Source organism: Streptomyces carminius, assembly GCF_002794255.1.
Lineage (GTDB): Bacteria > Actinomycetota > Actinomycetes > Streptomycetales > Streptomycetaceae > Streptomyces > Streptomyces carminius.
Genome location: NZ_PGGW01000068.1, coordinates 1 through 88,314 on the forward strand (window position 1 = coordinate 1; position 88,314 = coordinate 88,314).

The following is an 88,314-nucleotide window of genomic DNA, read 5'->3' on the forward strand; positions in this document are numbered from 1 at the left end:
GTGGGGTGCCGGTTGTTCGGCGGGGCCGTGGGGGTGGCCGGGGCGCTGCCCGCCCCCGGTGTGCAGGGGTGTACTCCCTGGTGGGACCGGGGTGGCCTGCGGGTGCGTCCGGAGCCGGGGCCGGTCCGTATCGGCTCCGGGCGGCCCTGTCGGGAGTGGGTTCGGTCCGGGGTGCGCGGCAGGCGGAGGAGGACATCCCGGGGACGGGTCCGGGGCTGCCTCTCCCGGGGGCGGGTTCGGCCCGGGGCTGTGGGGGGTGTGGTCGGAGGAGCACCCCGGGAGTGGGCCTGGTCTGGAGCGCAGGCACGGCGGTGGTGCACCCGGCGACGGCGGGGAGGGGACGGGGAGGGGCGGCCGTTCCGGACACTCAAGCGTTATTTGCGGCCAATGAGTGGGTGACAGAACGTGACACGATCACGGCCGTAAATAATGCCGTCCGGAATGGTCGCCCCGGACCGGCCCCGACCCCAGCACCCACCCAACCCGCACCCCACACGACAACCGCACCCCGTGCCGGGTGCGCTACTGTGTGGTGGACGGTGCGTACCGTGTGTGCGGGCCGCCCGGGGGACGTCCCGGGTGGTGGACCGGGGTGTTTTGACCCGTGTGGCGCAGGGCCGGTATCCTGCTGGTTCGTTGTGCGTATTGGCTTGCTCGTTCTCACGTGAGAGGCCGTTACGCCTGGTCCACCAGGACGATGACCAGCGACCCGCATCGGCTTGCGTCACCGACGCGTGGTCAGGGCTGTCGTGATCTCCGGTGACCTTGTCAGGAAACACTCACTGAAGAAGCGAAGGCTACGACCGTGCGTACGTACAGCCCCAAGCCCGGCGACATCCAGCGCCAGTGGCACGTCATCGACGCCACAGATGTCGTCCTGGGCCGTCTGGCCTCCCAGGCCGCCACCCTTCTGAGGGGCAAGCACAAGCCGGTGTACGCGCCGCACGTTGACGCTGGTGACTTCGTCATCATCATCAACGCCGACAAGGTGCACCTCTCCGGCAACAAGCGGACCCAGAAGCTGGCCTACCGACACTCCGGCTACCCGGGTGGTCTGCGGTCCGTCCGCTACGACGACCTGCTGAAGAACAACCCCGAGAAGGCCGTGGAGAAGGCCGTCCGGGGCATGCTCCCGAAGAACACCCTGGGCCGTCAGATGCTCTCGAAGCTGAAGGTCTACGCGGGCGAGAACCACCCGCACTCGGCTCAGCAGCCGGTCCCGTTCGAGATCACCCAGGTCGCGCAGTAGTCCGGCCACCACCAAGACTGAAGAGAGCTGAGGAGAACCGTGGCCGAGACCACCGCCGAGACCCCGATCGAAGAGGTCGAGCAGTACACCACCGAGACTCCCGAGACCCCCGAGGGTGCCGAGGAGTACTCCACCGAGTCCCTCGCGTCCCGTTTCGGTGAGCCGCAGCCGGGTGCCGGCACCGGGCGGCGCAAGAACGCCATCGCCCGCGTCCGCATCGTGCCGGGCACCGGTCAGTGGAAGATCAACGGCCGGACCCTGGAGGGGTACTTCCCCAACAAGGTGCACCAGCAGGAAGTCAACGAGCCCTTCAAGGTTCTGGAGCTGGACAACCGCTACGACGTCGTCGCCCGCATCAGCGGCGGCGGCATCTCCGGCCAGGCCGGCGCGCTGCGCCTGGGTGTGGCCCGTGCCCTGAACGAGGCGGACGTGGACAACAACCGCGGCCCGCTGAAGAAGGCCGGCTTCCTGACCCGTGACGCCCGCGCGGTCGAGCGCAAGAAGGCCGGTCTGAAGAAGGCCCGTAAGGGCACCCAGTACAGCAAGCGCTGATCCGCCGGGCTGTACCGGCCGGACCGCAGTGGCCCGGCTTTTCCGGCGGCCGCCGATGAGCGCCCCGGCAGCACCGTCACGGTGCCGCCGGGGCGCTCGTCTACGATGCGGCGCCGGTGGCGAGTGCCCCGGCCGGGCGCCCCGTGCGGCGTGCCCGGTGCGCGACCGTTCCTTTTCCGCGGGCAAGGGGCGTATATCTGGATGATCCGGGTCGACGGCAGGCCCGGTCTTGCGAGAACTCGGAGGAACCACGGTGGCACGACTCTTCGGTACGGACGGTGTGCGCGGGGTCGCCAATGCCGACCTGACCGCCGAACTGGCGCTCGGTCTGTCGGTCGCGGCGGCGCACGTGCTCGCCGAGGCGGGTACGTTCGAGGGCCACCGGCCGGTGGCGGTGGTCGGACGGGATCCGCGCGCGTCCGGGGAGTTCCTGGAGGCCGCCGTGGTGGCCGGGCTGGCCAGCGCGGGTGTGGACGTGCTGCGGGTGGGCGTGCTGCCGACCCCGGCCGTGGCGTACCTGACCGGCGCGCTCGGCGCCGACCTGGGCGTGATGCTCTCCGCCAGCCACAACCCCATGCCCGACAACGGCATCAAGTTCTTCGCCCGCGGCGGCCACAAACTGGCCGACGAGCTGGAGGACCGCATCGAGCGGGTCTACCGCGAGCACGCCTCCGGCGAGCCCTGGGACCGGCCGACGGGCGCCGGGGTCGGCCGGGTGAAGGACTACGACGAGGGCTTCGACAAGTACGTCGCGCACCTGATCGGGGTGCTGCCCAACCGGCTCGACGGGCTCAAGGTCGTCGTCGACGGCGCGCACGGCGCGGCGGCGCGGGTCTCCCCGGAGGCGTTCGCGCGGGCCGGTGCCGAGGTGATCCCCATCGCCACCGAGCCCGACGGCCTCAACATCAACGACGGTTGCGGCTCCACCCATCTGCAGGGGCTGCGCGCGGCCGTCGTGGAACACGGCGCCCAGCTGGGCGTGGCGCACGACGGCGACGCCGACCGCTGCCTGGCCGTGGACGCCGCCGGGAACGAGATCGACGGCGACCAGATCCTCAGCGTGCTGGCGCTGGGCATGCGGGAGGCCGGGACGCTGCGCGGGAACACCGTGGTGGCCACCGTGATGTCCAACCTCGGTTTCAAGCTCGCCATGGAGCGCGAGGGCGTCGGGCTGCTCCAGACGGCGGTCGGCGACCGCTATGTGCTGGAGGAGATGAAGCGCGGCGGCTACTCGCTGGGCGGTGAGCAGTCCGGGCACGTCATCGTCCTGGACCACGCCACCACCGGCGACGGCACCCTGACCGGTCTGCTGCTGGCCGCCCGGGTGGCGGCCACCGGCCGGCCCCTGGCGGAGCTGGCGGGCGTCATGAAGCGGCTGCCGCAGGTGCTGATCAACGTGCCGGACGTGGACCGGAGCCGGGTCGGCTCCTCGGCCCGGGTGGCCGCCGCCGTGGAGGAGGCCGAGCGGGAGCTGGGCGAGACCGGCCGGGTGCTGCTGCGGCCCTCCGGCACCGAGCCGCTGGTGCGGGTGATGGTCGAGGCCGCCGATCTGGACCAGGCCCGCACGGTGGCCGGACGGCTGGCCGACGAGGTGAAGTCGGCGCTGGGCTGAGGGGCGCGGCGCCGGGCACGGTCCGGGTACGGCGGTGGCCCCCGCGCGGGCGCGGCGCTTCGCGCGTGCCCGCGCGGCCCGGCCGTGTGCCCGGGGCGGCGGGCCGGGCCGGAGGCCGAGCCGGAGGTCAGAGCTTGCGCAGCGACAGGCGCTGGACCTTGTGGTCCGGGCCCTTGCGCAGCACCAGTCCGGCGCGGCCCCGGGTCGGGAGGATGTTCTGCTCCAGGTTGGGCCGGTTGGTCGTGCGCCAGATCCCCCGCGCGTACTCCAGCGCCTCCTCCTCGGACACCTGGGTGTAGCGGCGGAAGTACGAGGACGGGTCCTGGAAGGCGGTCTCCCGCAGTTTCCGGAAGCGCCCCAGGTACCAGCGCTCGATGTCCTCGGTGCGCGCGTCCACGTAGACGGAGAAGTCGAAGCAGTCGGCGACCGCGAGCCGGGTGCGGCCGTCCTTGCCGGGCAGGGCGGGCTGGAGGACGTTCAGGCCCTCCACGATCAGGATGTCCGGGCGCCGCACGGTCAGGCGCTCACCGGGCACGATGTCGTAGATCAGATGCGAGTAGACGGGCGCGGTGACCTCCTCGCGGCCCGCCTTGACGTCCGCGACGAAGCGGGTCAGCGCGCGGCGGTCGTAGGACTCGGGGAAGCCCTTGCGGGACATCAGTCCGCGGCGGCCCAGCTCCGCGTTCGGCAGCAGGAAGCCGTCCGTGGTCACCAGCTCCACGCGCGGGTGCTCGGGCCAGCGGGCGAGCAGTGCCCGCAGCAGCCGCGCCACCGTGGACTTGCCGACCGCCACACTGCCCGCGACCCCGATGACGAACGGCGTCCCGCGCTGGGCGCCGTGGCCGTCGCCCGCCGCGCCGAGGAAGGTGTTGAGCGCGCCGCGCAGTCCGTGGGCGGCGCCGACGTACAGGTTGAGCAGCCGGGACAGCGGCAGGTAGACGTCGCGCACCTCGTCCAGGTCGATGACGTCGCCCAGCCCGCGCAGCTCCTCCACCTCGGCGGCGGTCAGCGGCAGCGGGGTCCGCTCGCGCAGCGCGCTCCACTCGGCGCGGGAGAGGTCGACGAAGGGGCTCGCCTCGGCGGAGCGGACCCGGCGCTGCTGCGGTGCCCCGGAGGGGACGGCGGGGGAGGCGGAGGCGGCGGACGTGGGCACGGGGCCATTGTGGCCGGTCGGGGACGGCCGGCCCATCGGCCGCCCGGTGTGAGAGTCGGCACAGTGGGGGCGGCGGGGAGGGCGTGTTCCCGGGAGGAGCGCGGCGGTGCGGTGGTCCGGTGCCGCTCCGGCCGGATACGGTCACCCGCGCGTTCACCGTACGGGTGTGCCGGTCCCGGCCCTCGCCGCGGCCCGCCGGGCGCCGGGGTGTCCCCTTCCGTTCCCCTCGGGCCCGACCCGCGTGCCCCGGCCCGGAGGAGGCTCCCGCGCCGTTCCCGTTCCGGCGCTTCCGCCCAGCTCACCGCCGTTGTGCGGCCGACGGCGCGCGGGCGGCCCACACCGCCCGGGTGTGGGCCGGACTCGTCGGGGAACCGCCCGGGGAGGACCTGGACGGCGACGCGTGCGGGGCGCCGGAGTGGAGGGGGGACCTCCCGCGTCCGGGGGGCCGGTACGCGGCCGCGTACCGGGAGGCGGCCGAGATCGTCGCCCGGGCCGCGGCACGCATCGCACGAGCCCGCTGACACCACTGGTGCCCTCCGCCCCTTAGGCTGCTCCGCATGTGCGGAATCGTTGGTTATGTGGGAGGGCAGTCCGCCCTCGACGTTGTCATCGCGGGACTGAAGCGGTTGGAGTACCGCGGTTACGACTCGGCGGGTGTCGCGGTCCTCGCCGACGGTGGCCTGGCCGCCGCGAAGAAGGCCGGGAAACTGGCCAATCTCGGCAAGGTGCTGGACGAGCATCCGCTGCCGGCCGGCTCCACCGGAATCGGCCACACCCGGTGGGCCACGCACGGCGGGCCGACCGACGCCAACGCCCATCCGCACCTGGACAACTCCGGACGGGTCGCGGTCGTCCACAACGGCATCATCGAGAACTTCGCCGCGCTCCGTGCCGAGCTGGCCGAGCGCGGCCACGAGCTGACCTCCGAGACCGACACCGAGGTCGTGGCCCACCTCCTCGCCGAGAACTTCTCCTCCTGCGGGGATCTGGCCGAGTCGATGCGCCAGGTGTGCCGCCGTCTGGAGGGCGCCTTCACCCTCGTCGCGGTGCACGCCGACGAGCCGGACACCGTCGTCGGCGCACGGCGGAACTCGCCGCTGGTGGTCGGCGTCGGCGAGGGCGAGAACTTCCTCGCCTCCGACGTGGCCGCGTTCATCGCCCACACCCGTGAGGCCGTCGAGCTGGGCCAGGACCAGGTGGTGGAGCTGAGGCGGGACCGGGTCACCGTCACCGACTTCGACGGCGCCCCCGCCGAGACCCGGGCCTACCACGTGGACTGGGACGCCTCGGCCGCCGAGAAGGGCGGCTACGACTACTTCATGCTCAAGGAGATCGCCGAGCAGCCCAAGGCGGTCGCCGACACCCTGCTGGGCCGCATCGACGAGGCCGGCCGGCTGGCGCTGGACGAGGTCCACATCCCCGACCACGTGCTGCGCGAGGTCAACAAGGTCGTCATCGTGGCCTGCGGCACCGCGTACCACGCCGGAATGATCGCCAAGTACGCCATCGAGCACTGGACGCGCGTCCCCTGCGAGACCGAGCTGGCCAGCGAGTTCCGCTACCGGGACCCGATCCTGGACCAGCGGACCCTGGTCATCGCCATCAGCCAGTCCGGCGAGACGATGGACACCCTGATGGCCCTGCGCCACGCCCGCGAGCAGGGCGCCAAGGTGCTGGCCATCTGCAACACCAACGGCTCGACGATCCCGCGCGAGTCCGACGCGGTGCTCTACACCCACGCCGGGCCCGAGGTGGCGGTCGCCTCCACCAAGGCGTTCCTCACCCAGCTGGTGGCCTGCTACCTGGTGGCCCTCTACCTGGGGCAGGTGCGCGGCACCAAGTGGGGCGACGAGATCGGCTCGGTGATCCGCGAGCTGTCGCAGATCGCCACCGAGGTCGACAAGGTCCTCGGCACGATGGAGCCGGTACGGGAGCTGGCGAGGTCTCTGGCGGACAAGAACACCGTTCTCTTCCTCGGCCGCCACGTGGGCTTCCCGGTCGCGCTGGAGGGCGCGCTCAAGCTCAAGGAGCTGGCGTACATGCACGCCGAGGGCTTCGCCGCCGGAGAGCTCAAGCACGGTCCGATCGCGCTGATCGAGGACGACCTGCCGGTGGTCGTGGTCGTCCCGTCGCCGCGCGGCCGGTCGGTGCTGCACGACAAGATCGTCTCCAACATCCAGGAGATCCGGGCCCGGGGCGCGCGGACCATCGTCATCGCCGAGGAGGGCGACGACACGGTCGTGCCGTACGCCGACCACCTGGTGCGCATCCCCGCCACCCCGACCCTGCTCCAGCCGCTGGTGGCCACCGTGCCGCTGCAGGTCTTCGCCTGCGAACTGGCCACCGCCCGCGGCAACGAGGTGGACCAGCCGCGCAACCTGGCCAAGTCGGTGACGGTGGAGTGACGTCCCCGCTGCCGGGAACGGTGGTGCCGACGGGGACGGCGGTGGCGGCGGGAGACCGCCGGTGATCGTCGGGGTGGGGATCGACGTGGCCGGGATCGACCGGTTCGCCGCCGCGCTGGCGCGGACCCCGCGGCTGGCCGACCGCCTGTTCGTCCCCGCCGAGCTGCTGCTGCCCGGCGGGGAGCGGCGCGGGCCGGCCTCCCTGGCGGCGCGGTTCGCCGCCAAGGAGGCCCTGGCCAAGGCGCTGGGCGCGCCGCCCGGCCTGCTGTGGACGGACGCCGAGGTGGTGGTGGACGGCGGCGGCCGGCCGTTTCTGCGGGTGACCGGCACGGTCGCCGCCCGTGCGGCCGAGCTGGGGGTGCGCAACTGGCACCTCTCGCTCAGCCATGACGCGGGGGTGGCCTCGGCGGTGGTGATCGCCGAGGGGTGAGGGCTCCTCCCGGCGGGTCGCAGTGCCGGACGGCCGGGCCCGGTCGGTGCCGGGCCGCCGGGCCGTCCGCGGGCGCCTTCGCGGACCGGCCGTCCGCCGGCGCCGGGCCTCCGCACCTGCCGGAGACCGCTCCCGGCGCTCCTGCGGCGGCCGGAGGGCATCCCGGTTCGCCGGGATGTCCGGGCGGAGGGCGGTCAGACTGTGGGATATGAGAGATGCCTACAGCGTGCGGACCGTACGAACCGCCGAGCGGGAGCTGATGGCCCGGCTGCCCCCGGGCACGCTGATGCGGCGTGCCGCCGCCGGACTGGCCGCCGCCTGCGCCGGGCTGCTGGGCCGGACGTACGGCACCCGGATCGTCCTGCTGGTGGGCAGCGGCGACAACGGCGGGGACGCCCTCTTCGCCGGGGCGCACCTGGCCCGGCGCGGCGCCGGGGTGCGGGCCGTGCTGCTCAGCCCGGAGAAGGCGCACGGGGCCGGGCTGGCCGCGCTGCGGGCGGCGGGCGGCCGGGCCGTGGCGGCACCGACCGCGCACACCGTGGTGGCGGGCGTGCCCGCCGATCTGCCCGCCCTGCTGCGGCGGGCGGACCTCGTGGTGGACGGCATCGTCGGCATCGGCGGCCGGGGCGGGCTGCGGCCCGACGCGGTGGAGGTCCTCGGCGCCGTCCGGGAGGCCGGGGTGCCGGTCGTCGCCGTGGACCTGCCCAGCGGGGTGGACGCCGACACCGGCGAGGTGCACGGGGTGGCGGTGCGGGCGGCGGCCACGGTCACCTTCGGCGCGTACAAGCCGGGACTGCTGGTCGACCCGGCGCGCGAGTACGCCGGGGCGGTGCGGCTGGTGGACATCGGGCTGGGCCCGTATCTGGAGGGGGCCGAACCGGTGGTGCGCGCCCCGCGGCACGCGGACGTGGCCGCGCTGCTGCCCCGCCCGGCGGCCGAGAGCGACAAGTACCGGCGCGGGGTGGTCGGCATCGCCGCGGGCTCCGGGCGCTACCCGGGCGCGGCCGTGCTCGCCGTGGCGGGTGCGCTGCGGGGCGGGGCGGGCGCGGTGCGCTACGCCGGGTCCGCGGCCGGCGCGGTGGTCGCCCGTTTCCCCGAGACGCTGGTGACCGAGGGCCCGCCGGGTGATGCGGGCCGGGTGCAGGCGTGGGTCGCCGGGCCGGGGCTGGGCGACGGGCCGGACGCCCGGCGGGCGGTGCGCGAGGTGCTGGCCTCGGACGTACCGGTGCTGCTGGACGCCGACGCGCTGGGCCTGGCGGACGCCGGGCAGGTCCGGGAGCGTACCGCGCCGACCCTGCTGACCCCGCACGCCGGGGAGGCGGCGCGGCTGCTGGGCCGGGCGCGCGAGGAGGTGGAGGCGGCGCGGCTGGCCTCGGTGCGGGAGCTGGCGCGGCGGTACGGCGCGACGGTGCTGCTCAAGGGCTCCACCACGCTGGTCGCCCCGGCCCAGGGCCCGGAGGGGGAGCCGGTGCTGGCCAACCCCACCGGCACCGGCTGGCTGGCGACGGCCGGCAGCGGCGACGTCCTCTCCGGCCTGACCGGCTCGCTGCTCGCCGCCGGACTGACCGCGCCGGACGCGGCGGCGGCGGGCGCCTACCTCCACGGTCTGGCGGGTCGCCGGGCGGCCCCGCTGGTCAGCGCGCTGGATGTGGCGGACGCACTGCGCCCGGTGTGGCGGGATCTGGCACCGTGAGGCCGGGAGCCCCCGTGCCGCGTTGCCGGAGCACCCGGGCGCCCCCGGTACGAGGACGGTCCGCCGCCCGGGCCGGGGCCCGTGACGGCCGGGCCGTGCGCAGCCCCGGCACGCTCTCCCGGACGGAGGGCCCGGTGCCGGCCTTCGGACGGACCCGGGTCCCCGCCCGCAGGCGCGGCGGCGGCCGGGCGCCCGGGCCGGCGCGGGTCTCCGGCCCGGTGGCCGGAGCCGTGCGGGACGGCCGCTCCTCGTGAGCCGCCGAGGGCGTCCTGGGCCGCGCCCGGCCGCTCACGGGGCCGGCGCGCCCCGGGCGCCGCGAGTCTCCCGGCAGGCGGTCCCGGCCTCGGCACCGGCCCGGAGCGGCGGCCGGGACGTACCGCGGCGGGACAGTGACGGGGCGGTGCCCGGCCGGTGCCGAAGGGGCAGCGGCGGGGGAAACCGCAGGGGTGCGGCAGGGCGGGGACCTGAGAGACTGGGGGCACGATGAACGTCGCACATGAGCCATCCGCCCCGCACCCGCCGGCCGCCGGCCGGACGTCCCACCGGGTCCGTGCGGAGATCGATCTCGCCGCGCTGCGCGGCAACGTGCGCGCGCTGCGGGAGCGCGCGGCCGGGGCAGAGCTGATGGCCGTGGTCAAGGCCGACGCCTACGGCCACGGCATGGTCCCCTGCGCCCGCGCCGCCCGGCAGGCCGGGGCGGCCTGGCTGGGGACGGCCACCCCCGAGGAGGCGCTGGCGCTGCGCGCCGCGGGCGACCGGGGCCGGCTGCTGTGCTGGCTGTGGACGCCCGGCGGGCCCTGGCGGGCGGCGATCGAGGCGGACGTCGACGTGGCGGCCGGCGCGCCGTGGGCGCTGACGGAGATCACGGCCGCCGCCCGCGCCTGCGGCCGCACCGCGCGCGTCCACCTGAAGGCCGACACCGGACTGGGCCGGGGCGGCTGCCAGCCCGCCGAGTGGCCCGCCCTGGTGGCGGCCGCCCGCGCCGCCGAGGCCGAGGGCACCGTGCGGGTCGTCGGGGTGTGGTCGCACCTGGCCTGCGCCGACGAGCCCGGCCACCCCTCCGTCGCCGCGCAGCTCGCCGCCTTCCACGAGGCGCTGGCCGTCGCCGGGCGCGCCGGGCTGGAACCGGAGGTGCGGCACCTCGCCAACTCGCCGGCCACGCTCACCCTCCCCGAGGCCCGCTTCGACCTGGTGCGCCCCGGGCTGTCGGTCTACGGGCTCTCGCCCGCGCCGGAGATCGGCGCGCCCGAGGACTTCGGGCTGCGGCCGGTGATGACGCTGCGGGCCGCCCTGGCCTCGGTCAAGCGGGTCCCGGCCGGACACGGGGTGGGCTACGGCCACCGCTACACCACTCCCGGCGAGACCACCCTGGCCCTGGTCCCGGCCGGTTACGCCGACGGCGTCCCCCGGCACGCCTCCGGCACCGGTCCGGTGCTGGTGGCCGGGAAGTGGCGGACGGTCGCCGGGACGGTGGCGATGGACCAGTTCGTGGTGGACCTGGGCGGCGACGCGGCCGAGGCCGGGGACGAGGCGGTCCTCTTCGGTCCCGGTGCCGCGGGCGAGCCGACCGCCGAGGACTGGGCGCGCGCGGTGGGTACCATCCCGTACGAGATCGTCACCCGGATCGGTGCCCGGGTGCCGCGCATACACCTGAACGCGGACATGTGACCGGAGCATGACGGAAACGGGCGGAAGAGGATGGGCGCGCCGCGCCGGGCTGGCCGGCGCGGTGCTGGGCGCCGCCGCCGCCGCGGTGGCCGCGGGCGTGGCCGTCGAGCGGCTGACCGTGCACCGCACGGTGCGCCACCGGGCCCGGCTGGCCCTGGACGCCGCCGGCCCGTACGGCTCGCTGCGCGGCACCCCCGGCCGGGCCGCGGCCGACGACGGCACCGAGCTGCACTACGAGACCGACGAGCCGGACGGCGGCGCCGAGCCGGGCGCGCCGACGGTCGTCTTCAGCCACGGCTACTGTCTGGCCCAGGACGTCTGGCACTTCCAGCGCGCCGCCCTGCGCGGCCTGGAACCCACCGCCCCGCGCGACGACCTCGGCGTCCCCGCCCTGCGCGCCGTCTACTGGGACCAGCGCGGCCACGGCCGCTCCGGGCGCGGCCGGGCCGGGGAGACGGTGACCATCGACCGGCTCGGCCACGACCTGAAGGCGGTGCTCGACGCGGCCGTCCCCACCGGGCCGGTCGTCCTCGTCGGACACTCCATGGGCGGCATGACGGTGATGGCGCTGGCCGCCCTGTACCCCGAGTACGTCGCCGAGCGCGTCGCCGCGGTGGTCCTGCTGGGCACCTCGGCGGGCGGGCTCACCGAGGTGACCTACGGGCTGCCGGCCGCCGGGGCCAGGGCGCTGAAACGGCTGGCGCCGGGCGTGCTGCGGACCCTGGCGACCCGGGCCGACCTGGTCGAGCGCGGCCGGAAGGCCACCGCCGACCTCTTCACGGGCCTGGTCAAGCGGTACTCCTTCGGCACCCGCGACATCGACCCCGGGGTGGCGCGCTTCGCCGAGCGGCTGATCGAGTCGGTGCCGGTCGACGTGGTCGCGGACTTCTATCCGGCCTTCGCCGAGCACGACAAGACCGCCGCGCTGGCCGCCTTCGGCGCCGAACGCCCCGCGCTGATCCTCACCGGCGACCGGGACCTGCTCACCCCGCGCGAGCACAGCGAGGTGATGGCCGAGGCGCTGCCGCACGCCGAGCTGGTCGTCGTGGAGGGCGCCGGGCACCTGGTGATGCTGGAGCGGCCCGAGCTGGTCAACGACCGGCTCGCCGGGCTGCTGACGCGTACCATCCACAGCCATGAGCACACCGCACCGACCGACCGCGGGGACCGGAACCGGGGCCGCTCCGAAGGCTCCTGAGAGCCCCGCCGTACGGATTCCCGTCGGCACCCCCGACCGCATGCGCGAGGTGGGCCGGACGCTGGCCCGGCTGCTGCGCCCCGGCGACCTCGTGCTGCTCACCGGGGCGCTGGGTGCGGGCAAGACCACTCTCGCCCGGGGCCTGGGCGAGGGCCTGGGGGTGCGCGGCGCGGTCACCTCGCCGACCTTCGTGATCGCCCGGGTGCATCCGCCGCTCGGCGACGGCCCCCCGCTGGTGCATGTGGACGCCTACCGGCTCGGCGGCGGCCTGGAGGAGATGGAGGACCTGGACCTGGACGTGTCGCTGCCGGAGTCGGTGGTGGTCGTGGAGTGGGGCGAGGGCAGGGTCGAGGAGCTCTCGGAGGACCGGCTGCACGTGGTCATCGAGCGCGCCGCGGGAACGGCGGGGACCGCGGGCGAGGACGGCGCGGACCGGCCGGAGGACCACGACGTGCGCACCGTGACGGTGACCGGCGTCGGCGGGCGCTGGGCCGGTGCCGACCTGTCGGCCCTCACCGGTGCGGCCCGGCGCGGCGGCTGATCCCGGGACCGGTCCGGGGCTGGTCCGCCACTGGTCCGCCACTGTCCCGACACGGTGTCGGCAAGATGTTGCGCGGTGTCCCGCGGGCGTGGTGACATGGAGGTCAGGACGTGGCCGGGCATGCCCGGCCACGCTCGTCCGGGAGCCCAGGGAGGGACTGATGGAGGCCCACGAGCGGAAGCCCGAGCCCACCACGGTGCCGATGAGCAGGCTGCTGGACGCGTGCGCGGCGGCCGACGCGGTCTCGACGCCTCCCGGCACGCCCGGCACGGCTCCCGCGGAGTCCGCGGGTGAGCCCGGGGCGCCCGAGGCATCCGGGGTTCCCCCCGGATCCGGGCGGGGCCCGGCGGAGGACGGCGGCCGGGGGGCCGAGGCGGCCTGACGCCGCCCGGGCCCGTCCCGGCCCGGTCCTACTCGCCCATGGCCTGGTGGTCCGGCCTGACGCTGCGGGCCCAGAAGGGCAGCATGAACCAGCAGGCCACGAACCACAGGAACAGCGCCCCGGTGATCCACCACGCCATCCCGTTGTCCAGCACCACGCGCAGGATCAGCAGCAGGGCGCAGGTCACCGTGAACAGCAGCAGGATCAGCCCGGTGATGGTCAGCCGGGCGGCCCACTCGACCGTCTGGGGCTTCCTCCGGTGTCCGGTGACGAAGCGGTGCAGGGCGACGGGGGCGATCAGCGTCCCGGTGGCCGCCGAGCCGAACACCACCGTGACGACGTAGATGTTGCGGTCTATCGGGCCCAGGTCGGTGAAGCGCTCGGTGAAGGCCACGCTCAGCAGGAAGCCGAGGAGGATCTGGATGCCCATCTGGGCCACCCGGACCTCCTGGAGGAGCTCCGTCCACCGCCGGTCGGCACGCTCCTTCTCGGTCTCCCTGCGCTCCTCCTCCACCCGGTCCGCCGGCTTCCGCTCCCCGTCGTCGGTGACCCGGCCGACGGCTTTTCCGGCGGACCTGTCCGATTCCAGTGCCACTGGTCCCCCCTGTGCCCCGCGCTCGCCGCGCACTCCACTGCTGATGTGGAGCGTTTGTTCGCAAAGGGGCAGGCGTAAACGCGGCGAAGGAGGACACCGGCGCGCGGCCCTCCCCGGCGTGGAGGCGGCACCGGGGACGGCGGCTCGGAGGTGAAGGCTCAGGGGTGAAGGTTCAGGGGCGAAGGCTCAGGGCACGACGACGACCTTCGTGCCGACCGTGGCGAACTTCCACATCGCCTCGCCGTCCTCGGGCCGCTCCCGGACACCGCCCGTGCCCTCCTTGGGCGCCCCCGTCGGCAGTGAGCCGTCCACCGCCGCGCTGAAACCCACCACGGTCCCGTCCACCTGGGCGAACAGCACCACATGGGCCACCGGCACCCCGTCGGAGCCGGTGACGCGCTCGGTGCGGGAGGTCACGGTGTACTCCCCGGGCTCCGGGTCCACCGCGCCGGGGACGACCGGGTAGGTGCGGGTGACCTGCTCGTTGGCGCCCACCAGCCAGACCCGCCGGCTGCCCAGCGAGTACACGACGCGCTCGCCGGTGCCCGAGCCGGGCGGCAGCGCGGTCCGCTCCGCGCCGTCCTTCTTGTCCGTCTTGCCGGCCTTGCCGGTGCCGGGGGAGGGGGAGGCCGAGGCGGCGGGAGTGCGGTCGGCGCCGGTGTCCCGCCGGTCCTGGGCGGCGGACGCCTGGTAGGCCAGGAAGCCGACGACGGCGAGTGCTGCCGCGGTCAGCCCGGCCACGACCACCCCCGCGCTGCTGCGTGCCACCGTCTTCCCGCCTTCCCGCGCACCGGCACTCCGCGGACCCGCGCGCCGGTGTGTTCGTATGCCTTGTCGGTTCTCGCCGTTCGACGGTAGCAGCCGCCGGGGAACCGGCGATCACGAACGCGCCGTACGCTTGGGGCGTGCTCCTGCTCGCTCTGGATACCGCCACACCCGCCGTCACCGCAGCCCTGCACGACGGCGGGAGGGTTCTCGCCGCCGCGGACGAGGTGGACGCCCGCCGCCACGGCGAACTGCTGCTCCCGGCCGTCGACCGCGTCCTCGCCGAGGCGGGCGCCGAGCTCGGCGACGTGACCGGCATCGTCGTCGGCACCGGGCCCGGCCCGTACACCGGGCTGCGGGTCGGACTGATGACCGCGGTCACCGTCGGAGCCGCCCGGGACATCCCCGTCCACGGTCTGTGCACCCTGGACGGCATCGCGTACGCCGCCGCCGGTGCCGGACTGGACGGCCCCTTCGTCGTCGCCACCGACGCCCGCCGCAAGGAGGTGTACTGGGCGCGCTACGCCGACGCCCGCACCCGGCTGGGCGAGCCGGCCGTGGACCGCCCGGCCGACATCGCCGAACTCGTCGCGGACGTCCCCGCCGCGGGCGCGGGGGCCAGGCTGTACGCGGACGTCTTCACCGGGTTCCGTCCCGGCCCGCCCGAGCACGCCTCGGCCGCCGCGCTGGCGGCACTGGCGGCCGAGAAGCTGGCGGCGGCCGGTGACGACGGCGACGCGGGCTTCCTGCCGCCGCTGCCGCTGTATCTGCGGCGCCCGGACGCCAGGGTGCCCGCGAACTACAAGGTGGTCCTCCCCCGGTGACCGGAGCCGTGCCGCCCGCACAGCCCGTGCTGCGCGAGATGCGCTGGTGGGACATCGAACCGGTGCTGGAGCTGGAGCGGGAGCTGTTCCCGCGGGACGCCTGGACGCCGGCTCTGTTCTGGTCCGAGCTCGCCCGGGCCCGCGGCCCGTACGCCACCCGCCGCTACCTCGTCGCCGAGCTGCCCGGCGCCGACGGCGCCGGCGGCGGAGGCCGGCTGGTGGGCTACGGCGGGCTCGCCGCCGCCGGCGGCACCGGCGACATCCAGACCATCGCCACCGCCCGCGACCGGTGGGGCACCGGACTCGGCGGCCGGCTGCTCACCGCGCTGCTCGGCGCCGCCACCGAGTTCGAGTGCGAGGAGGTGCTGCTGGAGGTCCGGGTGGACAACCCCCGGGCCCGGCGGCTGTACGAGCGCTTCGGCTTCGAGACGGTCGGCCTGCGCCGCGGCTACTACCAGCCGGGCAACGTGGACGCCCTGGTGATGCGCCGCCACATGGACCCCGCGCCCCCGGACCACGGCTTGGACCACGGCCCGGACCCCGCGACAGAACCCCAAGGATCACCTCAAGGAACGGTGCCCCATGGCTGACGAACCCCTGGTCCTCGGCATCGAGACCTCCTGCGACGAGACCGGCGTGGGCATCGTGCGCGGACACACCCTGCTCGCCGACGCGGTGGCCTCCAGCGTGGACGAGCACGCCCGGTACGGCGGTGTGGTGCCCGAGGTCGCCAGCCGCGCCCATCTGGAGGCGATGGTTCCCACCATCGAGCGCGCCCTGAAGGAGGCCGGGGTCGCCGCGAGCGACCTCGACGGCATCGCCGTCACCGCCGGTCCCGGCCTGGCCGGGGCGCTGCTGGTGGGCGTCTCGGCGGCCAAGGCGTACGCCTACGCGCTGGGCAAGCCGCTGTACGGCGTCAACCACCTCGCCTCCCACATCTGCGTCGACCAGCTCGAACACGGCGCCCTGCCCGAGCCGACCATGGCCCTGCTGGTCTCGGGCGGCCACTCCTCGCTGCTGCTGTCCTCCGACATCACCTCCGACGTCCGCCCGCTGGGCGCCACCATCGACGACGCGGCGGGCGAGGCGTTCGACAAGATCGCCCGGGTGCTGAACCTCGGCTTCCCCGGCGGTCCCGTCATCGACCGGTACGCCCGCGAGGGCGACGCGGAGGCCGTCGCCTTCCCGCGGGGCCTGACCGGCCCGCGCGACGCGCCGTACGACTTCTCCTTCTCCGGTCTGAAGACCGCCGTCGCCCGCTGGATCGAGGCCAGGCGGAACGCGGGCGAGGAGGTGCCGGTCGCCGATGTCGCCGCCTCCTTCCAGGAGGCGGTCGTCGACGTGCTGACCCGCAAGGCCGTGCGCGCCTGCCGCGACGAGGGCGTGGACCACCTGATGATCGGCGGCGGCGTCGCCGCCAACTCCCGGCTGCGCGCCCTGGCCGGGGAGCGGTGCGCGGCGGCCGGGATCACCCTGCGGGTGCCGCGCCCCAAACTGTGCACCGACAACGGGGCGATGGTCGCGGCGCTGGGCGCCGAGATGGTCGCCCGGAACCGGGCCCCCTCCGACTGGGACCTGTCGGCCGACTCCTCCCTGCCGGTCACCGAACCGCACGTCCCGGGCACCTCCCACGACCCCGCGCACGGCACCCACGACCATGTGCACGAGACGAGCGCGGGGAACCTCCACGGCTGACCGCCGGGCCGGTGCGGCCCGGCCCGGTCACCGTGTCGCGGGGAGCGGCCGGGCCAGCCTGGCCTCGCGCAGCACCGAGCCCCACCATTCCAACTGGTCGAGCAGCTGCTTCGCGTCGCCCTCCGCCCTTTCGGGCTCCAGCAGCTGCCCGTCGGCGTCGAACAGCTCGAAGTACCGGGGGAAGCTGACGCTGTCGCGCACGGTGTGGGCGTTCAGCTCGCCGAAGACCTGCTTGAGCTGCTCGATCGCCAGCAGACCGCCGCTGGCCCCGCTGTAGCCGACGAAACCGACCGCCTTGCCCTGCCACTCGGCGTAGTACCAGTCGACGGCGGCCTTCAGGGAGGCGGGGAAGCTGCGGTTGTAGTCCGGCGTGACCACCACGTAGGCGTCGGCCGCCGTCAGCCGCCGGGTGAGGCCCGCCAGCTCGGCGGGACGCGGCAGGTCGGGGGTGAACGCCGGCGGCACCGGCGGCAGTACCGGCGGCAGCGGGACGTCCGCCAGGTCGATCACGTCCACCGTGAACCGGCCGTAGCGCTCGGCCTGTCCGGCGAACCACCTCGCCACCACGGGCCCGAAGCGTCCCTGGCGGACGCTGCCGACAATCACCGCGAGGTTCAGGTACTTCCCGCTGTCCGTACTGGTCATGTGCCAACTCCTGTTCACCGGGCTTCGGATGGCCGCGCACCGGCCACACACCCAACCTGCCGTCCGGGCCGCGGGCGGGGGAGACCGCACCGAGACCGGTAGTGGCAGGGCCACGATCCGGGAGCCGCGCGCTGCTACGTTCGACAGGGTGAGCGACAACGAGCTGGGACTGTTCCTGCGCACCCGCCGCGAGGCCGTCGCACCCGTGGAGGTGGGACTGCCCGCCGGCCCCCGCCGCCGTACTCCCGGTCTGCGCCGGTCCGAACTCGCCATGCTCGCCGGAGTCAGTGTCGAGTACGTCACCCGGCTGGAGCAGGGCCGTGACCGCCACCCGTCCGCCGGGGTGCTCTCCGCCCTGGCCGGTGCGCTGCGGCTGACCGTGGGCGAACGCGTTCACCTCCACCGCCTCGGCAAGGGCCTCGGCGACGGCGTCACCTGCACGGCGGGCGCGGGACCGGCCCGCGCCGTCCGTCCCACCGTGCGGGCCCTGCTCGACAGGCTGGAGCCCACCCCTGCCGTACTGCTCAACCGGCTGTGCGAGATCGTCGCCCGCACCGAGGGCTACGCGCGGCTGGCCGGACCGCTCGGCATGCTGGACGGCGACCCGCCCAGCCTCGCCCGCTACGTCTTCACCGACGAGCGGGCCCGTACCACCCACCCCGACTGGGACACGGTCGCCGACGAACTGGTCGCCGCCCTCAAACAGGGCCCGTTCCGCTCCGACCCGCACATCGCGGCCCTCGCCGACGAGCTGACCGTCACCGCCGGGGAGGCGTTCACCCGGCGTGTGAAGACCGTGCCCGGCCTCCCCCGGGCCAGCGGGGTGGCGCGGCTGGTCCACCCCGAGGTGGGCGAGCTGCGCCTGGCGCAGGAGACCCTGGAACTGCCCGCCGACGACGACCAGCGCCTGATCGTCCACCTCCCCGCCGACGAGGCCACCGCCGCCGTCCTCGACCGCCTCACCGGCCGCCGCCCGGGCGCGCTGCGCGCGGTGTAGGGGCGGGCGGCACAATCTCCCCATGACCATCGCTCTGATGTGGGAGGCCCGGGCCGCAGACGGCCGCGGCGCGCGGCTGCTGGAATGGGTCCGCGCCCAGGTGCTCGACCCCGTGCCGCTCCGCCGGGAGACCTTCACCGCCCCGGGCGACCGGGTCCTGGTCATCACCTGGTGGGACGCTCCCCACGACGCCGACAGCCCGCCCGAACTTCCCGAACCACCGGGCGAGTTGCTGCACCGGCCGGTCCACCGCTGGCGCTTCGAGAGCGCGGAGGTCTCCTGAGCGGTCTCCTGAGCCGTTCCGCCCCTTCCCGGGGGAGCCCCCGACACGGACGAGGACCTGTCCGGCCCGGACAGGTCCTCGGTGAGAGGGAGGGCGGAGGGGGCGGGACGGGCCCGCCCCCGGTGTTCTTCCGAGCCTTCCGGGCCGGTCTCCCGGCCGGTCCGGCTCAGCGGAGCCAGCCGTGGCGCTTGACCAGCGGCAGTGCCTCCCAGGTGCGGCCCAGGCCCCAGGTGCGGCCGGCGCCGTAGGCGGCCAGGGCGATCAGGGCGGCGGCGTAGATGATGTGGTAGTCCACGACCGGGTTGGTGGACATGCTGGGGGAGCCGTCGGACAGGTGCTGGGCCAGGGGCCATTCCGCGGCCCACATCAGGACCATCATCGCGGTGCCGGCCAGTGCGGCGAGCCGCAGGGCGATGCCGGCGGTGAGGGCGGCGCCGACGCCGAGGAGGCCGAGCATGAACAGCCAGTCGGCCCAGGCGGCTCCGGCGATGGAGTGGAAGGTGGACTCCAGTGGTCCGACGGAGACGCCGCTGAGGAAGCCCCTGGTGGGGGAGCCGCCCTCGATCCAGGCCTTCTCGCCCGCGGTGGCGTAGCCGAGGCCGAAGGTCTTGTCGAGGAACGCCCACAGGAAGACGAACCCGGTGAGCAGCCGGGTGACGGCCCCGATCCGCGCGGCGACGGTACCGGTGGCGGTCGTGGCGTCGGTGGCGGCCTGCTGGTCGGCCGCGGCGCCGGTCTCCGGAGAGGCCTTGGCGGCGGGCCGGAACGACAGACGGAATCCGGGGCGGTGGGTGGGGTGGTGAACGGCCATGACAGCGGTCCTTTCGGGAGGCTCCGGACCGGTCGTCCGTCGCATGACCACCATCCCGCCGGGGACGGTCCCACCGCAGGGGCCGAAAGCCCGTCAGGAGGGGGCCCAACAGTCCCGGCCTTCGGTCCTGTCGGGCCCGGCGGGCCCGGCGGGGGCTCCCGGGGCCCGTGTGCGCCGCGTCGCGTCTACCCCTCCAGCAGTGGTGCGGTGTCCAGTTCGGGGTAGGGGGCGGGCAGGGGGAGGCGGCGGCCGAGGTCGACTTCGACCCGGGTGGCGTAGTGGGCCCCGGCCGGGTCCTTGCCCGGCAGCGGGTCGGAGAAGGCGTACGCCTTCTTGTCCTGGCGGTGGATCAGTGCGTAGACGGGTACTCCGGCGGCGGCGCAGGAGCGGTATTTCGGTCCGGTGTCGGTCTCGTGGTTGGTGGAGGTGATCTCCCCGGCCAGGGCGAGCAGTTCGATGGAGTACCAGCCCCGGTGCGCCCTGCGGTACGCCTCGTCGAGCTCGGTGGGCCTGCGCCGCCGCACATAGAAGTCCGGGACGATGAGGGAGCGTGTCCCCTCCGGCCCCGCCACGCGGTAACCGCTTCCCAGCCCGGCCAGCGGAAACCCGGCCGAGCGCAACTGGAAGTAGAACTCGGCAGCGGCATCGTTGTGGTGATCGTCGGGCTGTGGCGGCACGATCATCGTCCCCTCGACGTACTCGGCCCGAATCGGCGCATCCGCCGCCTTTTCGAACGCGATCAGCAGATCGATGGGGTCCTGGTTCTGCGGCATGTTCATCGGCCCGGTGATGGGATCGGCGGTCATCGCTGTCCTCCCCTGTCGCTGATGTCAGGCTACGCCGCGCCGGGTGCCCCGGTGGCGATCGTGGCGGGACGCGGCCGGTGTGTGGGCGGGTTCGCGCGACCGTCACTCGTTCGAGCGGTTTACCCGGTCAGGCGGGCCGGGCGACGGTGGTGATCTCGGGTTCGTCCCGGTCAGCGTGCCGCGGCCCGCGGGATCCTCGCTCGGGCGGCCGGAAAGCCCGTACCGGCGGACCAGGGCCACCGCTGCCGTCACCGGCCTCGGCGAACCGGACGGTCCTCTGCCGCCTTCTCATGGTCGCCGCTCCCTTGGGAACCGCGGGGCGAAATGGTGGCAACCCGGCTGACCTGGCCGGTGGCTCACCGGGGCAGGTGGCCTATGGCGGGGAAGGCGGACCGTATCGGGGGCGGAGGCCGGTGAGCCGGGCGCCGAGCCGGGCGAGCCAGGCGCCGGGGGAGCAGGGAGTGGGGGGCTCGACCTCCATGCCCAGTTCCGCCACGGCGACCGCGTAGTCGGACTCCTCCAGCGGCAGGGCCAGCAGCTCGTACACCTCCCCGGCGAGCCGGGCGGCGAGGGCCGGACCGGTGGTGTCCAGGTAGTCCTGGACCGCCGCCTCGTGGTCGCCGAACTCGTCCGGCATGTCCTGGGAGAACCAGCCGCCCAGGAACTGCCCCAGCTCGGGAAAACGGGCATGCCACTCCCAGTGGGTCCGGGGTGGGCCGGGCGGGGGGACGTCGCCCTCGGCCACGCTCCTCCTGAGGTGGTCGGCGACGGTCAGCAGCCAGTCCCGGACGCGGCTCTCCTCCAGCCCGAGGTCCGGCAGCGGGTAGAACTCGCCCAGCCGCAGGCGCAGCCGGCCCGGCGGGTTGTCGGCGTAGTCGCGCAGTTGCCGCTCGGCGACGGCCACGGCCCAGGGGCGGGTGTGGCGGAGGTAGGCGTCGAGGGCGTCGCTGCGCTGCTCGGGGGTGTCGGCGGCGGGCCGGCCGAGGTAGGCGCGGACGACCTGGTCCATCTCGCCGTACCGCTGGTCGTGCTGGAGCGGCTTCATGGGACGGGGCCTGCCTTCAGAGGTGGATCGGGAAGGTGGCGTGGACGGCGAAGCCGTTGGGGCGGCCGGGGTCGCGCCGCAGCACCACCCGGGCGGCGCGTACGTCGACGGGTTCGCGTCCGGCGAGCATCATCGCCTGGAGCAGCACCCGCCCGGCGGGCTCCTCGCGGGACGGCCACTCCGCCTCGATGGTCAGCCGCTGCCGGGTGCCCTGGGTGAGCCAGCGGTGGATGACCTGCTCGTTGCGGTTGACGACCTGCTGGGTGCACCACTGTGCGGTCGCACGGTCGGGGTAGGTGGCGGATCGGGTCAGGGAGGGCATGGTGAAGACCTCAATGCTGTTCTGAGGCATGGCGGTTCACCAGTTGCAGGATCTGGCGGAGGATGGACACGGAAGCCCAGGGGACGACGGGTCGCAGACTGCTCTCCAGCTCGGTCGGGTCGGGGAACAGGAGCAGCGCTTCCTGGACCTCGGCCGCAAGGAGAGGCAGTTCCTGTCGGCACCCTCCCGGATGCTCGCTCTCCATGCCGGCACGCAGTCCCTCCTCGAGGGTTTCGTACTCGTCGGACTCCACCCACCAACTGAACCCCTTGATTCTGGGGAACTTCACCTCGACTTCCCACGAGGACATGGGAAGCTCGCTGAAGTCCGGAATTCCTTGCATGTCCAGTTTTCGGATCAGACTGGAGATCTGCCGCAGGAACTCCGGACCAGGCAGGCCTCCTCCTGATTCCTCCAGCTTCTCAAGAAAACCTGCCGGAAATTTCGAAGGGGATTGTGATGCGACTTCGTTCGAGACGAGGTCGAGCAAGGCGGAAACCGTAGCCAGAGGCGATGCCCAGTCGGCGGTGCTGGAGCTCCTGATCATCCTGCAGAAGCGAGTGATATCTTCTTCGAAAGGAGGGCTTCCCGGAGTTCGTGAAGACGACGAGATCTCCAGAATTCTTGAGATCGGTCCATTGTTGAAGACGGCGCCTGTGTACGTTGTCATTTTTCTCACGGAGTGGTGGGCATCGATGTCAGGACGACGAACGGCGGATCCATTCCTCTGGTGAGACCTGTCCTACCAGGGGCTTTACGTCTGCCCGCCACCGGGGCAGGACTACCCGAATCGTCCGGATACCGGAATCTCATCCGACTTCGCGTAGATCATTTCGCTGAGAAAGCCTCAGTGGTGCATGCTTCCTCAGGCGGCGCAAGCTAATCCGCATTGAAGCCCCAAAATGCGCCGACTTCATAATCGGATACCGCGACCAGTCCTGCGTCCATGATGTATTCGGTGAAGGTTGCGCCGCTGGGTGCTTTTTTGAAGAAGTCCGGAGAGTGTTCCTGGCGTGCCGCCCCTGCGTTCGTGTAATAAGAGCAGTCCGGCTGGAATCTGGAAAGGATGACCTTGGCTTTCGCCAGTAGCTCTTCTCTTTTGGTAGTGAAATCAGAGATGTTGGAAACCCGGAACCACTGGTCTGTGATGGCAACGAGGAGCTGGGCGGCGGAATTTCCGCACACCTCATTGAGGTGCGTTGCCATGGCGGCTTCGTCCAGCTCTCGGAAAGGGAAGCCCCTGGGGGTTTCCGGGCGCTCTTTCTTCAGGTGCTCATCCCATTCTACGGCAGCCCATCCGCGCGGGTCGCTGACCTCACGAGCCATTATCGGCAGGAGGTCGCTGATCCACTCTCTGTGCCTCCGGGGTCCTACCCGTGCGAATGAGTAGTTCTCCTCGTACATGGAGATGGCCGCTTCCCATTCAGTGCTTGTGGGTTCTCTCAACTGCCCTCCTCGGCGGGCGGCTTATCGTTGGTCGGCATGGCCGTGAGGACGATGAAGGGGGATCCAGGCTCCTGCACAAGTCTTTTATGGGACTCCTGGACGCGGCCGGACCCGGGTTCGGTCCGGGGAGCCGGGGGACGCCCGCGAAGTCCGATATCGAACTCGTGACGGTCGTCGGCTCGGCGGGCCGCTCCCAGGAGTCGAGGATCCGGCGGAAACTCCGCAGTGCGTCCAGTTCCTGAGCGGTGAATCCGTCCCGGCTCTTCTCCACGCCCCGCTCGATGAGGGCGAGGGCCTTCTGGATGCGCCAGGCGTCGTCGTTGACACCGCGCTGGAGGTCCTTGTAGGCGGCGGCCGAACTGCGCCACTTGCCGTCGACGCCGTCCACCAGCGCGTTGAGCTCCTTGATCTTCTTCGCCAGGTAGTCGCCCATGTCGCGCGGATCGGACGCGAGGTCTCTCAGCTTCTCCTCGCTGACGTCGAGAGCGCGGCCGTCGTCCACGGTTCCCCTCCCGGTGTTCCCCTGGTGCGCGGTCGGGGGTGAGTCTGTCCGGTGCGGCGCGCGGTGTCAGCGGACCGGCCGGCCCAGGAGTGTCGTCGGGGCGCCCGCGACGCGGGTGAGGAAGACCGTGGCCGCGTTCGGGCCGGACGGTTTCAGCTTCCGGCGCAGTTCCTCCGGTTCGACGGCCGAGCCGCGCTTCTTCACCGTCAGTGTGCCCACCCCGCGCTCCCGCAGCAGCGCCTTCAGCCGTTTGAGGTTGAAGGGCAGTGTGTCCGTGATCTCGTACGCGGTGGCGTACGGCACCGGGCGCAGCTCGTCGGAGGTGACATAGGCGATCGTCGGGTCGATCAGGCGCCCGCCGACCGCCGCGGCCACCTCGGCGACCAGATGGGCGCGGACGACGGCGCCGTCCGGCTCGTACAGATAGCGGCCGACCGGCCCGGCGGGAGGATCGGGCAGTCCGGCGGCGGCCAGGGTGCGGGGGCCGGGCAGCAGGGTGGCGCGCGTCGCGCGCTCCGCCGTCGGCAGCCCGAACCACAGCACGGCCTCCTTCACCTCCCCGCCGTCGGAGATCCACTCCGCCGCCGCGTCCTCGGGCACCGCCTCGTGGGGGATGCCGGGCGCCACCTTCAGGGCGGCGTACGGGGCGCGGCGGGCGGCGGCCACGGTCCAGGACAGCGGGGGCGAGTACGCCTCGGGGTCGAAGATCCGGCCGCGCCCGCCGCGCCGGGCCGGGTCGGCGAAGACGGCGTCGAAGCCGCCGGTGTCCACCTCCGCCACATCGGCGCACCGCACCTCGATCCGGTCGGCCAGGCCCAGCGCCCCGGCGTTGGCGTGGGCGACCTCGCAGGTCAGCGGGGAGCGGTCGACGGCCAGGACGTGGATGCCCGCGCGGGCCAGGGCGATGGCGTCCCCGCCGATGCCGCAGCACAGATCGGCGACGGACCGCACTCCGAGCGCGGCGAAACGCCCGGCGCGGTACGCGGCCACGTTTGCTCGGGTGGCCTGCTCCACACCGTCGGGGGTGAAGTACATCCGGGCGGCATCCCCGTCGTCTCCGTCGTCCCCGGGCCCGAACTTCGCCGCCGCCCGCTGCCGCAGCCGCGCCTGGGCAATGGCCGCCGAGACCAGTTCGGCCGGGTGGTCCCGGCGCAGCCGGGTGGCGACGGCCAGTTCCTGCCCGGGGTCGTACTCCCGCAGTTCGGCCAGGAGGCGCTGCCCCTCATCGGTCAGCAGACGGTGGAAGACGGCCACGGGATCGGCCGGGGGGTCGGTGGGGTCGTCGGAGGGCGCGTGCACCGGCCCATCATCTCAGCGCCGGTACAGCGTGGTGAGGTCGATCTCCATGGGGAAGGGCACCGGAACGGCAAGCCTGCCGCGGTGGATGCCGGTGGCCACGTACGCGCCGGTGGTGTCGTCCAGTTCGTAGACGTGGACGACCGGCTCGTCGTTCTCCTCCTCCACCCGCCAGAAGTGCCGGATCCCGGCCTTGGCGTACTTCACCGGCTTGGCCTCCCTGTCGCGTACCGCTGACTCGTCCGAGACGATCTCGACGGCGAGCACGACCTCCTCGGGGAGGTAGGAGGTGCGCTTCTTCCGGGGAGGAGCGTCGACGATCAGGATGTCCGGCTCGGGACGCTGGCGTTCACCCAGCCGGATCGACATCTCAGCAGGAACTCGCAGGTGGTGAGGGGCCGCGAGCTCTATGGCGTTGGCCAGCCGCCGCATCACCATGCTGTGGAACTCGGTCTGCGGCGACATCATCACGAGGGCTCCGTCGATCAGTTCGAAGCGCGGGGCGTCCGGCGGCAACCGGTCCAGGTCGTCGGCGGTCCAGCCGCCGGGCGGCGGGTAGAACCAGTCGGGCAGCGGCTCTGCGGTCATCGGCGGCACTCCTCACGGGCGGACACCTCGACGCGGTACGGGGCCAGCGTACCGGCGCGGGTGCGCGCAACGCGCCGTGCGTTGGCACTCCGGTTGACTGAGTGCTAACGCCCGCATAGTCTCGGATCTGGCACTCCCCCATGGAGAGTGCCAATCCAGCGACAGGCAGATCCGGCACCCGCGACGACGGATCTACCAGGTCGCCACCCCAGACATCCAAACCCCGCTGAGATCTCCGAAGGGGGAGGTCGGATCGTGACGACCGCCACTAGCTCCAAGGTTGCCATCAAGCCGCTCGAGGACCGCATCGTGGTCCAGCCGCTCGACGCGGAACAGACCACGGCCTCGGGCCTGGTCATCCCGGACACGGCCAAGGAGAAGCCCCAGGAGGGCACCGTCCTGGCCGTCGGTCCGGGCCGCTTCGAGAACGGCAACCGGCTGCCGCTCGACGTCAAGGTCGGCGACATCGTGCTGTACAGCAAGTACGGCGGCACCGAGGTGAAGTACAGCGGCGAGGAGTACCTCGTCCTCTCGGCTCGCGACGTCCTCGCGATCATCGAGAAGTAAGAAGCAGGCGGCGAAGGCCGCCTGTGATCCGCGCCCCGGCACCCGCCTCTGACACAGCCGGGGCCGGGGCGCGGATCGTTCGACGAGGACCCCACAGGCCCGGGAGGACCGAAGCAACCATGGCGAAGATCCTGAAGTTCGACGAGGACGCCCGTCGCGCCCTCGAGCGCGGCGTCAACAAGCTTGCCGACACCGTGAAGGTGACGATCGGCCCCAGGGGCCGCAACGTCGTCATCGACAAGAAGTTCGGCGCCCCGACCATCACCAACGACGGTGTCACCATCGCCCGTGAGGTCGAGGTCGACGACCCCTACGAGAACATGGGCGCCCAGCTCGTGAAGGAGGTGGCGACCAAGACCAACGACATCGCGGGCGACGGCACCACCACCGCCACCGTGCTGGCCCAGGCGCTGGTCCGCGAGGGCCTGCGCAACGTCGCCGCCGGCGCGTCCCCCGCCGCCCTGAAGAAGGGCATCGACGCCGCGGTCAAGGCCGTCTCCGACGAGCTGCTCGCCGTCGCGCGGCCGATCGACGAGAAGTCCGACATCGCCGCCGTCGCCGCGCTGTCCGCCCAGGACAAGCAGGTCGGCGAGCTGATCGCCGAGGCGATGGACAAGGTCGGCAAGGACGGTGTGATCACCGTCGAGGAGTCCAACACCTTCGGTCTGGAGCTGGACTTCACCGAGGGCATGGCCTTCGACAAGGGTTACCTGTCGCCGTACATGGTGACCGACCAGGAGCGGATGGAGGCCGTCCTCGACGACCCGTACATCCTGATCCACCAGGGCAAGATCTCCTCCATCCAGGACCTGCTGCCGCTGCTGGAGAAGATCATCCAGGCGAACAGCTCCAAGCCGCTGCTGATCATCGCCGAGGACGTCGAGGGCGAGGCCCTGTCCACGCTGGTGGTCAACAAGATCCGCGGCACCTTCAACGCGGTGGCCGTCAAGGCCCCGGGCTTCGGCGACCGCCGCAAGGCGATGCTCGGCGACATGGCGACGCTGACCGGCGCCACCGTCATCGCCGAGGAGGTCGGCCTGAAGCTGGACCAGGCCGGTCTGGACGTGCTGGGCACCGCCCGCCGCGTGACCGTCACCAAGGACGACACCACCATCGTCGACGGCGGCGGCAAGAGCGAGGACGTGCAGGGCCGGGTCGCGCAGATCAAGGCCGAGATCGAGACCACCGACTCCGACTGGGACCGCGAGAAGCTGCAGGAGCGCCTCGCCAAGCTGGCCGGCGGCGTGTGCGTGATCCGGGTGGGCGCGGCCACCGAGGTCGAGCTCAAGGAGAAGAAGCACCGTCTGGAGGACGCCATCTCCGCGACCCGCGCCGCGGTCGAGGAGGGCATCGTCTCCGGCGGTGGTTCCGCGCTGGTCCACGCCGCCAAGGTGCTGGAAGGCAGCCTGGGCAAGGAGGGCGACGAGGCCACCGGTGTCGCGGTCGTCCGCAAGTCGCTGGTCGAGCCGATGCGCTGGATCGCCGAGAACGCCGGCCTGGAGGGCTACGTCATCACCTCCAAGGTCGCCGAGCTGGAGAAGGGCCACGGCTTCAACGCCGCCACCGGCGAGTACGTCGACCTGGTCAAGGCCGGCGTCATCGACCCGGTGAAGGTCACCCGCTCCGCCCTGGAGAACGCCGCCTCCATCGCCTCGCTGCTGCTGACGACCGAGACCCTGGTCGTGGAGAAGCCCGCCGAGGAGGAGCCGGAGGCCGCCGGCCACGGTCACGGCCACGCCCACTGAGGCACCCGCTGAGGCGTCCGCCGGGGCCGCACCTTCCCGGCCCCGGCCGCCGCGCGGTACGGTCCGGCTCCCCCCGCGGGGGGAGCCGGACCGTTGTCGTGCCGCCGCCGGTACGGCCCGTCACCTCGGGCCGAAGCGCCCGACGCTGGAGGACACGCGGGAGACCAGGCCGCGGGGCGCCAGCCGGGCCACGCCCAGGAGCGTCTTGTAACGCGGGTCCGGAATGCACAGGACCCGGCCCCTGGCCAGATCCGCCATGGCCGTGTCCACGACGCGGTCCGCGTTCAGCCACATCCACCCCGGCACCTTCTCCGTCCGCATCTCGGCGCGCTGGTGGAACTCGGTCCGCACGAAGCCCGGACACAGCGCCATCAGCCGCACCCCCGACGGGCCCAGGTCCCGGGCCGCGCCCTGGGTGAACTGCGCGATCCACGCCTTGGAGGCACCGTAGGTGCCGCGCGGCACGAAGGCCGTCACCGAGGACACGTTGACCACCGCGCCCCGGCCCCGTTCGCGCATGCTCCCCACGGCCGCCGTGGTCAGCCGCAGCACGGCCTCGCAGTGCACCTTGAGCATCCGCAGCTCGTCCTCCATCGGGACCTCCGGATAGCGCCCCTTGTGGCCGAAGCCGGCGTTGTTGACCAGCATCTCGACCGGGTGCTTCCGGTCGCGGAGCCGCTCCTCGACCGCCTCGATGCCCTCGTCCGTGGCCAGGTCGGCGGTGAGTATGGACGCCTCGACGCCGTGCCGGTCGTGCAGTTCCGTGGCGTGCCGCCGCAGCCGCTCGGTGTCCCGGGCCACCAGCACCACGTCGTGCTTGTCGCGCGCCAGCCGCCGGGCGAACGCCGCCCCGATGCCCGCGGTGGCTCCTGTGATCAGTGCAGTCGTCATACGGGCACGCTATCCGGCCGGGCGGACGGACCGGCCGGTCAGGAGGCGCCGGAAGCGCCGGGAGACGCCGGGGGGCGCGCCGTCCGGCCCCTCTTTTCGGTCTCCCCGGTCTCCCGGGCCTGCCCGGCGTACCGCCGCGCCTCCTCGTACTCCCGGGGCGGCAGCGCGTCCCCGGCGGCCAGGACGCGCGGGAGCAGTTCGCGCTCGGTGGTCAGCGCGCGGAAGAGGAAGGCGGAGGTCACCTCGTGGTCCGGCCGGTACAGGATCTCGACGGGGTCCCCGGCGCGGATCTCGCCCGGCTCGACCACCCGCAGATAGGCGCCGGGCACGGCTGCCCGGGTGAACCGCTTCAGCCAGCGTTCCGGGCGCTTCCCCGGATCACCGGAGGTCCCGGGACCTCCCGGACCCTCCTCGGCGCCCCGTGCGGAGGGGGACGCCGGGAGGACGCCCAGTTCCGTCAGCCGGCCGGTGAACGTGCGGCAGGGGGTGCGGGTGGTGGAGACCTCCAGCACCACCCGTTCCCCGACGCGCCAGCGCTCGCCGATCAGGGCGCCGCACACGTCGACTCCCGCGGTGGTCAGGTTCTCGCCGAAGACGCCGTTCGGCAGGTCCCGGCCGAGGGCCGCCGCCCAGTCGTCCAGGTCCTCCCGGGCGTAGGCGTACACGGCCTGGTGGTCGCCGCCGTGGAAGCGCAGGTCGCCGACGAAGTCCCCGGCGAGCCCGCTGCCGCCCGCGCCCCTGGGGCCGGGCGCGGCCACGGCGACCGGGCCGTCGGCCGGCCGCTTGCCGATACCGGTGGCCCCGCCGGGGGCGTCGGTGTAGTCGGCGGCGCGGGGCCGGGCCAGGTTCACGGAGAGAAGTCGCATGGCAGGCAGGCTAGTGTCCTGAGTCGTTAGTTCGTGTGCAGTATGCGGCGAGGGTGTCGAGGATCTCGTCTGCGGTCTTGGTCCACATGAACGGCTTGGGGTTCTTGTTCCACTCGTTGATCCAGCCGCGGATGTCTCGTTCCAGCTCGACGACGCTGCGGTGGGCCGAGCGGCGGAGTTTGCGGCAGGTCAGCTCGGCGAACCAGCGCTCGACGAGGTTGAGCCAGGAGGCGGAGGTGGGGGTGAAGTGCAGGTGGAAGCGAGGGTGTCGCAGTAGCCACTTCTTGACCGCTTCGGTCTTGTGGGTGGCGTAGTTGTCCAGGACCAGGTGCAGGTCCAGGTCCTTGGGCACGGCGGCGTCGATGGTCTTCAGGAAGCGGAGGAACTCCTGGTGGCGGTGGCGTCGGTAGTGCTGGGCGATGACCGAGCCGGAGGCGATGTCCAGGGCGGCGAACAGGCTGGTGGTGCCGTGCCGGACGTAGTCGTGCGTCATCCGCGCCGGCGTGGTCGGTGCCAGCGGCAGCACCGGCTGGGTGCGGTCCAGGGCCTGGATCTGCGACTTCTCGTCCACCGCCAGAACCAGGGCGTTCTCCGGCGGGGACAGGTAGATGCCCACCACGTCACGGACCTTGGTCACGAACTGCGGGTCGGTGGACAGCTTCCAGGTCTGCACGATGTGCGGCTTGAGGCCGAACGCCCGCCAGATCCGGGCCACGGCCGACTGCGACATGCCCGCGGCCTGGGCCATCGACCGCGTCGACCAGTGCGAATCCCCCGACGGGGGCGCCTGGTCCAGGGTCCGGGCGACCAGGGACTCCACCTGCTCGTCGGTGATCTGGCGCGGGGCACCGGAGCGCGGAGCGTCGACCAGCCCCTCAAGACGGTCGGAAGCGAACCTGGACCGCCACTTGCGCACCGTCTCCCGCGAGATACCGAGCTCCTGCGCGACCTGCGCGTTCGGGCGGCCCTCGGCGCATGCCAGCACGATCCTCGCGCGCAGCACCAGGGCCTGAGACGCGGTCCGCTTGCGCAACCAGCCTCGCAGTACGCGGCGTTCGCGCTCGGACAACTCCAATGACAACGGCTTCGGGCCCGGCATCCCCCAACCCTACAACCGCCAACGAACTATCGACTCAGGACACTAGAACAACGGCGGGCCCGGGCCCCGGCGGGGGCGAGCGGGTGCCCGGACGCCGGTCCGGCCCCGCCCGCGGAGTCCGCTTGTGGTGGAGCGGTGCTTATGGTGGAGCGGTGATCGAGGCCCGCCATCTCCGGGTGCTGCGCACCGTGGCCCGCACCGGGTCGTTCTCCGCCGCCGCCCGCGAACTGGGCTGCACCCAGCCCGCCGTCAGCCAGCAGATGAGGGCGCTGGAGCGGACGGTGGGCACTTTGCTGCTGGTCCGCACGGGCCGGGAGACCCGGCTGACCGAGGCGGGCGAGGCGCTGGTGCGGCACGCCGCCGGCATCCTGGCCTCGCTGACCGCGGCCGAGGAGGAGGTCGCGGCCATCGCCGGGCTGCGGGCGGGCCGGGTGCGGCTGGTGTCCTTCCCCAGCGCCAGCGCCACCCTGGTGCCGGGTGCTTTCGCCGCGCTGCGCGCGGAGCACCCCGGCGTCCGGATGTCGCTGGTCGAGGCGCAGCCGCCGTCCTCGGTGGAGATGCTCCGCGAGGGGGAGTGCGAGATCGCGCTCGCCTACCGCTACCCGGACCCCGCCGCCGGTGCGGGCTCCGGTGCGCCGGAGGCCGGGCAGGAGCCCGGGCAGGAGGGCGAGGAGTGGGGGAAGGACGGACTGGTGGCGCGGCCGCTGCTCACCGACCGGCTCGTCGGGCTGGTCCCCCGGGACCACCGGCTGGCGGACGCGGAGCGCGTGGAACTCGCGGAACTGGCCGGGGAGTCCTGGATCGCGGGCTGTCCGCGCTGCCGCCGCCAGTTGGTGCGGATCTGCGGGCGGGCGGGTTTCACCCCGCGCATCGACTTCGCCACCGACGACTACCCGGCCGCGGTGGGGCTGGTCGGCGCGGGCCTGGGCGTGGCGGTGCTGTCCGAGATGGCGCTGGAGCCGGTGCGTCCCAGAGGGGTGCGGACGGTGCGGATCGGCCCGGAGGTGCGGCGCGAGGTGGTGGCGCTGACGCTGCCGGACCTCGCGCGCGTACCGGTGGTCGCGGCCGTACTGGACCGGCTGTCCGCCGCCGCCCGGCGCTGAGCGGCCCGCCCCGCCCCGCCTCGCCTCACTCGCGTCCCGGGCCGGGCCGGACGGGGGACCGGTCCTTTTGGCGAAGCCGTCCGTCAGCCGCCGCCGGCCACGGCCAGCCGGCTGCGGGCCCGGCCCATCAGCTCCTCGCGCTCGTCCTCGGTCAGACCGCCCCACACTCCGTACGGCTCGCGCACCGTGAGCGCGTGGGAGGCGCACTCCGACCGGACCGGGCAGCGCATGCAGACCTCCTTGGCGGAGGCCTCGCGCGCGCTGCGCGCCGCCCCTCGCTCTCCCTCGGGGTGGAAGAACAGCGAACTGTCGACTCCCCGGCAGGCGGCCAGCAGCTGCCAGTCCCACAGATCGGCGTTGGGCCCCGGTAGGCGGGAGAAATCTGCCATGGCTTGTCCTCTCGGAAGCGCACTGATGCCGGTGAACCAGTCGAGAACAGTCACGACCGTACATCCACGGTACGAGTAGATGTAAATATGTATCTTCGCGATTCAGGCGGCAGACGCGAACAATAAAAAGAAAACCCGCCAAACAGGGCAAATGACGACACGGCCGCTGAACTGGGCCGGATACCCCCTCCGTGTCCGGGCCATCACGTAGGGTGTTGAAAGCGGGCGCCGGAGACCGTAACTCTTTCGGGTGACCGTCGTTGAGTGTGCGGAGGCGGTTGGCGAGGGCGAGTGCCGGACGGATGTCCGGGCCGGTCAACCGCACAGGTGACGATTCGTACCAGCCCTGGAGGCCAAAGGTGATGCGCATGAGCTGCGGAGGGCGACCATGACTTCCGTCCTCGTCTGCGACGACTCCCCGCTCGCCCGAGAGGCGCTGCGCCGCGCGGTCGCGACCGTGCCCGGCGTGGAACGTGTGACCACGGCGGCCAACGGCGAGGAGGTCCTCCGCCGCTGGGGGGCCGACCGCTCCGATCTCATCCTGATGGACGTGCGGATGCCCGGTCTGGGCGGCGTCGAGACCGTGCGGCGCCTGCTGTCGGCCGATCCGGGCGCCCGCATCATCATGCTGACCGTCGCCGAGGACCTCGACGGGGTGGCGCTCGCCGTCGCCGCGGGGGCCCGCGGCTATCTGCACAAGGATGCCTCGCGCGCCGAACTGCGGGCCACGGTCACCCAGGCGCTGGCCGACCCCACCTGGCGGCTCGCGCCGCGCCGGCTGCGCTCGGCCGAGATGGGCGCCGCCCCCACCCTCACCGCGCGGGAGATCCAGGTCCTGGAGGGCATGAGCCACGGCCGTTCCAACGCCGAGATCGGGCGGGAGCTGTTCCTCTCCGAGGACACGGTGAAGACGCACGCGCGGCGGCTGTTCAAGAAACTGGGCGCCTCCGACCGGGCACACGCCGTGGCGCTCGGTTTCCGCTGGGGGCTCGTCCGCTAGGTGTTCCGTCCCGGGGCGCGGACGGCCGGGGCAGCCGGCCGGGGAGCCGTGGACTCCCCGCCCCACCGGCCCGCCGGGCCCGTCCGGCACGGGGACGGACCCCGGCCCGGAGGGGTTCCGCCCGGCCGCCGGCCGCGGACGGCGGCGGGGCCTTCGGGGGACGGCCCGGTGCCGTAATTTCGCGCGTGCCGCATCCTGGGGGTATGGAGTTCCTCGGGGACCGGACGGCCAGGCGTGAGGGGAGGGCGCGGGACGTGACAGCGAGTGCCCCTGTCCATAACGCTTCGGCGCACAACCACGGACGCGGTGCGGCGGAACTTCCGCCACGGGTGCACCATGGACCGATGCGCGACGACGAGACGTCCCCCGCGGCCGGCGGCCGGGGGGAGATCGGTGCCCTCGTCCGGCGTGCGGCGGAGGGAGACGAGCAGGCCACCCATGACCTGCTGGCCCGCGTCCATCCGCTCGCGCTGCGCTACTGCAGGACACGGCTGACCAGGCTGCCGGGGGACGCCCGGCACTTCGTCGACGACCTGGCCCAGGAGGTCTGCCTGGCGGTGCTGTGCGCGCTGCCGCGCTACCGGGACACCGGCAAGCCCTTCGAGGCGTTCGTCACGGCCATCGCCCAGCACAAGATCGCCGACCTCCAGCGCGCCGCCATGCGGGGCCCGGGCAGTACGGCGGTGCCCTCGGACGAGATGCCCGAGCGGCCCGACGACTCGCTCGGCCCGGAGGAGCGGGCCCTGCTCAGCAGCGATGCCAAGTGGGCGCGGGAACTCCTGGCGAACCTCCCCGAGCACCAGCGCGAGCTGGTGCTGCTGCGGGTCGCGGTCGGGCTGACCGCCGAGGAGACCGGGCAGATGCTCGGAATGTCCCCGGGGGCCGTACGCGTTGCACAGCACCGGGCCCTGTCGAGACTGCGGGCCCTCGCCGAGCAGTGAGACGACCGCCGGGAAGCCGGCCGCCGGTGCCGGCGGTGAACGGGCCGGCGGTGAACGGGCCGGCGGAAGCAGCCGGTAAGCGGCGGGCCGGGTGGCGGCGCGGTGACCGGGACGGTCCGGCGCACGGCCGGATGTCCGGCACCGGGCACCCGGCGGGGCCGATAGCATGGACGCTCGCGCCGGGCAAGAGTATGGGGAAGGTGCCATGGAAGGCGTCATGACGGACAACAGCGGCAGTGTGGGCAGCGCGGAGAGCCCGGAAGGAGTGCCCGCGAAGTTCGCCCCGCTCGGGCTGACGTACGACGACGTGCTGCTGCTCCCCGGCGAGTCGGACATGGCTCCGCAGGACATCGACACCTCCTCGCACGTCTCGCGCAACGTGAAGGTGAACGTCCCGCTGATCTCCGCGGCGATGGACAAGGTCACCGAGGCGCGCATGGCCATCGCCATGGCCCGCCAGGGCGGGGTCGGCGTACTGCACCGCAACCTCTCCATCGAGGACCAGGCCACCCAGGTCGACCGGGTCAAGCGGTCGGAGTCCGGGATGGTCACCGATCCGATCACCATCCGCCCGGACGCCACCCTGGGCGAGGCGGACGAGCTGTGCGGCCGCTTCCGGATCAGCGGGGTGCCGGTCACCGACGCGGCGGGCAGGCTGCTGGGCATCGTCACCAACCGCGACATGGCCTTCGAGACGGACCGCGGCCGCCAGGTCCGCGAGGTCATGACGCCGATGCCGCTGGTCACCGGCAAGGTGGGCATCTCCCGCCCGGACGCGATGGAGCTGCTGCGCCGCCACAAGATCGAGAAGCTGCCGCTGGTCGACGACGAGGGCGTGATCAAGGGCCTGATCACCGTCAAGGACTTCGTCAAGGCCGAGAAGTACCCCAACGCGGCCAAGGACGCCGAGGGCCGGCTCATCGTCGGCGCGGCGGTCGGGGTGGCCGGGGACGCCTACGAGCGGGCCCAGGCTTTGATCGAGGCCGGTGCCGACTTCATCGTCGTGGACACCGCGCACGGCCACTCCCGGCTCGTCGGCGAGATGGTCGCCAAGATCAAGTCCAACTCCCCGGTCGACGTGGTCGGCGGCAACGTCGCCACCCGCGAGGGCGCCCGGGCGCTGGTCGACGCCGGCGCCGACGGCATCAAGGTCGGTGTCGGACCGGGCTCCATCTGCACCACCCGGGTGGTCGCCGGCATCGGCGTCCCGCAGGTCACCGCCATCTACGAGGCCGCGCTCGCCGCCCGGGAGGCCGGTGTCCCGGTCATCGGCGACGGCGGTCTGCAGTACAGCGGCGACATCGCCAAGGCCCTGGTCGCCGGCGCCGACACGGTGATGCTCGGCAGCCTGCTGGCGGGCTGCGAGGAGTCGCCGGGCGAGCTGCTGTTCATCAACGGCAAGCAGTTCAAGTCCTACCGGGGCATGGGGTCGCTGGGCGCGATGCAGTCGCGCGGCCAGGCCAGGTCGTACTCCAAGGACCGCTACTTCCAGGAGGCGGTCGCCGCCGACGACAAGCTCGTCCCCGAGGGCGTCGAGGGCCAGGTCCCCTACCGCGGCCCGCTGGGCGCGGTGGTCCACCAGCTCGTCGGCGGACTGCGGCAGTCGATGTTCTACGTGGGCGGCCGGACGGTCCCGGAGCTGAAGGAGAGGGGCCGCTTCGTGCGCATCACGGCGGCCGGGCTCAAGGAGAGCCACCCGCACGACATCCAGATGACGACCGAGGCGCCGAACTACTCCCGGCGCTGAGCCCGTGACGGCCGCGGTACGGCCCGCCGGACACCCGGCGGGCCGTACCGCGGCCGTCCGCCGCCCCGGGTGCGGTTCCCGCCGAGGCTCTCGGGGATACTTGGGGCCGTAGACCGTAGGAAGGGCCCAGCACGTGACTGAGATCGAGATCGGCCGTGGCAAGCGCGGCCGGCGCGCGTACGCCTTCGACGACATCGCCGTGGTGCCCAGCAGGCGCACCCGGGACCCGGAGGAGGTCTCGATCGCCTGGCAGATCGACGCCTACCGCTTCGAGCTGCCGTTCCTGGCCGCGCCGATGGACTCGGTCGTCTCGCCGCGCACCGCCGTCCGCATCGGTGAGATGGGCGGCGTGGGGGTGCTCAACCTCGAAGGGCTGTGGACGCGCTACGAGGACCCCGAGCCGCTGCTGGCGGAGATCACCGGACTGGACGAGGCGACGGCGACCCGCCGGCTCCAGGAGATCTACTCCGCGCCCATCAGGGAGGAGCTGATCGGGCGGCGGATCAAGGAGGTCCGCGACTCCGGCGTGGTGACGGCCGCCGCGCTCTCCCCGCAGCGCACCGTGCAGTTCTCCAAGGCGGTCGTCGACGCGGGCGTGGACCTGTTCGTCATCCGCGGCACCACCGTCTCCGCCGAGCACGTCTCCTCGGCCGCCGAGCCGCTGAACCTCAAGCAGTTCATCTACGAGCTGGACGTCCCCGTCATCGTCGGCGGCTGCGCCACGTACACCGCCGCGCTGCACCTGATGCGCACCGGCGCCGCGGGCGTACTGGTGGGCTTCGGCGGCGGCGCCGCGCACACCACCCGCAGCGTGCTGGGCATCCAGGTGCCGATGGCCACCGCCGTCGCCGACGTGGCGGCGGCCCGCCGCGACTACCTGGACGAGTCCGGCGGCCGGTACGTCCATGTCATCGCCGACGGCGGTGTGGGCCTCTCCGGCGACCTGCCCAAGGCGATCGCCTGCGGCGCGGACGCGGTGATGATGGGCTCCCCGCTGGCCCGTGCCACCGACGCGCCCGGCCGCGGCTACCACTGGGGCATGGAGGCCGCCCACGAGGTCGTCCCGCGCGGCAGGCGGGTGAACCTGGGCACGGTCGGCACCGCCGAGCAGATCCTGCTGGGCCCCTCGGACAGCCCCGACGGCTCCATGAACTTCTTCGGCGCGCTGCGCCGGGCCATGGCCACCACGGGCTACTCGGAACTCAAGGAGTTCCAGCGCGTGGAGGTCACCGTCTCCCGCTGACCGGCGGGAGCGCGCGAGTGACGGGCCGGGGCCCGCGGACGGACGGTCCGCGGGTCCCGGCCCCGTCCGTTCGTCACAGCCGGTGGGCGGCGCCCGCCGGGCTGGCGCCGCGGGTGTCGAGGAGGAGCTGGGCCTTGGCGGACAGGCTCTGCAGGTCGTAGACGCGGTGGTGCTGGAGCAGCAGGGTCAGGTCGGCCGCGGCGGCGGACTCGTACAGCGAGTCGGCGCGCGGCACGGGCCGGCCCGCCACCTCCCAGCGCGGCACGTGCGGGTCGTGGTAGCCGATCCGCGCGCCCAGGTCCAGCAGCCGCCGGGCGATCTCGGGGGCGGGGGAGCCGGTCCGGTCGGCGAGGTCCGCCTTGTAGGTGACGCCGAGCAGCAGCACCCGTGCGCCGCGGGCCGACTTGCCGTGCTCGTTGAGGAGGGCGGCCGCCCGGTGGGCCACATAGCGGGGCATCCGGGCGTTGGCCTCCAGGGCGGCCCCGACCAGCCGCAGCGGGCAGTCCGAGGTGCGCTCCCCGCGGTCCAGCCGGGCGGGGTCGACGGGGAGGCCGTGGCCGCCCACCCCGGGGCCGGGCCGGAAGGGCAGGAAGCCGAAGGGCTTGGTCTCCGCGCAGCGGAGCACGTCCCACAGATCGACGCCGAGGTCGTGGCAGAGCACCGCCATCTCGTTGACCAGGGCGATGTTGACGTGCCGGAAGTTGGTCTCCAGCACCGCCGTCATCTCGGCCTCGCGCAGTCCGCGCGCCCGCACCACCTTCTCGGTCAGCCGCCCGTAGAACGCGGCGGCGGCCTCGGTGCAGGCCGGGGTCAGTCCGCCGATGACGCGCGGGGTGTTGGCGTAGCCGTGGGCGCGGTTGCCCGGGTCCAGCCGGGGTGGGGCGCAGGCGAGGTGGAAGTCGTGCCCGGCGCGCAGCCCCGAGGCCCGCTCCAGCAGCGGGGCGACGTACTCCTCGGTGCCACCCGGCCGGACGGCCGACTCCACCACGACGGTGGTGCGCGGGCGCAGATGCTCGCCCAGGGCCAGGGCCGCCGCCCGTACCGCGCCCAGGTCCGGCGCGCCGTCCTCGCCCGGTGGGGTGGGGGCGCAGATCAGGGCGGTGCGCACCCGGCTGAGGACGGCCGGGTCGCGGGTCGCCCGGAAGCCCGCCGAGAGCATCCGGCGGACCTCGGCCGCCGACAGCCCGCCGCCCGCCGGGGGACGCCCGGCGCCCAGCTCGGCGACGGTGTCCGCGTCGGGGTCGTAGCCGACGGTGCCGATGCCGGCGGTGGTGGCCGCGCGGGCCGCGGGCAGGCCGAGACGGCCCAGACCGAGGACGGCGAGATCGACGGGCATGAGGTGGTGTCCCTTTCCCTGTCGCCGGCGGACGGGGCCGGTTCGGCTTGCGGACCGGCCCATGGGTGCTGTCAGGTTAAGCACATATACGACAGATATGGTGGATTGCCCGCGGAGCGGTGCCCCGCGGGGAGCCCAAGGTCGTGGGAATGGCGGAGAGCCGTGAACCTGGACAGGGCGGGACGGCAGGGCAGGGAGGGACACGGAAGGCGGGAAGGGGCGCGAAGAAGGGGCGCGCGCGTAGGCGGATGGCGCGGGTAACCGGGTAGGGGTCATGGTCGGGGCCGACGGACGACCCATCAGGAGGCAGCGGTGAGGACAGCGGCACTGGGACCGGCCGAGCGGGCCGAGGCACTCGCCCGCATGGCGGAACGCGAGCTGGACGTACTGGTCGTCGGCGGCGGTGTGGTCGGGGCCGGCACCGCCCTGGACGCGGCCACCCGGGGCCTGAGCACCGGGCTCGTCGAGGCCCGCGACTGGGCCTCGGGCACCTCCAGCCGCTCCAGCAAGCTGATCCACGGCGGGCTGCGCTATCTGGAGATGCTGGACTTCACCCTGGTGCGCGAGGCCCTCAAGGAACGCGGCCTGCTGCTGCGGCGGATCGCCCCCCACCTGGTCAAACCCGTCCCCTTCCTCTACCCCCTGAAGCACCGGGCCTGGGAGCGGCTGTACGCGGGCTCCGGCGTGGCGCTGTACGACGTGCTCGGCACCGCCTCCGGGCGCAGCCGCGGCCTGCCCCACCACCGGCACCTGACCCGCCGCCAGGCCCTGCGCGTCGCCCCGTGCCTGCGCAAGGACGCCCTGGTGGGAGCCCTGCAGTACTACGACGCGCAGATGGACGACGCCCGCTACGTCGCCGCCCTGGTCCGCACCGCCGCCGCCTACGGCACCCACGCCGCCAACCGGGCGCGGGTGGTCGGCTTCCTGCGCGAGGGCGAACGGGTGGTCGGCGCCCGGGTGCGGGACCTGGAGCAGGGCGGCGAGTACGAGGTGCGCGCCCGCCAGGTGGTGAACGCCACCGGGGTGTGGACCGACGACACCCAGCGGATGATCGCCGAGCGCGGGCAGTTCCACGTCCGCGCCTCCAAGGGCATCCACCTGGTGGTGCCCAAGGACCGCATCCACTCCTCCACCGGGCTGATCCTGCGCACCGAGAAGAGCGTGCTGTTCGTCATCCCCTGGGGGCGGCACTGGATCGTCGGCACCACCGACACCGGCTGGGACCTGGACAAGGCCCATCCGGCGGCCTCCAGCGCCGACATCGACTACCTGCTGGACCGGGTCAACGGCGTGCTGGCGGTGCCGCTCACCCGCGACGACGTGGAGGGCGTGTACGCCGGGCTGCGCCCGCTGCTGGCCGGGGAGTCGGAGGCCACCAGCCAGCTCTCCCGCGAGCACACCGTCGCCCACCCGGTGCCGGGCCTGGTGGTGGTCGCGGGCGGCAAGTACACCACCTACCGGGTGATGGCCAAGGACGCCGTCGACGCCGCCGTGCACGGTCTCGACCACCGGGTCGCCCCGTCCTGCACCGAGGACGTACCGCTGGTCGGCGCCGAGGGCTACCCGGCGATGTGGAACGCCCGTGCCCGGATCGCCGCCCGCACCGGGCTGCACGTGGCCCGGGTGGAGCATCTGCTCAACCGGTACGGCGCGCTCACCGACGAGGTGCTGGCACTGGTCGCCGGGGAACCCTCGCTGGGCGAGCCGCTGCCGTACGCGGACGACTACCTGAAGGCCGAGGTGGTGTACGCCTGCTCGCACGAGGGCGCCCGCCACCTGGACGACGTCCTCACCCGCCGCACCCGCATCTCCATCGAGACCTTCGACCGCGGCACCCGCAGCGCCCGCGAGTGCGCCGAGCTGATGGCCTCCGTGCTCGACTGGGACGGCGACCGGATCGAACGCGAGGTGGCGCACTACGAGAAGCGGGTCGAGGCCGAGCGGGAGTCCCAGCGGCAGCCCGACGACCAGACCGCCGACGCCGCGCGGCTGGGCGCCCCGGACATCGTTCCGCTCTGAACCGTTCCGGACCGCTCCGGACCGTCCCGGACCGTCCCGGACCGCTCCGAGGTGCTGTGGGCCGCTGCGGACCCGGGGCGCCGGACCCCGGCGAACCGCGCCGAAGGGCCCCGGACCGCGGTGAACCGCGCGATACGGGGTATCCCGGAGTGTCGAAGCGTCAGCGCCGCGACCGCGCACCGCCGTTCCGGTGGCGCGCCGACGGCCGCGTACGCCGTGCCTCACCCGATGGGTGAGAATGTGAGGCGACTGCTGGGGCGGGCTGAGTGTGAGGAAGCACATGGGCGACGTGGACGGCCGCGGGAAGAAGGCCGGACGGCTGCTGGGCGGGCGCTACCGGCTGAGCGACGTCCTGGGGCGCGGTGGCATGGGGACCGTGTGGCGGGCGGAGGACGAGATCCTGGGCCGCACCGTCGCGGTGAAGGAGCTGCGCTTCTCGTCCAGCGTGGACGAGGAGGAGAAGCGGCGGCTCATCAAGCGCACCCTGCGCGAGGCCAAGGCCATCGCCCGGATCCGCAGCAGCAGTGCCGTCACCGTCTACGACGTGGTGGACGACGACGACCGGCCGTGGATCGTCATGGAACTGGTCGAGGGCCGCTCGCTGGCCGACGTCCTGCGCGAGGACGGGCCGCTGGAGCCGCGCCGGGCGGCCGAGGTGGGCCTGGCGATCCTGGACGTGCTCCGCGCCGCGCACCGCGAGGGCATCCTGCACCGCGACGTGAAGCCGTCCAACGTCCTCATCGCGGAGGAGGACGGCCGGGTCGTCCTCACCGACTTCGGCATCGCCCAGATCGAGGGCGACCCCTCACTGACCTCCACCGGCATGCTGGTCGGGGCCCCCTCCTACATAGCGCCCGAGCGGGCCCGCGGCCAGCGCCCCGGGCCGCCGTCCGACCTGTGGTCGCTGGGCGGGCTGCTGTACGCGGCGGTGGAGGGCCACCCGCCGTACGACAAGGGCTCGGCGATCGCCACCCTGACCGCGGTGATGACCGAGCCCCTGGAGACCCCGGCGCGCGCCGGGGAGTTGACGGAGGTCATCCGCGGCCTGCTGCACAAGGAACCGGAGCAGCGGCTGGACGAGCCCGGCGCGCGGGCGCTGCTGGAGCGGGCGCTCGGCGGGCCCGCCCCCGCGGCGGCGCCGGCGGAGGACGGGGGCACCCGTACCACCGTGATGCCGCTGGCGGGTGCGGCAGGTGCGGCCGGGAAGAAGTCCGCCGGAGCGGAGAAGGCGGCCGGGAGCACCGCAGGCCCCGCCGGCGCCGGAAACGGCGGGGACACCGGGGCGTCCGCGGCGTCCGGGGCGTCCGGGGCCGGTGCGGGCGGCGGTACGAACGGGGAACGGCTGCGCGAGGCGCTGAAGGCCGTGCGCGACACCGTGGCAGCCGCGACGGCCGGTGCCGCCGCGTCCCGGCGCGGCGGCGGAACGGACGCCGCGCCGACCGCGGGCGCCGCGGGCACCCCGGCGGACGCGTCCGCCCCCGCCGCGTCCGCCCCCGCCGCGTCCGCCTCCGAGGCGCCCGCCACGGCCGGTACGGCGTCCGACGGCGGCCGGAGCGGCGGCTCCGGCGGCGCGGCCGCCTCCGTGCTCCGGACCCGCGCGTCCGCGCTGGTGGGCAAGGCGCGCCGGCCCGCCGGGCTGGCGGTGGTCGCCGCCGTGGTGGCGCTGGCCGTGCTCGGCACCGTACTGGCCCTGGTGCTCGGCGGCGGGGACGCCGGCGACGGCGGACAGGCCGGGGAGGACGGCTCGGCCGTGTCCTCCGGCGGCGGTGAGCAGGACTCCGGCGGCGGCGGGCAGAACTCCGGCGGCGGGGACGGCGGAGCGTCCCCCGACACCGAGCCCTCCGGCGAGGGCGGCCGGACGGACGGTCAGGGCGGTCAGGACGGCCGGGGCGACCAGGGCGGCGCGGACGGCGCGGAGGGGAGCGGCGACAACGCCGGCCGGGGCAGCCAGGACAACCAGGACGGCACGGCGCCGCCCGAGGGCTACGAGACGGTCACCGACGACCGCTTCAACTTCTCGATGGCCATGCCGGAGGGCTACCGGCGCACCGGCATAGCGGGGCAGAACTCCGGCGGCATCTACACCCCGTCCGGCGGCGGTCTGCCCAAGATCCAGGTCGACTTCAGCGGCAGCCCCGGCGAGGACGCGGCGGCCGCCTGGAGATCACTGGAGCCCGCCGTGCGCGGCAGCAGCAGCGGTTACTCGCGGCTGGGCATCAAGTCCGTGGACTGGCGCGACTATCCGACCGTCGCCGACTGGACGTTCGAGCGCACCGAGGGCGGCCGGCGGGTACACGTCCTCAACCGGGGCTTCCGGGTGGACGGCGACAGCGGCTACGCCGTCATGATCACCTGTGCGGCGGACAAGTGGGACGGCGCGGAGTGCCGTACGGTGCGGGAAACCGCTTTCCGGACGTTCCGGCCGCTCTCCTGAAAGGCGTTCCCCCTCTTCGCGAGGTCTCGCGGAGTCCCGCGAGGCACCCCGGAAAGCACCGGAACGGGACGTGACCGCCCGACCGGCGACGCGAGGCCCCTCCGGCACGTATCGTCATAGGGTGCGGACCCTGCGCATCCGTCATCCGGTTGATGGGAACGCGTCTTGAGGGACCGTAGGCTCTGGGGAGGTGCTCCGTGGACGACTACTCGGGCCGACTGCTGGCCGACCGGTACCGGCTGCCGCGTCCGCCGTCCGACGAGTACGAACTCGTGGAGTCCCGCGCGTACGACACCGCCAGCGGGCAGGAGGTGCTGGTCCGCCAGGTGCCGCTGCCCGAGGTGGTCGACGCGGAGTTCGTGGGCCGGGGCGCCGGCGCGTATCCCGGCCGGGCCACCCGCCGTCCGGCCGATCCGGCGGTGCGGCGCGCGGTGGAGGCGGCACAGGCCGCCTCGCGGATTCCCGACCACCCCCGGCTCGACCAGGTCTTCGACGTCTTCGTCGAGGACGACGGGCTGTGGATCGTCAGCGAACTCGTCGCGGGCCGGCCGCTGGCCGCGGTGCTCGCCGAGCGTCCGCTGAGCCCTCACCGGGCCGCCGAGATAGCCGCCGACCTGCTCGCCGCGCTCCGCGCGGTCCACGCGCACGGCTGGGTCCACCGCAACATCACCCCCCGCACCGTCCTCGTCTGCGACGACGGACGCGCCTTCCTGACCGGTCTGGCCGTCGGGGCGGCGGAGGAGGCCCTGTGCGGCTACGACCCGCTTCCGGCGCCACCGAGCGTGCTGCCGCGCGGCCATGTGCCCGAGGCCCCGCCCGGCGAGGCAGGCCCACCCGGCGGCCCGGCCGTGCCCGCCAGTCTCGCGGGCCCCGTCCCGCCCCGGGGCACCCCGCCCCGGGGCGGGGTGCCCCGGCAGTCGTCCGGCGACCGGCCCGGCGGCACCGGCGGCACGTCCCGGGCGCTCCCGGCGGTGCCGCCCGGTCTCCCCGCGGCCCCCGGCTTCACCGGCCCGCCCGGTCCCGGGAGGTTCGGCCCGGAGCCGGGCCGCGGCACCGAGCGCGGCGCCCGCAGCGGCGCCATCGCCGCGTACCGGGCCGGTACCCGGGCCGCCGCGGCCCGGGCCGAGGTGGAGGCCCGCCGGACCGACGGATGGCCGGCCGGCGGCGGCGAGGACGAGGCACACGGGGCGCACGGGGCTCCCGACGGGCCCGGCGAGCACGCGCAGGGCGGCGAGCACGGGGAGAGCGGCGAGCACGGGGAGAGCGGCCCGCGCTGGGACCGGGAGAGCGAGGGGCGCTACCGCGGCCCCGCCACCGCGCTCGCCGCCGAACGCGCCCGCCAGACCCGGATCGCCGTCGTCGGCGCCGTCACCGAGCGCTGGGCACCCGAGCAGGCCGGCCCGGTGTACGAGAACTGGCGGCTGGCACCGCCCGTCGGCCCGGCGGCCGACCTGTGGGCGCTGGGCGCGCTGCTGTTCCGGGCGGTGCAGGGGCACGCGCCCTACCCGGAGGAGTCCGCGGCCGAGCTGGCGCAGATGGTGTGCGCCGAGCCGCCCGCGTTCGCCGAGGAGTGCGGGGCGCTGCGGCCCGTCGTGGAGTCGCTGCTGCGCCAGGACCCGACCGAGCGGCCGGACTTCGAGGAGCTGGGCGGCTGGCTGCGTTCCCTGATCCGGTCCGCGCCCGAACCGGAGGTGGGGCGGCACACGGTCACCGCGCCCCTGACGCTGGAGGCCGCCGCACCCGCCGATCCCCGGCGGCTGCCGATCCTGCGGCGCCGGGGCGAGCTGGTCCGCAGGAGGCGTACCGAGCGGTCGCCGGTGCCCACCCGCGCCCGGCACCGGCGGGCCCGCGGGGGCGGCGGCCCGCGCCGGCTGGGGCTGGTGCTGGTCGGGCTGATCCTGGCGCTGCTCGCCGGGACGCTGGTGTACGCCGCGCTGTTCATGCCCGGGGCCGGGGAGGGTTCCTCCGCGGACACCGGCAACCAGCGCGCCGGCCGGGTGGGCACCCAGCCCGGTGAGCAGGAAGGACAGCGGAAGGAGGGCTCCGGCCCCTCGGCGGAGCCCGAGTCGTCCGCGCCGCGGGAGTCGGCCGGGGCGGCCGGCGGATCCGAGCAGCCGCAGACCGAGGAGCCGGCCGCCGGACTCAACGGCTACACCGTGCACAAGGGCGGCGGCTTCCAGATCGCCGTCCCCGAGGGCTGGCGGCGCGGCGGCCCGAACGGCAGCGGGCAGACCGTCTTCACCGGCGGCGGCCTGGAGCTGGTCGTCGTGCCCGGCCGGGACACCACCGAGGAGTACGGCGACGACCCGATGGCGTACCTCACGGGCGAGCAGCCGGAGCTGGAGGCGTACCGGGCCGCCGACTGGGCGACCAACTCCGGTATGCGGCGGATAGAGGTCGGCCGCACGGTCATGGCCGAGGGCCGGTTCAGCTGGCGCGACGGCGGGGGCGAGACCTATGTGCGCGACCGGTCGATGATCATCGACGGCCGCTACCACACGGTGCTGGTCAGGGGCCCGGAGAGCCGGAAGGCCGCCGTCGACCGGCACTTCGGGAAGCTGGCGGACACCTACCGCGTCACCGGCTGAGGCCCCGGCGGCCGGCCGTCCCGCCCGCCGGGTGTCACAGCTTCGGCACCTGATGGGAACAACTGTGGCGCCCGGGAACGGCCACAGGGTACTGATGGGCCCATGACCGACCAGCCAGACCGGGCGCACGAGCCCACCAGCTACGAGTTGCCGCCGCCCGGGGCGCCCGCGCCGCGGGATCTGCCCGGGGCCGACCGGGCCGCCGTCGCGTACCAGCCCACCCGGACCGCGGCGCGGCCCGGCCGGCCCGCACCGCCGGCCCGGCCCGTGCCGCCGGAGGAGCCGCGGGCGGGGCAGCCGGACGGCGACCGGCTCGTCGGCGGGCGCTACCGGCTGCTGGCCCGGCTCGGCCACGGCGGGATGGGCACGGTCTGGCGCGCCCGGGACGAGACCGTGGGCCGCGAGGTGGCGATCAAGGAGCCCCGGCTCCCCGACCACCTGAGCGAGCACGAGCGGCAGACGGCGTACCAGCGGATGCGCCGCGAGGCCCGGGCCGCCGCCGGGATCGACCACCCGTCCGTCGTCACCGTCCACGACGTGGTGGTGGAGGACGGCCGCCCCTGGATCGTGATGGAGCTGGTCAAGGGGCACTCCCTGGGCGAGGTGCTGGCCGAGGGCACCATCGAGCCGAGGGAGGCGGCCCGGATCGGCCTCGCCGTCCTGGGCGCGCTGGCCGCCGCGCACGAGGTGGGCGTGCTGCACCGGGACGTCAAGCCGGACAACGTCCTGCTCGGCAGGCACGACCGGGTCGTCCTCACGGACTTCGGCATCGCCCAGGTCGAGGGCGAGCAGAAACTCACCGAGACCGGCGCCTTCGTCGGTTCGCCCGAGTACATAGCCCCCGAGCGGGTGCTGGGGCAGCGGCCCGGACCCGAGTCCGACCTGTGGTCGCTGGGCGTGGTGCTGTACGCGGCGGTCGAGGGCATGTCCCCGTTCCGCCGCTCCACCGCACCCGCCACGCTCCAGGCCATCATCTCGGCCGAGCCGCAGAACCCGGCCCGGGCCGGTGGCGCGCTGAGCGCGCTCGTCATGCGGCTGCTGCGCAAGGACCCCGCCGCCCGACCGGACGCCGTGGAGGTGCGGCAGGAGCTGGAGAGCATCGCCCGCCCGGCCGCCGCGGCCCGGCTGGCGGGCGGCGGCGGGCCGGGGCCGCTGTCCCGGGCCGGCCGGGCGCTGCGCACCAGCCGCCGGGCCGGGGTGCTCACCGGCACCGGTGTGCTGCTGTCCGCCGCCGCGGTGGCGGCGGCGCTGTACTGGCCCGTCGACGACGGCCTGCCCGAGGGCTGGAAGCGGTACGACGAGAAGGACCGGGTGAACGCCTCGCTGGGCGCCCCGGCGGACTACGCGCGCTCGGTGGACGACAACGAGGTGATGCTGACCTCGCCCGACAAGAACTTCACCGTCTGGCTCCAGCGCAACCACGACGAGTGGAACAGCCCGGTCGCCGAGGCCAACGAGTGGCTGGACTTCTACCGGGACAAGCCCTACGAGAGCGACATGACCGAGGTGGAGGGCCGGGTCACCGAGGCGGAGTACCGGGGCGAGCCGCGCGCCGCCGAGCTGACGGTGACCTATGTCCCGGACGGCGACGAGGAGGGCAACAGGCTCCGGCGCCGCGAGTTCTACTACATCGACGAGAAGGCCGAGGAGTGGCGGCTGGTGGTGCAGATGCCCGCGGCGGGGGAGAGCAGGGAGTCGGGGGAGCGGCTCTTCACCGGCCTCGTGGCGCATCTGGACATCGAGAGGAAGTGACCCGGCCGGGCCAGGTCCCGGACCGGGCGCGCGGTCGAATCCGCCAGTGCTCACTGGCGGGTTCCGTAAAAAAGGTTACCGACGGGTACCCATGTCGGCGGCATTCGTCCTACCCTCCGCTGTATGACGGAATCGCCAGGTACCACCGCCAGAGCCGCCGGGGTCGCCGGGACTGCCGGGGCCGCCGCCGGACCGGTACGTCCGGCGCCCGCGCCGGACGGCAACCCGGTCGCCCCCGCCCCCACCGCCGCCCGCACCGCCGCGGACGTGGTGACCGCCGACCTGGTCGCCCGCCTGACCGAGGACGTCACCGGCAGCGGCACCACCGCCTGCCACACCCCGTTCACCGGGGAGAAGCTGGCCGACCTGCCCGAGGCCGCGCCCGAGGACGTCGCCGCGGCCTTCGCCCGGGCGCGGCGGGCGCAGCGGCGGTGGGCGGCCCGGCCGGCACGGGAGCGCGCCGCGGTACTGCTGCGCTTCCACGACCTGCTGCTGAGCCGCCAGCGTGAGGTGCTGGACCTGAACCAGCTGGAGACCGGCAAGGCGCGGCTGCACGCGCACGAGGAGGTGCAGGCGGTCGCCGTCGCCGCCCGGTACTACGGCCGCACGGCCCCCGCCCACCTGCGCCCCAGGCGCCGGGCCGGCGCCTTCCCGGTGCTGACGAAGACCCTGGAGCTGCGCCACCCGAAGGGCGTCGTCGGGCTGATCGCACCCTGGAACTACCCGCTGGAGCTGTCCGTCGGCGACGCCCTGCCCGCCTTCGCCGCGGGCAACGCGGTGGTGATGAAGCCCGACACCGAGACCGCGCTGACCGCGCTGTGGGCGCGCCGCCTGCTGATCGAGGCCGGGCTGCCCGCGGACGTGTGGCAGGTGGTCGTCGGCGACGGCCCCGTCGTCGGTCCGGCGGTGGTCGAGCACGCCGACTACGTCTCCTTCACCGGCTCCACCCGCACCGGCCGCGAGGTCGCCCGGCGCGCCGCGGACCGGCTGGTGGGCTGCTCGCTGGAGCTGGGCGGTAAGAACGCCATGATCGTCCTGGCCGACGCCGACCCGGACCGGGCGGCGGCCGGCGCGGTGCGCGGCGCGTTCTCCTCGGCCGGCCAGCTGTGCATCTCCATCGAGCGGCTCTACGTCCACGCCTCCGTCGCCGACGCCTTCACCGAGCGCCTCGTCGCCCGCACGAGGGCCCTGCGGCTGGGCACCGCGCTCGCCTACGGCGCCGACATGGGCTCCCTCGCCTCCGAGCGGCAGCTCCGGACCGTCACCGAGCATGTGGCGGAGGCCGTCGCCAAGGGCGCGAAGGTCCTGGCGGGCGGGCGGCCCCGCCCCGACGTCGGCCCGTTCTTCCACGAGCCGACCGTCCTGGCGGGCGTCACCGCCGACATGGCCGTCTGCGGGGAGGAGACCTTCGGGCCCGTCGTCTCCGTCCACCGCTTCACCGACGAGGACGAGGCGGTCGCCCTCGCCAACGCCACCCCGTACGGGCTCAACGCCAGTGTGTGGAGCCGCAACGGCCGCCGGGCCCGCGCCCTGGCCACCCGGCTGCGCGCCGGCACGGTGAACGTCAACGAGGCCTACGGCGCGGCGTACGGCAGCGTCCAGGCCCCGATGGGCGGCATGGGCGACTCCGGGCTGGGCCGCCGGCACGGTGCGGAGGGCATCCTCAAGTACACCGAGGCGCAGACCGTCGCCCAGCAGCGCGTGGTGCCCCTGGCGCCGTCGTTCGGCATGGACGACGAGAGGTACGCGGCGTTCATGAACACCTCCCTGCGCGCGCTGAAGGCCCTCCGCCTCCGCTGATCCCGACCTCCTCGTCCGCCTTTCCCCGCCCACCCCCGTTTTCCCCCGTCCCTCTCCTTCCGCCTCTCCTTCCGTCTCTCCTCCGCTGTGAGAACAGCGTCGCGCCACCCGGAGGTACCGCCATGCCCCGACCGCAGGACGAAACCCCCCATACGCCGCAGGAAACCCCGCCCGGGGAGCCGTACGACTACGACGTGATCGTCGTCGGCTCCGGTTTCGGCGGCTCGGTGGCCGCCCTGCGGCTGACGGAGAAGGGCTACCGGGTGGGCGTGCTGGAGGCGGGCCGCCGCTTCACCCGCGCCACGCTGCCGAAGAACTCCTGGGACCTGCGGAACTACCTGTGGGCACCGGCGCTGGGTCTGTACGGCATTCAGCGCATCCATCTGATGGACAAGGTCATGATCCTGGCCGGCGCCGGGGTGGGCGGCGGCTCGCTGAACTACGCCAACACCCTCTACGTCCCGCCGCCCGCCTTCTTCACCGACCGCCAGTGGGGCCACATCACCGACTGGCAGGAGGAGTTGGGGCCCCACTACGACCAGGCCAGACGCATGCTGGGAGTACGGCTCAACCCCACCGTCACCCCCTCCGACGCTCATCTGCGGGCCGCCGCGGAGAAGATGGGCGTCGGCGACACCTTCCACCCGGCCCCGGTGGGCGTCTTCTTCGGCGACGGCGAGGACGCCGGGGGAAAGGCGCGGGCGGAGCCGGGCGGGGAGGTGCCCGACCCCTACTTCGGCGGCGCGGGGCCGTCCCGCCGCGCCTGCACCGAGTGCGGCGAGTGCATGACCGGCTGCCGCCACGGCGCCAAGAACACCCTCACCGAGAACTACCTGTACCTGGCCGAGAAGGCCGGCGCGGCCGTCCACCCGATGACCACCGTCACCGAGGTGGCCGAGGACGGCCGCGGCGGTTTCACCGTCACCACCGTGCCGACCGGCCGGCGCCGCCGGGGGAGGCGGACGGTGCTGCGCTGCCGGCGGGTCGTCGTCGCCGCCGGGACCTACGGCACCCAGACCCTGCTGCACCGCATGCGCGACACCGGCACCCTGCCGGGGATCTCCCCGCGGCTGGGCGAGCTGACCCGCACCAACTCCGAGGCCCTGGTGGGCGCGCTGACCACCCGGCGCCGCTACCGGAGGAAGTACGGGCCCGGCGCCGCACCGGACTTCACCCGGGGCGTGGCCATCACCTCCTCCGTCCACCCGAACGAGAACACCCACATCGAGCCGGTCCGCTACGGCAGGGGCTCCAACGCGATGGGCGCGCTGTCCGTCCTCCAGGTGCCGTACGGCGGGCGCCTGCCGAGGCCGCTGGCCTTCGCCGCGCACTGCCTGCGCCACCCGGTGCTGACGGCGCGGACGCTGTCCAACCACCGCTGGTCGGAGCGGACCATCATCGGCCTGGTGATGCAGTCGCTGGACAACTCCCTGACCACCTACCGCCGCACCAGGGGCCCGGGGAAGGGACTGCTGACGGCGAGACAGGGCCACGGCGCCCCCAACCCCGACCACATCCCCGAGGGCGCCGAGGCCGCCCGGCTCATCGCGGAGGAGATCAACGGCTTCCCCGGCACGAACGTCGGCGAGCTGATGGGCACCCCGCTGACCGCGCACTTCCTGGGCGGCTGCCCGATCGGCGCCTCGCCCGAGGAGGGCGTCGTCGACCCCTACCACCGGCTCTACGGGCACCCGGGCATCTCGGTGGTGGACGGCGCGGCCGTCTCCGCCAACCTGGGCGTCAACCCCTCGCTGACCATCACCGCCCAGGCCGAGCGCGCCATGTCCCTGTGGCCCAACAAGGGCGAGCCCGACCCCCGGCCCGAGCAGGGCACCGGGTATGTGCGGGTGCCGCCCGTACCGCCCCGCGCGCCCGTGGTGCCGGAGCACGCGTTCGCGGCGCTGCGGCTGCCGCTGCTGCCGGTGCCGGCCGTACCGCCGCGGCCGGCGGGGGCTGTAGAGCCCGCCGAGCCCGCCGAGCCCGCGGGGGCCTGAGGAAACACGACGGGAGGGGGTGGAGCGGCTCGGCCGCTCCACCCCCTCCCGTCATACGGTCAGGCGGTCACACCACCGTCAGGCGACGGCGGAGCCGTCCGTCCCGGCACCCTTGCGGCGCCGCACGACGAACATGGCCCCGGCGCCCAGCGCCACGGCCGCGCCGCCCGCGAGGGCGAACATCGGCAGCGCGGAGGACGAGCCGGTCTCGGCGAGCTTGCCGTCGACGGGCAGCTCCTTGGACTCGCTCGGCTTCTTCCCGTCCAGCGGCTTCTTGGCGCCGCCCTGCGGCTTCTCACCGCTCGGCTTGGCGTCCTCGACCTTGTCCGGCTTGCTGCCGGCCTTGGCGACGGTGAACTCGTAGGCGTCGCCGTTGCCGCGGCAGGTCTTGCCCTTGCCCGCGTAGACGGCGTTGGTCACGGCGAGGGAGGAACCGGCGGGCGCGGCGGCGTCGATGCGCACCCGCAGCTGCATCTCGACGGACGCCTTCGGGTCGATCTGGTCGATGAGGCCGACGAAGGTGCCGGTCACGACGGCTTCACCGTTCTCGTCCTCGTAGACGGCCTGGTACGAGTCGGTCCACTTGCCGTTCTCGGGGTTCTTGTACTGGAGCTCCGTGAGGTCCAGGGCGAGGGGGTTCTTGTCGTCGTCCTCGGTGTACTCGGTGAAGGCCTCGACGTAGACGTTCTTGAGGGTCTTCTTCGAGCCGTTCTTCACCGTGAACTCGAAGTTGTGCCAGCCCGAGCCGGCCACGATCGTGTTGGGCAGACCGGCGATGGTGGCGCTGAGCTTGCTGTCGAGGTCGAGCTTCTCGCAGTCGAACGGCAGCCAGGGCTCGTCCTCCTCGCCCGGCTTCTCGTCCTCGGGCTTCTCGCCCTCCGGGGTCTCCTTCTCGGGGGTCTCGTCGTCGGGCTTCTTCTCGCCCTCCGGCTTCTCCGCGTCGGGGACCTCGCCCTCCGGCTTCTCCGTGCCGGGGGTCTCCGTGCCGGGGGTCTCGGACTCCGCCCCGTCGGTGCTGCCCTCGGTGTTCCCGGTGTTCTCGTCCCCGGTGCCTTCCGAGGAGTCGCTGCCGGAGGTGTCGTCGGCGTCCTGGCCGTCGGTGTCCTGGTCGGCACCCTCCTGGCCGGGCTGGGTCTGGGTGGTGTCCGTGCCGCCGTTGTCGTTCTCGCTGGCGTACGCGGCGGGTGCCGCGAGCAGGGCGGCGGGTGCGATGACGGCCGTGGCGGCGGCAGCCGCGAGGGCGCGACGAAGCTTCATGAATGACCTCGTTCGTCTGAGGTGGAGAAAAAGGAAGAACGCTGTTCGGGGCCTTCGCGCAGTGGCGCGGCGGGCTGGGAGCAGCGTATGGGCGGAGCGGGATCTTCCGCCCGGCCGTTTTTCCGGGGCCGTCCTGGAGTGCGCTGATGTCGCAGTGACATAAGGGGCAGACGGGCTCAGTTGCTCACGGCTGCCAGATTCTGTCGTGATACATGTCACATGCGGGCCTGGTTTTGTCGTTATCGGCCCGCAATGGAAGGCGCCGCAACCTTCTCCCTGGTTCATTCGTCCCAGGGACGGCTGCGCCGGATCCGCCGGACAAGGAGAAGGGCCCCGGGCGCCGACCGGGTGGGTGGGTCGGCCGCCGCGGGGCCCTGTGGTGCAGCGTCGGCGTCAGGGCTCCGCCGACGCTGGAGCGGCGCCGGGGGGAAGCGCCGCGAAGGATGGTCCGTGGACGCGGGACCCGCTGTGCGGGTCCACTCCGCATCGTGGGGGATGTACCTCCTGGAACGCAACTGTTCCGACAGAACAGGTCTTCCTCCTCCGAAGTTGTCCTGAACCAGCCCGTTGACCGCTGATCTTCCGGTTCCGCCACCTGCGGCGGAGCCGCGGAGCGGCCGGCCCACGGCGTCCCGGGAGCCGACCGCTGAGGTGGTGACCGGGCTGCTGTCCCCTGCCGTCCGGCCACCGCACCGGAGCGAGGTCCCACGACGCCCGGTCCTCACCTCCCGAGGGAGAACGGCGTCTCATCGCTCCGGTATGTCCCCGCCGCCGCCGGGCGCCCGGTTGGCCGAGGGGTGCCCGGTTCAACGAAGGCCGCCCGGGGCGGTAACGCACCGTATGGGTGATCACCGGGAGTAATCGTCGCGGACGGGGTCAGACCCGGCCGCGGCACAGCTCCAGCAGCGTCATGGCGAGCGAGGTGCCGGGCCTGCCCAGCTCCTCGCGGTAGCGGGTGAGGATCTCCATCTCGCGGGAAAGGTTCACCCGGCGGCCGCCGCTGTCGATCCGGGTGCGCTGGATCCGGGCGGAGACCGCCATGCGCTCCCGCACCAGGGCGATGATCCGTTCGTCCAGTTCGTCGATCCGCCCGCGGTCCTCGGAGATCCGCTCACCGGGGGCGGTCGCGGGGGTGTCGCTCGTGGCCGTGCCGCTCGCGGCCGTGCCGCTCGCGGCCGTGCCGCTCGCGGCCGTGCCGCTCGTGGGGGTGGTCATGCCGTACGTCCCTTCGGGGGTCGTGGCACCCGCGGCCGGCCGGACCCGGGAGCGACGACAGGCGCCCCGGGCCTTGACCGGCCCGGGGCGCCTGGGGAGTCGCTCGTCAGTGGTTCACACGGCGGAACCGACGGACCCGTGGCAGCCGGCCGGGCCGGTGCCATAGGTAAACCAGAAGTTCGTCCGCGTGAACATGCGGCCAGTATGCCCCGGGAGCGCCGCACCGGACCACCGGGCGGCCGGATGGTGAGACGGCCGTCCGGGTGACGCCCACCGGTAGACTGGGCCCTCCCAGCCAGTTCCACGCCGAAAGGCAGCCAGCCTCGTGGCATCAGACCCCGCCGCCGACACCGGCACCGGTGCCGACCCGGACACCGTCCTCGTCGTCGACTTCGGCGCGCAGTACGCCCAGCTCATCGCCCGCCGGGTCCGCGAGGCCCGGGTCTACAGCGAGATCGTCCCGTCCACCACGCCGGTGGCCGAGATCCTCGCGAGGAACCCCAAGGCGATCATCCTCTCCGGCGGCCCCTCCTCCGTGTACGCCGAGGACGCGCCCGGCATCGACCGCGCGCTCTTCGAGGCCGGGGTGCCGGTCTTCGGCATGTGCTACGGCTTCCAGCTCATGGCCCAGGCGCTGGGCGGCACCGTGGACAACACCGGCCGCCGCGAGTACGGCGGCACCCCGCTGACCGTCACCCGGCCCGGCTCCACCCTCTTCGAGGGCACCCCCGCCGAGCAGTCGGTGTGGATGTCCCACGGCGACGCCTGCTCGGCCGCCCCCGAGGGCTTCGCCGTCACCGCCGCCACCGACGGAGTGCCGGTCGCGGCCTTCGAGGACGACGGGCGCAGGCTCTACGGCGTCCAGTACCACCCCGAGGTGATGCACACCACCCACGGCCAGCAGGTCCTGGAGCACTTCCTGTACCGGGGCGCGGGCCTCAAGCCCACCTGGACGGCGGCCAACGTCGTCGAGGAGCAGGTCGCCGCCATCCGCGCGCAGATCGGCCCCCGGCGCGCCATCTGCGGCCTGTCCGGCGGCGTGGACTCCGCGGTGGCCGCCGCCCTGGTCAACAAGGCCATCGGCGAGCGCCTGACCTGCGTCTACGTGGACCACGGGCTGATGCGCAAGGGCGAGTCCGAGCAGGTCGAGAAGGACTTCGTGGCCGCCACCGGCGTCCAGCTCAGGGTCGTCGACGCCGAGAAGCGCTTCCTGGACGCGCTGGCCGGGGTGGCCGACCCCGAGCAGAAGCGCAAGATCATCGGCCGGGAGTTCATCCGCGTCTTCGAGCAGGCCGCGAGCGAGATCGTCGCCGAGGCCGGCTCCGGCGAGGAGGCCGTGGAGTTCCTGGTGCAGGGCACCCTCTACCCGGACGTGGTGGAGTCCGGCGGCGGCACCGGCACCGCCAACATCAAGTCCCACCACAACGTGGGCGGCCTCCCCGAGGACCTGCGGTTCGAGCTGGTGGAGCCGCTGCGGAAGCTGTTCAAGGACGAGGTCCGCATGGTCGGCCAGGAGCTGGGCCTGCCCGAGGAGATCGTCCAGCGGCAGCCCTTCCCCGGTCCCGGCCTGGGCATCCGCATCGTCGGCGAGGTCACCAAGGAGCGCCTGGACCTGCTGCGCGAGGCCGACGCCATCGCCCGCGAGGAGCTGACCGCGGCCGGCCTGGACCGCGACATCTGGCAGTGCCCGGTGGTGCTGCTGGCCGACGTGCGCAGCGTCGGCGTCCAGGGCGACGGCCGCACCTACGGCCATCCGGTCGTGCTGCGGCCGGTCTCCTCGGAGGACGCGATGACCGCCGACTGGTCGCGGCTGCCGTACGAGACGCTGGCCCGCATCTCGACCCGCATCACCAACGAGGTCGCCGACGTCAACCGGGTGGTGCTGGACGTCACCAGCAAGCCCCCGGGGACGATCGAGTGGGAGTGACCGCCTGACGCGGTCCCCCGCCCACCGCCCGCCGGTCAACGCCCGCGCCGCCGCTCACTCGTGTGAGCGGTGGCGCGGGCGTTTCCGCTCGCTAGGCTGGGTGCCCGGCCGAGAATCCCGTCCATGGGAGGAACCATGACCGCCGAGCCGCTGCCCAGTGCGTCCGCCACCTCGTGGCCCGTGCCGCCGCCGGACGGTTACACCGCGGACGACCTCGACCGTATCCCGGACCTCCCGCCGCACACGGAGTTGATCGACGGGAGCCTGGTCTTCGTGAGCCCGCAGAAGTACTTCCACTCGCTGGCGATGTTCCTGCTGGAGAGGGGGCTCCACGAGACCGTCCCGGACGAGCTGCGGGCCTGCCGCGAGATGAGCGTTCTGCTGACCCGGCGGAACCGGCCGGAGCCGGATCTCATGGTCATCCGGGCGGAGGCGGCCACCGAGGAGGCCGAGGAGACCGGATTCCGGGCCGAGGACGTGGTCCTCGCCGTCGAGGTGGTCTCCCCCGACTCGGAGGAGCGTGACCGCAAGCGCAAGCCGCAGCTCTACGCGGAGGCGGGCATCCCGCACTTCTGGCGGGTGGAGAAGGGGACGGGACGCCGTCCGGTCGTCTACGTCTTCGAGCTGGAGCCCGCGACGGGCAGCTACGTGCCCACCGGGATCCACCATGACCGGCTGAAGCTGGCCGTCCCCTTCGACATCGACATCGACCTCACCGCGATCGACCGGCTGTAGCGGTACCCGCGCCCGCCGGTCACCCGGTCCTGGTCATCACCGACTCGTAGCCCCCGCCGCCGGGGTAGACCCACGCACCGGTCAGGGTGTCGCCGGCCGCGTCGAAGGTGCCCCGGAAGTACGCGGGGGAGCCCTTCTCCCCGCCCCAGATGGTCAGGGTGTCCCCGTCGAGCTCGTATACGTAGTCGAGGGTGTTGCCCTGGCTGTCGTAGAAGCGGGACCTGATGTCCTCGCCCGGCCGCTCCGCGCCGAACGGCTTCTCCCGCCCGATCACCTCCAGCCCGGTGACACGCTGCCCGTACTGCTCCAGCTCGACCTCCTGGACGAGGAAGAAGCCGCCCGCCAGCCGGCGGTAGGTGACCGTGCCCTCCGTGCCGCCGGTCACCCGCCAGGAGCCCACCAGCCGTTCCAGGGTCCCGATTCCCTCGCTCCCCGGCCGGACGTCCGGCTGTGCGGTCCGGGTGGTGCCGTTGTCCTCCGTCATGGTCCTTCCCTCCGTCGTCATATCGTGGCCCGACCGCGTCCGCGCGGTGCCGCCCATGTGACGGGCGGGCCCGGAGAAAGGAATCGACCGGCGGATGTGGTCCGCGTCACACAGCGGTCTCCGCGGTGGCCAGAGTGAGGGCGAGTCCCGCGGCGGGCAGCACCTCGGGGCCGAAGGTGGTGATCTCGGTGACCAACCCGTCCTCGACGCACAGGACGTCGATGTTGACCGCGGTCCAGACGTCCTCGCCGGGGCGGCGGACGTAGTTGGCCGCCGCGGGCTGCCGGTTCACCGCCAGCGGTACGCAGTGCCAGTCACCCCAGGCCCCGTCCCCCTCCAGGACCGGCCGCCACAGGTCGAGGATCGCCGTCCGGCCCTCGTACACCAGGCGGGCGGGGGGCATGCTCTGCCGGGCGTCCTCGCGCAGCAGCGCGGCCAGCTCCGACAGATCACCCTGTCGGGAGGCGGCCACGTACCGTCGCAGCAGGGCGCGTTCGGTCTCGTCGGGGCCGGTGGCGGACCGCCACTCCGCGCGCCGCTCGGGCAGCCTCTCCCGCAGTGTCGCGCGGGCCCGCTGGAGGGCGCTCTTGACCGAGGCGACGCTTGTCTCCAGCGCCTCCGCCGTCTCCTGTGCGGACCAGCCGACGACATCCCGCAGGATCAGTGCCGCCCGCTGCCGGGGCGGCAGGTGCTGGACGGCCGCCAGGAACGCCAGCTCGACGGTCTCCCGGGCGATCACCACCGTCTCCGGCTCGCCCCCGGCGGGTGCCGCCAGGTCCAGCAGCCCGTCCGGGCAGGGCTGCAGCCAGGGAACCTCCGCCGGTGCCGGGCCCGCCGCGCCGTCCGGGCCATCCGGGGCCACCGCGATCTCCCGGCTGCGGGCCGGGCTCGCCAGGGCGTCCAGACAGGCGTTGGTGGCGATGCGGTACAGCCACGCGCGGAACGTCGCCCGCCCCGCGAAGCTCTCCCGGGCGCGCCAGGCCCGCAGCAGGGTCTCCTGGACGAGATCCTCCGCGTCGGTGAACGATCCCAGCATCCGGTAGCAGTGCACCCGCAGTTCGTGCCGGTACCGCTCGGCGAGCCCGGCGAACGCCGCCTCGTCCCCGGCACCGGCCGCCTGTGCCGCATGCGCCTCGGCCGTTCGCCGTCCGCTTCCGCTCACCACTGCCCCCGTCTCCCGGACCACTGTGTGCCGGTGCACCGGCACACAGGCCGACGGTAGTACGCCCCACCGTCAACGCTCGTACTGTCATTCACCTTTACGGGCGGCGGTATGGTGTTTGCTACTGCCAGGAGTGAAAACAGGCCCACGATGGGGGCATGGACGACGTGGAGAACACGATCGGCATCGACGACGAGCCCTTCCCCGAGTGGCTGCGTCCCCCGTCCCGCGGTTTCACGGTCGAGGACCTCTTCCGGCTGCCCGACCTCCCGCCGCACACCCAGCTCGTCGACGGCGGTCTCGTCTTCCGGGCCCGGCAGAGCGGCTACCACTCACTGGCCAACTCCCTGCTGGTCGAGGGCCTGCGCCGCACCTGCCCCGAACATCTGCGGGTGCGGCGGGAGATGGTCGTGGTGCTCGGCCCCGGCCAGGCGCCCGAGCCGGACGTGACGGTGGTCCGCACGGAGGCCGCCCCCGGCCCGGACACCGACCGCTACGCCGTCCGGGATGTCGTCCTGGCCGTCGAGACGGTCTCCCCCGACTCGGTGATCCGTGATCGCGAGCGCAAACCACAGCTCTACGCGGCGGCGGGCATCCCGCACTTCTGGCTGGTGGAGGAGAGCCCGGGCCGCCGCCCGGTGGTCCACGTCCACACCCTCGACCGCGCTGCCGGGGCGTACGTCCTCGCGGGCGTCCACCAGGACCGGCTGACGCTCTCGGAGCCCTTCGGCATCGACATCGACCTCACCGCGATCGACCGGATGTAGCCCGGGCCCGGCCCTCCAAGGCGGCGGTGCCCGGTCGGTGTCGCCGGGGCGGGACTGTCAGTGCCGGCCGCTAACTTCTCGTTCCACGCGGAGCCGGACCGGGCGGGCCCGAAAGGGCCGTGTCCCGGGTGACGGCCGTGCCCGGCATGCCGGCGGCCCGCCGCCGGCACCACCTCGAATCCGAAGGGAAGCGGTCCTCCATGCGCAGGTTCAAGCTCCAGGTCCAGGTCACCGCCGACGGCTACATGGCGGGTCCGAACGGCGAGATGGACTGGATGACGTTCCCGTGGACGGAGGACATCGGCGACTACATCGACGCGCTGACCAAGCCGGTCGACCACATCGTGCTGGGCCGCAGGCTCGCCGAGGGGTTCATCCCCACCTGGGAGACCGGCCCCGAGGGCGAGACCCGGGAGACGACCGACTGGATGAACAGCACCCCCAAGACCGTCGTCTCCGACTCCCTCACCGAGTCGCCCTGGAAGAACGCCACCGTCGCGGGCGGCGACCTGGCCGAGACGGTGAACCGGCTCAAGGCGCAGCCGGGCGGGGATCTGATCACCTACGGCGGTGCCACGCTCGCGGCCAACCTGATCGCCGAGGGCCTCCTCGACGAGCTGCACCTGTTCGTCAACCCGACCGCGATCGGCACCGGGAGGCCCGTCTTCCCCACCACCGGCGCCCACCACCGGCTCCGGCTCGTCACCGCCCGGGCGTTCGACTGCGGGATCACCGCACTGCACTTCGAGCCGAAGCGCTCCTGAAACCGGCGGGCGCGGAGCGATGAGTTCCCGGGCCCCCGGCCGTCTTACGGGGTGTCCCCTCGACGGGAGGGACCACGACGGAGGAGAAGACGATGAGCCGGCACACCGGAACCGCACCGACCACCCCGGCCGCCTCGGACACACAGCACACCTACACCCTCGTCCGCGAGCTGGACGCCTCCGCCGCGGAGATCTTCGCGGCCTGGACGACCCCGGAGCGGTACGAGCGGTGGGCGGGCGCCGAGCCCGGATCGGTGCGGATGGACGTACGGCCGGGCGGCGCCTGGCAGGCCGTGATGCTCGTCCCCGGCGGGCAGCGGGCGCCCATCGGCGGCACCTACCGGGAGGTGGAGAGCGGCCGGCGGCTGGTGCTGGACATGGAGCTGCCCGGCGAGGCCGAGCCGACCGTGATGACGATGGAGCTGGCGGAACGGTCACAGGGAGCGGAACGGCCGGAGGGCGGCCGGACAAGGCTCACCCTCTCCCAGGTCTGCGCGAGCGCGGCGGAGCGCGACATGGCGGAGGAGGGCAGCGGGATGCTGCTGGACTCCCTCACCGCCCACCTCGCGGAGCGCTGACCCGGGCGCCGCGGTCACCGTGGGGGACGGGGGTCCTCACGGTGGCCGCGGCGGTCAACTCGTATCCGTCTCCCCACCGGTCCGGTGCGGGGCGCGCACGATCAGCCGGTCGATGGAGTGGGTGTGGCGCACGCCGCCCGCCCGGCTACGACCACCCGCCGCACGGCTACGACCAGGCGCCGGCCGCCGCGGCCCGGGCGGCGTAGGCGCCGAAGCCGGCCGGCTCCCGGCCGAGCACCCGCCGCACCCCGTCGGCGGGCTCGGCCAGGTGCCCGGCGCGCATCGCGGCGAACATCGCGTCGAGATCCCCGACGACCTCCTCCGGCACGCCCCCGGCCCGGAGTTCGGCCCGGTACTCCTCCGGGACGAGCTCCTCGTAGCGGATCGGCCGGCCGGCCGCCGCGGCGATCGTCTCCACGGCCGCACCGAAGGTGAGCGCCTCCGGCCCCGACAGGTCGTACACCTGCCCGTGGTGGCCGTCCGAGGTCAGCAGCACCGCGGCGACCTCGGCGATGTCCCGGGCGTCGATGAACGGCTCCGGCGCCGAGCCGATCGGCAGGGCCAGCCGTCCGGCCCGCACCGGGTCGAGCCAGTCGCCCTCGCCGAAGTTCTGCTGGAAGTTGTTCGGGCGGATGACCGTCCACTCCACGCCGCAGTCGCGCACGGCCTCCTCGGCGGCGGCCATGCCCGCGAAGGCGCCCTCGGGGATCCGGTCCATCCCGCGCCCGGACAGCGCCACGAAACGGCGGACACCCGCCTCGACCGCCTGCTCGACGAAGGGCCGGACCGGTGCAGGGTCGTCGGGAGCCACCAGGTAGACGGCCGCCGCCCCCTCCAGAGCGGCGGGCCAGGTCTCCCGGTCGTGCCAGTCGAACCGCACCTCGCCGGAACGGGACGCGGCCCGCACGGTCCGCCCCTGCTTCCGCAGCACGTCCACCAGGCGGCGGCCGGTCTTGCCCGTCGCCCCCAGGACCAGGATCTCGTCGGATGTCTTCGGTGTCGTCGTCATACCGGCCAGTCAACCGGCGCGGCACCGGAGGGGACATGGCCCGCCGTCCACAGGACATGTCCGATCGTCCGGGCCGTTATCGTCGGAGCATGGACCCGTTCGACGAGTTGCTGCGCGGCGTCCGCGCGGACGGTGACGACCTCGGGCGGACGGAGCTGTCCCCGCCGTGGGAGCGGCGGTTCGACGGCGGGGAACCCCTGACGCTGTGCGCACCGCTGCGGGGCGAGGGCTGGCTCTCCGGGGCCGCCGGGGAGGCCGGGAAGCCGCGGCCGGTGCGGGCCGGCGACGTCGTGGTCATACGCGGCCCGGGGCCGTTCGTCCTGTCCGACCGGCCCGCGCCGGGCGCGGCACCGGCCGACCGCACGGCGCTGCTGACGGGGACGTTCCACGCGCGGGGCGCGGTGGCCCGGCGCCTGCTGGCGGTGCTGCCGCCCGCGCTCGTGGTGCCCGGCGACGAGGAGTGCCTCTCCCTCCTCAGGACCCTGGAGGCCCAGATCGCCCCCAGCCACCCGCCGGGGCAGCAGGTCGTACGGGACCGCCTGCTGGACTGGCTGCTGGTGTGCACGCTGCGGGCCTGGTTCGACCTGCCGGAGGCTGTGACACCCGGCCCGCCCGGCTGGATCCGCGCGCTGGGCGACGAGGTGACCGGCCCGGCGCTGCGGGCGATGCACGCCGCGCCGGACCGGTCCTGGACGCTCGCCGCCCTGGCCCGCGAGGCGGGGGTGTCGCGCACGACGCTGGCCGACCGGTTCACCAGGCTGGTGGGCGAGCCGCCGCTGACGTATCTGACGGACTGGCGGATGGCCCTGGCCGCCGACCTGCTGACCGAGCCCGGGTCCGGGTCCGGGGTGACGGTCGCGGCGGTGGCGCGCCGGGTCGGGTACGCGGACGCGTTCGGCTTCAGCGCGGCGTTCAAGCGGTTCCACGGGGTCAGCCCCAGTGAGTACCGCAGGACCCGCGGCACCGGCGCCGACCGCGCGGACGCCGAGCACTCGCCCGCGTAGGGCGGCAGTGCCGGTGCGCCGTCGCGGAACGGAGTGCGCGCCGGGCACGCGCCGGGGGAGCGATGGCCCGGTCCGTCCGCCATCCGCTCGGCTCAGTGCCGTTCACGGGAATGCGGCCCGGTGCGCGGGGCCGCGCACCGGGCCGCGGCGACCCCTGTCCGCGTACGGCCCCGGCAGCACGGCTTCGACGCGGGCGACGCGACATGGTCAGGAATCGAGAAGCGCGGCCTTCCGGAGATCCCTAACGTGAGTGGCACGTCACGGAGCACGAGCGGAGGAGGACCGGCGATGGGTGCGGAGACGAAGGCCGGCGGAAAGAGTGAGGACACATCCCCGGCGGAAGGACTCTCCGAGCAGGAGCGCGCGGCCGTGCGGGAGCGGGCTTCCGAGTTGAGGACGAAGGCCCGGCGTGGCCGTGGCGCGGAGAAGGCGGCCGCCGACGAGAGGGACGTGCTGACGAAGATCGCGAATATGCCGGAGCCGGACCGCGCCCTGGCCGAGCGCGTCCACGCCATTGTGACCACCGCTGCCCCGGAGTTGTCGCCGAAGCTGTGGTACGGGCAGCCGGCCTACGCCAGAAAGGGAAAAGTCGTGTGTTTCTTCCGCAGTGGACAGGCGGACGGGGAGCCCTACTCGACGTTCGGGTTCACCCCCCGGGCGGACCTCGACAACGGGAGCGGCCTGTGGCCGACGTCGTATGCGCTGACCGAGATGAGCGAGGAGGCCGAGGAGACGCTCACAGCCCTGGTAGAGCAGGCCGTGCGCTGACGCCCGGCCCCGCCGGCTGCGCTGTGCGGCTCCGGGGAGCCGCACGGCCCGCGTCCTGCGGTCGGTTTCCCGGCCGGCGCCGCCAATGAGGCCACCCGGCGCGTCGTCGCGGCGTTCGCCGGCCGGACCGGCGGATCGCCGCGTGGTCCCGGGGCCGGGTGCCGAGGACGGTTCCACTACCGTCTGCCCTGCGGCCCCGCCCTTCCAGGGAACCGCCCACGGCACGCCGCCGGGCCCGCGCCGCTGCCGGCCCGCGAGGAGAGGGCGGCTCCTCCGTCACGAACAGGCCCCCACATGATCGAAGCCGTCTTCCAGGACCATCTCGGCTTTCTCGCGCTGGCCATCGCGGCGACCCTCGCCGCCGGTGCCCTCGGGTATGCCGTGGCCGCGCGGCGCACCGGCCGCGTCCAGGCCGTGTTCTACGGACTGTGGGCCTCCTCGACGGTCGGGCCCGTCCTCCTCACCGGCTGGAGTGGCGGCGGGACCGAGGCCCTCACCCGGCGGTGCACGGTCAACCCGGCCGTGACCGACGTGTTCACCGGCCCGCAGGGACAGCTCAACGTCCTGCTGTTCGTCCCGTTCGGCCTGTTCGCCGTCCTGGCCACCCGGCGCCCCCTCCCCGGGATCGCCGCCGGCCTCCTGTTCATCGCGACGGTGGAGACCGCCCAGGCCACCGTCCCCTTCGTCAGCCGGCTGTGCGACACCGACGACATGGTCACCAACGCCGTCGGCGTCCTGGCCGGGGCGGCCGTCGGCGCCCTCGTCCTCCGCCGGTTCTCCTACGGGACGCCTCTCGCGCGGACGGTGGTCCGGCGCGCGGCCGCCACCGGTGCCGCTCTCTCGCTGCTCGTCGCGGTGACCTGGGCCGTGGTCATCGACCCGGTCCGCGCCGTACTGCCCACCCTGGAGCACCCCGCGAGCGGTCGGCAGGTCCGGGCCCTCGACACCGCGCTCGGGGAAGCCTTCGGCGACGCCTACCCCGTCGGCGAGGCGGAGCTCCACGACAACGTGGACGGCCCCGACACCGTCACCGCGACGCTGCCCGGTGGCGGCCTCGCCGAGCTGACCTGGCCGGACCGCGAGAAGCTGACGGTTCGTCTCCCTTCCACGGTGGAGGGCGAGGAGCCCCGCGCCCACCGGGTACCCGGGGCCGACCGTCCCGTGGGCACCGCGCGGGAGGCCCGGCAGGTGGCCACCCGCTTCGCCCGGGACTACGCGCCCTGGGCGCTGCGCGACTCGGAGGTCACGGTGCGGCCGGTCGGCGCGGTCGGCGCGGACGACCCCGGCCTCGGCTGGGAGGTCGAGTGGCGCCGCTGGAAGGACGGCGTCCTCATGCCCATGCGCCTGGACGTCCGCATCGAGCCGTCCGGCCGCCTGACCGGCCTCACCGCCCGGCACGTCGCCGACCCCGAACTGCCGCCGGCCACCGTCGGCGCGGACGCGGCGTGGCGGGAGCTCGAAGCCCACCACGGGCTCGAGCCCGGTCAGGGAACCCGGGAGGAACCCGTCCTCCTGGCCGAGCGGTGGGGGGAGGAGTGGCGCGTCCACTGGCGGGTGGCGGTCCGCGACGGCGAGGTGCTGCGCTCGGCCACCGTGGACGCCACCACCGGCGAACTCCGCGACGCCGCCGAGTCCCCGGCCGACGACCCGCCTCCCGACCTGTGAGTACGCCGGGCGGGACCGTCGGCGTTCCCCGCCGGACAGCACCCACCCGCCGGATGCCGGGCCCGTGGTCCCGTGCCTCCTTCAGCTCTTACCGCAGCGGGCGGTGTTCGCTTCGTACTGCTGCGAGGAAAGCCTTCAGACCTCGAACGCGGTCATATCTCCTGTCGGACTCCCGTGAGGAAGACGGTCCAGGAGTCGGCACCGAGGCGGAGTCGCGGGCTGTCGGCGCGCTTGGAGTCGCGTATCTCCATGCCGTTCCGTACGCGGCGGGCTTCCACACAGTCGCCGTTCTGCATGCTGTGACTGCTCTTGAACCATTCGGTGCCGGGAGCGGGCATGGTCTTCTCCTTGGTTTCAGGACAGTTCATCGGCGATCCGCAGGATCAGCGTTTCGGATTCCAGCGGGCTGAGGGCAGAGGCTCGGATGTGGTCGAACACGCTGTTGTAGTGGGCTGTGTCTTCGGCCGCCTCCAGATAGGCGTGGCTCGTGAAGTGCTCCAGCAGGACGACCTCCAGTCGGGCCGGGGCGGGGAAACCGTAGAGAGTGAAGGGGAGCATTCCTCCTTTACATGCCCCTGCCGTGAAGGGAAGCACCTGGAGCGTCACGTTCGGAAGCTGAGCCATCTCCACGAGGTGCCGCAACTGCTCGACCAACACCTTGGCTCCTCCAACCTGCTGTCGCAGCGCGGTCTCTCCCAGAACCATCCACAAGGCCAGCGGTTCCGACTCCGAACGCGTCAGCGCCTTCTGCCGTTCCAGCCTGACACGGAGTCTGGTCTGCTGCTCCTCGTTGAGCGGGCCTGTGCTCCCACCCCGGATGATGGCTGTCGCATACGCCTCCGTCTGCAACAGGGCGTGGACCGTGCTCGGCTGGAACCCCCGGCAGTTGGCCACCTCCTCCTCCAGGCCGATCAGCTCCAGGAAGTCCTGGGGCAACTTGTCCTCCAGGACCCGCCACCAGCGTTGGCGGCGGCTCTCACGAGCGAGCGCGAGCCAACCCTCGCGCGCCGGCTCGTCCTCGACGCCGTAGAGGTCCAGCAGAACGCGCAGGTCGAGTCGGCGGATTCCGCTGCGCCCCGACTCGATTCGGCTGATCTTTCCCGGATGGCAACTCAACGCACGCGCTGCGTCCTCCAGGTACATGCCCTTCTCTTCACGCAGTCGCCGGAGGTTGGTCCCCAGCACTCGACGCCGCACGGTCGGCCTCAACTCACCGGACATGTCCGCCCACCTCTCTGCAGTAGCGCACGCATGGTGCCACGAATCATGCACGCACTGAATTCGAACAATCAACTCAACTAAGTTGATTGACTTGCAAGGTGGGAGACATGCGGGCACTCTACCGAGAGTCACCGCATGCTCGCCGACCGTGCCGAGAGTGGTGCGGCGCAGCGTGCCGCCCTGTCGGCTCGGCAGCCTTTCGAAGGGTGTCTCCATGACCGAACAGCACGCCTTTTCCAGCAAGGTTCTTCAGGAGGACTGTCTCGACTACACCCCGTTCCTCAGCAGCGTGACGCTGGCCCGGCGCCGAGCCGCCCGGCTGGTGTCCGAGTGGGGCCACCCTGACATCGCGGGAGACGTGGCGCTGGTCGTCAGTGAGCTGGCCGGCAACGCACTGCTGCACGGCCGTGTACTGGGGCAACTGTTCCGGGTGCAGCTGATCCTGACGGCGGCGGCGGTGCGGATCGAGGTCGGCGACGCATGCGGTGAGCGCCGGCCGGAGGTCAGGAATCCGGCCCAGGACGAGAAGTTCGGCCGGGGAATGGTGATCGTGGACGCGCTCGCCACGCGCTGGGGCGTCGTCCCGCGCACGGTCGGCAAGACGGTCTGGGCCGAAATCGACCTGCGGTGACGCGTGCCCACCGCGCGGCGCCGGGCCGGAGGCTGCCGGGCCGCAGGTCGCACCGGACGCTCCGCTGTCGTCTGCGGCGGACCCGAATCCCCCATGGAGCTGCCCGTGCCGTACGTCGCCGCCCTCATGGGGATCGCCGTCCTCGGTGCCCTCCTGCGGTGCACTGTGACCGTCGCCCGTATCCGGGACATCCCGGCCTGGCGGCGCTTCCTCCCCCTGGGGCTCTTCCTGCTCACCCTCGGGACGAGCCTGCTGCGCGCCGTCGAACTGCCCGCCCTCGCCAACACCGTGGCTTTCCCGTCGAACCTGACAGCGCTCGCCCTGGCCGTGGGGGAGGTCCGCGCCGAGCGCCGGAGGAGCGCTCGTCGCCCGTTTGCCGGCTGAGCCCTCCGGGAGCCCCGGCGGTTCGTTCCGGTGCCGGATCCGACTACAGGAGGCGGCGGGAGGAGCATGGTCAGCCCCGGGCCGGGAAGCGCTCTATGTTCTCCTCCACCCACCTCCGCAGCGCCGCCAGGGGGACGCAGGCGTCGCGGCCGAGGGCGGTCAGGGCGTACTCGACGTGGAGGGGAACAGCCGGGTAGACGGTCCGGGTGATCAGCTCGTGGTCCTCCAGGCGCCGCAGTACCGCCGTCAGGACCTTCGGGCTGATGCCCTCCAGCCGGCGCCGCAGCGCGCCGAAGCGCAGCGGGCCGTCCTCCAGGGCGCCCAGGACCAGGGCGCTCCACTTGTCGGCCAGCAGGTCCAGGACCGAGCGGCACGGGCACTGGGCGGCGTAGACGTCGCTCGGGGCCGACAGTGCGACGCGCGGGCGAGCCGGTGAGGTGGTCAAGGGCCGTCCCCCTCCAAGGGGTCGATGGGCTTCAGGAGTTCGCGACGGCGATCTTGCCGATCATGCCCCAGCCCTCCAGGGCCCGGTGCGCCTCGCGCAGGTTCTCCGGGGTGATCGGGGTGAGCCTCCGGGCGAGCGTGGACTTCAGCACGCCCGCGTCGAACAGCCGGGCCGCCTCGTCGAGCAGTTCGCGCTGGGCGGTGCTCTCGGGGTCGAACAGCGGGCGGGTGAACATCAGTTCCCAGTGCCAGGTCTGGCTCCGGACCTTCAGGGGCAGGGTGTCCAGGCCCTCCGGCTCGTCGATCGCCACGACCTGCCCGTGGACGGCCATCAGCTCGGCGTACGTCTCGGCCATCCCCGCCGAGAACGGCGAGAAGACGTAGTCCACGCCGCGCGGGGCCAGGGCGCGCACCTCGTCGTTCAGCCGGTGGCGGTCCACGGTGTGGTGGGCGCCCATCGACGCCGCCCACTCGGCGGACTCCTTGCGTCCGGCCGCCGCGATCACGGTGACGCCGGTGAGCTGCCGGGCGAGCTGGACCAGCATGGAGCCCACCCCGCCCGCCGCGCCCATGACGAGCAGGGTGCCGGTGCTCTCCTTCGACAGGCGGAGCTTGTCGAAGAGGGTCTCCCAGGCGGTGATGGTGGTCAGGGGCGCGGCGGCGGCCTGGGCGAAGTCCAGGGACGCGGGCTTGTGGCCGGTGATCCGCTCGTCGACGAGGTGGAGGCCGGCGTTGGCGCCGGTGCGGGCGATGGAGCCCGCGTAGTAGACCTCGTCGCCGACTGAGAAGGCCGTCACCTCCGGCCCGGTGGCCACGACGACCCCGGCGGCGTCGTAGCCCAGCACCTTGGGGGCCTCGGACGGGTCGAAGCCGGAGCGGACCTTGAAGTCCACCGGGTTGACGGAGACGGCGCGGACCTCGACGAGCAGGTCGTGCGGGCCGGGCGGGCCGACCTCGATCTCCACCTCGGCGAAGGAGTCGGAGGCGTCGACGTCCCCGGGGGCGAGGGCGGCGATCGCGCGGGTGGTGGCGGGGGCAGCGGGGGTGGATGCGGTGGATGCGGTCATGCCCGCACGGTACGTCCGGGGCTGTGGTTACCCGCAACGGACATTGGTAACCGAAGGGAACCGTGCAGGTGGAGGGAGTGTCGTCCCACCCGGTCGGGCCAGTCGGGGAGGCGCCGCTCCGGCCGACGGCCCTCTCGGGGAACGCGGGCGCCGGTGCCGGCCTGGACGGTCGCGGCCGGGCCGCCCTTCCTGGCCCTGCCACTCGGAAGCCGTGTCCGCAGGCCGCGCGAGGAGGCGCGAGGCGGGCGGCGGGCGGGCACGTGTGCGGGCGGGAGCGGGTCAGACCACCCGGTCGGTCCACCCGGCGCGGGGGTCCCGGGGCTGCCTGCGGGGGCGCAGCGGCACCACGTCCCGGGGCAGGCGGAGCTGGACGGTGTCCTCGGGGGAGAACCGCGGGCGCGGGACGCTCTCTTCCAGGGGTGAGGGGGAGGGGTAGGCGACCGGGGCGGGGACGGCCGGGGACGGGGACGAGAGGTGCCGGGCCGAGTGCTTGGCCAGCCGCGAGCGCGGGGTGCGCCACCCGTAGCGGATGGCGGCCAGCCGTACGGTCACGGCGAGGACCGTGGCGCCGACCGCGGTCGGCACGTTCAGCAGCCCGGCGGCGTACAGGCCCAGGGTGGCCCCGCCGCCGAGGAGGGCGGGCAGGGAGTACAGGTCGTTGTCCCAGCGCAGCACCGGCGGGACCTCCCGGGCCAGCACGTTGGCGATCATGCCGCCGCCGACGGCGGTGGCCGTGCCGAGCGCCATCGCGGCCACCGGGCCGAAGCCGAACGCCAGGCCCTTGATCGTGCCGGTGACGCTGAGCACGCCCAGCGCCACCGCGTCGAAGACGTCGCAGGCCTTCGGGCTGCGCTGGATGGGCGTGCTGAAGTAGACGACGACGGTGGCCGCCAGCGGCGCCAGCCAGAAGCCCGGATCGGTGAACGCGATCGGCTTGACCCCGATGACCAGGTCCCGGAACAGGCCCCCGCCCAGGCCCGCCGCCTCGGCCAGCACCAGCGTGCCGAACAGGTCGAAGTCCTTCCGGGTGGCGAGGACCGCCCCGGACAGCGCGGCGGCGAAGATGCAGACCAGGTCCAGTGGGTACTGCACCGTGGTCAGCAACTGCTGAAGGGCCATTGCGGGGTGCTCCTGTGGGGGTGGCAGTGCCAGTGGTACGCCGGTGGCACCGGGCGTCTTCGTCACCTACGGAGGGGCGGGCGGGCCGGTTCGACCGGCCCGCCCGCCGGGTGCCGTCCGCCGGGCGCCTCCCCGGGGGGACGGGGCGGGGGCGCGGCGGATCCTCGGCAACCCTTCCGAACTGCCTGATGGCACGGGGGAGTCGGAGGTTGCCCCGGAGCCGGAAAGAATTGGGAAGCCTGGGGAGCGGGCGGCGGGGAGGAGCGGCGGAAGAGGGCGCGTGCGGGCGTACGGCGGCCGCGGAACGCGGTTTCCGTTCCGCGGCCGTGGGTGCCGTGGGTGCCGTGGACGCCGTGGAGCGTGGGCGGGCCGGCCGCCGGGTGCGTCAGACCAGGCGGCGGGCCGTCGCCCAGCGGGTGAGCTCGTGGCGGTTGGAGAGCTGGAGCTTGCGCAGCACCGCCGAGACATGGCTCTCGACCGTCTTCACCGAGATGAAGAGCTGCTTGGCGATCTCCTTGTACGCGTAGCCGCGGGCGATCAGCCGCAGCACCTCGCGCTCGCGCTGGGTGAGGCGGTCCAGGTCCTCGTCGACCGGCGGTGCGTCGGTGGAGGCGAAGGCGTCCAGCACGAAGCCCGCCAGCCGGGGCGAGAACACCGCGTCGCCGTCCGCGACCCGGAAGACCGCGTGGACCAGGTCGGTGCCGGTGATCGTCTTGGTGACGTAGCCGCGGGCGCCGCCGCGGATGACGCCGATGACGTCCTCGGCGGCGTCCGAGACCGACAGGGCCAGGAAGCGCACCGGCTCCTCCGGGGCGGACAGCAGCGCGGCGCTGCGCCGCAGCACCTCCACCCCGCCGCCGCCCGGCAGATGGACGTCCAGCAGGACGACGTCGGGCCGGGTCGCGGCGATGACGGAGACGGCCTGGTCCACGTCGGGGGCCTCGCCGACCACCTCCACGCCGGTCTCCTCCGTCCGGCCGATCTCCGCCCGGACGCCCGTGCGGAACATCCGGTGGTCGTCGACGAGGACGACCCGGGCCCGGCGCCCGGCGGTGTCCCGCTCCGCGTCTGCCGTCCGCTCCGTCATGCCGCACCCCTCGTCGGACCGCTCGCCGAAACACTCACCGTCACTGCTCCTCCACCCGCTCCGTCTCCAGTTCCACCACCGTGCCCCCGTCCGGCGCGGCGCGCAGGACGGCCGTGCCGCCGTTGCGCCGCATCCGGCCGATGATGGACTCCCGCACGCCCATCCGGTCCGCGGGCACCGCGTCCAGGTCGAAGCCGGGGCCGTGGTCCCGTACGGAGACGAAGACCGTACGCCCCTCGACCTCCGCGAAGACCTGCACCGGGCCGTCCTCGCCACCGTACTTGGCCGCGTTGACCATCGCCTCCCTGGCGGCCTGGAGCTGCGCGGCCAGCCGCTCGTCCAGCGGGCAGTCGCCGACGCACACCACCTCCACCGGCACCCCGTGGTGGTCCTCCACCTCGGCCGCGGTCTTCCGCACGGCCTCGGCCAGGGTGTCCGGGGTGTCCTCCTCGTCCCGGCCGGTGCCGGCCGGACGGTAGAGCCAGGCGCGCAGTTCGCGCTCCTGGGCGCGGGCGAGCCGGGCCACCTCGCGCGGGTCGCCGGCGTTGCGCTGGATCAGGGTGAGGGTGTGCAGGACGGAGTCGTGGACATGGGCGGCCACCTCGGCCCGCTCCTGGGCACGGATGCGCATCAGCCGCTCCTCCGACAGGTCCTGCACCAGCCGGACCAGGTACGGGCCCGCCAGCAGCGCGATGCCCACCAGGACGGCCAGCGAGGCCTGCAGCACCATGCCCAGATGCGGGCCCAGGCCCCGGGTGACGGCGAAGCCGGTGATCCCCAGGCCGACCAGGAGCGCCCCGGCCGCGCTGCGCGCGATGGGCAGCAGCCGGCGCCGGCGGCCGATCTCCGCCCAGTGGGCGCGCCGCGAGTCGTCCGCCTGCCGCCAGACCACGGCGACGCCGACGCCGGCCAGCACCAGCGGCCACACATAGGCGTTGGCCCGGCCGAACTGGAGGTCGCCGCCCAGCGCCGCCGCCCCGACCAGCAGGACCAGCAGGGCGAGGAGCTGCCCCTTGTCGGGTCTGCGGAGGAACCGCCACCGGCCGCCGCGGCCGCCGCCCGCCCCGGTCTCCCGGGCGGCGCTCCCGGGGATGTTCCGGGGGGTGTCCACCCCGCCCGTCCCCAGCGGCACGACGAACCAGAAGGCGGCGTACACCGCGACGCCCAGGCCATGGGCCATGAACAGGGCGAGGAAGACGATCCGCACCCACAGGACCGGCACCCCCAGGTGCCCGGCCAGCCCGCGCGCCACACCGCCGAGCAGCCGCCCCTCGGCGCTGCGGTAGAGCCTGCGCTGCGGCGGCGACTCGACGGCGGGGGAGGGGGCGGTGGCGGACATGGCACGATCGTCACACGAACACGCCGCGCGGACATCAGGGTCGGGCCCTGAACCGCCCCGGAGAAGTCAGGGAAGTCTCCGGGACGCTCCCCGATGCCCGCCCGGCCGCGGGCACGTCACCATGGGAGCCATGAAAGACGCCCAGCCGCCCGGCGGCCAGACCGCGACGGAGAGCGCGTCGGAGAACGCGCCGGAGGCGGAGTCCGGGACGAGACCGCGGCTGGTCCGCAGCCGGCGGCACAAGGTCGTCTCCGGGGTGTGCGGCGGTCTGGGCCGCCACTACGACCTCGACCCGGTCATCTTCCGGGTGCCGCTGGTGGTGCTCTCGGTCGTCAGCGGCCTCGGCCTGCTCTTCTACGGTTTCGCCTGGCTGTTCGTCCCCCTGGAGGGGGAGGACGAGAACGAGGCGCGGCGGCTGCTGTCGGGCCGGGTGGAGGGCACCGCGCTGAGCGCCCTGCTGTGCGCGCTCGTCGGCAGCGGGCTGTTCCTGGCCGCCACGGGCCGGGGCGACGATACCCAGGTGTTCTCCCTGATGCTCGCCGGAGCGCTGGCCGCCGCCGCCCACTGGTCGCGGCAGCGCCGCCGCGCCGCCGCCGTGGCCGAGGAGGGGGACGGCCCGGCGGACCCGGTGGCGGCGCAGGTCGTCGCGGACGCGCCGCCCGAGACGAAGGCCCCGCCCGTCCCGGCCGGGCCCTCGTGGTGGCGGGAGCCGCTGACCAAGGACGGGGAGCCGGGCAAGCCGTACGACACCGGCTATCTGTGGGGCCCGGAGGACGAGCCGTCCCGGGGGCCGTACTCCCGCTCCCGCGGGCCGTGGACCGGGGACGTACCCGGGGGCGTGCCCGGGGGCGCGGACGGCGGCGGCACCGGCGCGGCCCGGGCGGCCTCCGCCGCCCCGCCGCGTGAGCGCTCCCTGGGCGGTGTGCTGTTCCTGCTCGCGCTGGCCGCCGCCGTCGCCGGCACGGCGATCGCCTGGCCCGGGCGGCCGCTGGGCACCGTGCTGGCCGTCGGCCTCGCCTGCGCGCTGGGCGTCCTGGGGCTGGGCACGGCGGTCAGCGCCTTCTACGGGCGGGTGGGCGGCGGCACCGTCTTCACGATCGTGTGCACCGGGGCGCTGCTGGCCGGGGCGCTGGTGCTGCCGAAGGACATCCCCACCGAGTGGTCCGAGACGACCTGGCGCCCGGTGGCGGCCGACCGGATCGAGGAGCGGTACCACCTGGCCGGCGGCCGGGCCGTCCTCGACCTGTCGGGTGCGGACTTCGCGGCGGACCGCACCGTGCGCACCACCCTGGACGTGAGTGTCGGCGAGGCACGGGTGGTCGTGCCCGACGGTGTGGTGGTCGAGGTGACCCTTGAGGCCGGGGTCGGCGGCTGGCGGCTGGAGGGGTGGCCCGGAGCCGCCGGTGACCGGGGCTCGGGACACAGCGGCGGCATCGGGGCGAGCGAACGGCGCACCCTGGTCCCGGCCGGCGGGGCCGGACCGGCCGGCACGCTGGTGCTGCGGGTGCACGTCGGGGTGGGCGAGGCCGTCGTCGTACAGCGCCCCGGGCCGGCGGAGCGCACGGCGGCGGAACGGGACCGCCCGGCGGAGCGTCCGGCGGGAGACGCGCGGTGAGACGGCACGCCTTCGAACCGGCCCGGCTGCTGCTCGGCCTGGCGCTGCTGGTCATCGCCCCGGTGTACGTCCTGGCGGCGACCGGCCGGTGGGACGTCCCGCTGCCCGTCCTGCTGCCGCTGGTCCCCGCCGCGCTGCTGCTGGCCGGGATCACGCGGGCCGGCGCGTACTTCGCCCGGTGCGCGGCCCGCACCCGCCGGGGCCGTACGGGCGGCGGGCACGCGCCGTGACGCCTCCGCCCGGCGCTAGCCGGCGGACCGGTGCCGCGGCCCGCCGTGCTCGTGCTCGTGCTCGTGCCCGTTGCGGGCCCGGCGGGCCGCCAGATACGCGTCCAGGGAGAGTGTCGGGGCCCCCGCCAGCAGCAGCGGGGTCCAGGCCGCCAGGTACGCCGCGTCCGGGCTGTAGTAGTAGGGGCCGACGTTCCAGCTGATCGTCAGCCAGAAGCTCAGCGAGATCAGCGCGCCGCCGAGCGCCGCCAGCCGGGTCCACAGTCCGGCCAGGGCGCCCAGGCCGACGGCGGTCTCGCCGAGGGAGATGGCGTAGCCGAAGGCCACCGGGTCCCGCTGGGCCAGGTCGAGCATCCAGGGCGCGGCGGCCCCCTGGATGCTGCCGAGCAGATCGCCCAGGGAGCCCGGACCCCCGGTGGAGAGGAAGTCGGGGTCGGTCATCTTGTCGAGCCCGGCGTAGAGGAAGGTCACGCCGAGGAACAGGCGCAGCGGCAGCAGCGCGTGGCGGGCGGCCCTCTCCCGCAGGCCCGCCGGCCTCGCCCCTTCCTCGTGTCCCTCGTGTTCGCCCGTCCCCGCCCAGGACGGTGTGCCGCGGCCTCTCGCGCGATTCGACAGAGACATGCGCACCCACCCCTTTTCACCCGTATCCGGTGCCGGACCCCGCGGTCCGTTCCCGGATTCTCTCCGCTCCCGCCGCGGAAAGCCCCTTTCCTGTACTACGGAACCGGGGCGCGCGGCGTTCAAACGGGGGTGCGGGAAGGGCGCGGGCGGGGGTGTTCAGTCCTGGACCTCGACGGTGTAGCGGTTGGTCTCGGCGCCCGCCGCGGTGATCACCTGTACCTCGACCCGGCCGGGCTCGACGTCCACCGGCACCGGGACGGTCAGCACGGTGTCGGCCGGGTTGGCGAAGCCACCGACGACCGGGACCAGCGGGACATGGACATGGACGGCGCCGATGCGGACCGTCGTGCGCGCCAGCCGGTCCGGCGTCTCGGCGCCCGGCGGTACGAAGCCCGAACCGCGGATCTCGATGTCGTCGCCGGTGCGGATCGGCGCGTCCAGATCGCCCGCCTCCCGGGAGCGGACGACCGACAGCACCACCGGGCGGCCGCCCTCGGCGTACTTCCCGGCCAGGTACGTCAGCGCCGAGACCGCCACCAGCAGCGCCAGCCCCCAGGGCAGATCGGGGAGTTCGCCGGGCCGGCGGGCCAGCCGTACCGCCGCGAAGACGATCGCCACCCCGCTCACCAGCACGTACTGCACGTCGGTGAAGGAGCCGCGGCCGCTGTCGTCGGTGAGCAGGTCGGCGGCGCGCGGCCGGTCGGCGCGCACCTTCTGCAGCCGCTGGGCCCGCACCCGCAGGGCCACCGTCCGCCGCACGGTGACGGCCACCGCGCAGGTCAGGGCCAGGACCGTCAGCAGCCCGGCGGCGTGCGCCAGATCCAGGCCCGACAGCAGCCGGCGCCGCGCGTCCGCGCCGGAGGCGGCGGCCAGCTCCACGGCGAGCACCAGCACGGCGTAGCCGGCCAGCAGCACCCAGCCGGCGGCGACGCTGCGGGAGGTGGACAGCCGGTTGTCCTCGCCGGTCAGCGGCGCCAGCGCCCCGCCGCGGGCCCGGTGCAGCCGGGCGGCGGCGGTCAGCGCCGCGGCGGTGACCAGCGCGGCCAGCAGCCCGGCCGTCCGCGCGGTGGTCCAGCCCGCGCCGGAGGCGGCGGTGAGCGTCTGGACGGCCGCCAGCACGGCGACCGCGCCCCAGACCGCGGCGGCGGTCCGCCACCACCGCCCGCGCAGCCGAAGGCCCTGCGCGGCACGGGTGCGCTCGGCGACGGTGTGGGCCGCCTGGAGCAGTTCGTCGGAGACCCACTGGCGGGACGCGCCGGGGGAGTGGGCCAGCGCGGGCGGCACCCCCCGGCCCGTCGCCAGCTCGTCGCGCCGCCGCCGGAACTCGGCCAGCGCGCGGCGCCGGCCCGCCCGGACGCCGTGCGGGCAGTCGGAGCAGGCGCAGCCGCCGGTGTGCCCGGCCGCCGTACCGCCCGGCCGCCCCGGTCCTCCCGGCGTACCCGCCGTCCCGTCCCGCGCCGTGTCCACGGCCACCGCTCTCCCCACCTCTCCCCGGCTCTCCCCGAGCCGCCGACACACTGGCAGTGGGTCGGCATTGTGCCCTACCCGGGGCGGGATGCGGCACCGCGGACGGGCCGGCGGACACCGGGGGCCGGGAACGGTCCGGCGGCAGGGCCAGCGGCGGTCCGCCGGCGACCCGGTGGCGGACCGGTGGCGGACCGGCGGGGGCGCCGCCTCCCTTCTCACCCGGACGAGTGAACGAGCCGGGGGTCGCACGTCAGTCGTTCGTTCCACCGGATCCGGGCCCTCGCCGGCCCGCGGGGCGTCTCAGACGTTCCGGGCGTCCAGCGGTTCGTCGTCCGCCGGTTCGTCCCGGGCGGACAGGGCCGCGGCCCACAACGGCAGGAGCCAGTGCGCCACCAGCAGCACGAGCAGGATTCCGGTCAGGGTCGTGGCGGAGACCCCCGTCTCCCCGGAGGCGGTGCCGCGGGTGAGGAACAGCCAGAGCAGCACGGCCAGCTGGAGGGCGAGGGAGGTCCGGTGCGCGAGGACGAAGGCCCGCCCGCGGTCGGCGCGCTGCCGCTCGTCCAGCACCCGGGCGCGCAGCTCCAGCAGCCCGCGGGTGGCGGAGTTGAGCAGCCCGGTGACCGGGCACCACACCAGGACCAGGAGGAGGAGCACCGCGATCCCCGCCCAGCCGTGCACCGGGGTGAGCACGAGCGCCGCCAGCGCGGCGGCCGTCAGGACGACGTGCGCGGCGACGAGCGCACGGCGCCGGGCCCGGGTGGCGTGGAGATGCCGGTGCCGCGGATCGTTCATCAGGCGCAGCATGCGCCGGTCGTAGTCGGTCGCGGTCCTCAAGTCTGCTTCCTCCCGTAGACCTCGTCGGTGAGCGGGCGGAACGGCTCCAGCGAGAACAGCGCCTCCACCGGCAGCCGGAAGAAGGCGGCGATCCGCAGTGCCAGGTGCAGGCTCGGGTTGTACTCGCCGCGCTCGATGTAGCCGATGGTCTGGTAGTGGGCGCCGACCGCCTCCGCCAGGCGCTGCCGGGAGACCTTCCGCTCCGCGCGCACCATGGCCAGCCTGTTGTGCACCTGCTCGCTCATATATAAGAAGTACTACATCTGGCAGTGTATGGGCAACAGGCGGCCGGGGAGGAGCGGAAGGGACGGAGAGGAGAGGCGGTGGGGCGGGGCGTGACGGGAGACCTGGCCGCGGGGGCCGGGGGCGGTCCCGGATACGCTCGCGTGCCATGGAGGCACTCATCAATTTCTTCGTCGCCCTGCACATCATCGGGATCGGCGCCCTGCTCGGCGGCTTCATGACCCAGATGAAGGTCATGGGGGCGGGCGAGGCCCGCATCGTCCCGGCGATGCTCCACGGAGCCCTCACCATGCTGGTGACCGGTGTGCTCCTGGTGGGGTTCAACGAGATGGACGACCAGGCGGTCAACAACGTCAAGATCGCCGTCAAGCTGGCCGTGCTGGTGGTGATCCTCGTCCTGGTCTACGTCAAGCGGGACGAGGAGAAGCTCCCCGCCCCGCTCTTCGGCACCGTCGGTCTGCTGACCATCGCCAACATCCTCATCGCCACCATGTGGTGACGTCTTCCCCGCTGTTCCCCGTCGTTCCGCGCCGTTCCGCGCTGCCCCGCGCCTTTCCCCCGTCCGGCCCGCCGGGTACGCCCGTCAGGCCGGGCGTACCGCGCTGTGGAAGGGCATGTGGTCCACCGACTCGTAGCGCACCTGGGCGCCGGGCTTCGGCGCGTGGATCATCTGGCCGCCGCCGACGTAGATGCCGACATGGCTGATGTCGTCGTAGAAGAAGACCAGGTCGCCCGGCTGCATCCGGGACTTCTCCACCTTCGTGCCGGTCTCCACCTGGTCCCAGGTGGTGCGCGGCAGGGAGATGCCCGCGGCGCGCCAGGCGGCCCCGGTCAGCCCTGAGCAGTCGTAGGAGCCGGGGCCGGTGGCGCCCCAGACGTACGGCTTGCCCAGCTGGGCCTCGGCGAAGGCGATGGCCTTCGCCGCCTTGGCGGCGTACGTGCCGCCGGTGCCGGTCTCCGTGTTCGTGCCGGTGCTCGTGCCGGTGTCCGTCTGCTGCGGGGCCGTCCGCTTCGCGCGCTCGGCCCGTTCGGCCCGTTCGGCCTCGGCCAGTTCCTGCTGCTTCTTGCGCTCGGCGGCGGCGGCCGCCGCCTTGCGGCGTGCCTCCTCCTGCCGCTTGCGCTCCTGTTCCGCGAGCCGGGCCCGCTCCTCGGCGGTCAGTTTCGCCAGCAGCTTCCGGGCCTCGGCCAGCTTCCCCTGGACGGTCTTCCTGGTGGCCGAGAGCTTCTTCTGCGACTCGGTCAGCCGGGCCAGCTCGCCGGCCGCCTCCGTGCGCTTGCGGTCGGCCGTCCGCCGCTGGTCCCGGTAGTCCTCGACGGCCTGCTGCCGGCGGTCCGTCATCCGCTCCAGCAGGTGCCGCTGCTGGAAGAAGGTCTGCGGGTCGGAGGAGAGCAGCAGGACGGCGGTGTCGGAGACCCCGCCGGTGCGGTACTGGGCGGTGGCGTAGGTGCCCAGTTCGCGCCGTGCGTCGTTGAGCCGGTCCGCGCGCTCGGCGGCCTCGTCGAGCAGCCGGTCGACCTTCCCGCGCTGCTTGTCGGCCTTCTCCTTGGCCGCGTTGTACTCCTGGGTGGCGCCGCCCGCCTCCCGGTACAGCGTGTCGACCTGCTTCCGGACCTCCTCGACCGAGGGTCGGGCCGACGGCCCGTCGTCCTCGGGGGCCGCCTGGGCGGCGCTCTGGGCGAGGATCGTGAGGGACGCCACCGCCGCCGTGGTGATCCCGACCGCTCCGCCCCGGGAAGCGGGGGCCCGCAGGAGAGGGGGACGGGGTCTGCGGTGCGCGGCCAAGGCGGTGCTCCTTCCGTGGGGCCGCCTGCCGGGACCGGCCGTCCGCCGCCGCGCGGCGGCGGACGGCGGCGGCGGGGTGCGGACATCGGAAGGCCGCCCACGGGCCGCGAGGACCTGGTCCACCCCGCCGTCACACGGGTTCCCGGCTCCGGCCGCGCGGGGGCGCGCGGCCGGATTCGGCGGAGGCGGCCCGTGCCGGCGTTGTCGCCGGCTGAGGAGGCCGGGCCGCCTGACGCTGCACCGTAGGGCAGCTGTGGGGCCGCTGTGAAGGCTGGTGTTCGTTATATCCCGAAACCCGTTCGTTATCGGTCCGTTATCGACGGTTTCGGGGTTCACCCGAGGATGCCGGCGACCGACCGGGCGATCAGGAGCAGGACGGCGCACAGCGTCAGCAGGACGGCGGACACCCGCGCCAGCGTGGTGAGGACGGCCCCGGCCGTCCGCTTCCCGCCGGCCCGTTCCCCGGGCGGGGTCGTGCGGAGCACCTTCCGGGCCGGGCCGGCCAGGACCAGGGCGAGGACGGCCAGCAGCAGTGCGCCCACCCCGCGGGCGGCCATGAGGGACAGGGTGGTGTCCAGCTCCCTGCCCAGCGCCCAGTGGAACTCCGCGCCCTGGCCGTAGGCCGGGTTCATCGCCGCCGAGATGTTCCGCGCGGCACGCACCGCCGAGGCGGCGGCCTGCCCGGCGAACACCGCGGACGCCACGCACGCCAGCAGGGCGCCCACCGGCAGCAGGAGCCGCCGTACGGCCGGTGGGAGACGGCCGCCCAGCCGTTCCCGCCCGCTCCACCGGGACGCGCCGGAGCGGGCGCCCGGCCCGCCGGGCGGCGCACCGGGGTGGTGGACGGAGTGGGCGGGGTGGGCGTGCGCGGTGGCGCCATGGCGCGCCGGGGCGGGCGGCGTGGCGGGCGGGGACGGTGCGGGCGGCTGCGGTACGGGCGGAGGTGCCTGCGCGGGCGGTGCGGGGGCCCGCGCCGCGGTCGGCGCCCCGGACCGCCCCTGCGCCGGAGTCGGGACCGGCGGCGGGACTTGAGCCCGCTCCCGTCCGGTGGACACGGGGACCACCTCGGCCCGGACCCGGACGGCCGCCTCGCCGGTGATCCCCTTCAGGGAGAGGGTCCCGTCCAGCGGGCCCGGCCGGGAGGTGTCCACCGAGACGTCCAGCCGGGTGGCGGGGACGTCCCCGTTCTCCCCGCCGCCCCCGCTGCTGTCGTCGTGTCCGCCGTGCCCCTCCGAGCCGTCCGTCACCCGGATCCAGCTCTCCTTGGGGTGGGGCGTGCAGCTGCGCGCCAGCGGCGGCCCCAGCAGGCCGACCGTCCGGTGGGGCGCGGGGGAGTGCTGCGGCACCCGGCCGAAGTCGAGCACGGCAGGGGAGGGGTTCGGCGCGACCTCGGCCAGCGCGCGGCCGGCCTCGTCGGCGATGGACCTGACGTCGTTGCGGGCCAGCGCGGCCAGTGCCTCCCGGGCGCCCGCCGCGACCGCGAGGTCGGGGTTCTCCATGCGGAACCGCAGTTCGGCGATCGCCCCGCGCCGGGTGTAGGAGTTCTCGCTGCTCACCGCCGTGCGCAGATCCTCCGGGAGCGGTGCCGCACGGATCTTCCGCCGCTCGCTGCGGGCGACGTAGACCTCACCCTGCAGGTCCACGGTCCGGCTGGGCGTCTGGTGGGGGTTGCGTTCGCGGACCCGGTCGAAGACGTACTCGTAGAGCTCGTTGAGCGAGACCCGGCCGTCCTCGTCCAGATCGGCCTCGCCGGTGGCCAGACCGTTCACCAGCGCGCTGGTGAACACCGACGGCCTCGGCCGCCCGCCCTCGGTCAGCTCGGTGCCCTCGAAGGCGTACTCCATGGAATTGGACGCGGTGATCACCGCCCAGCCGCGTCCGCCGCCGAGCTTCTCGCCGCCGAAGGCGTCGAGCACGTTCACGTCCCCGGCCGCGCGTACGCCCATGCCCTGGGAGAAGGCGCCGCCGTAGCAGCAGTCCAGGAAGAGCACGATGCTGCGGGCCCGGCAGGCCGCCATGCAGCGCCGTACGAAGTCCGCGGCCACCGCCGTGGAGGCCAGCCGCTGGGGGGCGGTGTTGGGGGCGGCGAAGAACAGGTCCCCGGAGGCGTTCTTCAGGCCGTGGCCGGAGAAGTGCAGGATCAGCGAGTCGCCCGGCTTGCGGTCCGCGAAGAAGTCCTCGATGTGCATCGAGATCGAGTGCGAGGGCTCGTTGCGCACCACCCGCACGTCGAAACCGCCGATCCGCGGGTCGCCGAGGACCCCGGCGAGCGCCACGGCGTCCTCCGACGGCGAGAGCAGGCCGCGCAGTCCCTCGTCCCGGTAGTCGTCGTTGGCGACGACCAGGGCCGAACGCGCGGCGGGCCGGGAACCGGACCGGGAGGCGCTCACGGCTCCGCCCGGGAGGCCGGCGGCGCGGGCCCGGACGCCGGCCCGGACGCGGGTGGGGGTCCGGACCGGCCGTCCGCGTCGGGACCGGCGGGGGAACGGTGGCCGAGGAAGGTCTCCAGCGTCCTCGCGAGCTGGTCCGGCGAGGCGTCGGTGATCTCCAGGACGTTGCCGTCCGCCTCCACCCGTACGGACGGACTGGTCTGGCTCTCCCGGTGCCGCCAGCCGCGAACCACGGTGACGAGGTCGCGCAGCATCGTGGCCGACTCGCCCAGCGTCACCAGCATCGCCCCGGCCTCGACCACGTCGAAGGCCCGCGCACCCGGCGGCGGGGCCGCGCCCGGGAGCGGGCGCACATCGGCCACGTCGAGCCGCAGCAGCTCCCGGCGGAGCCGGCCGGCCAGCTCCTGCAGTTCCTCGGGGTCACCCTCCTCCTCGGAGAGGAAGATCTTCACCTGCCTGTCGGCGCCGTCGGCACCGCCGGTGCTGCTGGGACTGTCCACGGGGCTGCCCCTCCGTCGCTCGTGGGGCGGGACGGGGGCACAGCGGAAGCGGGGAGTTACGCCATCGTTATGCCCCTTTTGTGGTGTTCGTCCTCAAGTGTGGTACAAGTCGGCCGTTCCGGCAACACCGGTGACGGAGGCTCCGGGAGGGGGCGGATCAGCCGCGGGAGCGGCGGCCGGGCCAGCGGAACGGGTGGCGCACCGTCACCGTCCCGCCCCCGGCCCGGCCCGTGACCCGCAGCGCCGGCGCACCCGGCTCGGGCGCCTCGTTGGCGCGGTTCCGCACCTGGCCCAGCGCGACCGTCACCTCGTGGGCCTGCACCGACCAGCCGCGCGGCACGATGACCGTGACGTCGCCCACCCCCGCGTCGAGCTCCAGCAGCACCTCGCGGTGGCGGCACTCCGCCGCCGTGAAGTCGATCCGGGCGCCGCCCAGCACGGTCCTGACGACGAGGTGACGGGGCACCACCCAGTGGCCGGTGTGCCGCAGTTCCCCGACGTTCGACCTGAGCACGACCGGCTCCTCCGGGCCGGCCGCCGGGGCTCCGGCGCCGGGCAGGTCCGCGGTCAGCGGCTCCAGCTCGCCGTAGGTCTTCGCGGCGAACGCCTTCTCCAGCCGCTCCTCCAGCTCCGCCAGGTCGATCCGGCCGTCACCGGCCGCCTCGCGCAGCTGCTCGGCCACCGCCTCCCGGTCGTCGTGGGAGGCGCGCAGCTCCGCGTCCGGGTGCGGGCGCGGTACGGGATCGCCGGAGTGGGCGGAGGCGTCGGTCATGCCCGCCATCCTAGGAGCGGCCGTCCCGGACCGGGCAGGTGCGGGGCAGGCGCGGGGCAGGTGCGGGAGCGCCCGCCGCGCGGGCGGTCCGGCGGCCTAGACTCTTCGACGATGAGCAGCCTCTTCGACGACAGCTTCCTGGCCGACCTCGACCCCCCCGGGGACGAGGAGCCGCCGCCCGGCCCCGAGGAGACGCCCGCGCCCCCGGACGAGGACGTTCCGGAGGATCTCTTCGCGGGCACCTTCGCGGACGGCGCGGCCCGCGACGCCCACTACCGCAACGGCGCGCCCCGGCCCGTCGTCGCCCCGGAAGCCCTGCTGGAGGGGCTGAACGAGCAGCAGCGCGCGGCCGTGACGCACACCGGCTCGCCCCTGCTGATCGTGGCGGGCGCCGGCTCCGGCAAGACCCGGGTGCTCACCCACCGCATCGCCCATCTGCTGGGTGCGCGCGGTGTGCACCCCGGGCAGATCCTCGCGATCACCTTCACCAACAAGGCCGCGGGCGAGATGAAGGAGCGCGTCGAGCAGCTCGTCGGCCCGCGCGCCCAGGCGATGTGGGTCTCCACCTTCCACAGCGCGTGCGTGCGCATCCTGCGCCGCGAGAGCAAGAAGCTGGGCTTCACCTCCAGCTTCTCCATCTACGACGCCGCCGACGCCCGGCGGCTGATGGCGCTGGTCTGCCGCGACCTGGACCTGGACCCCAAGCGCTTCCCGCCCAAGTCGTTCAGCGCCCAGGTCTCGAACCTGAAGAACGAGCTGATCGACGAGGAGGACTTCGCGGGGAGGGCCACCGACGGCTTCGAGAAGACACTGGCCGAGGCGTACACGCTGTACCAGTCGCGGCTGCGCGAGGCCAACGCACTGGACTTCGACGACCTCATCATGACGACGGTCCACCTGCTCCAGGCGTTCCCCGACGTCGCCGAGCACTACCGCCGCCGCTTCCGGCACGTCCTGGTCGACGAGTACCAGGACACCAACCACGCCCAGTACACCCTGATCAGGGAACTGGTCGGAATCGGCGGAGAGACCGGCGGGTCCGGCGAGGGCGGAGAGGCCGGCGCGGGCGGCGGGACCGGAGAGGAGCGCGCCGAGCTGTGCGTGGTCGGTGACGCGGACCAGTCGATCTACGCCTTCCGCGGCGCGACCATCCGCAACATCCTCCAGTTCGAGGAGGACTACCCGGACGCCACCACCATCCTGCTGGAGCAGAACTACCGCTCCACGCAGACCATCCTCTCCGCTGCCAACGCCGTCATCGAGCGGAACGAGAACCGCCGCCCGAAGAACCTGTGGACCGCCGCCGGCGCGGGCGAGACCATCACCGGCTACGTCGCCGACACCGAGCACGACGAGGCCCAGTTCGTCGCCGAGGAGATCGACCGGCTGACGGACGCCGGGACGGCGAAGGCGGGCGACGTCGCCGTCTTCTACCGCACCAACGCGCAGTCCCGGGTCTTCGAGGAGATCTTCATCCGCGTCGGGCTGCCGTACCGGGTCGTGGGCGGGGTGCGCTTCTACGAGCGCAGAGAGGTCCGCGACATCCTGGCCTATCTGCGGGTGCTGGCCAATCCCGAGGACTCGGTGCCGCTGCGCCGCATCCTCAACGTGCCCAAGCGCGGTATCGGCGACCGGGCCGAGGCGATGATCGAGGCCCTGGCACTGCGCGAGAAGATCACCTTCCCGCAGGCGCTGCGCCGCGTCGACGAGGCGTACGGCATGGCGGCCCGCTCGGCCAACGCCGTCAAGCGCTTCAACGCCCTCCTGGAGGACCTGCGGACGGTCGTGGAGTCCGGCGCCGGGCCGGCGACCGTGCTGGAGGCCGTCCTGGAGCGCACCGGCTACCTCGCCGAGCTCCAGGCGTCCAGCGACCCGCAGGACGAGACCAGGGTGGAGAACCTCCAGGAGCTCGCCGCCGTGGCGCTGGAGTTCGAGCAGGAGCGCGGCGCGGAGAACCCCGGCACGCTCGCGGAATTCCTGGAGCAGGTGGCGCTGGTCGCCGACTCCGACCAGATCCCGGACGAGGACGCCGAGAACGGCGGGGTCGTCACGCTGATGACCCTGCACACCGCCAAGGGCCTGGAGTTCCCGGTCGTCTTCCTGACCGGCATGGAGGACGGCGTCTTCCCGCATCTGCGCACCCTGGGCAAGACCAAGGAACTGGAGGAGGAGCGGCGGCTGGCGTACGTCGGCATCACCCGGGCCCGGGAGCGGCTCTACCTCACGCGGTCGGCCATGCGCAGTGCCTGGGGCCAGCCCTCCTACAACCCGCCCTCCCGTTTCCTGGAGGAGATCCCGGAGCGGTACCTGCGGTGGAAGCGCACGGGCGGTACGGCCGGCGCGGCCGGGTCGGCGAGGTCGACCGGGCGCGGTGGCACCGGCCGGGGGGCGTCGGCGACGTCCATGCTGGCGGCGGCGGCCTCGGCCGTGTCGGACGCGACGGCCGCCGCCCGGCGGCCCGGCCCGAGCGGCTTCGCCACGGGCCGGGCGAAGGAGCGGGCGGCGGTGTCCCTGGAGGTCGGGGACCGGGTCACGCACGACACCTTCGGGCTCGGCCGGGTGGTGGCCGTCAAGGGCAGCGGGGACAACGCCGAGGCGACGATCGACTTCGGTGACGAGCGACCGAAGCGGCTGCTGCTGCGCTACGCGCCGGTGGAGAAGCTCTGAGCGGCTGAGCGGCGGCGGGCCCGGCCGGCCTTCCCGGCCGGGAGTCCAGCGAGGGGGGCCGGGGCCGCCGGGAGCGGCCCCGAGCCGTACGGGCCCCGTACGGCTCGGGTCAGGTCGGGTCCAGGCCCTTGGAGCGGAGCCAGGCCAGCGGATCGATGGCCGAACCGCCACCCGGCCGCACCTCGAAGTGCAGGTGCGGTCCGGTCGAGTTGCCGGAGTTGCCGGAGTAGGCGATGACGTCGCCCGCCTTCACGGAGCCCGAGCGGATACGGGTGCTGCTCAGGTGGCAGTACCAGGTCTCGGTCCCGTCGGGCGCGGTCACTATCACCATGTTGCCGTAGGAGCCGTCGAACTGGGTGCGGACCGTCCCGTCGGTCGCGGCCCGCACGGGGGTGCCGTAGCTGACGGGGAAGTCGATGCCGGTGTGCACCGACATCCAGTTGAGGCCCGCCTGACCGTAGTAGGCGCTCAACCCGTGCTGGGCGACCGGGAGCGCGAACTTGGGCCGCATGGCCTCCTTGCGCGCCGCCTCCTTCGCCTTGCGTTTGCGCTCGAGCTCCTGGCGCTGCTTGAGGTCGATGCGCTCCTGGGTGCGGCTGGCGCGGCCGGCGAAGTTCTCGGCCTCGTCGGAGAGACTGGCGAGCTGGGTGTCGAGCTTCCGGTTGGCCGCGGTGGACTTGACGGAGGTGGTGTCGGCGGCGGCCTGGGCGGTGGTGTCGTCGGTCTCGCCGACATCGCTGACGGAGGCGGCGGCCACGGCCGTCACCCCCATGACGCACGCGGACGGCACGGCGACGGTCAGCAGTGCGGAACGCTTCGGCCGCGCGGAACGGCGGCGGCGTGAGCCCGGGGCGCGCGGCGCCGGCGGTCCGGGCCGCTCCGCCCTTCCGGAGCGCCGCGGTCCGGCGGGGCCGTCACCGGTGTCGTCGGCGGTGTCGTCGGCGGTCTCGTCGCCGTCACCAGTGGTGTCGGCGGTGGTGTCCTCGTGGCCGTCGGGGGTGCCGGGCTCGGCCTCCGCCCCGTCGGTCCCGCCGGGGAAGCCGGCCGCGCCGGCCGGGTCCGGCGAGTCGTAGCCGGGCCGGTCGTATCCGGTCTGTCCGTAGTCGTAGCCGTGCTCGTGCCCGTAGTCATGCCCGTAGTCGTGCCCGTGCTCCTGGGGAGCCGGGTGCCCGGCATGTTCCCCGGGCTGTTCCGCGTACTCCGGTGCGCGGTGGGCCGCGGGGTCGTCCCAGCCGGTGGCGAAATGGTCGGCGGGACCGTCGTACCCGGGGTACTGGCCGGTGCCGGTGTCCCAGGTCCCGTCGGCGGGGGTGCCCGGCGCCCCGTAGGACTCCCCGGCATAGGAGCCGGTGCCGTAGCCGGTGTCCGGCCAGGAGTGGCCGGACAGCTCCGGGGAGGCTGCGGTCTGGGCCGGAACGGAGGCCCAGGAGGCGGTGCCGGAGTGATCGGCGTGGTTGGCGTGACCGTCGTGGCCGGTGGGGGTGTGCCAGGAGCCGCCGTGTCCGGGGACGGACGCGGCGGGCGCCGCGGGCGTGTCGCCCGGCAGCGGGCCGAAGAGGGGATCGCTGTCGCCGTAGGCGCTCACGGGGGTGCCGAAGGTGTCGGTGGCGTAGCCGTACGAGACGTTCTGCTGTCCGTGGTCGCCGTACGGCGACTGCCCGTAGGTCTCACAGGTCTCGTAGGGGGAGCCGTGGGGACCGTAGGAAGAGTCGGCAGCGGGGTCGGCCGGGGTCGAAACTCCCGACGGGTGACGGTCGTTCACCACCAACTTCACTTTCGCCTCGACAACAGGGGCGGAGCAGTGCGGCGACTGTACCCGGGGGTATGCGACGGCGACAATCTTCAACAGGTTTTCCGGGGCACGGAAACGGGCATACGGCCGTCTTTCGGCGGACTGCATACCAGTACTTGGTCTGCGGTTCGAATGTCGTTCGAATCCGGCGCGGCAGTGGACCCGTCTCGGGGGGCCGCCGGCCCCGGTCCCGCCCGCCGTCACCCGAGGTTCCGCTTCCGTTCTCCGCGGTGCTCCGGCGTGCCGCGATCCCCGGTGCGCGGCCCCTCATCCGGACGGCTCCCCGACCGGGTCCGCCGGGCCGTCCCGTCCGTCAGGCCGCCCCGGCCGACCGGCCCGGACGCGCCCCGGCGGACAGCTTCTCCCTGATGTCGGCAGCCACCTCCCAGTGCGCGGGGAGCGCCAGATGCCCCAGGCCGCGCACCCGTACGTTGCAGGCGTCCAGATCGGGATGGTCGACGCGGGCGGTCTCGACCGGGTCCATCAGCTGGTCCAGGTCGCTCCAGAAGGCCACGAAGCGGGTACGGCAGCCCGGCGCGGGCCGGGCCAGTTCCTCGATCACCTCGGAGTCCGGGCGGAGTTGGCGCACGATGGGATGCGCCGACGCCAGCGGCGCGACCCGGGTGCCGGAGTGCGGGGTGCCGAGGGTCACCAGGGTGCGGATCCGGGCGTCGCCGCCCATGCGCTGGACGTAGTAGCGGGCGATCAGGCCGCCCATGCTGTGCCCGATCACGTCGATCCGGCGGCGGCCGGTGCCCTCGCAGATCTCCTCGACGCACTCCGCCAGCCGCTCGGCGGCATGCCGGATGTCACAGGTCAGCGGGGAGTAGTTGAGCGCGCAGACGTCGCGCCAGCCGTTGCGCGCCAGGGAACGCCGCAGCAGGGTGAACACCGAGCGGTTGTCGATGAAGCCGTGCAGCAGCAGTACGGGCGGGTGGTCCCGGCCCGCCCGGCTCCGGGGGATCCGGGCGGTGGTGCCGCGGCAGCCGTCCTCCTCCGTCACCCGCGCCGGGACGTACCGCTCCTGGGCCATGCCGGCGGGGTAGAGCAGGGTGCGCCCCGCCAGGAAGGCCGCCTCCAGCGCCGCGGCCCGCAGCCCGCGCGGCGCCAGGGGCACCAGCGACAGCGGCAGCGCGCCGGAGAACACGCCGGAGAACACGCCGGAGACCAGGGGCAGCGCCTTCATCACCTTCACGGCCGACAACCTCCCCTGGTGGCGCACACCGGACATATCAGTCCGTGTGCCCCTCCGGGCGGTCATGATGCGGACCGGACGTCAATCTGATATTGACCGGACACCGGACCGGGACCGCCGCACCGGTATGCGGTGCGGTGCTGCGGCGGCTGTGGCACGGTGGTGGTGCGGCTCTGCGGTCACTGCGAATCGGGTGTCCGACTCCGGTGGCTTCGGCTTCTCCGGAGGCGGGTGGGGCCGTGCTCCGCGCGGCCGGCCGACCGCCCGGAGGGACGGCACCCGGAAGTCCCGGATGTGATTTCCCCCTCCCTCCGTACCGCGAAACGGACGGGCGCGCGATGCTGGCGATAACGTTCGTTCACCAGTACCGCTTGCCGGAACGTGCCGGACCCGCCCGAAACGGTCGGTCGGGCGAGCCGGACCGCAGTCGTCATGGGAGGCAGTCATGGGTGTGTCGGGTCCGATCCGCGTGGTCATCGCCAAGCCGGGGCTCGACGGCCACGACCGCGGCGCCAAGGTGATCGCGCGGGCGCTGCGCGACGCCGGTATGGAGGTCATCTACAC

The 88,314-nt window shown here is 73.9% G+C and carries 82 protein-coding genes and 1 pseudogene; 43 read left to right on the forward strand and 40 right to left on the reverse strand.

Translation table 11 applies throughout. From position 1 onward, the window contains the following. Nucleotides 1-805 precede the first annotated feature (805 nt). The 3 genes from rplM to glmM all read left to right on the forward strand — a co-directional run bounded on the left by rplM (nucleotide 806) and on the right by glmM (nucleotide 3,413). Complete coding sequence (rplM, locus tag CUT44_RS26435) at nucleotides 806-1,249, forward strand: 50S ribosomal protein L13 (RefSeq protein ID WP_100204488.1); 444 nt, start codon at nucleotides 806-808, stop codon at nucleotides 1,247-1,249. A 39-nt stretch (nucleotides 1,250-1,288) separates the two neighbouring features. Further along, nucleotides 1,289-1,801 (forward strand): 30S ribosomal protein S9, encoded by a 513-nt coding sequence (rpsI, locus tag CUT44_RS26440; protein ID WP_100204489.1) that lies wholly within the window; start codon nucleotides 1,289-1,291, stop codon nucleotides 1,799-1,801. A 253-nt stretch (nucleotides 1,802-2,054) separates the two neighbouring features. Continuing rightward, entirely contained in the window at nucleotides 2,055-3,413 is a 1,359-nt protein-coding gene (glmM, locus tag CUT44_RS26445) for a phosphoglucosamine mutase (protein ID WP_100204490.1), read from the forward strand. Nucleotides 3,414-3,540: 127 nt separating this feature from the next. Here glmM and coaA read toward each other — a convergent pair whose 3' ends face one another. Further along, nucleotides 3,541-4,566 (reverse strand): type I pantothenate kinase, encoded by a 1,026-nt coding sequence (gene coaA, locus CUT44_RS26450; RefSeq protein ID WP_233221683.1) that lies wholly within the window; start codon nucleotides 4,564-4,566, stop codon nucleotides 3,541-3,543. Between the two features lie 557 nt (nucleotides 4,567-5,123). On the opposite strand from coaA, the gene glmS reads away from it, so the two are divergent. The 7 genes from glmS (at nucleotide 5,124) to CUT44_RS26485 (ending at nucleotide 12,883) form a co-directional block, all read left to right on the forward strand. Then, nucleotides 5,124-6,971 carry a glutamine--fructose-6-phosphate transaminase (isomerizing) gene (glmS, locus tag CUT44_RS26455; protein ID WP_100204492.1) on the forward strand — a complete coding sequence of 616 codons (1,848 nt, stop codon included), beginning with the start codon at nucleotides 5,124-5,126 and terminating at the stop codon, nucleotides 6,969-6,971. Between the two features lie 61 nt (nucleotides 6,972-7,032). After that, nucleotides 7,033-7,401, forward strand: coding sequence for a holo-ACP synthase (locus tag CUT44_RS26460; protein WP_100204493.1), 369 nt, complete (start codon nucleotides 7,033-7,035; stop codon nucleotides 7,399-7,401). Nucleotides 7,402-7,609: 208 nt separating this feature from the next. Further along, a complete protein-coding gene (locus CUT44_RS26465; RefSeq protein WP_100204494.1) occupies nucleotides 7,610-9,094 on the forward strand; it encodes an NAD(P)H-hydrate dehydratase in 1,485 nt (494 codons plus the stop codon). A gap of 483 nt (nucleotides 9,095-9,577) precedes the next feature. Further along, nucleotides 9,578-10,762 (forward strand): alanine racemase, encoded by a 1,185-nt coding sequence (gene alr, locus CUT44_RS26470; RefSeq protein ID WP_100204495.1) that lies wholly within the window; start codon nucleotides 9,578-9,580, stop codon nucleotides 10,760-10,762. A gap of 7 nt (nucleotides 10,763-10,769) precedes the next feature. Continuing rightward, nucleotides 10,770-11,960, forward strand: a complete 1,191-nt coding sequence (locus tag CUT44_RS26475) for an alpha/beta fold hydrolase (protein ID WP_100204496.1) — start codon at nucleotides 10,770-10,772, stop codon at nucleotides 11,958-11,960. Beyond that, entirely contained in the window at nucleotides 11,899-12,501 is a 603-nt protein-coding gene (gene tsaE, locus CUT44_RS26480) for a tRNA (adenosine(37)-N6)-threonylcarbamoyltransferase complex ATPase subunit type 1 TsaE (RefSeq protein WP_100204497.1), read from the forward strand. Before CUT44_RS26475 ends, tsaE begins: the two co-directional genes overlap by 62 nt. 160 nt (nucleotides 12,502-12,661) lie before the next feature. Next, nucleotides 12,662-12,883: a hypothetical protein gene (locus tag CUT44_RS26485; RefSeq protein WP_100204498.1), complete on the forward strand. Its 222-nt coding sequence runs from the start codon at nucleotides 12,662-12,664 to the stop codon at nucleotides 12,881-12,883. A gap of 28 nt (nucleotides 12,884-12,911) precedes the next feature. Here CUT44_RS26485 and CUT44_RS26490 read toward each other — a convergent pair whose 3' ends face one another. Beyond that, nucleotides 12,912-13,478 (reverse strand): DUF6328 family protein, encoded by a 567-nt coding sequence (locus CUT44_RS26490; protein ID WP_408646801.1) that lies wholly within the window; start codon nucleotides 13,476-13,478, stop codon nucleotides 12,912-12,914. Between the two features lie 186 nt (nucleotides 13,479-13,664). Then, complete coding sequence (locus CUT44_RS26495) at nucleotides 13,665-14,246, reverse strand: L,D-transpeptidase (protein WP_100204499.1); 582 nt, start codon at nucleotides 14,244-14,246, stop codon at nucleotides 13,665-13,667. Nucleotides 14,247-14,383: 137 nt separating this feature from the next. On the opposite strand from CUT44_RS26495, the gene tsaB reads away from it, so the two are divergent. The 3 genes from tsaB to tsaD are packed head-to-tail and all read left to right on the forward strand — an operon-like array spanning nucleotide 14,384 to nucleotide 16,762. Continuing rightward, nucleotides 14,384-15,067: a tRNA (adenosine(37)-N6)-threonylcarbamoyltransferase complex dimerization subunit type 1 TsaB gene (tsaB, locus tag CUT44_RS26500; RefSeq protein ID WP_100204500.1), complete on the forward strand. Its 684-nt coding sequence runs from the start codon at nucleotides 14,384-14,386 to the stop codon at nucleotides 15,065-15,067. Between the two features lie 38 nt (nucleotides 15,068-15,105). Next, on the forward strand, nucleotides 15,106-15,657 hold the full coding sequence (gene rimI / locus CUT44_RS26505) for a ribosomal protein S18-alanine N-acetyltransferase (RefSeq protein WP_100204600.1): 552 nt from the start codon (nucleotides 15,106-15,108) through the stop codon (nucleotides 15,655-15,657). Further along, nucleotides 15,650-16,762 (forward strand): tRNA (adenosine(37)-N6)-threonylcarbamoyltransferase complex transferase subunit TsaD, encoded by a 1,113-nt coding sequence (gene tsaD / locus CUT44_RS26510; RefSeq protein ID WP_100204501.1) that lies wholly within the window; start codon nucleotides 15,650-15,652, stop codon nucleotides 16,760-16,762. The genes rimI and tsaD overlap by 8 nt, the downstream gene beginning before the upstream one ends. A 27-nt stretch (nucleotides 16,763-16,789) precedes the next feature. On the opposite strand, the gene CUT44_RS26515 is transcribed toward tsaD, so the two are convergent. Continuing rightward, nucleotides 16,790-17,407, reverse strand: coding sequence for an NADPH-dependent FMN reductase (locus tag CUT44_RS26515; protein ID WP_100204502.1), 618 nt, complete (start codon nucleotides 17,405-17,407; stop codon nucleotides 16,790-16,792). 148 nt (nucleotides 17,408-17,555) lie between these two features. Between CUT44_RS26515 and CUT44_RS26520 the strand changes: the two genes are divergently transcribed. Together CUT44_RS26520 and CUT44_RS26525 are read left to right on the forward strand one after the other, a co-directional pair. After that, the gene (locus tag CUT44_RS26520) at nucleotides 17,556-18,404 is read left to right on the forward strand and encodes a helix-turn-helix domain-containing protein (RefSeq protein ID WP_100204503.1); all 849 of its coding nucleotides are present in this window, start codon (nucleotides 17,556-17,558) and stop codon (nucleotides 18,402-18,404) included. A 22-nt stretch (nucleotides 18,405-18,426) separates the two neighbouring features. Next, entirely contained in the window at nucleotides 18,427-18,687 is a 261-nt protein-coding gene (locus CUT44_RS26525; protein ID WP_100204504.1) for a hypothetical protein, read from the forward strand. Nucleotides 18,688-18,853: 166 nt separating this feature from the next. Here CUT44_RS26525 and CUT44_RS26530 read toward each other — a convergent pair whose 3' ends face one another. From CUT44_RS26530 to CUT44_RS26565, 9 genes are all read right to left on the reverse strand, one after another. Further along, nucleotides 18,854-19,498: a DoxX family membrane protein gene (locus CUT44_RS26530; protein ID WP_100204505.1), complete on the reverse strand. Its 645-nt coding sequence runs from the start codon at nucleotides 19,496-19,498 to the stop codon at nucleotides 18,854-18,856. Nucleotides 19,499-19,683: 185 nt separating this feature from the next. Continuing rightward, the gene (locus CUT44_RS26535) at nucleotides 19,684-20,304 is read right to left on the reverse strand and encodes a Uma2 family endonuclease (RefSeq protein WP_100204506.1); all 621 of its coding nucleotides are present in this window, start codon (nucleotides 20,302-20,304) and stop codon (nucleotides 19,684-19,686) included. 373 nt (nucleotides 20,305-20,677) lie between these two features. Further along, nucleotides 20,678-21,349, reverse strand: a complete 672-nt coding sequence (locus CUT44_RS26540; protein ID WP_100204507.1) for a contact-dependent growth inhibition system immunity protein — start codon at nucleotides 21,347-21,349, stop codon at nucleotides 20,678-20,680. Nucleotides 21,350-21,365: 16 nt separating this feature from the next. Then, nucleotides 21,366-21,701: an RNase A-like domain-containing protein gene (locus CUT44_RS26545; protein WP_233221685.1), complete on the reverse strand. Its 336-nt coding sequence runs from the start codon at nucleotides 21,699-21,701 to the stop codon at nucleotides 21,366-21,368. Then, nucleotides 21,682-22,161: a hypothetical protein gene (locus CUT44_RS32875; protein WP_146252309.1), complete on the reverse strand. Its 480-nt coding sequence runs from the start codon at nucleotides 22,159-22,161 to the stop codon at nucleotides 21,682-21,684. Before CUT44_RS32875 ends, CUT44_RS26545 begins: the two co-directional genes overlap by 20 nt. Before the next feature lie 389 nt (nucleotides 22,162-22,550). Beyond that, nucleotides 22,551-22,997 (reverse strand): hypothetical protein, encoded by a 447-nt coding sequence (locus CUT44_RS32880; protein ID WP_146252310.1) that lies wholly within the window; start codon nucleotides 22,995-22,997, stop codon nucleotides 22,551-22,553. Nucleotides 22,998-23,094: 97 nt separating this feature from the next. Further along, the gene (locus CUT44_RS26555) at nucleotides 23,095-23,619 is read right to left on the reverse strand and encodes a WXG100 family type VII secretion target (protein ID WP_100204510.1); all 525 of its coding nucleotides are present in this window, start codon (nucleotides 23,617-23,619) and stop codon (nucleotides 23,095-23,097) included. A gap of 66 nt (nucleotides 23,620-23,685) precedes the next feature. Beyond that, nucleotides 23,686-24,918 (reverse strand): class I SAM-dependent methyltransferase, encoded by a 1,233-nt coding sequence (locus CUT44_RS26560; RefSeq protein WP_100204511.1) that lies wholly within the window; start codon nucleotides 24,916-24,918, stop codon nucleotides 23,686-23,688. Nucleotides 24,919-24,930: 12 nt separating this feature from the next. Continuing rightward, on the reverse strand, nucleotides 24,931-25,503 hold the full coding sequence (locus CUT44_RS26565) for a Uma2 family endonuclease (protein WP_100204512.1): 573 nt from the start codon (nucleotides 25,501-25,503) through the stop codon (nucleotides 24,931-24,933). A 255-nt stretch (nucleotides 25,504-25,758) separates the two neighbouring features. On the opposite strand from CUT44_RS26565, the gene groES reads away from it, so the two are divergent. Both groES and groL read left to right on the forward strand, forming a co-directional pair. Beyond that, nucleotides 25,759-26,070 carry a co-chaperone GroES gene (gene groES, locus CUT44_RS26570; protein WP_100204513.1) on the forward strand — a complete coding sequence of 104 codons (312 nt, stop codon included), beginning with the start codon at nucleotides 25,759-25,761 and terminating at the stop codon, nucleotides 26,068-26,070. A gap of 119 nt (nucleotides 26,071-26,189) precedes the next feature. After that, nucleotides 26,190-27,815: a chaperonin GroEL gene (gene groL, locus CUT44_RS26575; protein WP_100204514.1), complete on the forward strand. Its 1,626-nt coding sequence runs from the start codon at nucleotides 26,190-26,192 to the stop codon at nucleotides 27,813-27,815. A gap of 120 nt (nucleotides 27,816-27,935) precedes the next feature. Here the strand turns inward: groL and CUT44_RS26580 are convergent, their stop codons facing one another. Genes CUT44_RS26580 through CUT44_RS26590 form a run of 3 tightly spaced genes read right to left on the reverse strand, consistent with a single transcriptional unit; the run spans nucleotide 27,936 to nucleotide 30,671 of the window. After that, nucleotides 27,936-28,706: an SDR family NAD(P)-dependent oxidoreductase gene (locus CUT44_RS26580; protein ID WP_100204515.1), complete on the reverse strand. Its 771-nt coding sequence runs from the start codon at nucleotides 28,704-28,706 to the stop codon at nucleotides 27,936-27,938. 38 nt (nucleotides 28,707-28,744) lie between these two features. Then, nucleotides 28,745-29,572 carry an MOSC domain-containing protein gene (locus CUT44_RS26585; RefSeq protein WP_100204516.1) on the reverse strand — a complete coding sequence of 276 codons (828 nt, stop codon included), beginning with the start codon at nucleotides 29,570-29,572 and terminating at the stop codon, nucleotides 28,745-28,747. 10 nt (nucleotides 29,573-29,582) lie between these two features. Beyond that, nucleotides 29,583-30,671 carry an IS630 family transposase gene (locus tag CUT44_RS26590; RefSeq protein ID WP_100204517.1) on the reverse strand — a complete coding sequence of 363 codons (1,089 nt, stop codon included), beginning with the start codon at nucleotides 30,669-30,671 and terminating at the stop codon, nucleotides 29,583-29,585. Between the two features lie 152 nt (nucleotides 30,672-30,823). Between CUT44_RS26590 and CUT44_RS26595 the strand changes: the two genes are divergently transcribed. Next, a complete protein-coding gene (locus tag CUT44_RS26595; protein ID WP_100204518.1) occupies nucleotides 30,824-31,774 on the forward strand; it encodes a LysR family transcriptional regulator in 951 nt (316 codons plus the stop codon). Between the two features lie 83 nt (nucleotides 31,775-31,857). Here CUT44_RS26595 and CUT44_RS26600 read toward each other — a convergent pair whose 3' ends face one another. After that, nucleotides 31,858-32,163, reverse strand: a complete 306-nt coding sequence (locus CUT44_RS26600; RefSeq protein ID WP_100204519.1) for a WhiB family transcriptional regulator — start codon at nucleotides 32,161-32,163, stop codon at nucleotides 31,858-31,860. Nucleotides 32,164-32,551: 388 nt separating this feature from the next. Here CUT44_RS26600 and CUT44_RS26605 point away from each other — a divergent pair, with 388 nt between their 5' ends. The 4 genes from CUT44_RS26605 to CUT44_RS26620 all read left to right on the forward strand — a co-directional run bounded on the left by CUT44_RS26605 (nucleotide 32,552) and on the right by CUT44_RS26620 (nucleotide 37,094). Further along, on the forward strand, nucleotides 32,552-33,163 hold the full coding sequence (locus tag CUT44_RS26605; protein ID WP_003948568.1) for a response regulator transcription factor: 612 nt from the start codon (nucleotides 32,552-32,554) through the stop codon (nucleotides 33,161-33,163). 344 nt (nucleotides 33,164-33,507) lie between these two features. After that, nucleotides 33,508-34,104: a sigma-70 family RNA polymerase sigma factor gene (locus CUT44_RS26610; protein WP_332888291.1), complete on the forward strand. Its 597-nt coding sequence runs from the start codon at nucleotides 33,508-33,510 to the stop codon at nucleotides 34,102-34,104. Between the two features lie 217 nt (nucleotides 34,105-34,321). Then, nucleotides 34,322-35,851, forward strand: a complete 1,530-nt coding sequence (gene guaB, locus CUT44_RS26615; protein ID WP_100204601.1) for an IMP dehydrogenase — start codon at nucleotides 34,322-34,324, stop codon at nucleotides 35,849-35,851. A gap of 133 nt (nucleotides 35,852-35,984) precedes the next feature. Continuing rightward, on the forward strand, nucleotides 35,985-37,094 hold the full coding sequence (locus CUT44_RS26620; RefSeq protein ID WP_100204521.1) for a GuaB3 family IMP dehydrogenase-related protein: 1,110 nt from the start codon (nucleotides 35,985-35,987) through the stop codon (nucleotides 37,092-37,094). 73 nt (nucleotides 37,095-37,167) lie between these two features. Here CUT44_RS26620 and CUT44_RS26625 read toward each other — a convergent pair whose 3' ends face one another. Beyond that, entirely contained in the window at nucleotides 37,168-38,430 is a 1,263-nt protein-coding gene (locus tag CUT44_RS26625) for a nucleotide sugar dehydrogenase (protein ID WP_100204522.1), read from the reverse strand. A gap of 312 nt (nucleotides 38,431-38,742) precedes the next feature. On the opposite strand from CUT44_RS26625, the gene CUT44_RS26630 reads away from it, so the two are divergent. The 6 genes from CUT44_RS26630 (at nucleotide 38,743) to CUT44_RS26655 (ending at nucleotide 51,017) form a co-directional block, all read left to right on the forward strand. Continuing rightward, nucleotides 38,743-40,449, forward strand: a complete 1,707-nt coding sequence (locus CUT44_RS26630) for a glycerol-3-phosphate dehydrogenase/oxidase (protein ID WP_100204523.1) — start codon at nucleotides 38,743-38,745, stop codon at nucleotides 40,447-40,449. Between the two features lie 280 nt (nucleotides 40,450-40,729). Continuing rightward, nucleotides 40,730-42,883 (forward strand): serine/threonine-protein kinase, encoded by a 2,154-nt coding sequence (locus CUT44_RS26635; protein WP_100204524.1) that lies wholly within the window; start codon nucleotides 40,730-40,732, stop codon nucleotides 42,881-42,883. Nucleotides 42,884-43,080: 197 nt separating this feature from the next. Continuing rightward, nucleotides 43,081-45,471: a protein kinase gene (locus tag CUT44_RS26640; RefSeq protein ID WP_100204525.1), complete on the forward strand. Its 2,391-nt coding sequence runs from the start codon at nucleotides 43,081-43,083 to the stop codon at nucleotides 45,469-45,471. A gap of 102 nt (nucleotides 45,472-45,573) precedes the next feature. After that, on the forward strand, nucleotides 45,574-47,223 hold the full coding sequence (locus CUT44_RS26645; RefSeq protein WP_100204526.1) for a serine/threonine-protein kinase: 1,650 nt from the start codon (nucleotides 45,574-45,576) through the stop codon (nucleotides 47,221-47,223). Between the two features lie 123 nt (nucleotides 47,224-47,346). Next, nucleotides 47,347-49,023, forward strand: coding sequence for a succinic semialdehyde dehydrogenase (locus CUT44_RS26650; RefSeq protein WP_100204527.1), 1,677 nt, complete (start codon nucleotides 47,347-47,349; stop codon nucleotides 49,021-49,023). 122 nt (nucleotides 49,024-49,145) lie between these two features. Next, on the forward strand, nucleotides 49,146-51,017 hold the full coding sequence (locus tag CUT44_RS26655) for a GMC oxidoreductase (protein WP_100204528.1): 1,872 nt from the start codon (nucleotides 49,146-49,148) through the stop codon (nucleotides 51,015-51,017). A 78-nt stretch (nucleotides 51,018-51,095) separates the two neighbouring features. Here the strand turns inward: CUT44_RS26655 and CUT44_RS32605 are convergent, their stop codons facing one another. Together CUT44_RS32605 and CUT44_RS26670 are read right to left on the reverse strand one after the other, a co-directional pair. Further along, entirely contained in the window at nucleotides 51,096-52,274 is a 1,179-nt protein-coding gene (locus tag CUT44_RS32605; RefSeq protein ID WP_107488070.1) for an LAETG motif-containing sortase-dependent surface protein, read from the reverse strand. Nucleotides 52,275-53,150: 876 nt separating this feature from the next. Next, nucleotides 53,151-53,489, reverse strand: coding sequence for a chorismate mutase (locus tag CUT44_RS26670; RefSeq protein WP_100204531.1), 339 nt, complete (start codon nucleotides 53,487-53,489; stop codon nucleotides 53,151-53,153). A 325-nt stretch (nucleotides 53,490-53,814) separates the two neighbouring features. On the opposite strand from CUT44_RS26670, the gene guaA reads away from it, so the two are divergent. Both guaA and CUT44_RS26680 read left to right on the forward strand, forming a co-directional pair. Continuing rightward, nucleotides 53,815-55,416 carry a glutamine-hydrolyzing GMP synthase gene (guaA, locus tag CUT44_RS26675; protein WP_100204532.1) on the forward strand — a complete coding sequence of 534 codons (1,602 nt, stop codon included), beginning with the start codon at nucleotides 53,815-53,817 and terminating at the stop codon, nucleotides 55,414-55,416. 135 nt (nucleotides 55,417-55,551) lie between these two features. After that, nucleotides 55,552-56,151, forward strand: coding sequence for a Uma2 family endonuclease (locus CUT44_RS26680; protein WP_100204533.1), 600 nt, complete (start codon nucleotides 55,552-55,554; stop codon nucleotides 56,149-56,151). A gap of 19 nt (nucleotides 56,152-56,170) precedes the next feature. Here CUT44_RS26680 and CUT44_RS26685 read toward each other — a convergent pair whose 3' ends face one another. Then, nucleotides 56,171-56,635 (reverse strand): DUF1579 domain-containing protein, encoded by a 465-nt coding sequence (locus tag CUT44_RS26685; protein ID WP_233221686.1) that lies wholly within the window; start codon nucleotides 56,633-56,635, stop codon nucleotides 56,171-56,173. Between the two features lie 106 nt (nucleotides 56,636-56,741). Next, a complete protein-coding gene (locus tag CUT44_RS26690) occupies nucleotides 56,742-57,800 on the reverse strand; it encodes an RNA polymerase subunit sigma-70 (RefSeq protein WP_233221687.1) in 1,059 nt (352 codons plus the stop codon). A 155-nt stretch (nucleotides 57,801-57,955) separates the two neighbouring features. Between CUT44_RS26690 and CUT44_RS26695 the strand changes: the two genes are divergently transcribed. The 3 genes from CUT44_RS26695 to CUT44_RS26705 all read left to right on the forward strand — a co-directional run bounded on the left by CUT44_RS26695 (nucleotide 57,956) and on the right by CUT44_RS26705 (nucleotide 59,906). Then, nucleotides 57,956-58,564 (forward strand): Uma2 family endonuclease, encoded by a 609-nt coding sequence (locus CUT44_RS26695; RefSeq protein WP_199185852.1) that lies wholly within the window; start codon nucleotides 57,956-57,958, stop codon nucleotides 58,562-58,564. A gap of 200 nt (nucleotides 58,565-58,764) precedes the next feature. Further along, complete coding sequence (locus tag CUT44_RS26700) at nucleotides 58,765-59,328, forward strand: dihydrofolate reductase family protein (RefSeq protein WP_100204605.1); 564 nt, start codon at nucleotides 58,765-58,767, stop codon at nucleotides 59,326-59,328. Nucleotides 59,329-59,420: 92 nt separating this feature from the next. Then, nucleotides 59,421-59,906, forward strand: a complete 486-nt coding sequence (locus CUT44_RS26705) for an SRPBCC family protein (protein ID WP_100204534.1) — start codon at nucleotides 59,421-59,423, stop codon at nucleotides 59,904-59,906. Between the two features lie 166 nt (nucleotides 59,907-60,072). On the opposite strand, the gene CUT44_RS26710 is transcribed toward CUT44_RS26705, so the two are convergent. Further along, the gene (locus tag CUT44_RS26710; RefSeq protein WP_100204535.1) at nucleotides 60,073-60,915 is read right to left on the reverse strand and encodes an NmrA family NAD(P)-binding protein; all 843 of its coding nucleotides are present in this window, start codon (nucleotides 60,913-60,915) and stop codon (nucleotides 60,073-60,075) included. Between the two features lie 89 nt (nucleotides 60,916-61,004). Here CUT44_RS26710 and CUT44_RS26715 point away from each other — a divergent pair, with 89 nt between their 5' ends. The 3 genes from CUT44_RS26715 (at nucleotide 61,005) to CUT44_RS26725 (ending at nucleotide 64,352) form a co-directional block, all read left to right on the forward strand. Continuing rightward, a complete protein-coding gene (locus CUT44_RS26715; RefSeq protein WP_100204536.1) occupies nucleotides 61,005-61,919 on the forward strand; it encodes an AraC family transcriptional regulator in 915 nt (304 codons plus the stop codon). Between the two features lie 288 nt (nucleotides 61,920-62,207). Further along, nucleotides 62,208-62,687 (forward strand): DUF1801 domain-containing protein, encoded by a 480-nt coding sequence (locus CUT44_RS26720; RefSeq protein WP_100204537.1) that lies wholly within the window; start codon nucleotides 62,208-62,210, stop codon nucleotides 62,685-62,687. A 294-nt stretch (nucleotides 62,688-62,981) separates the two neighbouring features. After that, nucleotides 62,982-64,352 carry a VanZ family protein gene (locus tag CUT44_RS26725; protein WP_100204538.1) on the forward strand — a complete coding sequence of 457 codons (1,371 nt, stop codon included), beginning with the start codon at nucleotides 62,982-62,984 and terminating at the stop codon, nucleotides 64,350-64,352. 152 nt (nucleotides 64,353-64,504) lie between these two features. Here CUT44_RS26725 and CUT44_RS26730 read toward each other — a convergent pair whose 3' ends face one another. Next, nucleotides 64,505-64,720 (reverse strand): DUF397 domain-containing protein, encoded by a 216-nt coding sequence (locus tag CUT44_RS26730; protein ID WP_233221688.1) that lies wholly within the window; start codon nucleotides 64,718-64,720, stop codon nucleotides 64,505-64,507. Next, nucleotides 64,707-65,573 (reverse strand): helix-turn-helix domain-containing protein, encoded by an 867-nt coding sequence (locus tag CUT44_RS26735; RefSeq protein ID WP_100204540.1) that lies wholly within the window; start codon nucleotides 65,571-65,573, stop codon nucleotides 64,707-64,709. The genes CUT44_RS26730 and CUT44_RS26735 overlap by 14 nt, the downstream gene beginning before the upstream one ends. Before the next feature lie 214 nt (nucleotides 65,574-65,787). Here CUT44_RS26735 and CUT44_RS26740 point away from each other — a divergent pair, with 214 nt between their 5' ends. Then, a complete protein-coding gene (locus CUT44_RS26740) occupies nucleotides 65,788-66,204 on the forward strand; it encodes an ATP-binding protein (RefSeq protein ID WP_100204541.1) in 417 nt (138 codons plus the stop codon). A 93-nt stretch (nucleotides 66,205-66,297) separates the two neighbouring features. Next, complete coding sequence (locus CUT44_RS26745) at nucleotides 66,298-66,588, forward strand: hypothetical protein (RefSeq protein ID WP_100204542.1); 291 nt, start codon at nucleotides 66,298-66,300, stop codon at nucleotides 66,586-66,588. Nucleotides 66,589-66,658: 70 nt separating this feature from the next. Here the strand turns inward: CUT44_RS26745 and CUT44_RS26750 are convergent, their stop codons facing one another. The 5 genes and pseudogenes from CUT44_RS26750 to CUT44_RS26770 all read right to left on the reverse strand — a co-directional run bounded on the left by CUT44_RS26750 (nucleotide 66,659) and on the right by CUT44_RS26770 (nucleotide 71,644). Further along, the gene (locus CUT44_RS26750; RefSeq protein WP_233221689.1) at nucleotides 66,659-67,033 is read right to left on the reverse strand and encodes a winged helix-turn-helix transcriptional regulator; all 375 of its coding nucleotides are present in this window, start codon (nucleotides 67,031-67,033) and stop codon (nucleotides 66,659-66,661) included. Nucleotides 67,034-67,064: 31 nt separating this feature from the next. Further along, nucleotides 67,065-68,099: a zinc-binding alcohol dehydrogenase family protein gene (locus CUT44_RS26755; RefSeq protein ID WP_100204543.1), complete on the reverse strand. Its 1,035-nt coding sequence runs from the start codon at nucleotides 68,097-68,099 to the stop codon at nucleotides 67,065-67,067. A 501-nt stretch (nucleotides 68,100-68,600) separates the two neighbouring features. After that, a pseudogene (locus tag CUT44_RS26760) lies at nucleotides 68,601-69,218 on the reverse strand (trimeric intracellular cation channel family protein); the annotation flags it as partial. Between the two features lie 385 nt (nucleotides 69,219-69,603). Next, nucleotides 69,604-70,305: a LuxR C-terminal-related transcriptional regulator gene (locus tag CUT44_RS26765; RefSeq protein WP_100204545.1), complete on the reverse strand. Its 702-nt coding sequence runs from the start codon at nucleotides 70,303-70,305 to the stop codon at nucleotides 69,604-69,606. Nucleotides 70,306-70,345: 40 nt separating this feature from the next. After that, entirely contained in the window at nucleotides 70,346-71,644 is a 1,299-nt protein-coding gene (locus CUT44_RS26770; RefSeq protein WP_100204546.1) for an ATP-binding protein, read from the reverse strand. A 130-nt stretch (nucleotides 71,645-71,774) separates the two neighbouring features. On the opposite strand from CUT44_RS26770, the gene CUT44_RS26775 reads away from it, so the two are divergent. Together CUT44_RS26775 and CUT44_RS26780 are read left to right on the forward strand one after the other, a co-directional pair. After that, a complete protein-coding gene (locus tag CUT44_RS26775) occupies nucleotides 71,775-73,259 on the forward strand; it encodes a PspC domain-containing protein (protein WP_100204547.1) in 1,485 nt (494 codons plus the stop codon). Further along, nucleotides 73,256-73,489, forward strand: a complete 234-nt coding sequence (locus CUT44_RS26780) for a hypothetical protein (protein ID WP_100204548.1) — start codon at nucleotides 73,256-73,258, stop codon at nucleotides 73,487-73,489. Before CUT44_RS26775 ends, CUT44_RS26780 begins: the two co-directional genes overlap by 4 nt. A 15-nt stretch (nucleotides 73,490-73,504) precedes the next feature. Here CUT44_RS26780 and CUT44_RS26785 read toward each other — a convergent pair whose 3' ends face one another. From CUT44_RS26785 to CUT44_RS26800, 4 genes are all read right to left on the reverse strand, one after another. Next, complete coding sequence (locus tag CUT44_RS26785) at nucleotides 73,505-74,107, reverse strand: DoxX family protein (protein WP_100204549.1); 603 nt, start codon at nucleotides 74,105-74,107, stop codon at nucleotides 73,505-73,507. A gap of 156 nt (nucleotides 74,108-74,263) precedes the next feature. Continuing rightward, entirely contained in the window at nucleotides 74,264-75,574 is a 1,311-nt protein-coding gene (locus CUT44_RS26790; RefSeq protein WP_233221697.1) for a hypothetical protein, read from the reverse strand. 300 nt (nucleotides 75,575-75,874) lie between these two features. After that, entirely contained in the window at nucleotides 75,875-76,408 is a 534-nt protein-coding gene (locus CUT44_RS26795) for a hypothetical protein (protein WP_233221690.1), read from the reverse strand. Beyond that, nucleotides 76,405-76,653 carry a helix-turn-helix transcriptional regulator gene (locus CUT44_RS26800; protein WP_100204551.1) on the reverse strand — a complete coding sequence of 83 codons (249 nt, stop codon included), beginning with the start codon at nucleotides 76,651-76,653 and terminating at the stop codon, nucleotides 76,405-76,407. Before CUT44_RS26800 ends, CUT44_RS26795 begins: the two co-directional genes overlap by 4 nt. 146 nt (nucleotides 76,654-76,799) lie before the next feature. Between CUT44_RS26800 and CUT44_RS26805 the strand changes: the two genes are divergently transcribed. After that, the gene (locus CUT44_RS26805; protein ID WP_100204552.1) at nucleotides 76,800-77,150 is read left to right on the forward strand and encodes a hypothetical protein; all 351 of its coding nucleotides are present in this window, start codon (nucleotides 76,800-76,802) and stop codon (nucleotides 77,148-77,150) included. A gap of 84 nt (nucleotides 77,151-77,234) precedes the next feature. On the opposite strand, the gene CUT44_RS26810 is transcribed toward CUT44_RS26805, so the two are convergent. The 4 genes from CUT44_RS26810 to CUT44_RS26825 all read right to left on the reverse strand — a co-directional run bounded on the left by CUT44_RS26810 (nucleotide 77,235) and on the right by CUT44_RS26825 (nucleotide 82,096). After that, nucleotides 77,235-78,434, reverse strand: coding sequence for a C40 family peptidase (locus CUT44_RS26810; protein ID WP_100204553.1), 1,200 nt, complete (start codon nucleotides 78,432-78,434; stop codon nucleotides 77,235-77,237). A 332-nt stretch (nucleotides 78,435-78,766) separates the two neighbouring features. Next, nucleotides 78,767-80,824 carry a caspase family protein gene (locus tag CUT44_RS26815; protein ID WP_100204554.1) on the reverse strand — a complete coding sequence of 686 codons (2,058 nt, stop codon included), beginning with the start codon at nucleotides 80,822-80,824 and terminating at the stop codon, nucleotides 78,767-78,769. After that, the gene (locus CUT44_RS26820; RefSeq protein WP_100204555.1) at nucleotides 80,821-81,324 is read right to left on the reverse strand and encodes an effector-associated constant component EACC1; all 504 of its coding nucleotides are present in this window, start codon (nucleotides 81,322-81,324) and stop codon (nucleotides 80,821-80,823) included. The genes CUT44_RS26815 and CUT44_RS26820 overlap by 4 nt, the downstream gene beginning before the upstream one ends. A 157-nt stretch (nucleotides 81,325-81,481) precedes the next feature. After that, nucleotides 81,482-82,096, reverse strand: coding sequence for a DUF1707 SHOCT-like domain-containing protein (locus CUT44_RS26825; RefSeq protein WP_100204556.1), 615 nt, complete (start codon nucleotides 82,094-82,096; stop codon nucleotides 81,482-81,484). Nucleotides 82,097-82,207: 111 nt separating this feature from the next. Between CUT44_RS26825 and pcrA the strand changes: the two genes are divergently transcribed. Beyond that, on the forward strand, nucleotides 82,208-84,763 hold the full coding sequence (pcrA, locus tag CUT44_RS26830; protein ID WP_100204557.1) for a DNA helicase PcrA: 2,556 nt from the start codon (nucleotides 82,208-82,210) through the stop codon (nucleotides 84,761-84,763). A gap of 109 nt (nucleotides 84,764-84,872) precedes the next feature. Here the strand turns inward: pcrA and CUT44_RS26835 are convergent, their stop codons facing one another. Further along, nucleotides 84,873-86,528, reverse strand: coding sequence for a peptidoglycan DD-metalloendopeptidase family protein (locus CUT44_RS26835; RefSeq protein WP_332888292.1), 1,656 nt, complete (start codon nucleotides 86,526-86,528; stop codon nucleotides 84,873-84,875). Nucleotides 86,529-86,868: 340 nt separating this feature from the next. Then, the gene (locus tag CUT44_RS26840; protein ID WP_100204608.1) at nucleotides 86,869-87,741 is read right to left on the reverse strand and encodes an esterase/lipase family protein; all 873 of its coding nucleotides are present in this window, start codon (nucleotides 87,739-87,741) and stop codon (nucleotides 86,869-86,871) included. A 454-nt stretch (nucleotides 87,742-88,195) separates the two neighbouring features. On the opposite strand from CUT44_RS26840, the gene CUT44_RS34945 reads away from it, so the two are divergent. Continuing rightward, a partial coding sequence (locus tag CUT44_RS34945; protein ID WP_199185855.1) for a cobalamin-dependent protein occupies nucleotides 88,196-88,314 on the forward strand: 119 nt, incomplete at its 3' end.

What these genes read in the sequence shown, in the direction of transcription:
- glmS (WP_100204492.1), top strand. Translation starts at nt 5,124, where the DNA reads ATGTGCGGAATCGTTGGTTATGTGGGAGGGCAGTCCGCCCTCGACGTT.
- CUT44_RS26465 (WP_100204494.1), top strand. Translation starts at nt 7,610, where the DNA reads ATGAGAGATGCCTACAGCGTGCGGACCGTACGAACCGCCGAGCGGGAG.
- alr (WP_100204495.1), top strand. Translation starts at nt 9,578, where the DNA reads ATGAACGTCGCACATGAGCCATCCGCCCCGCACCCGCCGGCCGCCGGC.
- CUT44_RS26475 (WP_100204496.1), top strand. Translation starts at nt 10,770, where the DNA reads ATGACGGAAACGGGCGGAAGAGGATGGGCGCGCCGCGCCGGGCTGGCC.
- tsaE (WP_100204497.1), top strand. Translation starts at nt 11,899, where the DNA reads ATGAGCACACCGCACCGACCGACCGCGGGGACCGGAACCGGGGCCGCT.
- CUT44_RS26485 (WP_100204498.1), top strand. Translation starts at nt 12,662, where the DNA reads ATGGAGGCCCACGAGCGGAAGCCCGAGCCCACCACGGTGCCGATGAGC.
- rimI (WP_100204600.1), top strand. Translation starts at nt 15,106, where the DNA reads ATGCGCTGGTGGGACATCGAACCGGTGCTGGAGCTGGAGCGGGAGCTG.
- tsaD (WP_100204501.1), top strand. Translation starts at nt 15,650, where the DNA reads ATGGCTGACGAACCCCTGGTCCTCGGCATCGAGACCTCCTGCGACGAG.
- CUT44_RS26515 (WP_100204502.1), bottom strand. Translation starts at nt 17,407, where the DNA reads ATGACCAGTACGGACAGCGGGAAGTACCTGAACCTCGCGGTGATTGTC.
- CUT44_RS26525 (WP_100204504.1), top strand. Translation starts at nt 18,427, where the DNA reads ATGACCATCGCTCTGATGTGGGAGGCCCGGGCCGCAGACGGCCGCGGC.
- CUT44_RS26530 (WP_100204505.1), bottom strand. Translation starts at nt 19,498, where the DNA reads ATGGCCGTTCACCACCCCACCCACCGCCCCGGATTCCGTCTGTCGTTC.
- CUT44_RS26535 (WP_100204506.1), bottom strand. Translation starts at nt 20,304, where the DNA reads ATGACCGCCGATCCCATCACCGGGCCGATGAACATGCCGCAGAACCAG.
- CUT44_RS26540 (WP_100204507.1), bottom strand. Translation starts at nt 21,349, where the DNA reads ATGAAGCCGCTCCAGCACGACCAGCGGTACGGCGAGATGGACCAGGTC.
- CUT44_RS26545 (WP_233221685.1), bottom strand. Translation starts at nt 21,701, where the DNA reads ATGCCTCAGAACAGCATTGAGGTCTTCACCATGCCCTCCCTGACCCGA.
- CUT44_RS32880 (WP_146252310.1), bottom strand. Translation starts at nt 22,997, where the DNA reads ATGGCTCGTGAGGTCAGCGACCCGCGCGGATGGGCTGCCGTAGAATGG.
- CUT44_RS26565 (WP_100204512.1), bottom strand. Translation starts at nt 25,503, where the DNA reads ATGACCGCAGAGCCGCTGCCCGACTGGTTCTACCCGCCGCCCGGCGGC.
- groL (WP_100204514.1), top strand. Translation starts at nt 26,190, where the DNA reads ATGGCGAAGATCCTGAAGTTCGACGAGGACGCCCGTCGCGCCCTCGAG.
- CUT44_RS26580 (WP_100204515.1), bottom strand. Translation starts at nt 28,706, where the DNA reads ATGACGACTGCACTGATCACAGGAGCCACCGCGGGCATCGGGGCGGCG.
- CUT44_RS26585 (WP_100204516.1), bottom strand. Translation starts at nt 29,572, where the DNA reads ATGCGACTTCTCTCCGTGAACCTGGCCCGGCCCCGCGCCGCCGACTAC.
- CUT44_RS26590 (WP_100204517.1), bottom strand. Translation starts at nt 30,671, where the DNA reads ATGCCGGGCCCGAAGCCGTTGTCATTGGAGTTGTCCGAGCGCGAACGC.
- CUT44_RS26600 (WP_100204519.1), bottom strand. Translation starts at nt 32,163, where the DNA reads ATGGCAGATTTCTCCCGCCTACCGGGGCCCAACGCCGATCTGTGGGAC.
- CUT44_RS26605 (WP_003948568.1), top strand. Translation starts at nt 32,552, where the DNA reads ATGACTTCCGTCCTCGTCTGCGACGACTCCCCGCTCGCCCGAGAGGCG.
- CUT44_RS26610 (WP_332888291.1), top strand. Translation starts at nt 33,508, where the DNA reads ATGCGCGACGACGAGACGTCCCCCGCGGCCGGCGGCCGGGGGGAGATC.
- guaB (WP_100204601.1), top strand. Translation starts at nt 34,322, where the DNA reads ATGACGGACAACAGCGGCAGTGTGGGCAGCGCGGAGAGCCCGGAAGGA.
- CUT44_RS26625 (WP_100204522.1), bottom strand. Translation starts at nt 38,430, where the DNA reads ATGCCCGTCGATCTCGCCGTCCTCGGTCTGGGCCGTCTCGGCCTGCCC.
- CUT44_RS26635 (WP_100204524.1), top strand. Translation starts at nt 40,730, where the DNA reads ATGGGCGACGTGGACGGCCGCGGGAAGAAGGCCGGACGGCTGCTGGGC.
- CUT44_RS26645 (WP_100204526.1), top strand. Translation starts at nt 45,574, where the DNA reads ATGACCGACCAGCCAGACCGGGCGCACGAGCCCACCAGCTACGAGTTG.
- CUT44_RS26650 (WP_100204527.1), top strand. Translation starts at nt 47,347, where the DNA reads ATGACGGAATCGCCAGGTACCACCGCCAGAGCCGCCGGGGTCGCCGGG.
- CUT44_RS26655 (WP_100204528.1), top strand. Translation starts at nt 49,146, where the DNA reads ATGCCCCGACCGCAGGACGAAACCCCCCATACGCCGCAGGAAACCCCG.
- CUT44_RS32605 (WP_107488070.1), bottom strand. Translation starts at nt 52,274, where the DNA reads ATGAAGCTTCGTCGCGCCCTCGCGGCTGCCGCCGCCACGGCCGTCATC.
- CUT44_RS26670 (WP_100204531.1), bottom strand. Translation starts at nt 53,489, where the DNA reads ATGACCACCCCCACGAGCGGCACGGCCGCGAGCGGCACGGCCGCGAGC.
- CUT44_RS26680 (WP_100204533.1), top strand. Translation starts at nt 55,552, where the DNA reads ATGACCGCCGAGCCGCTGCCCAGTGCGTCCGCCACCTCGTGGCCCGTG.
- CUT44_RS26685 (WP_233221686.1), bottom strand. Translation starts at nt 56,635, where the DNA reads ATGACGGAGGACAACGGCACCACCCGGACCGCACAGCCGGACGTCCGG.
- CUT44_RS26695 (WP_199185852.1), top strand. Translation starts at nt 57,956, where the DNA reads ATGGACGACGTGGAGAACACGATCGGCATCGACGACGAGCCCTTCCCC.
- CUT44_RS26700 (WP_100204605.1), top strand. Translation starts at nt 58,765, where the DNA reads ATGCGCAGGTTCAAGCTCCAGGTCCAGGTCACCGCCGACGGCTACATG.
- CUT44_RS26705 (WP_100204534.1), top strand. Translation starts at nt 59,421, where the DNA reads ATGAGCCGGCACACCGGAACCGCACCGACCACCCCGGCCGCCTCGGAC.
- CUT44_RS26710 (WP_100204535.1), bottom strand. Translation starts at nt 60,915, where the DNA reads ATGACGACGACACCGAAGACATCCGACGAGATCCTGGTCCTGGGGGCG.
- CUT44_RS26715 (WP_100204536.1), top strand. Translation starts at nt 61,005, where the DNA reads ATGGACCCGTTCGACGAGTTGCTGCGCGGCGTCCGCGCGGACGGTGAC.
- CUT44_RS26720 (WP_100204537.1), top strand. Translation starts at nt 62,208, where the DNA reads ATGGGTGCGGAGACGAAGGCCGGCGGAAAGAGTGAGGACACATCCCCG.
- CUT44_RS26725 (WP_100204538.1), top strand. Translation starts at nt 62,982, where the DNA reads ATGATCGAAGCCGTCTTCCAGGACCATCTCGGCTTTCTCGCGCTGGCC.
- CUT44_RS26730 (WP_233221688.1), bottom strand. Translation starts at nt 64,720, where the DNA reads ATGAACTGTCCTGAAACCAAGGAGAAGACCATGCCCGCTCCCGGCACC.
- CUT44_RS26735 (WP_100204540.1), bottom strand. Translation starts at nt 65,573, where the DNA reads ATGTCCGGTGAGTTGAGGCCGACCGTGCGGCGTCGAGTGCTGGGGACC.
- CUT44_RS26740 (WP_100204541.1), top strand. Translation starts at nt 65,788, where the DNA reads ATGACCGAACAGCACGCCTTTTCCAGCAAGGTTCTTCAGGAGGACTGT.
- CUT44_RS26745 (WP_100204542.1), top strand. Translation starts at nt 66,298, where the DNA reads ATGGAGCTGCCCGTGCCGTACGTCGCCGCCCTCATGGGGATCGCCGTC.
- CUT44_RS26755 (WP_100204543.1), bottom strand. Translation starts at nt 68,099, where the DNA reads ATGACCGCATCCACCGCATCCACCCCCGCTGCCCCCGCCACCACCCGC.
- CUT44_RS26765 (WP_100204545.1), bottom strand. Translation starts at nt 70,305, where the DNA reads ATGACGGAGCGGACGGCAGACGCGGAGCGGGACACCGCCGGGCGCCGG.
- CUT44_RS26770 (WP_100204546.1), bottom strand. Translation starts at nt 71,644, where the DNA reads ATGTCCGCCACCGCCCCCTCCCCCGCCGTCGAGTCGCCGCCGCAGCGC.
- CUT44_RS26775 (WP_100204547.1), top strand. Translation starts at nt 71,775, where the DNA reads ATGAAAGACGCCCAGCCGCCCGGCGGCCAGACCGCGACGGAGAGCGCG.
- CUT44_RS26785 (WP_100204549.1), bottom strand. Translation starts at nt 74,107, where the DNA reads ATGTCTCTGTCGAATCGCGCGAGAGGCCGCGGCACACCGTCCTGGGCG.
- CUT44_RS26800 (WP_100204551.1), bottom strand. Translation starts at nt 76,653, where the DNA reads ATGAGCGAGCAGGTGCACAACAGGCTGGCCATGGTGCGCGCGGAGCGG.
- CUT44_RS26805 (WP_100204552.1), top strand. Translation starts at nt 76,800, where the DNA reads ATGGAGGCACTCATCAATTTCTTCGTCGCCCTGCACATCATCGGGATC.
- CUT44_RS26825 (WP_100204556.1), bottom strand. Translation starts at nt 82,096, where the DNA reads ATGACCGACGCCTCCGCCCACTCCGGCGATCCCGTACCGCGCCCGCAC.
- pcrA (WP_100204557.1), top strand. Translation starts at nt 82,208, where the DNA reads ATGAGCAGCCTCTTCGACGACAGCTTCCTGGCCGACCTCGACCCCCCC.
- CUT44_RS26840 (WP_100204608.1), bottom strand. Translation starts at nt 87,741, where the DNA reads ATGAAGGCGCTGCCCCTGGTCTCCGGCGTGTTCTCCGGCGTGTTCTCC.